The organism is Dyadobacter sp. HNCC25DJ186 (assembly GCF_056895235.1).
Genome location: NZ_JBXHAS010000001.1, coordinates 807,400 through 922,742, shown reverse-complemented (window position 1 = coordinate 922,742; position 115,343 = coordinate 807,400). Strand labels below are relative to the sequence as shown.

The following is a 115,343-nucleotide window of genomic DNA, read 5'->3' as shown; positions in this document are numbered from 1 at the left end:
TACCGTTTTTAGAAAATTACCGCATCATGTTTTTCCATGGCAAAAATTAGCACACAATCCCGCAAGGATCTATTCATACATATAGGCATTGTAGTATCACTCATACTGGTATTTTTTCTAGGCTTTTTCTTTATTTATTTACCATTCACGACAAATCACGGGGAAGCAATCACCGTTCCGGACCTGCGTAAAAAAAATCTGAGCGAAATTGAGGAATTTCTTGACAGTCGTGATCTTCGTTATGAGGTAGATTCCACTTATGTTGCCAACATTCCGCCTTTGACTGTTATTCAACAATATCCAAAACCAGGGGCAAAAGTTAAGGAAGGAAGAAAGATATATATTACGGTTGTGGCATTGACTGCTCCGCTAATTAAAATGCCAAAACTGACAGACATGACGCATAGAAGTGCGCAAATGCAGCTGAAAAGTTTAGGTCTTGAAGAAGGAACAATTTCTTATGTGCCGGATATGGCGCAAAATGCGGTTTTGAGACAAATGTATAAGGGAGTAGAAATTTTGCCAGGCCAGCCAATCGCTAAAGGTTCAAAAATTGATCTTGAATTGGGGGAAGGTTTAGGCTCTGCTCAGTTTGAACTGCCTTCCGTGATTGGAATGCCATTGGATGAGGCCAAAGTCCAGATCGTCGGCGCAGGATTGAAGGTTGGCCAGGTGATGGAAATAGCGGCGGAAGAAGGCCAGATTCCCGGCACGGTAGCAAAACAAAATCCTGAGGGAGGCGGCAAAGTTCGAATCGGCGATGTAATTGACCTCTGGGTAATCCCGGCAGGGGCGGAACCAAATGCCACAAATGGAGAAGACACACAACTATAGAACACGATTCGCAAAGACTTTTAAATTTTCTTTCATCACATTTTTGATGCTGACCTTGGTTCAGTACAACCATGTGCACGGCCAGTTGAAACTGGTTCCGATCGGAGCGAGTCCTCATGCAGAATCTGCATCGCAGAGATCAGGGAGGATGCAGGCTATCAATTTGCCCTTTTTTGACGATTTTTCAACAACTGCTTCCTCTCAGCCGGATCCTGCTTTCTGGATGCAAGGAAGCGGTGTTTATATAAACAACACGCTCGCGACAACACAGCCTTCCGTCAATATGGCGACTTTCGACGGACTGAACGCTGGCGGTGTTCCTTACAATTATACAAACCAACTTTCTCAGGGAAATACCGATACTTTAACTTCCGTCGCCATAAATCTGGCAGAACTGGCACCCGGCGATTCTGTCTATTTGAGTTTTTATTGGCTGGCGAAAGGTCTGGGAGAATTTCCTGACGAAAATGATACTTTGCGGCTGGAATTTTTAAACCAGAATAAACAGTGGATTTCTGTTTGGCAGCAAAATGGCATGGTTTATGATTCTTTATTCAAACAGGAATTTATAGCGGTCAATAACACAGCGTTTCTGCATGCAGATTTCCAGTTCCGTTTTCGGGCTTATGGGAGGCTTTCCGGTTTTTATGACACCTGGCATCTGGATTATTTGTATTTGAATAAAGGCAGGTCGATCAATGACCGGTTTATTAAAGATATCGCGGTTCGGAAACCGCTGACGCCTTTTTTGAAAAAATATACCTCAATGCCGTTGAAGCAGTATTGGGTAAATCCAAGGCTGGCAACGGCTGATTCTGTAGGGACTGATATTTTGAATCTCTTCAACAATTTTAATTTTACAACATATACTTTTACGGTGAGTGACGAACTTACGGGTAAGCAGTTACAGAATTATAATGGTTCAGCATCCACGTTTATAGGTGGAAGCCAGACGCAGATGAAGTCGATTCCGCTTAATCAAATTGCCCGGGATAACGCTGTGAAGGAATTAAAGCTGCGATATAAATTCAATCTTATAACCACAGACGATCAAAATCCAGCCATTCCTTCGGTGAACCTGCGAAGAAATGATACGATAAGTGCGCGTGCAGATTTAAGTGATTATTATGCTTATGATGATGGAAGTGCAGAATATGGCGTGCAGATTAATCAACGGCTTGCGCGTGCAGTTGTCAGATTTTCATTGTCACAACCGGATACTCTTGCCGGCGTGCGTATGTCTATTGTGCCATTTAATAAGGATATCTCGGGACAGTCATTTACACTGCAGGTATGGAGTAATAAAAACGGAAAGCCTGATCAGTTGATTGTACAAAAAGCTGTGGCGGCAAGTTATGGTGCTACCCGTGATCGGTTAATTCAATATGCATTTGACAGTCCGGTTGCGGTTGCCGATACATTTTATGTGGGATGGCTTCAGATTAATGAAGAACCTTTGAGTATAGGATTTGACCGCAATTCTTTATTAGGAACGAATGACGTGTTTTTTAATTTAGGTACTGAATGGGTAAAAGATACCGGTTTAAAGGGCAGTATCATGTTACGCCCGTATATGGGTGGGAGAGCTGTTGGGGTAGTAACCGGCTCAGAAGAATTTGAAAAAGACGCTTATTTTTTTCCAAATCCCAGTAAAGGTGTCTTGAATTGGAAAAACAAACAGATAAAGAAAATAGAGATTTTTTCAATTACCGGATCTTTGGTCAGGGTTTTAAATCCTGAAAGCGGAACCATGTCTGCGACGGTGAGTGATCTGTCAGATGGGATGTATTTATTAAAAGCATCCGATGGGAAACGATCTTTTGTGCAAAAAATGTTGATAGTAAAATAGATTTAAGAAATATCATAACGCAAAAAATATGGATATCACAGTAGAAGAATTAAAAGAACGTCTGGATAAAGGTGAAGAACTGAATTTTTACGACGTCCGTGAAGAACATGAATTTGAAGAAGATAATCTTGGTGCCATTCTGATTCCTTTGGCCGAATTGCCGGATCATGTTGCGGAACTTGAACCCTTGAAAGATTCAGAAATAATCATCCATTGCCGTTCAGGCGCCAGAAGTGGTAAGGCTGCAAAATTTCTGGAATCACAAGGTTTCACAAACGTTCGTAACGTCTTGGGTGGAATTCTTGCTTACAGAGAATTGGAAGAAGAGGCGTAATATCATCGAAATTAGGTAAAACCGGTTTAGTCTGATATTTCAAAAAAATCTAGATTAAACCGGTTTCTGTTTTCACAAAGTTTAACATCTCATCAAACTGGTGGGGTTGAAACCATTTGAAATCTCCCTGATGCCTGAACCAGGTCAATTGTCTTTTGGCATATCTTCTGGAATTTTGTTTTAACAGGCGAATCATTTCTTTTTCGTTATACTGGCCATCCAGGTAACCATATACTTCTTTATATCCGACCGTTTGCAAAGCCTGGCAATCCCGAAACTGTATTACACTTTTAGCTTCTTCAACCAAACCTTCTTTTAACATATTGTCCATTCTCAGATCTATCCTGTCATACAGTTCTTTTCGATCTCTATCGAGGGCAATCAGAATCTGTTTGAACGGGCGTTGCTGGATATTTTTTTGCTGATACTGAGATATGGGAACACCTGTCGTTTTAAATACTTCCAAGGCTCTGACCACGCGTTGCGGATTATGAATTTCTTTTGTTGCGGCAAAATCCGGATCGATTACGCTGATTTCTTCCTGTAAAACTTCCAGGCCTTCATTTATTAAACGAGCTGTCAAAGTCTCACGTAAACCTTCCAAAGGCGCAGGCAGGGCATCTAATCCTTCACAAACAGCTTTGATATATAAGCCTGAACCACCCGTCATGACTACACAATCGTGCTGAGTGAAAAGCTCATCCAGTTTATCAAGCGCGTCACGTTCGAAGTCACCGGCACTGTACGTTTCTGTGATGGAATGGGAATTGATAAAATGATGCGGTATCGCTGCTAACTCTGCCGCATTTGGCTTGGCGGTACCTATGGATAATTCTCGAAATATTTGTCTTGAATCAGCCGAAATAATTTCAGTGCGTAGTGCCCTGGCGAGCTTGATAGAAAGTTCGGTTTTCCCCACTGCCGTTGGTCCGGCAATGGTAATGAGGTATTTCGCCTGGCTGTTTGGCATTCTGGACTTTTTATGTGATTTTAGTAAACACAAAAATACACATCATGGAAATGAGCACACTACTTTTTTTTATTTTATCCGTTACACTGGGAGGAAGCCTCGGGGCAGGGGCCTATTATTTTTGGTCACGGAAATATTTGGCCAACGCTGAGCCGCAAAAAGAAGCGACGGTTTTGTTAGAGCGAATTGAGAAAGTCTTTAAGGTGGTGATGGCAGAAGGATACTTTACTGAAATTTATAATTATCAGCACGACAAAAATATCTGGAATTTAATAAAAGACAAGAAGAAAGCTTTGATCATTGCAAAAGCGAAAGTTCTGGTGGGATATGATTTTGGAAAGCTTCGCTACCATATTGAAGGAAGTGAAAAGAAAATGATCATTGATTTTTTTCCTGAGCCGGAAATCCTTTCGATGGATACGGATTACAAATTTTACGATATCGAGCAAGGATGGCTTAATAGATTTCAAAGTGATGATTATACTTCGATATTAAACGAAGCCAAACAAACCATGAACGAGAAGGCCCTGCAAAGTGATCTTCCCCGTATCGCAACAAACCAAGTTCAGCTGATGATGTTCCAGCTGGCTGCGACGATGAACTGGAAAATTGATATGCAGTTGCCAGAAGCCAATAAAGATCTTCTGGATGAATACACGGCCTACAAACCGGTTGATGCAGGTATCGATTCTTTAAACAAGAAATTGGAGGGCTAAGATTATTTATTAGGAGCAAAATATTACGCGACTAAAGTCATCACTTTTCTCTTTTCCAGCGTATACTTTAATAAATTCGATCGTATACTTATATTTTATTACTCATTCTTAAACTTAAACTTTTACTTTTATGTGCAAAAAATTATTATTGGTTGTATGTGTATGCTTTATGGCATTTTTGGCAGGTTGTAAAGGCGACGATGGAGCAGTTGGGCCGCAGGGAGAAAAGGGAGAAACAGGCGCGACTGGGCCGGCAGGACCTGCTGGTGAGGGTGGATCTGGTTCTGCGTTTATTTTGACAACTGGTGCAGTTTCAGGAACCGGAACTGAGGGAGACCTATCTTTCGTCCTTGCGGAAGACCTTTCCGCAGCTGACCAGGCGGCTTATGATAGTAGTCTTGTTGTCATGGTTTATGGTAAATCTTTGGGGGTCTGGTGGCCTTTACCTGGAATCGTGCAATTTACAGGTGATGCTGTGAGTAATTTTACCTTCGTCCATGGAGTTGACGAAGCTACTTTTTTCCTTCAAATATTAACAACGGGTTGGTCTGAGGATACAGATACAGCGCCTACGAGAAATTTCGATGATATCAGAATCGTTTTGGTTCCTGCTTCCAGTGGAGCAAGGCTTTCGGCTGATGTGAATTGGAAAAGTTACGAAGCGACAATTTCAGCCTTGGGATTAAAAGACAGTCTTGCGAAAAAAGCCATCCTGTATAAAAAGAAATAATTTATAAATTGTAATTATTACCTGAATCCCGATCTAAACAATCGGGATTTTTTATTTTCGAAGCGTCTGTTATGCCAATAAACTTCAGTCATTTTCAGACAGTGATTGTTTCGAAAGAGTTTAGGTGTGAATTGCTTGGATGCTTTAACGTCTTTCAATAAAAGTTGAAACTCATTAACAACAAAAACGGAGATACCAATCTGGCATCTCCGTTTTTGTTGTTAATGATTAGGAATTAATATTCCCAAAGTCCGTGTTCAAGTTCCATTAACTCCTGTTCGTAGTTAAGAGACTTGATAAGTGCCTCTTTATCTCCTTTGTAAATGTCTATAAATGACTTGTCAGCTGCGTTCGAGTATTTTGTGATACGTCCGTAAAACAGTCGCAAATCGAAAGCATCTGCAAGGTTTTTATTCTGAGCGGTATTCTTATTGTTATACCAGATATATTTTTTAGGATCACTTCTGAAAAGGCGTTCCACATCTTTATAACGGAATGAAGCAATTGGTAATTCAAGACCCGTTGCAGCATTTAAGTCTGAGGGAATCAACAGTGTGATTGCCTGGATATCCATGTACAAGCGAGAGCGTTTCTTATCAAAGGTCCAATCTTCCTTCACTTCCATCAAATTGATCTGATCAGGAAAAAATTCTTCTTCAATCGCCATCGTTGCTGCAATCTGGAAAGTATCAACTGGTGCTGCTGCAACAACTGGTGGTTCTTCTTTGATAGCCTTACCTTTTGTTCCTTTTTTCTTTGGTTTGGGTGCTCCCCAACCATCGTCTTCCACAGCGGCCTTTTTGGCAGGTGCTCCCCATCCATCATCAGCCGCAGCTGTTTTTTCAGTAGTTTTAGTATCTACCTTTGGCTTGTCATCCCATCCACCTGCATCTGTTGATGGTTTTCCAAAACCAGCTGCAAGCTCTTCTTCAGATAAACCAGCAGTTTGATTCGGAATTAGCAGTTTTTTATGGATCAGCTCACTGGATAACTTCGTAGTACAAGAGTCGTTAGTGTAAGCGTCGATAAGCCCCGCTTTCGCTGCTTCCAAAAGATATCTTGTGATCTCATTATTTTTTGAGAACATCGAAGAGTTTTGTTTTTCCTTAAGATCCACTCGTCTCCATAACGTTCTCTTCATCATTACATCACCATCACTGATTGGATGTGATGAAAACTGATTAGCGGTAGAGTCTTCCTTCTCCTGTGCAAATACCATGGAAGATCCCATCGTTAGGGATAATATTGTCCATGCAATTGTTTTTCCGTTCATTCTTCTCATTGCTTATATTTTTATCTTATCCAATCAGCAATTCATGTCATTAATTCAACGATACAGATCTGATTACCTGACCCATTTCAACTTCGCTGACATTCCCTTTGAAATTTTGACGTTCTACTCTTAAAACTTCAATCACATAACGATCACCAGGTTCTGCTTGTTGTGCCAGTGATGAAATTGAACCCCCACCGCCAAGGCTTATCGGATTTCCGATTCGTCTTGCGCCTCTGGCCAAAGAAACCTGGATCGAAGAGACACGGAAACGAGCGTCTTCAGGAGAGAAAGTTTTAAAACTTTCATCAGCAATTGCTACAACCTGGATGCTACGGGCGGCGCTTGCAGCTATTCCACGGCGTTCATCCAACGCAGCTCCATTAACACGAATTTCAAGCGTTGGTTTTGGCACAAGTCTTACACGAAATGGTTCGGTTCCCAGAACATTTCCCTGATTACTTACTGTCAGATTAAGTTGAGCTCTGTTTGGTACAATGGTGAATTTACCCTTTTGCCCGCTGTTAATAATTTCCCCACCATCAGTTGTGAAACTTGGGGCCCAAAGAGCACCTAATGCAGGACTTTGAATACTTAGCTTATTTGCACAACCTAAATACAACGGAGGTAAAGTTCCGGTTTCAATCTGATACGTAGGTTTAACTACGAAATATTCTTGTTTCAGGTTGACAGTAGTATCACGGCCTGATGGGGTAGGGAAGGAAATCGATCCCGACAATTCGCGGCGGGCAATTCCTTCTGCATTGTATCCACCGCCTTGTGCCGTGAATTCAATTTTACCAACACCATTTTCAACTTTTACACCTGCACCATTCAAACTCATACGAGGTGTGATACCACTGGCGGATGCAGCGATAAACATATCTCCTTTGAATTTAGTACCGGCAACAACTGTTTTTGCATCAGCACTGATCATGGCTAAAACCCTGTCGAATTTTATGTCAGCGGCTCCAACTTTGCTTGCCAGGTAACTTAAAACTTCACTTTCCATTCTGCGAATGTCTGTCTGTTTCTGACTAAGTACGGCCAAAGCAGCAGCAACCGGTGTTTGAGCAAAATTTAATTCTGCAAAATCTTTGTTCTTCTGATCAACACTTGTCTTCGTGATAGGATCATCCTTTCCATCCAAGGCAAGCGACTGGAATTTTGTTGGCGTCAACTGGCTCAATTGTCCGGTATAGCTGTCAAGACTTTGTTTCAGCTTGTAGGCTTTCCCGTTTTTTTGTCCACCGATCATTAACTCTGCAACCTTGCCTTCTTCCTGTGGATTTTTGATCCCGCCCTGCTCATTCAATCCACCACCAGCGCTGGTAATGATTTCCTGTTTAAGACTATTTATTTCATTAATAATATTAGCCGAATTCTTCCGTACTTCCTCAGCTTGTTTCATTACAGCCACGTCACCGCCGCGATTTCCTGCTTTTTCAACAGCTGCTTTAATTTTAAGTACGGTTTCCTGGTTTATCTTATTGGCTGCTCCGGAAGAAAGTTCCAAAGAATTGTTCAGTAGCATGAATTTTTCTATAATGGCTGAACTTACCTGCAACGCGAGCATTGCTGTAAGAACCAGATACATCATTCCAATCATCTTCTGACGGGGTGTTTCTTTTCCACCTGCCATATTGTTCAGTAATCAGTTATCAGTGATTAATTAGTTTAGATAACAAACAAGAAGTGCCTTTTAGGGTTTACAACTCAGTTTGCCTGGATGAATTTATGCGTTTCCGCGCATTGCAGTAAGCATGTTACCATAGATTCCGTTCAGCGACGAGATATTTGTAGTCAATTTTGACATCTCATTTTTAAACACTTGTGATTCTTTGGTAGCATCCGCCATATTTTCCATAGCAGCAGTAAGGTTGCCATAGAATGCATTCATCGCTTTTAGATGTTTTGTTGTGTCCTGAAGTTCAAGTTCATAAACAGCATTCAATGCACCCATATTTTTTGTGATCTGCTGAAACTGGTCGCGATATGCCTGCGCATCTTTCGTCGCATCAGCCATAGATGACATCGCCGTAATAGCAACACCGTAAGACTTGTTCATATCATTCATAGCAAGAGAAGCCGACTTAACGTTTTTAGCGTAATCATTGGTAGCTACGGTTGCGTCAGTCAAATCTGTAATCTTGCCAACAGTATCGGAAAGGTTTCTAAATCCTTTACCAAGACTGTCAAATACATCAGGAGAGATCTTCGCGTTATCAAGCATGTTATCCAATTTAGCAGTAATGCCACTTCCTGCTGCCGTAGTTCCGCGTGTAATTGCCGGACCATTGTAATCATCAGAAAGTTCAGGATATACACGTGTCCAATCAGGATCTGGATTAGTTGATTGCGTTAGTGTTTGTAGTGCGTATAATAAAAAGATACCAACTTCTGTTCCTAAACCCAGCGTAAGCATTTCACTACCTCCATCCCAATGTTGGATTTTAAATAAAGCTCCTAAAATAACAACTGCAGCACCCGCGCTGTATATTGTTGGTACTAGTTTATCCCATAAAAAACTAGATCCGTTACTCTTAGCCATACGAATTGAAATCGGTTATAGTGAATAGTGATTATTAAAAATTATTGTATTGTTAAAATGATGACGCAAAGAAAGCACAGCGTTAAAAAGCTGCAATTTCTTTGCGTAAAGATTTTCTAGCGACGTGCACGTCCACCTGCACGGCCGTTTACATTATCCATAACACAACGGAAGCCGATAAATGCTCTGCGTTCTGTCTCGTACTCAAATGTACGTGTACCTGTCTGAAGGAAGTATGCAACGTCTTTCCAAGATCCACCTTTTACAACCTTACGTGGCTCATCTGGATTGTCATATCTTGGGTTCATATCCCAAACAATGGCAGTTGCATTGTCAGTGAAAGCGTCAAGTGTCCATTCTGCTACGTTTCCAGCCATGTTATACAATCCAAAATCATTCGGGTTGTAAGCGTTTGCAGGACCCGTGTAAGGGTATCCATCAGCGTCGTAATTTCCACGCTGTGGTTTGAAGTTTGCCAGGAAGCAACCTTTGGTATTCATTGTATATGGATTACCCCATGGATATTTTGCTACGGCACGTCCTCCACGCGCTGCCCATTCCCATTCCGCTTCGCTCGGAAGACGGAAACCGGTAGAGTTAAACATTCCCTCTTTATTCTGGAAGTCGTGGTAAAGGTTTGTACGCCATTTAGCAAAGTATTGTGCGCCTAACCAACTCACACCCACAACAGGGTAAGTATCGAAGCCAGGGTGCTGATAGTAATATTCAACAAATGGGTCTCCGTTAGAATAAGCAAAATCTTTTTTCCAGGCAGTAGTGTCTGGATAGTATTTCGTCATGATTTCCTCTTCACCCAGAACAGATACGGAGTCAACAAGAAGCGCATTAACGAATTGCCGATATTCATTGTTCGTGATCTCAGTGTCGTCCATAAAGAAAGAACTGATGGTCACGCGTCTGTTCATATTGTTCATGGACGCAGCCATATCTTCATCCGCCTGCCCCATTGTAAACGAACCGGAAGGGATCATCACCATGCCGGCAGGTGTGGTTTGTTTAAAACCTTTACGCGCAGTAGCCGTAATTTCCCCGTTAGAAATCCCGACGTCTTCTTTTCCTCCCTTTCCAAATTTATTTTTGATAAACCCGCAACTTTGCATCAGCATAAGAGCAGCTATCAAAAGCAAACTTTTGACTCCATCCCGGTAGATCACTTTAACATTCATAGTGGTTTTGATATTTGAAAGAATAAATGTTAGCCTAAAAACGTCAATCGATTAATATATAGTATACTTAAAACAAAAACAAAAGTAACGGGCATTCCAAATGAATTCAGTTGAAGGCGTTTGCGCTTCCGGCAGATTTGAGATACATCATTCGTTTTATTCGACTTAACGTAAGAATGCTGGTTGTTGGTATAACACTCTAAAATTTTACAAATATAAATCAAAGTTTTGCAAACTGAACGACATGTATCTAACCGTATTTTTAAAAAATCGATAAATTAAAACACGATTTTGCTTTCAAATTGCAATGTTTTGCTTTTTGATTGGATATTATATTGATCACCTTTCCGGTATAAAATCCACGGGTTTAGTTAAAATCTGAAACGAGGAGTTCTGATAATGGTTTTCTTTCCAAATTGCGGAGAAGGAAGTGCGTAGGATAACATTACTTCAAAAGAAGATGGAGATTTAATTTTATTTCCGCCGATGACCATGTCATAGGCGCCCGATAACCGTAAAGATTGGTCAGCTAATAAATAAATACCGCCCATGACGATGAAGTAAGTATCCTGTTGCCTGTAAGTCGCACCAGCCCAATATCTTTTATTGAATGTTACGGTTGCTCCGCCTTCTACAGAAACGGTGGTGATATCAGATTTAACCAGAACGATTGGTTGGACGTCCAACAAGTATCCGACTTCTATATTTACGCCTGCGTTCAAGTAAACAGTTTTCGGTAAGGGATTTGTTGCATTTTCTGAGCCCAGCTGATATTTTGGCTCTAATAAATGGTTTAAAGAAGCACCGACATAAAAAGCGTCGCTGACATACCTTGCACCTACCGCGAAGTCAGGATTCATTTCAGAGACGGTACCAGTTTGTATTAAAGGATCATCCGGGTCGCGGGCTCTTAGTTTTCCATAATCAAGTGACTGGCGAAAAAGACCCGCACTCGCTCCGATATGCAGATTTCCTCCTGCAAGTGGAAAGTGATACGAAGCGGAAAGTTTGAAATCCTGATCATTTCTTGGACCACTTTTGTCGTTCAGCGCATAAAAACCTATACCGAAATTTTTAATCGGCATGCTGTAAGAAAACATTTGTGTTGAAAGAGCTCCGCCATCATCTTCGTTTGTGGCCTGATACCCCGCATACTGAGAACGGTGGGTAAGGCTAAACTTAGTAAGTCCGTCAGCACCAGCGGCGGCAGGATTTAAGTAAAGCTGATTTAAAGAAAATAAACTGAACTGGGCATCTTTTTGAGCAAATGCTTCAGGAGATATAAGTAATATTATACCTACTAAACAGCACCATTGTATGTTACGGTAGATAAACGTTAAGGTCATGCGTATAGATTTTATTTATAAGAACACTTGAGTACTTCAGAGGTTTATTTCAATAACGCATATTCACGAAAAAAATTGACATAATAATAAAAAAGGCCGGGAAATTTTCCCGGCCTTTTTTTGAAGTAAAATGTGTCAGATGTTATTCGCTTTACGAATGTATAATTCCAAAGCTCCGGTCATTGATGGAGCGTTAGGCAAAGGCGCCTGAATATCAAGAATTAAACCTGCGTCCTCAACAGCTTTCGCTGTGGTAGGGCCAAAAGCTGCAATACGGGTCACATTCTGTTTAAAATCCGGGAAGTTGTCCATTAAAGACTTGATTCCGGAAGGACTAAAAAATGCGATAATATCGTAATATACATCTTCCAGGTCGGAAAGATCTGAGGAAACGGTATGATACATAGTCGCCTCAGTGAATTGAAACTCTTCTATATCAGCGAATTCCGGAATTTCATTTTTACGTACATCAGAACATGGGTACAAGAATTTTTCTTTCTTGTGTTTACGGATAAGCTCGATAAGCTCGACCGCTGTTTTAGTACCTGCAAAAATCTTACGTTTTCTGATTACGATATACTTCTGCAGATAGTTCGCCGTCTGTTCTGATATACAGAAATATTTCATTGTGGCAGGAACCTCCAGGCGTCCCTCCGCACAGATTCGGAAGAAATGGTCAATCGCATTACGGCTAGTGAAAATCACTGCCGTGTGATCCAGGATGTTAATCTTTTGTTTTCGGAAATCCTTATAAGAGATTCCGTCAATCTGGATAAATGGCCGAAAATCCACTTTTATACCATACTTCTTAGCTATCTCAAAATAAGGTGAATTTTCGTCGGCCGGCCTTGATTGGCTTACCAGAATACTGGTAACCTTTTTGAGCCGATCCTGATCAAATTTGATGGTCTCACTCATGTATAATTCTCATTAGTTTAATTTCAAAATGATCCCTGAAACTTACATAGCGAACTTTATGCCGATAATCAACGGGATTATTTCGATGACGCAAAGGTACGAAAATAAATAGAGATTTATAAATGATGTTGGGGGCTTGATGACGATATATAGTGTAATGAATCGAATTCCATAAAAAATCAGGAAAGGTAACATGATATACGGACGGAGTGGAATGAGCCATCGTGCATTGTCAATGCTTAGCATAAAAACAAGAAGAAACAATGCGACATAAAAGTAGTAAGAAGATTGTATTATTTTTAGGAACAGCGTATCTACAAGTTTATCAAGATTGAGCATTTCACCTACCAAAACCATGAAAATAAACTTGCCGTAAGTCAATAAAAAAAAGATTAGGGAAAGCATTAAAAAATCTCCCAGATACTGAATTGTATTCGTTTCTTCTGATAAGATCGTCGAAACCGAGAAGAGATTTACTTTATTATGTGAAAAAAATATCAACAAAAAGCCCATCAGCATGGAAACGGTTATGACAAGAAATATAACATTGTTGCTGTATGGTTTATTTAATTTTGAGAGCTGCTCTCTGGGGTCGTTATTGAAAAATTCCAGTGGGTTGATAACCCTTGAAAAGGCCATAGGATTAAGATTGAAAACCCAAACATTCAGTACTAGAATGATCAGCATGGCCAGTATGGAAAAATTACCAAATGGGGAAAAATTAATTGGCTTTATGTTGATCAGCGTTGAAGCAGTTTTTCCAAGTGTATCAATATAATCCTGCTGTTTTTTGTTACATATTAATACGCTTTTATCATCGATACCCGCATTTCCGTAGATTGAGAGCAATAACTCCTCCTTTTTATAAATACGAAAAAGGCTGTCGATATTCAATTCAAGCCATTCGTCCCTTATCAGTTTTTTCTGCAGAGCGCCTTCCAGAAAAAGGTAACTTTCATTTTCTGCTTTTACGAGTAAAAAATACCTGCGATTTTTAAGCAGATCAACATACAAACTGACAGATCGTGTGCCTTCATTAATCCCTTTCGAAAAAGGGACATAGTTTTTATACTGGTTGCTATAAACAAGCCAGTCATTCTGATAATCGTAAACCGGAAAAAACTGCTCGGGTGGCAATGCCTTTTCCGCTGCCCGGGCAACCGTACCGGTGAAAAGGAACGCCGAAAGAACGACCAGAAAAAGCAGTGAAAAAATTGACTTCATTGCTACGAGAAAGGGCGGGGTTTCCCCAGCCCTTTCGTAAAATATTATATTGTGATATGCTTATTACTTTCTTCCTAATGCCATAAGCATAGTCTCACCGATCAATGCAGGAGATTCCGCAACAAATATTCCGGATTCTTCCATGATACGGATTTTTGCCTCAGCAGTATCGTCAGCTCCACCGATAATCGCACCAGCGTGCCCCATACGGCGTCCTTTTGGAGCTGTTTTACCAGCAATAAATCCTACAACAGGTTTAAGGTTACCACTTGCTTTGATATAATTTGCAGCATCAGCTTCCATGCTTCCGCCGATTTCACCAATCATAACAATTGCCTCTGTTTCAGGGTCATTCATAAGCAGTTCAACAGCCTCTTTGGTTGTAGTACCGATAATGGGGTCACCGCCAATTCCGATTGCAGTTGTTTGTCCCAGACCCGCACGTGTAAGCTGATCAACGGCTTCGTAAGTTAATGTTCCGGATTTGGAAACAATACCTACTGTTCCTTTTTTGAAGATAAAACCTGGCATGATACCCACTTTACATTCTTCGGCAGTAATAACACCCGGACAGTTTGGACCGATCAAACGAACATTCTTACCTTGAAGATATTGTTTCGCCTGCATCATATCCTTCGTAGGAATACCTTCAGTTATACAAACGATTACGCCAATACCTGCGTCAGCAGCTTCCATAATAGCATCAGCGGCAAAAGCCGGCGGTACGAAAATGATCGCTACGTCGGCACCTGTAGAACGCACAGACTGTTCCACAGTGTTGAACACAGGTCTGTCAAGGTGAAAAAGTCCTCCTTTGCCTGGCGTTACACCGCCAACTACATTAGTTCCGTACTCGATCATTTGCTGGGCATGAAAAGAACCCTCAGAACCCGTAAATCCCTGAACTATAATCTTAGAATTTTTATTAACTAAAACGCTCATGTTGGTAAATCAGTTTTTTTGGTAAAAGTAGCTCGAAAAGGACGAAGTAGCAAAATGAAACTATAATTTGTAAATTGCTTTATCGATAATATTTAAATTTGCCCATGAATATACTGACGAATTCCCATATCTTTTCCAATCTGGTTTTAAGTATAACATCTGCATTTGTCTTTTTGAAATATTTCAAGTCTCAGTCTCTAAACAGCCGGTTGTTATGGGGTATATTTTTATTCAGTATATCAATCAATGCCAGTATAGAATTACTTGTTTTTGCAGGCTTGAAAAAGCTTGAATTCCTACATTCTGTCACACAATCTGCGGAGATGACTTTGGGCGCAATTTGTCTTGTTGTCGCCTCATATAGTTTAATTATGCGTTATCCGATCAGTAATCTTGTATTAATTTATACAGTCTCAATCGGTGTTACGCTTTTTGTCAGCATCCTGTTCTATAAAGTTGAGTACGTCGCACTGATCATTCAGCCTTTTTGCATCATCATAACGCTGTGCACCTCATGTCTCGGACTGGCTTATCGCTATAAAAGTGCTTTGTGGGTTGTATTTGCCATGACACTGCTGGCTATTGCCGCGAAGTCACAAAACATTCCTCTCCCTATGCATCCGCTGGATTTAAACCACTATATAAACGTTTTAGCACTTGTGTGTGTAGGCAAAGCTGTCAGAGATCAGTACAAAATCCTTTTTTGATATTTAATATTCAAACAATTGTTAATGGATTGTTTTTTTATTGTTCCATATACTAACTTGCACCAGTTAATTTTAACAATAAAGTTTATCCATATCCTAATATGAAAATGATTAAGTCCAGCGTATTGTTTCTTGCCGCAGTTATGGCTTTTGGAGCAGTTTCTGTTAGCCCGTTACAGGCAAAGTCTCTAGGTACTTCAGAAGTTCGCGATGTAAAGCAGGCAAAAGCGATAGTGATCAAAGGTAGCGATGCAATGCAGTTTGATGTAAAGGAAATTAAAGTAAAAGCAGGACAAAAAGTGAAACTTACTTTAACGCACTCTGGTAAACTTGCCAAAGCTGCGATGGGTCATAACTTTGTTTTGCTGAAAACGGGTACTGATGTTGCTTCATTCGCTTCGAAAGCAGCTGCTGCAAGAGAAACTGAATATATCCCTAAATCGGAGGCAGCCAGCATCATCGCACATACAAAACTAGTGGGTGGCGGCGAAAGCGATACAATCGAGTTCACTGCTCCTAAAAAAGGAACATACACTTACATTTGTAGTTTCCCAGGTCACTATGCATTGATGAAAGGTACTTTCATTGTAGAATAGCCCTGACAATATTATAGAAAAAAAACGAGGTCCGGATTTTTCCGGACCTCGTTTTTTTATGTCTTGAGAGCCCTCGGCTAAATATCCGCCAATTGTTTTTCAATCAGATCAATTACCTCCGGACGGTCCCACTGTGATGCTCCGATTTCCTCTGTCAGGACTTTTCCGTTGTAGATAATGTACGTCCGCGGAATCGCGTTCCCGTCCAATGCAGGCGGGTATGCGCCTGCATACTGGTAAAATGGAAGTTGATATCCTTTGCGGGCAATAAACGGATTTACCGTTTCTGCGTCTTCATCTGAAACGATATAAAAGTCAATTTTTTCGTTATCCTTATATTGGTTATATAATTTCTGAATTCCTGGCATTTCCATGTTACACGGCCCGCACCAGGTCGCCCACACATTCAGAAAAACAAGCTTATTTTTGTTCATCGAAACCGGATTACCTTTAAGGTCAGTGAGTGTCGAAAGATATACCGAAGTGTTGTTTTCTTTATCTGCAACCGCATTTCCTGTCTCTGATGGCAACTCATCTTTCGGAGCGAAAAGGGCAAAATAAATGGCAATGAAAGCCAGTATTGATAATCCAAATACTAATAGTTTTTTTGGTGTACTGCCCATAGTGATGGTTGTAATGGTTTAAAATTGCGAGCGTTAGAAAGAATTCTATTTGTAAAAGTAAGAATATCATAACAGATACTAATTCTACATAATCAGGTCTAAAAAATACTGTGCCTATTTGTGATGTCCAATCGGAATTTGAATACTTTTATAAGATTATTGAACAACCAAAATCCTTCGTATTGAAAAACTATACATTCATGAAAATTAAACTTGTACCTGTTTTACTCTTAACTGCTGTTTTATTTTTACCAATTTTCAGTTTCGGACAACGCTCTGCCGCGGAGTATTTTGAAGAAGGAAATACGAAAGCCCGGGCCAGTGATTTCTCCGGTGCATTGCAGGCTTACAGCGTCGTTATATCCATTAATCCTGATCATGCGCCAAGTTTTTTTAACCGTGGTCTTGCCAAAGCAAATTTAAAAGATCATCGAGGTGCTATTCTGGACTATGACCACGCCATTGAAATTAATCCTAAGGAGGCACTTTATTATCAGAGTCGGGGCGTGAGCAAAAGTATGCAGGAGGATTATCGTGCTGCTATTCAGGATTACACGAGAGGAATAGAATTAAATCCTGATGATTCAAAATCTTACTATAACAGGGGTGTGGGTTATGCTAAACTGAATAATCACCGTAGCGCCATGGTTGATTTGGACAAAGCATTGACATTGGATCCGAGTGATGTGGCTGCCTATTACGCAAGAGGAAATTGTAAGCAATATTTGCACGAGTATGCGGGAAGTCTGGCAGATTTTTCAAAAGTTATTGAGATGAGCCCGAAACGCGCAGGAGCTTATGCGGGGAGAGGTTCTGCTAAAATCGAATTAAATGACTTCCAGGGAGCTGCCGCAGATTTAACCAGAGCGATAGAACTGAGCCCCAACGAAGGTAGTTATTATGATAAAAGGGGTTTTGCTAAAAATAAAATAGAGGATTATAAAGGCGCCATCTCTGATTATGATAAAACATTACAGTTAGAACCTGAAAATTTTGAAGCATATTATGGGCGTGGATTTTCCAAAAACAAACTGAATGATCAAAAAGGAGCGATTGTGGATTTGACGAAAGCAATTGAACTTAGAAATACGTATGTCGCCGATCCTAAAAAAATTCAGTATACAGGCCCGATCACAAAAACGATTTTAGACGAGTTAAGGAATCAGGTGAAGGAACATGTAAAAATCGATGTCCTGACGACTGAACGTTCTGAAGCTTATTTTGTTCGTGGTATCAGCAAATCAAAAAGCGGGGATAGCAGAGGAGCTTTGCTGGACATCGGCACAGCAATTGAATTAAATCCAACTTATGCAGATGCTTATTTTTCTCGCGCACTCATAAAATCTTCAATCGGTGACCAGATGGGCGCGGTGTTGGATTTCAGTAGTTCTATCAAGCTAAAAACCAATTTTCCCGAAGCATTTTATTTCCGAGGTATTATCAAACATAGTCTTGGAGAGGTAAATGAAGGTTGCCTGGATCTGAGTAAGTCGGGAGAGCTGGGATATATGCCGTCTTATAAGGTGATCAGCACTTACTGCAATTAATGAACAATTGTTAAGGGTTAATGATTAATTGTTAATGCTAATTTGTCAAGGGCTAATGACTATCGAGCCGATATCAGTGTTCTGCCAAGAACAATTGCCCCCATACAACTAACGCTCAATACTTAACAATTAATCATTAACCATCAACAATTAATATTACGCTTTTTTCATATTTTCGGCAACCTTATCCCAGTTCACGACATTCCAGAATGCTGCGATATAGTCCGGGCGTTTGTTTTGGTAGTGCAGGTAATAAGCATGTTCCCATACATCCAAACCTAAAATTGGTGTCCCTTTAACTTCGGCAATATCCATTAATGGATTATCCTGGTTTGGCGTAGAACTTATTTCCAGTTTTCCACCTTTTGCAGTTAACCATGCCCAACCTGAGCCGAAGCGTGTTGTTGCGGCTTTGCCAAATGCTTCTTTAAATTTATCAAAAGAACCGAACTGGGCATTAATTGCATCTGCTACGGCACCTTTGGGAGCTCCGCCTTTTCCGGCACCCATTACTTCCCAGAAAAAAGTATGGTTCCAATGGCCGCCTCCATTATTGCGGATTGCAGCTGGTGCTTTTCCAGCAACTTTAATAATATCTTCAAGGGGTTTTTTCTCGTATTCAGTGCCTTTAACAGCATCATTCAGGTTTTTCACGTAAGCGGCGTGGTGTTTGCCGTAGTGAATCTCCATGGTCATTTTATCAATACTTGGTTCCAGTGCACCGAAATCATAAGGCAGAGGAGCCTGTTTGAAAGGGGCAGTTTCAATTAATATTCCTGATGCAGTTTCTGCGAATGCATAATCAGCAATTGCACCAACGGCCAAAGTACTTCCGGCGAGGGTGCGCAAAAAATCTGTTCTATTCATAGTTGATATGATTTTTAAATAAACAATCAATCGTAAGCCACCCGGCTGACGATACTGCGTCCAAGTGTTATTTCATCAGCATATTCGAGATCACCGCCGATCGGTATTCCCCGTGCAATCGTACTCACCCGGACTTCACTGGGTTTGAGTTTTTTTTGTAAATAAAAAGCCGTTGTATCACCTTCCATCGTTGGGCTCAGCGCAAGAATTATTTCCTGAACCCGCTCATCCGCCGGCGCATTGTCAATCCTCCTGAGTAATGAATCAATATTAAGGTCTGACGGGCCAATTCCTTCAAGTGGAGAAATGATACCACCTAAAACGTGGTACAAACCTTTAAACTGGCTCGTAGCTTCAATAGCCAGGACGTCGCGTGTATCAACCACCACACAAATGATGGAGGAGTCGCGTTTTGGGTTTTTACAGATATTACAAAATGCCTCATCTGAAATGTTGTGGCATTTTTCACAATAACATGTCTGGGTACGCATTTTAAGCAAAGCCTCAGATAGTCCTCTGGTTTGTTGTTCATCCCGTTTCAGCAGATGTAATGCCAAACGTAACGCTGTCTTTTTACCAATCCCGGGAAGTCGGGAAATTTCACTGACTGCATCCTCAATAAGACGGGAGGGATAATTCATGTGTAGCAATAAAGTAAGTAACCGGCGGTTATGATTAATGAATTTCTGCTGAAATACCTCTCCTGCAAATTTCATTCCTCATACCAGTCAGTTCGTCAAATTCCCCTTCTTTAACGGAGCATTTACCTTTATAATGTATAATTAATGTGCATTGTTCCGCCTGCTCGCTCGAATGCTTGCAAACTTCTATCAATGTGTCTATAACCCAGTCAAATGTGTTAACTTCATCGTTATAAACAACCAGTTTCTTTATATCGGTTTCCACCGTTTTTTCCAGAATTTCCGTTTCTGTATCTATAAGCACTTGCATAACAACCAATTTTCTGTTTGTTTAGCAAATCTAATCAAAAGTGGAGATTATTCGAAGCCTTTTATTACCTCTTTTAATATTCAAGTATTCCTAAAACCCACTGGTGAATGAATCCGTATGTTTCTTTAATTATTCTTGTCGTCTACTTTGCAATGCTTATTACGGTGTCGGTCTACACCTCGCGCGGGGCAGATACCAATACTTTTTTTACAGCTAACCGTCAGTCTCCCTGGTACTTGGTTGCTTTTGGGATGATCGGTACATCTTTATCAGGCGTCACCTTTATTTCGGTACCCGGCGCGGTTGCTAATATACAGTTTTCGTATTTTCAAGTTGTTATCGGTTACATTTTGGGGTATGTTATAATTGGTACTGTCTTGATGCCACTTTATTATCGCCTAAATCTCATCTCCATTTATTCTTATCTTGAACAGCGTTTCGGATTTTGGTCTTATAAAACAGGTTCAGCATTTTTCCTCTTATCTCGTACCGTTGGATCTGCTGTCCGTTTATATGTGGCGGCTCAGGTTTTACAAATAGCACTGTTCAAGCCGCTCGGTGTTCCTTTCGAAGTCGCAGTGGCGATTACAATTCTATTGATCTGGATTTATACCTTCAAAGGAGGTGTAAAAACAATTATTGTAACCGACACACTACAAACCTTTTTCTTAATTACAGCGGTGATCCTTACGATAGTATTAGTATCTCAGGAACTTGATTTACACGGAATTTCTGATGTTTGGAATACCGTTCAGAGCAGCGGTTATTCAAAAGTTTTTTATTGGGATATCAATGACTCTAAAAATTTCTGGAAACAGTTTTTTGCCGGAGTTTTTATTGCCATCGTAATGACCGGAATGGATCAGGATCTGATGCAGAAGAATTTAACCTGTAAAAATATCGGCGAGGCGCAGAAAAATATGTTCTGGTTTACCGCAGTTTTGGTCGTCGTTAATTTCTTGTTTTTGTCGCTTGGTGCATTGCTTTACGTATATGCGTCTGCGAAAGGAATAGCGGTCACTGCAAGAACGGATGAATTTTATCCGATGCTTGCGCTGAATCATTTGGGTCTGGCTGTCGGGATCACATTTTTATTGGGTATAACCGCTGCAACCTATGCGAGTTCAGACTCAGCGCTTACGGCGTTAACAACCGCCTTTTGCATCGATTTCATGGAGATTGAAAAGAAGCCGGAAGCAAAAAGATCCAGTATCAAGTTTTGGGTACATATCGGATTTTCCGTGCTTTTCTATATTGTGATCCTGATCTTCAACCGAATGAACAATAAGGAGGTTATCACTGCGATATTTGATTTGGCAGGATATACCTATGGTCCATTACTTGGATTATTTACGTTCGGATTATTTTTGAAAAGACCGGTATTAGATCGTTGGGTTCCGATCGTTTGCGTCATTGCACCGATTCTTACCTATTATATCAATGACAATTCCGAGTTATGGTTTAACGGTTATAAATTCGGATTTGAGCGATTGATCATCAATGGCTTGATTACCTTCATAGGACTATGGCTTCTGACAGATTCTAAGTCCAAACGCCTTGCCTAAAAATGAAGCTGTATTTGCTCTGTATCAAATGAAGCAGAGCAAATACAGCTAAAAATATCTCGCCCTTAAAGCCGCGGGAGCCTTTAATTAGCCTGATGGAAAATAAATTACTGAATACAAGAGACATTTTTGCATATTTTCTGGTAGCCTCGACTGGTGCATTAATTCAGCTCATTATTGGCACACTTGCGCAAGATTGGTTCGCGATTTCCTATGTACAATCCCTTACGCTGGGCTATTTAGTAGCATCCGTTGCTGGTTTTTTCCTGACCAAAATTTTTGCATTTAATACTAAAAACAAATCCAAGAGCCATCGGGAAATGATAAAATTCTCTTTGGTTACTGTTCTTTCCTTCTGCATAACCGTCTATGGATCAGACGCGTTGTACCAATTGACACTGCATACTGTCGGGCAGTATAAGGTTAAAATACCATTTTCAATTAAGCTGGTAGATGTCAATAAGTTATTTAGTCAACTTGCGTGTATGGGGATTAGTTTTACGAGTAATTATATTCTGCACAAAAAATTTACTTTTAGTGATACTGGCTTTTATGACAGACTTAAAAGTCTGCTTAATAAATAACATCTTCTTTTTTTAGCAGATTGGTTGTCCGAATATTGAGCGCGGATGATCAATTATCTTGTCCCAGGATTCTTGACTAATCTTCTCTAAAAATCTACATTTCCTGAGTTAAAATAAGTACTTTTTATCTTGTTTTTATACTATAATAGATGTATCTTTCTTTCCGTAATCAGTGATTTGTTTTGGAAATTTTATAAAAAATCGAATGCCCAATGAAGCATATAAGAGAACCGTAGCGTAAAAATTAACAATCTAAATTTCAAGACTATGAAAGCAATATCATTAGTTCTAATTGGCAGCTTATTTTGTTTTTCCTGCTCGAAAGATCCCAAAGAAGACGAAGCTGCAAAAGATGCAAATTTCGAGAATGAAAAAAAAGCGATTAATGCAACCATTGAAAAAGAAACCCAGGCTTTTTTTGCAAGAGACTACGAAGCCTGGAAATCCAACTATGCCCAAACAGATTATGCATTTCAGGCATGGAGCAATGATGACGGAACTTTCGATTCCAATGTAGGTTGGGCCGATATCAACAAACAGATCGGCCGGTATATCACAGAAAATCCTGAACCGCTTTCAAGTCATCCCAAAGTGGAGAGGAAAAATATGATGTACAAGTTTTATGGCGACAATGTTGCTTATCTCACCTGGGACCAGTTCAACAGCGATAAACCCGAAAAAAACTTTCACCACAGCAAAGAGGTTAGACTCATGGAGAAGATTGACGGACAGTGGAAAATCGTCTGTGTATCCGCCTTTTGGGACTATAAAAACCTTATCCCCGCAAACAGATTACCGATGATTCAGAAAATTGCAAACGAAAGTCGTGGCAAGAACAAAATCTGATTATTCATTTCCAAATTCAAAATGTTCGTTATCGGAAAATTTTGTTCGGTTATGAACAGTTGTTTTCCGAAAAACAACAAACATCTTTCGGTTTTAAAGTTACATAAATAATTGATATTCAATTTTTTATGTTCATTTTATGCTGCTTTGTTGCGACAGAATTAAATTTGGCACAAGTATTTTTAGTATTTAATCAACCATACGATATGGAATGTTAAATCATTAAAAATAATTAGCCATGAAAATTACATCAATCTCAAAATTAGTTCTGTCTCTGACATTAGCTTTGTCAACTTTATCTTTCAGTTATGCAAAAGAAGAAGGTACAGAGAAAAAAGAAACCAAAGCTGTCGCTGCATTTGGAGCTTCACTTTACAGTGTTGCGAATACGAACAAGGTAAAACTTGCTATCGACAAAATTCCTGATGCAAACGTGAATATTGTGCTGCGTGATAATTACGGAAAAGTCGTTTACCACGAAGTACTTAAAAATAGTAGCGATAATCTGTACCGTCGGGTATTCGATCTGGCTGGAATGGAGGAGGGAACTTACTACTTTGTAATAATGGGGAAAAATACCAAGGTTACTAAAAAAATAGAGATAACATCCACCAGCGCAAAAATTGTTGTTTTATAAAAAACCATTCACCCTGAACAATAAAACGGCTCGGTCAAGATTTCTGACTGAGCCGTTTTGTTCGTATTGTCATTATCAAACCAATTCTTTTTCCGGATCCCAAAAAGTTTTTTCCCAGTTCTGGACTACGTCATTTTCAACAGCCACGCCTTCACTTTCCAATCTTTCCTGCATCGCTGTTGGCGTTTCAAAAAGATTTTTAGCACTCAATAATCCATTTCGGTTAACAACGCGGTGAGCAGGAACATTATCCTGAGTATGGCTGTTTCCCATGGCCCAACCAACCATTCTGGCTCCGCGTTTTGACCCCAGATATGCTGCAATAGCTCCGTAAGAAGTTACCCGTCCCGGCGGAATTAGTCTCACGACCTCATAGACATTATCAAAAAAGTCGTCTTTAGGATTGGGTTCCCGGACCTTTCCTGGCTTCTTTGCGCTCATCTATTTCCTGAGTTAACTCCTTATACCATTTTGGCCCGTAAGCACGGATCAAAGGCTCTTTAAGAAATTGATAAAGCGGCACACCTAACTGCTGGCCGAAACTGCAAGCCGGGCTGCAGATATCCCAGCGGTCGTAGTTCAGTGCGTGATATTGTTCATATTTTGTAACTCTTATTGGATAAAGATGGCAGGAAATCGGTTTTTTGTAATCGATTTTTCCATCATTGTATGCTTGCTCGATACCACATTTGAGAATTTTCCGCTCGTCGTAAATCGCATAAGCACACTCTCTTCCGTTAATCACCGGTGTTACATAATCTCCCTCAAAGTCTGTCGTGTAGGTACCTTCCTTCGCGATTACTTTTTTCCCTTCCTCGGTCAAATATGGTTCCACCTGGGAGTAGATGCGATCCAGGATTGCAAGTTCATCAGTATCTAACGGAGCGCCGGAGTCTCCTTCCACGCAGCATGCCCCCAAACATTTGTCAAGATTACAGACAAAAAGCTGGTCTTCGATGTCATCGCTGATGCATGTATTATCAATAAGTATCACAGTGAAATTTTGTTATTATGGTATTTTAAGCTTCTGTCCGACTTTAACAGTGTTGCCAGAAAGTTTGTTCAGTTTTTGTATTTCATCAACACTCACCTGATAGTTTTGTGAGATACGGAAAAGTGTTTCGCCGGCTGCAACGGTATGCGTTCTTGGTCCGGATGTGTTTGCAGATCTTTCAACTTCTGTTCCTGACTTCGGATTTGCAGCCACACCAGATGCTTTTTTAACGATCAGCTTTTGTCCAACACTCAGTTTTACGATATCGTCCAGGTTATTCAGCGCCAAGAGCTCTTTAACCGTCAGATTGTTCATTCTGGAAATACTGTAAAAAGTTTGTCCCTGCTCAACTGTGTGGAACACATTTGATTCTCTTGCCGAAGTAACCGAAGGCTTTTCCTTAACGGGGGGCAGTGGATTATCAAAGGCTACGGGCTGCGTATTAGCTGGTGTTCTTGAAGCATTTTCCGACGGAGTAGAGAACAAATCTGCATCAGCGGATCTTCTTGCTACAGGTTTCTGAGCTGGTTTCGTAGCCGGTCTTGCGGTTGGCTCTTTTGGTTCATCAGCTGGTTTAAAGGACCCGTCATTTCCATCCTGCGTAATAATGACGACGCGGTCATTGGTATTGGTTGAAGGTTTGGAGGCCACAACCGGAACGTCAACAGTTTTTGCAGGAGCACTTGTTGCCGGAGCAGCAGGGGTAACACCTGGCTGAAATGCCTGATTCTCCTTCGCTATACTACTCTCGTTTTTATCAACCAGCACAGGCGTATATTTTTTACGTCCAGCCGCGTTTGCAGGAATGTCATTCGTTGCAGATGGCTGGGCTTTTGCAGGAGCTGACGCGATGGCAGGCTCAGTTACTAGGTCTTCCGGTTTTGATTTAATAATTTCGACAGGCTGGTTTTTCGGACGTTTTTTGTTTAACCAAACCACCTGACCAGTTTGTATTGGAAACGTTTTGCTGATCGTCCGGTTGTATTTTAACAGATTTACTAAACGCAAGCCATACTGCTGGGAAATACTCTGCCACGAATCTCCGGTTTTGGCTGTGTGGAATGGCGTGGCGGCTTTTTTGTTTTTCTTTGCCAGATAGTAGATATTTCCTGGTATAACAGGCATGTCAGCAGTCAGATCATTAAATCTTCTGAATTTTGCCGTTCTGAGTTTTCCTGCACTTGCCAGCGACTTGTCGGTATCCCCGGCGCGCGCTTCGATACCCGGAAGGCCATTAATTTCAAAAAACGAATAACCACCTTTATCGTTGGACGGCGCTCCGGATTTTTTAAGACTAGGAAATCCGGTTGCATCTGAAGATGAACCTGTGGAAGCAAGCGTTGGAGTCGTTTGAGTCGTTTGCGTTTGCTCAGGCAATGATAATTTTGAGCGAACAAATGCCACCTGATTTGTTGCCACCGGAACTGTTAACAAATATTCTCTGTCCGTCGGGATTTTATTATCACTTACCCAGCGGTTATAACTTTTAAGATCACCTTCTGAAATTTCAAGATATTTTGCGATTTCGGCAAATGTTTTTCCTTTACCATATTCCGACTCGATAAGGACCATGTTATTAGCCGAACGGTATCTGTCCAAACCAGCTTCAAGTGCGATTTTATGAGCAAAGAAACGGAGCATATAACGGTCTGTTTTTCCTGTCAAAACGACCTCACGCGCATAGGCCCAGCTGGCAGGAACCAGTTTTTTAACACCACCAACGCCTTGATAATAAGAATATAAAGCTGAAACCCAGTTATTAAGTTGTTGGTTATTTTTTTTCAAATACCAGGCAGCTGCGTGTGTAGATGAACTGATATTCTTTCTTTCATCAATATCTTTATCAACTCTCAAATTTAATTCGATCGCCGTTTCCGGTTTGAATTGCCAGAAACCAACAGCATTTGAACTGGATACTACGTCAGGTTTGAAAGAACTTTCCTGTACAGCCAGATATTTAAAATCGATAGGAACTTCTTCATCCATCAATATATTTTCAACAATTGGGAAATATAAAATGGCCCGGTCGAGTTTCTCTTCCCAGAACTTTTTGTTTGACATCAGGCTTCTGATATCCTCTTCGATCAGGTTTTGGGCATTGCGGTCAAATTTTACAGTAATCCCACCAAAGAGTACGCTCGACGGAATTTCAGGAGTTTGCGCTTTTGCCAGATTTACCTGAACAAAAATCAAAAGTATAAGTGTGGTCAGTTTTAAATATGCGCTGGGAATTCTGTTCATAAATATTGAAAGCTTGGCTTGTTTGATGTTGTGAATTACAGTTTTTGAAGAATCATCAGTCCATCGCGGATTGGCAATAAAACATTAGATACACGGTTGTCTTCCTGCATCATTTTGTTGAAATCCATTAATGCCTGCGTATCCTTATCAATTTTTTTTAATTCTTTATCGAAGACCTTTCCGCTCCATAGGACGTTGTCCGCGAGAATAAAACCGCCAGGTCTTACTTTGTCAAGGCACAGGTTGAAGTATGAAATGTAGTTAATTTTATCCGCATCCATAAACACCAGATCAAAAGTATCGTTTAAAGTAGGGATGATTTCGACTGCATTTCCGATAATATAATCGATCTGATCAGCAAATTCAGACTTGTCGAAATAACGTCTGGTCAATGTTTCGAGCTCTTCGTTGATATCGATGGTAATAATTTTTCCATCTTTTTGTAAACCCTCACAAAGACAAAGTGCTGAATATCCGGTGTAAGTACCAATTTCTAAGATTTTTTCGGGGCGTATCATCCTGGAAATCATGGATAAAAAACGGCCTTGCAGATGCCCGGACAGCATACGTGGATTGAGTACGTTCGCGTGCGTCTCCCTGTTTAGAGATTTTAGCAATTCGTTTTCATTCTCAGTATGAGTTTCGGAATACGTTTCTATTTCCTCTGCCAGAAACTTCATTTGTTGAATGCGTTTTTTACTTTTATGAATTGTAAAAGCAGTTGGCCTTGAAGTTTTTACTCTTCAAACGACCAACTGCTTTTTACGCTGAAATTATAAGTGAGCAACCAAGCCCTGAAGATATTTTCCGTATCCGCTCTTAACCAATGGTTTAGCAATTTCCTTCAACTGCTCCACATTAATATAACCCATACGGTAAGCAATTTCTTCGATACATCCGATTTTTAAGCCCTGACGTTCTTCAATCACCTGGACAAACTGTCCGGCCTGCATTAACGATTCAAAAGTACCGGTATCCAGCCATGCAGTTCCACGGTTCAAAACACCCACTTTCAGTTTTCCTTTTTCAAGATAAACGCGGTTCACATCCGTAATTTCCAATTCTCCTCTTGGAGAAGGCGGAATACTTTTTGCGATTTTGACAACATCATTATCATAAAAATATAAGCCCGGAACGGCATAGTTTGACTTTGGTATTTCCGGTTTTTCTTCAATAGACAGCGCATTGAAGTCTTTATCAAATTCGACTACACCGTAACGCTCAGGGTCATGGACTTGGTATGCGAAAATCACACCTCCGTCAGGATCGTTGTTTGATTGAAGTAATTGCGAAAGACCTGATCCGTAGAAAATATTATCTCCAAGAATCAACGCTACCTTATCATTACCAATAAATTCTTCACCAATGATGAATGCCTGCGCAAGCCCGTCCGGACTTGGCTGAACTGCGTAACTGATTGTGCAGCCAAGGCGGGTACCGTCGCCCAGAAGTTTTTCAAAATGAGGCAGATCGTGTGGGGTTGAAATGATCAAAATTTCACGAATTCCTGCCAGCATTAATATAGACAAAGGGTAATAAATCATTGGCTTGTCATAAACAGGCATAAGCTGTTTACTAACGGCCAAGGTAAGCGGATGAAGTCTTGTGCCGGATCCGCCGGCTAAAATAATTCCTTTCATTTTTTAACTTTCAATGTTTGTATAGTTGATGCCTAGATGATTTGTTGGCCTTATCCGTTCAAAATAATCTAAACGATAAGACTAATAACTTCAAACTTACAAACTATCTTGTGGAGTACATGCCTTCGTAATATTTTTGATACTCGCCTGAGGTGACATTGTTTAGCCATTCCTGGTTATCCAGATACCATGTAACAGTTCTTTCCAAACCTTCTTCAAATTGAAGCGATGGTTTCCATCCCAATTCTTCCGAAAGCTTCGTTGCATCAATTGCATAACGCAGATCGTGGCCTGCGCGGTCTGTCACATAAGTGATCAATTTTTCAGTTTCACCTTCCGCGCGGTTCAGTTTTTTGTCCATAACCCGGCATAACAAAAGAACCAGATCCAGGTTTTTCCATTCGTTATGGCCGCCGATGTTATAAGTTTCGCCGTTTTTTCCGCTGTGGAAAATGGTATCTATAGCAATTGCATGATCTTCTACAAAAAGCCAGTCGCGCACATTTTCACCTTTTCCATAAACCGGAAGCGGTTTGCTTTGTAAAATATTATGGATCATCAACGGAATAAGTTTTTCCGGAAAATGATTGGGTCCGTAGTTATTCGAGCAGTTGGAGATTACAACGGGAAGATTGTAAGTATTGTGGTATGCTCTCACAAAATGATCCGAAGAGGCCTTCGAAGCAGAGTATGGAGAACGTGGATCATAACTTGTCGTTTCTGTAAAGAACGTCCCCGGATCATGCAATTCACCATACACTTCGTCAGTTGAAACATGATAAAATCTGTGATCTGAAAGATTTTCTTTCCAGGCTTTTTTTGCAGCGTTAAGCAAATTGACTGTTCCAACGACGTTGGTCATAACGAATGACATAGGATCAGAAATGGAACGATCTACATGACTTTCAGCAGCAAGATGAATAATGCCATGAAAATCATTTTCAGAAATTAGCTTGTCAATGAATTCAGCATCAACGATATCACCTTTTACAAATGTGTAATTCGGTGCGTTTTCGACGTCACGAAGATTTTCAAGGTTACCTGCATAAGTCAGAGCATCCAGATTATAAACATGATATTCAGGATGGTGAACTACGAATCTGCGAACTACGTGTGAACCAATAAAGCCAGCACCGCCAGTGATTAATATTTTTTTCATTTTTTTTGTGTAATTTTTAATTGCCAATTCCACGCGTCAAGAAGTGCATCTGCCATGGTTTTTTCTGCATTCCATTTCATAATGGAATTTACTTTGTCTGACTGCGCGTAAATTTTTTCTACATCACCTTCGCGGCGGGGACCGATTGAATAATTCAGTTTTTCGCCGGTCACTTTCTCGAAGGTATTGATGAGTTCCAGAACTGTATAACCTTGTCCTGTTCCTACGTTAAATACATCGTAATAATTTTTTTCCTTTTCCTCATCCAAAAGAAGAAGTGCCTTCACATGTGCCTTGGCAAGATCAACGACGTGAATAAAATCACGCACACAGGTACCGTCGGCGGTATCATAATCACTTCCAAAAACAGTTAGTGATTTACGCATTCCAGCCGCTGTTTGTGTGATGAAAGGGACAAGATTGCTCGGGACGCCATTTGGCAATTCACCGATTAGCGAGGTTTTATGTGCCCCGATTGGATTAAAATAACGTAGTGAAATGGCCTTGATTCCAGGTCCTGCATGAACATGGTCACGAATGATATCTTCTGCCATTGCTTTCGTATTTCCGTAGGGCGAGGTAGCGGGTTTGCGCGGCGTGCTTTCTGTAACAGGCAGCGCATCCGGTTGGCCATAAACTGTGCATGAAGAGGAAAATACAAATTTGTCAACATTATATTCTTTCATTACTTTTAGTAACACAAGCAGAGAAAGAATATTGTTTTCGTAGTAAGCAAGTGGTTTTTCTACGGATTCGCCGACTGCTTTATAGGCCGCAAAGTGAATGACTCCGTCAAATTTTTCCTTTTCAAAAACAGCTCTTACTTTTTCGATATCATTACAATCAATTTCGTAAAAGGGGAAATCTTTTCCCGTAATGCCTTTAATTCCGTTGAGTACTTCGCGATTTGAATTGTAGAGATTGTCAAGAATAACAGGTTCGAATCCTGCCTCGTGAAGTTCTACAACAGTGTGTGAACCTATAAAACCAGCGCCGCCGGTAACAAGAATTTTCATAGGAATGATCTTATAAAGAATAGGTGGTAAGTATGAAAATTGTATTTAAAAGATTCATTTGACACTCCTAAAACTATAATTCGAATAAATATTGACTAAAAAGAGCCTATTCAAAATACAATTTTTTTCCGGGCAAAAGTAGAAAATTTGACGTCCATAAAAAAAAAATGTTTTTATTTATCCGTTGGTTGTTAAAAGCAGATTCGACAGAAAATGAACAAGAGAGAAATAAAAGCGCTGATATCATTACTTGATGACGAGGATCATGAAGTAATTCAGCACGTTGAGGGGAAGATCTTATCATTAGGTGGAAACGTCATTCCGTTTTTAGAAACAGAATGGGAGGAAAGCTTTAATCCAATCCTGCAACGGAAGCTGGAAGAACTGATTCATGAGCTTCAATTGAGCATCATGAATGAAAGATTGCAAGCCTGGAAAAATGGCGGTGGTCTTGATTTACTGGAAGGGATGTGGATCTTGTCGACTTATCATTATCCCGAGCTGTCACTGCAAAACCTGAAAACCACGGTTGAGCAGCTTTATTATGATATTTGGATACAGTTTCAGGAGGAAATGAATCCGATTGATCAGATTAAGCGGATCAATAGTATTTTCTTTGGAACAATGAATTTTGCTGCAAACACGAAAAGTTTTCATTCGCCTTCCAATTCCATGATCAATGTTGTTTTGGAAAACCGCAGAGGTAATCCCATTACTTTGTGTGTGATTTATTTGTTGATCGCGAGAAAACTAGGGCTGCCGGTATACGGCGTAAATCTCCCGAATTTATTTGTATTGACTTATAAAGGTGAAAACACGCAGTTTTATATCAATGTGTTCAACCGTGGAATTATTTTTTCCAAAACCGATATTGATCACTATATCGCCCAGCTGAATATTAAGCCAAAAGATATTTTTTACCAGCCGTGTACCAACCTTGAAATCATTCAGCGTGTGCTTCGGAACCTGATTTTATCCTATGAAAAAACAGGAGAGCAGGAAAAAATCAAGGAAATAGAAGATATTTTGCGCTCGACGCTGGAAACATTTGAGGACGACAGTATTTAAATGGATACCGCAAGGCAGTAATCCTCAAACCAGCGGATATGAATAGGTGAATGTATTTTAAGACCGTCATCGTCATCCGTTAATTCACCTTGAATGAGTGTTTGAAAGTTATGGAACGGATTGATATAAATTGAGTTCTTAAAACTGATTTTCTTCTTTCCGTATAATTTGTAGATCGCTTCCTTCGCACACCAGTACATGCAAAGCGTGGAAAGTTCATTTTCCGCATGTTCAAATTCAGGCTCCGAAAGATATTTTGTTGAAGTTCTCTGAAGCTTCGGGTCAGCTTTTTCCATATCAATCCCAACCGGTGCCCATGGATTAAGGACGGCAGCCACATAATCAAAAGTATGGGTGATGGAAATGTGAGAAGCATTGTTGACTAAAAATGCTTTTCCGTGCTCGTCCTTATGTGTCCCTTCGTAATCAAATCCGAATTGCTCTACCAGGATTTTAATTAAAATACGGCTTGCCAGCCATTCACGTTTTTTTTGTGGATGGGAAATTGTTTCAAAATCATCCGAATTAAAAGCGGAACCCAAACTTTGATGTAGTTCTTCTTCGGTTTCTGTCAACTTCCAGAGTAGTAAGGTACTAGTCTCTTCAATCTTTTCGGAATGAACGAGGGGCATAATTATTCTGTTTAGATCGAGCGTTTAGCCGTTTGCATTTAGTTCGGCCCAATCGGTGTCTTATTAATAGGTCAGTTATTCGTAATCGTTTAATTTTACAAAAGACGACTTAATTTTTATATAAATTTACAAAGACAGTTTACTGTTTTTATTACTAACTGCTTTTAGCCGGCGGCTGCAAGTTATAAGAAATGATAATCAACAAAGTAGATACTTTTTCCGGGCACCGTGACAGTGTTTATACAATTATTTCGAACAATTCGTCCCACGGTTTTTATTCTGCCGGCGGTGATGGATTTGTGATCGATTGGGATTTAAAGAAACCGGACATGGGAAAACTGGTTGCGCGAGCGGGTGTTTCTGTGTATTCACTTTGTTTTGACAAGGTCAGCCAATTTCTTTGGATCGGCCAGAATTTTGAAGGAATCCAGATTCTCGATACCATCAATAACAAGATCGAATATACTTCAAAAGTAACCGCCTCGGCTATTTTTGACATAAAAATATGGGAAAACAAAGCGTTGCTGGCTTTGGGTGACGGCGTGATTGCAGTGGTGGACGTGCCAACGCTGGCCATACAAAAGCATATTAAAGTTTCAGACAAAAGCGTAAGGTCAATTTCTATTAATGAAAAAACAGGAGAGTTTGCTGTCGGCGACAGCGATTGTAATGTTAATATCTTCGATTTCGACGGATTCAAATTAAAAAAGACAATTTCTGCACACACTAATTCTGTTTTTTCCGTTCAATATTCACCGGATGGTAATTTTCTGTTCAGCACGGGCCGCGATGCCCATATCAAAATCTGGGACGTTTTTAACGGATATGAACCGGTGACGGACATTGCAGCGCATATGTATGCCGTCAATCATGTTACTTTCAGTCCGGATGGTAAGTTCTTCGCGACCTGTAGTATGGATAAATCAATCAAGTTATGGGATGCAGAAACTTTCAGGCTGAAAAAAATAATTGACCGGTCAAGATTAGCCGGCCATGCCACTTCGGTCAATAAATTGTTGTGGACGGATTACGAAAATCAGCTTGTTTCCTGCAGTGATGATCGAATGATTTCGGTCTGGGAAATCGCCATATAATATGGCTTAAAAGTGTAATTGTACCAAATACTTTGAAATGTACAGGATATGTCTTTATCTTAGACGACTGTTACGAATTATAATTTAACGCATATATCCATCATGAAAATTTCGGCAATAGACATACGTAAACATACGTTTGAAAAAATTTTCAGAGGCTACAACCCCGATGAGGTTGACGCATTTCTTAACTCATTGTCGCAGGAATGGGAGCGTTTTTCCAGTGAAAACAGCATGTTGAAAATGCAGTTGGAATATGCAGAAAAAGAACTTAGCAAGTTAAAAGATATAGAATCAACACTTTTTCGTACGCTGAAATCGGCCGAGGATGTGAGCCGGCAAATCGAAAAGGAAGCAATAGAATCTGCTGAAAAAAGGATTGAAGAATCCAAAATTCAGGCTAATAGTCTGGTTGAAGAAGCTGAAAACAGGACAAATCAGATCATCGAGGAAACAGAAAATCGCTTAAAGAAATTTAAGGAAGATTTTGCGCTGGAAATTAAAAACCAGGAACGTGATTTCCGTGCGATTGAAAATTTCAGGGACAATCTGGTTGTTCAGCTTGCCTCACTCGCCAACAATACAATCGAAACCGTTGAACGTTTTGAAAATAAATACGACAAGGAATCGGTGCTTAATAAAATGGACGAGATCAAACAGCATGTTGCTGAAATTGAGATTCCAAAGAAGGGAGTGCCTGTCCAGCCATTAGTAGTACCTGAATCCTTCGAAGATGAAGAACCTGTTGCGGAGGTTGAACAAACTCCGGAAGTTCCATTAGAAATCGTTTATGAAGAGGAACAGGTTGAAGAACCGGTGGCTGCGATCGAAGAAGTGGAAGTTATTGTTGCCCAGGAAACTGTTGAGCCCGAAGTGGTCGTTGAAGAAATAGTTGAAGAGAAGCCAGTTCCTGTCGTTCGTGAGAAAGATTTGAGCCCGGCTGGTAAGGCGCTGGAGATGGTTGAAGAAATGCGGAAATCCCGGGAATCTCAACCTGTCAGAGAGGCGGCAAATACATTTAGAGAAAAACCTCAGGAATCTTCTGCGCCAAAAAGCACAGGTGGATCATTTTTTGACCAAATATAATTTACATTGGGGACGATCTCATTAGAAGGCTTAGAGTTTTTTGCTTACCACGGCTATTATCCCGAAGAGCAGAGAATCGGAAATAAATATGCACTTGACATTACCATCAACACGAATTTTATCGAAGCCGCGGCTAAGGATAAGTTAAGCGCGACGGTAAATTATGAAACCTTATATCAGATTGCCGCCAAAGTAATGCAGGAACCTGCGAAATTGTTGGAGCATATCGGTTTTAAGGTTATCGCGAGTGTAAGAGAACATTATCCGGATGTTCAAATGGTCACAGTGAGAGTTTCAAAGTTCAATCCACCCATAGGAGGCGTTTGTACGCGGGCTACGATTACGATGGAAGGATAAGTTTTTAATGGTTAATTGTTAATGATTAAGGGTTGATGATGGAGTTTGATATTTTTTGAAATAAAATAACTTTTTGAGATTAATATAAAAGAGGTCAACACTGGGTTTAACCCGATGCTGACCTCTTTTGGTTTTAGTCTGTAATTTTCTTAGGCAGGATATTCGTGTGGAAGCGGGATGTTTATTCTCTCGTTCCATGGTAAGCCTTGAGTATTCAAATGTTCCATGAATGGATCAGGATTTAGTTCTTCGCAGTTCCAAACGCCTGGTTTCATCCACTCTTCATTAGTAAGCATCAACATTGCACCGATCATAGCAGGAACACCCGTTGTGTAACTTACTGCCTGTGCTTTCACTTCTTTGTAACAAGCAGCGTGGTCACAGTTATTCCAAACATAATAAGTAGTTTCTTCGCCGTCTTTTATTCCCTTGATCTGGCAACCGATTGATGTTTGTCCGGAATAATTTTCTCCTAATGAATCCGGCGCAGGAAGTACGGCTTTCAGGAATTCCAGCGGAACGATATCAATACCATTAAATTTGATTGGCTTGATGCTCGTCATACCTACATTTTCCAACACGTTTAAGTGGGTAATGTAAGCTTGTCCAAATGTCATCCAGAAGCGTGCACGTTTCAAAGTCGGGAAGTTTTTTACCAGAGATTCAAGCTCTTCGTGGTAAAGAACATAACTTTCTTTGGGTCCGATTCCCGGGTATTCAATCGGTTTATGAATAGACATCGCTTCGATTTCAACCCATTCGCCATTTTCCCAATAGCGGCCTGGCTGAGTGATTTCGCGAATGTTAATTTCAGGATTAAAATTAGTTGCAAAAGCCTTTCCGTGATCACCGGCATTACAGTCGATGATATCCAGATAATGCATTTCGTCAAAATAGTGTTTGTTGGCATAAGATGTGAAAACCTGCGTAACGCCCGGGTCAAAACCACATCCTAGTAATGCCATCAGACCAGCTTCCTTGAAACGCTGCTGATATGCCCATTGCCAGCTATATTCAAACTTGGCAACATCTTTTGGTTCGTAATTGGCAGTATCCAGGTAATGTACACCAGTTGCGAGGCAGGCTTCCATGATCGTAAGATCCTGATATGGCAAAGCAACATTGATCAACAATTTTGGCTGGAAGCGTTTGATAAGCATCACAGTTTCAGCAACGATATCAGCATCAACCTGAGCTGTCTCGATGTCAACTCCGTGCATTTCCTTGATTTCACCAGCAATCTTGTCGCACTTTGATTTTGTGCGGCTCGCTAGCATGATGCTCGTAAATACATGGCTGTTCAATGCACATTTATGCGCCACTACACTTCCGACGCCGCCGGCACCAATAATAAGAACTTTGGACATGTTTTGTTTTAATGATAATTGGGTGAATTTTTGAATGTGTAAATTATTGATCACTGAGACACTAAATGAATTTCAATGCCTGATTACAACTTTTTACAAATTTCGAGCAATGGAATTGGTCACTTTATGCAAATGCGTGCGTGCTCAGATCAATCGCCTTTTCAACCGCAAAGATAGGACGACCAAATGTTTTTTTGTTAATTCATCATTAAATTAACACCACTGCCATGGATATTTTACTTTTAATTGCCGGGATCGCCTGCCTGCTGACCGGATTAGCCGGAGCCGTGCTGCCGTTACCCGGGCCGCCATTAAGTTTTGCCGGACTAATTCTGTTGCATATCAGTAAATTCGCGGAATTCAGCAATACTGTGCTTTATACGCTTGGTTTTGTAACCATTGTCATTGCTGTTCTTGATTATTACATTCCGATATGGGGTACGAAGAAATTCGGTGGTACTAAATATGGAGGGATAGGCGCGACTGTTGGATTGGTAGTAGGATTTTTCTTTATCCCCGCAATTGGTATGTTCATCGGAACATTTCTTGGTGCCTTGATTGGAGAATTGATCGGTGGATCAAAATTGAACCCTGCGTTTAAATCAGCTATTGGTTCTTTTGTGGGTTTTTTGACCGGAATCGTTATCAAAGTAATTCTATGTTTGGTAATGATTGGTTATGCGGTCGTTGAACTCTGGAAGTTTATATAATATTCTGACAATCAATTAAATTGATAATATTGTTTTTCGAAGTCTAATAAAAAATCCTTGCAGCAAAGCCGCAAGGATTTCTTTTTAACCTAAACTAAATCGAACTTATTACATACCTGTAACGATGCTCTTCTAGTTTTCATTTGATTTTTTTTCGTCTTTTTTTACTTCTTCTTTCTTTTTCTCAACGATGTCACCGCTGGTTAGTGTTTTTGATACTACAATATATGGTCCGGAAATAATTTCCTCTCCTTCTTTTAATCCGGATAAAATCTCAATATTTTCAAAATCACTGATCCCTGTTTTTACCTCACGCATTTCTGCTTTCCCGTCCACGCGCACAAAAACGATTTCTTTGATAGCTTCTTCCTTCTGACCTTTTGGTTTTTCAGGTTCTGCATTTTCTTCAGAATTTTTGTCCTTATCGTCCGGATTCGTCTTATTGTTACGGGTCGTCACCGAAGCGATAGGAACAGAAATAACTTTATTCTTCCGTTCTGTAACAATTTCCACCGACGCAGTCATCCCCGGTTTAAAAGGATACGACTTTTTATTGCGGGTGGCCATAAGGTCGCTGAACGATTCGTTCAGAATTTTTACTTTTACTTCAAATTCTGTTACAGCGTCAGTAGAAGCGCTGCTGGCTGCACTGCTACTGGCAGTAGAAGAAGCAAGGCCTGCCGCAGTATTAGCAATTTCCTTTACAATTCCTTTAAACTTACGGCCTGAGGCGCTGTAAGCATCCACATCGATTTCTGCCGTATCGCCAAGCGTCACGCGCACAATATCATTTTCATTTACATTGACGCGGACTTCCATATTACTTAAATTGGCAATACGCATCATTTCAGTACCGGCCATTTGTGAAGTACCAACGACACGTTCTCCCACTTCAACATTCAACAAAGAAATAATCCCGCTTACCGGAGCAAAAATTGTTGTTTTCCGCAGGTTTTCCGCTGCGTCACGCATACTCGCCTCAGCGCTTTTAATGTTGTATAAAGCAGCAGACACATTCGCTTTTGCAGACTCTACGTCCTGTTTAGCTACATCGTAATTTGAAACAAATTGTTCAAAATCAGATGCAGAAATTACCTTGTCAGCATATAGCTTTTTATTACGGTCATAGACAAGTTTTGTTTGCACCAAACGTGCTTCCGCCTGTAAAACCAAAGCCTTTGTTTGTTCATGGCTTGCCTTGCTTGAATTGACAGCGGCTTGCGCCCTTGCCATCAAAGACTCATAATTATCCGGACGAATTTTAAGAAGCAACTGACCTTTTACAACTGAATCCCCTTCGGCAACATATAAATGCGTGATTTCCCCTGATACGTCCGGACTCAGTTTTACTTCAACTTCCGGCTGGACTTTCCCGGAAGCGCTGACACGTTCGATGATGTCATTCTTTTTAACCTTCGAAAATTCAACTTCCGTAGGTTTTGGCTGGCCGATCCATTTTAATTCCTTTGCCACGTACAACCCGGCAACGAGAAGGACGATAATGCCTCCCACTATCCACCATACTTTATTTGAAGATTTACGCGCCATAATTTATTGATTGGTTTACGGTAGTTTTATTTTTCAGGCTGAAGAAAAGAATATTATTTTAGAAATCTGACAATGGACGGTTCATGTAAAAATCCAGGATTTTTGTACGGAACACGTAGTCGTATTTTGTTTGAATAAGGTTTCCGTTTGCACGGTCAAGATTTGCTTTGGCGATATTATATTCTACGGAATTAATTGCACCAACATCAAAACGAACCTGCGCAACACGAAATGCTTCTGTCAAAGCCCTGACCTGATTTGCTGTTGCTGAATAACGTTTGGCAGCATTGGTCATATCAATATAAGACTGTTCAACATTTTTACGGATCGTAAGCTGAACCTGCTGAGCCTGATATTCGGTAGTGCGTTGCTGTAACTTGGCATTTGCAACGTTATATCTAACCTGAAAATTTGTGAAAATTGGAATTCGCAAACTCAGGTTTATAGAGGAGTTTCGGTTAAAGTTCAACTGGTCGAGATATCCGAAATGACGTAACGAACCACCAGGCGTTGTCACTGTCTGCACTATTGGCAATTGCTGGTCGTTTACGATGATATAATCCGTTGGAGAAGTTACGACCGTAGTCTGTCCCGGGCTTCCGTCAGAAACAAATCTTTCTTTTGGAGCGACACTAGAAAAAGCAGTATTGATGCCACCGTTCAATGACAAGGTAGGCATGGCGGCGCCTCTGATTATTTCTGTATTCCTTTTTGCTGCTTCGATCCTTAATTCGGCTGCCTTCATCTGTGGAAGATTTCCCAGCGCAGTTTCATAGATCTGTTGGATCGTTGCATCATAGGCAGTCAAACTTGGATCAGCGACCGGAATTTTTACCAGATTAATTTCTTCACTTCCCGGCATATTCATCAACTGTTTCAAATTAAGTTTTGCTGTTTCCAGATTGTTTTGAGCATTTACCAAAGTCAATTCGTCGTTGGCAAGTTGTGCTCTCAGGTCCAGCACATTGCTTTCCGCCAAAGTCCCGGCTTCCACAAGTTTGGTCGTACGATCAACCTGTAATACTGACGCATCCACCTGACGTTGTGCTACCATAATCAGTTCCTCATTGCTTATCACCTGCAGATAAGACAGCGCAACGTTCAGCATAATATCATTTCTCGCAGCATCCAGGTCTTTCTGACTTGCCTTAACGTTGACTTCATTTCTCTTAACCGTATTTTTTAACTGAAAACCGCTGAAAAGAATAACGCTGGAACCGAGCTGAAACTGGTTCTGGCTGATGTTCTGCTGCACAAACTGGTTCGTAAAAGGGTCAATGTTACGACCCGAATTAAAGCCTTGTGCGGCATTAAAACTTAAACTTGGCCAACGTTGCCAGCGCGACTGAGCATGAATGTTGTTATCGCGCTCCACCTGAAGTTCAGACTGTTTTACCTGCGGATTTGTTTCCAGGGCGATCTTGATGCATTCTTCAAGCGAATAGGTATTATCTGCTTTTGTCGGGACATTCGTTTGTCCGTAAGCCGATTGAAATACAACAAGTCCGCATAGCATCAGCGTGATAAGTGCAGATTTTCGTAACAATTTTATCATATGACCATACTGTGTTAGATATTCAATATTACATGATGCTACAAAAAACAACCATCCATTTAGTACGGACGGTTGCATAAGTAGGTAAATGGGTATTTAACAATAAATTGAATTAATGGAAAAACAGATAACCTAGCCAAATCCCGGCAAGAACTCCAATCAAATCCGCGATAAGGCCCACAACAATGGCGTAGCGGGAATTTTTAATTCCGACAGATCCGAAGTAGAGTGCGACTATGTATAAGGTTGTATCAGCAGATCCCTGGAAAATACAACCAAGCCGGCCAACGAATGAATCCGGGCCAAATTTTGTCATACCTTCGATCATCAATGCACGCGCTCCGCTGCCGCTTAACGGTTTCATTAATGCAACGGGCAAAGCGTCTGTAAAATCGCTGTTGACACCAGAACTTACGATGATATACCGAAGGCCGTCCAGTAAATAGTCCATCGCCCCGCAACTGCGAAATGCGCTGATGGCTACCAACATACCCACCAGATAAGGCATAATTTTAACGGATGTTTCAAACCCCATTTTTGCACCTTCAATAAACACATCAAAAACATTTACTTTCTTGTAAAGCGCGCCAAGCAGAAATGAGGTGATAATAAATAACAGAAGCGAGTTTCCAACAACAATGGAAATGGTTTCAATTTGTTCCTTCGGCAAACTGGTCAGATACCAAAGCAATAATCCCAGGACCGCCGTAACGCCGCCAAGTCCCAGAATGACTGTTTTATTGAACAGATTTATTTTTTGCCAGGCTGCCGTAATAATTAAGCTGATCACAGTAGTTACGTAGGTTCCTATGACGCAGGGTATAAAAACATCAGATGGATCAGCAGCCCCTAAAATTGCTCTCTGCGCGATAATGCTTAATGGGATAATTTGCAGCCCGGAAGTATGTAACACCAGAAACATGATCTGGGCGTTGGATGCAGTATCTTTGCTGGGGTTAAGTTCCTGCAAACTTTGCATGGCTTTCAAGCCAAATGGCGTTGCTGCATTATCAAGTCCCAGCATGTTGGCACCAAAGTTCATGATCATCTGTCCGTTGGCCGGGTGATTTTTAGGTACTTCGGGGAAAAGTTTGCTGAAAAATGGCCCGATAATTCTTGCCAGAATATTGATCGCGCCAGCTTTTTCTCCAACGTTCAGAATACCAAGGAAAAAAGTCATAACTCCTGCGAGTGGCAGCGCAATATCCATCACAGCTACTTTTGACGAATTCAGAATCCCTTCCACAACCAATTTTAACGTTTCGGTGTCGCCGAACAAGATAAATTTGAAAAGGGAAACGACAAAAGCAATGACAAAAAAGGCAATGAAAATGTAATTAAGGGCCATTGGATGAGGTAGAAATTTATCGAAAAGAGAAAAGGATCGCTGGTAAGGAATAATTGTAAGTTCGAAAATAAATTAAATTTTTGAGAAACCAGTAATTGGCGAACATTGCCGGATAGACTTCGATGAAATGCCATAGAAATCATTCAAATTTTGAAGATAACTTAATCTTAATCCCAGATTGGAATGATTTTTAAGTTTGAATTCCTATCTTCAAACTTCTCATACAAACTCCCATTGATTCGTTTCCTATGAAAAAGTATTATTACCTCCTGGCACTTGTATTATTATTTTCCTGCAACAAAAAAACGGAAAGTAACGGAAAGGGCGATTCGTCAATGACAATTTTGAACGACACAATCCCAATGAAGCGGGAGGTTGTCACTGAGGTTGCAGTGGCAAGTTATAGTGAAAAAGTGAAGGATAAAGATAATCTTAACGACTGGAAGTTTGCGGTGGATGTTTTCGAAACAGAGGATACTTTTAAATATCTTGTAAAAATAAAATACAAAGAACTCGAAGCGGAGGACAATCTGACACTTCCGAACTTTGGCATCCAGCCAACGGTGAAGCTGGAAAAAGGCGAGGAAGAACTTACCTGTGTCATCGGTTTTCTTGATAAGGAAGGCGCATTTAAAGAATTCAAAAGGGTAGAAATTGTTGGTGATCAGTTGAAAATCAGACAAACGAAGGGGTATGGGCGAAGTGTTGTGAAAGCGAAGTGATTAAAATCCAGCATGATCATTTAAAATATCTAACGTCACTTTGAATCAAAAATGTAGTGCAGATTTCGTGATCTGTTCGTGGCATAGCTCTGCAAAAAGCTAATGGGTGTGTTCGTAAAAGTCTTTATTTTTATTTATTTTAAAATATTTTAGAACTATTGATAGGGTATGGGCAAATAAAAAGACTCTATACATATAGAAATGCCAAAGAAGTTGTTTGTGGCGTCTTTCTCATCTGAAAGTTAGATTATGAAAGTGACTAAGGAGTTGGTAAAGCTATATTTTCAGGGGAAATGCTCCATTTCGGAGGAGGCCATGGTGGAAGTTTGGATGAGCGAAAACCTATATCACAGTGAATTAGCTGACCAATGGCTGATGGAGCTGGACGAAGAAAGTAAAGCATTACTGGTTGAACTGGCCATTTCAAAAAATGATGTATGGAACAATTTAGCGCAGGAAATAAATAACATTGAAGATGAAGCACCTTTGGGAATTGAAAACGGGGATAAAATTAAATCCATAAGTTTCAACTGGACCAGTTTGGCTGCCGTTCTGATTGGGATAACCATTGTTGCATTTTGCTTTATTCTTTATTCACAAAATAAGTCAGTAGAAATTGCTACGGAATTCGGGCAGATTCGACATATCATTTTGCCTGATAGCTCCAAGGTTGTATTAAATGGAAAAAGTAAAATAAAATATAACAGGTCCTGGGATGAAAATCCGCGTGAAATTTGGCTCGACGGAGAAGCATTTTTTAACGTCACACATCTAAAAAACAACGCCAGCTTTACAGTGTATTTGTCAGGTGGAAAAAAGATTGAAGTTTTAGGAACTGAATTTAACGTGATTAACCGCCAGAACCACGACTGTGTGGTGTTGAAGTCGGGGAGTATCAAGCTGAGTTTGCCTGATAAAAAGGGAGCAGAAAAAGAAATTTATCTGAAACCGGGAGAGTTAATAGAAACAGACAAAACTGTCGCTGAAAAAAGTGAAGTAAAAAAAGCCATGGTGAATCCGGAAACTTATTATTCCTGGACAAACGGAAAATGGACGCTCGACGGTACTTCGCTCGGAGAAATGCTTGTGCATGTTGAGGAGAATTATGGCTTGCACGTCGAGGTATCCAATATACAACTTTTGAAAAAACGGCTTTCAGGATCCATTCCGTTATCCGACAACAATCCGGCCCTTTTAATCGAAGATATAGCACATTTATTTGAGTTGAAGTTAGAAAAGAAAAACAACAAACTGGTCCTGGCAGAATAAGCCTGGTCCAACACACAAGAGGGGAAATCTTATCCTGAGCCGCAAACTGGAAAGATTTTAGACGAACCCCATTCTTACATAATTTTTACCGCTAGTTTAAAGAAATCTTATATGATTTCTGCCGCAAACCACATGGATTATCCGCAATAATCCGTGAGGAATCGTTCGTACGTGTATGCATTATCGTTAATCATTTTCACCCAGTTATTCCTTATGAAGATCACTTCTAAAATGCTGTGTTATCCGATTTTGGGGCTTATTTGTAGTCAGTCGCCGGTAGAGGCGACAATTATGGCTTCATTTCCCAAAACTACAAATGTTCTTCCTGATGCTAACCAGAGGCGGCCAAACCACGTTCTTCTCAGAGACTGTCTGAGAGATTTGGAAACAAAATTCAATGTGTCGATTGCATACCAGACCGAGCTTCTGGAAAACGTTGAGATTGATACGAAGGTGATTAATTCAATCGAAAAAGACGCTACGATTGAAAAGCGGCTTGACAGAATATTAAAAGATTTAAAGATAACTTACCAGAAATCCAGAGAAGGGTTTTATGTGTTATATAAAGAAGGAAATTCTTCGAATAAACAGGGGCGCAGCACCATCGACCCGTCGGCTTTGTTAAAAGCCGATGCGACGGAATCATATCAAAATAAAGCATTTGGCATATCAGGAAAGGTTGTTGACAAAGTCAACGGTGCCGCGATTCCGGGCGTTAACATTTTGCTAAAAGGCTCAAATATTGGAACAACCACAGATGTGGACGGAGTTTATAAACTGGATGTTCCGACAACAGATGGTATTCTGGTTTTCTCATACATCGGTTTTGTTACCCAGGAAGTCCCGATTGCCAATAAATCAGTTATTGATATTGTTCTAAATGAAAATGTACAGGCACTTTCCGAAGTTGTCGTCACGGCTTTGGGTTTTAAAGAGGCCGCAGATCGGCTGGGCTCAACGAGCAGCAAAGTAAGTGGAGACGCAATCACAAAATCCGGTGAAACGAGTTTGATCAATGGATTATCGGGAAAGGCAGCAGGCGTACAAATTTCCCGCGCTGCCGCTGATCCTGGTGCTGCATCCTTCATTCAGATCCGCGGACAAAATACGCTGACAGGAAATACGCAGCCACTGGTGGTTGTGGACGGTATTCCCATCAGCAGTACAACCGAAGGAGGAACTTCCGGCGGTGTAGTGCCGCAGTCGCGTTTAAATGATATTAACCCGAATGATATTGCTTCCATGCAGATTTTGAAAGGTGCTTCTGCGGCGGCATTGTGGGGTTCTCGGGCTGCAAATGGTGTAATTTTAATTACAACCAAAAGAGGAGCTGAAGGAAATAAAATGAACATTTCTTTTACTTCAACGTATTCAGCTGATCAGATTAATGGATATCACCCATTTCAAAATAAATTCGGACAGGGTTCTGCCGGAATTTATAACCCAAATGGAGCAAACGCATGGGGTGATAAAATCGAGGCAAGAGCAGGAGGCGCGGATGAAGTCAATACAGCAGGACAATATTTCGAGGCAGAAGACGGGACAAAATATTATCCGATCATTAAGAAAAACTCTAAAGAAACTTACAACCAATCCAACTATGACAAAGTTTTCCGAACCGGAAGTTACTATGACAATGCGCTAAGTTTAAGCGGCGGAGATCAAAAGACAACGTTCTTTTTCAGTATTGGTGATGTTCGCCAAAAAGGTGTGCAGCGCGGAAACAGTACCTATAACAGAACGACTTTACGTTTCAATGCGGAAAGAAAATTCAATGATATTGTTCGTCTGGCAGTCAGTGCGGCTTATACCAAAAGTTATTCAGACAGAATTCAACGGGGTAATAACCTTGCCGGTGCCATGGTTGGACTTGCCCGTAACCCGGCTGATTTTGATATTTCCGATTATAAAGGAAGTTACTATTCCAGCCCAACGGCCTCTCCGATCCTGGGCAGGCAACGCGGTTACAGAAGTTATCTGGGTGCGGTAATAAATCCTGCAAATAATAATGCACTTTGGTCACTATATGAGCAGCAAAATTCTACGGATGTAAACCGTTTTATGAACAGCGCAGAATTGGGAATAAAACCTGCAAAATGGCTGGATATCATTGCGAGGGCAGGACTTGATACTTACACGGATGCATTGATTAATTACTTTCCTGTCAATGACATAACCGGTGCCGGAACTGGTCAGTATCAGGAACAGACGACCCGCGAGGCGCAGGTGAACGGAGATTTACTGGCTCGTGCAACAAAGGATTTTGGTTCGAATTTCACGTCTACGTATGTTATTGGTTTTAACATCAATAACCGGAAATACAATAACATGGGTGTGACGATCAATAACTTCCTCGTTGCTGACGCACCTGCCAACTTTGCAAACGCTACTTCGCTGAACAGAACGCCTGTAAATTTGAAAACGGAAGTCAGGACGATTCGTACTTATGCAACGGCAAGTTTTGGAGCTTATGACGCACTGTTTTTGAATCTATCTGCGGCAGCGGAATCAGCGTCTTCTTTTGGAGCTTTGTCCGAAAAAACATTTTACTATCCTTCCGCGGACGTAGCTTGGTTGTTTACGCGACTGAAAGCTATTGAAGATAATCCTGTGCTTAATTTTGGTAAGCTGCGGGCTTCTTATGGGGTTGTGGGTGTTCAGCCGCTTCCATATCGTTCCAATACGACATTTTCTTCGACAGTTTACACAGCAAATCCATGGGGAGATAACCTGATCGGATCACAATTTGGAAATGGGGCTTATAGTCAGGGTGCTTCATTAGGAGACCAGTACCTGAAACCTGAGCGTAAAACGGAATATGAGATCGGTGCAGATCTTCGCTTTTTCAACAGCAGATTACGGACAGGGTTAACCTATTACAATAATAAAATCAAAGACGTTTTGGTACCGGTAACGCTGGCGCCAAGCACAGGTTTTGCAACAAAATATACCAACGCAGCTGAACTTCAAAACAAAGGTTTCGAAGCAGATCTTACGTATGACGTGATCAAAAAAGGAGATTTAACCTGGTCATTGCGTGGAAATTTCACACGAAATAGAAGCAAGGTGCTGGATTTGGCCGGAACACAATCGCTATATCTTGTCGGCGGAATTGAAAACTTCCTGGATGCCCGGGCAGTCGTTGGCCAGCCAACGGGTGTGTTCTGGAGTAGTAAATATGCTTTGAATGATGACGGTTCTAAAAAACTCGATGCGAACGGATTTCCAACGGCTGACCCTGTAACAGGCGTGGTTGGTGATCCTAATCCGGATTGGATCGGTGGTTTTGGAACGAGCCTTTCTTACAAGAAATTTTCATTGGACGTTCTGTTTGAAACTTCTCAGGGAGGTGATTATTTCAGCGGAACCAGGGGCGTTATGTACAATTTTGGTACGCACGGCGATACGGGAAATGAAGTTACCCTGACTCAGGATACTAAAAATTATGCAGGAAAAACGCTCGCAGCAGGAAGCACGGTGCGTGGTAATTTGCAGGATTTTGGTGCGGGTCCTGTGTTAATGGACGAAAGCTGGTACACGACTTTGGGAAGTGGATTTGGGTCTTTGAAAGAACAATTTGTAGAAGATGGCAGCTGGACGCGTCTTCGTCAGCTTTCGCTTTCCTACCGTCTGGATTCAGAAAAATTTAGAAAAGTTACAAAGCTTCAATCCATTGAATTTTCGGCGACAGGCCGTAATCTGATCTTATGGACGAAAGTGGTGGGTATAGATCCTGATACCAATTTGTCTGGAACACCGGCTGGCCGCAATATGGATTATTTCAATTCGCCCGGTACGAGATCATACATTTTCTCGCTGAAAGTTAATTACTGATCCTGACATTTTACTGATCCAAATCATTAAACAAAATATAAAATGAAAAGAGCTAAACTAATCAGGGCGGCAGGACTTTTCCTCATGGCCGGAATGCTTTCCTGCGAGTCGATGGTGGATAATCTGAACACGGATTTGAACAATCCAACAGATGCTTCCGCGAATCTAATACTTACAGGAGCTCAGCTGGGAAATATATCGGTTCAGGAAGGTCACCTGGCACGCGTCGCTGCCATGTGGTCGGGATATTTTACAGGAACGGACCGTCAGTATAAGGATATTTACAGCTACAACGTTACCGGCGCTTCGTTCAACGACGTTTGGAAATTTACTTATCAGGGTGTTGTGGAACAAACAAAATTGGTAATTGAAAAATCGGAAGCGACAAATAACCGTTTGGTACAGGGAATTGCGAAAGTGGTTCAGGCGAATGCCTTGGGAACAGCAGCGGCATGTTTTGGTGATATCCCGTTTTCAGAAGCATCGGATATCACAAATTTCCCAAACCCTTCTTTCGAACCTCAGATCCAGGTTTATGGAAAACTTCAGACGCTGCTTGATGAAGCGATTGCGGATCTGGAATCCGGTTTGGGAACTTCTCCCGGTGCAGCAGATATCCATTTTTCAGGCGATGCAACCAAATGGAAAGATGCGGCTTACACGTTGAAATCAAGGTTTTATTTAGAAACGAAGGAATATGCACTGGCTGCGACAGCTGCTGAAAAAGGTATATCCAGTGCTGCCAGATCACTTGTGATGACGCACGGAACAACTTTGAATGTCAATGAAAATTTGATGTATGCTTTCATCGCCCGTAGCCGTGTTGGTGACATTAACGCTTCACTTGCGTTGGCTCCGACTTTGTTAAATCCTGCGAGCGCGACTTACAAAGGGAATGCGAAAACAGATGAAACAGCTCGGTTTAATCATCACTTTATTACGGTAAGTACCACTGGCGTGGTGATTCCGGTTTCGCCCAATACAAACAGCTCGGCAACTTCCCGCGGGTTATTCGGGCAATCGGCTCCGTATCCTTTGGCAACGTATTCAGAAAATGTTTTGACATCGGCAGAAGCTTTGGCCCGCACGACAGGATTTGCAGCCGGTTTGGCGAAATTAAATATATTTCGTGCTTATCTGAACACCGGCGGTGACCTGGATGCTACTTATAAAACAGGGACTTTTAAATATAAATACGAACCCTATACAGCAGAAGATTTTGCTTCCGGAGGCATTTTAAACAAAACCGGACTGACAGCAGATCAGGCTTTGTTAAAAGAAATCTTAATGGAACGTTACATCACTTTCAACGGACAAATCATTGGTTTCAACGACTTGCGCCGCACAAGAAGCGAAACAGTTGGGGTGAAATTAACGCCAAGTGCTGGCGCGACATTGCCGGAAAGGATGATTTACAGCGAGGCAGAAGTGAATTCCAATACCAGCGCGCCGAATCCGGTTCCAGGTGTTTTTGTTAAAACAGCAGTTAATGCGAAATAGAATTTAGTAGCCTGTCCGTATGGGCAGGCTATATTTTTTTAACAGTTGAACAGCGCTTCTGATGAACAAATTCAATTCCTATTCCTTCAATGTACTCCATTCCTTTTCAAAAAAATATTTCAAAACCATACCGTTTATATTGTCTGTTTTACCACTGAATGCCGCATTGGCTAATTCGGGTAACATTGCTTCAAGATCAATTTTTAAAGTTGATTCGGTAAAAGTAAAATTAACGGAAGGTACAAACATTGCCCTGGCATTATCGCCCGATAAAAAGACGATCGTCATGGATTTGCAAGGGACAATTTACAGCGTTCCTTTCTCCGGCGGACAAGCCAAACCATTAACCGATCCGATGGGCGATTGCCGTCAGCCTGTATTTTCTCCCGATGGATCAAAAGTTGCCTTTCAGGCTTTCTGGGATGGCAACTTTCATATTTATACCGTGGGCCTGAATGGCGGCTCACCGGTTCAACTCACTTCCGGCGTTTTTGATGACCGCGAACCCTGTTATTCTCCTGACGGGAAGAAGATGGTATTTTCTTCTGACCGAAGCGGAAATTATGACGTCTGGGAACTTGAACTAGCATCGGGCGAATTTACGCAATTGACCAAAGATGCAGCCAATGATTTTTTTCCTTCTTACTCAGCTGACGGCTCTCAAATCGCCTATGTTTCAGAAAGGACTTCCGGCCCGGGAATCTATATCATGGATGCAAAGGGAAAAGAGAAATTATTTCTGACAAGTAAAGGCAAGCTTTCATCGCCCGTTTGGCATCCAAAAGAAGCAAAGATAGTTTTTAATAATTTCGATCAGGGAAAAAGTCTGCTGGATATGGCAAAAGTTGGCGGGGGCGACTGGGAAACACTATCGGAAAATACAGAAGACGTATTTCCTTTTAAAGTTGCCTGGGTTTCTGAAACTGAATATTTGTATACCTCCGACGGTCTGATTAAAAAAAGAAAGCTGGGTGATAAATCAGTTAGTACCATTCCATTCGAAGTGGAAATGACTTTGTCGCACAACAAATACAAACTGAAAGTGCATGATTTCAATTCTGTTGCTACCAATAAAGTAAAGGGGATTCGCGGTCCGGTGGTTTCTCCGGATGGAAACAGCATCGCTTTTACTGCTTTGGGTGATATGTGGCTTTTGAAAAAAGGTTCGGACAAGCCGGTGCAATTAACCAATGATTCTTTCATAGAAATTGATCCGACCTGGTCTGCTGACGGAAAGCGGCTTGCCTACGTTTGCGACAGAAAAGGTAATATGGATTTGTATGTAAGGGAGATGGCGACCAGAACTGAAAAGCTGGTTTTGAATGCAACAGATAATATTACATTTCCCGCGTTCTCTGCTGACGGATCAAAAATCGCTTACTATCAGAAAGATCCGGCTGCCTTTGGGCGATATTCCTTGAAAATGGTGGATCTTTCTTCCAACAAGGAAACCATTTTGTATGCGCCATTATTTGACGGATCGCAGCCAAGCTGGTCTGCGGATGGAAAGTTTGTCGTGATTTCAGCCTTGCAGCCGTTTTCTTCTCGTTACCGTGAAGGTGTCAGCAAATTTCTGGTGATATCAACGGTTGACAAAACTTTCAAATTCATTACGCCGATCAACGAAAAAACACTCTCCACGAGAGGAAAAAACGGACCATATTGGTCGCCGGACGGAACGAAATTTGCGTTTTCCATGGATGGTGTGTTGTGGACAGTGGCTGTGGATAAGGAAGGGAATCTGTTGAATGCGCCAAGAAGATTAACAAACGAACTGGCGGAAAACCCAAGCTGGACTGGCGATTCGAAAAGTATCGTCTATATGGCTACGGACGTTATCAAGAAAATCTCACTCTCCGATGGTTCCGTTACAACAATGCCAATTGATTTGACTTACAAAATCAAACAGCCGACAGGGCAGGTTGTTGTTCACGCAGGCAAGCTTTTCAACGGCCGTTCAAAAGAATATCTGACCAATGTTGATGTTATTATTGTTGGCAACAGAATCCAGAAAATTGAACCGCATAAAGCCGGAAGAGCAGGGAAACTGATCGACGCTTCTAAACAAACGGTTATCCCCGGACTTATAGAAATGCATACCCACCAGACTGCCGCCGCCGGTGAGCAACTAGGCAGATTGTGGTTGGGATATGGGATTACAACCATTCGTGAACCGGGCGGAGATCCGTATGACGTTATTGAACGAAAAGAATCCTGGGCAAGCGGTCGCAGAGCCGGTCCACGTAATTTTTACACGGGCGGGATTCTTGATGGAAGTCGGATTTATTATGGAATGAATGTTGGAAACGTAGCCGGTGCGCAGCTTGATCTTGAACTGGAAAAAGCAAAGAGGCTGGGGTATGATATGATGAAAACATACGTCCGTATGCCAGACGCCATGCAGCAACGCGTTACTATTTTTGCACACAATCTGGGTATACCGGTTTCGTCACATGAAATTTATCCTGCTATGAAATATGGTGTGGATGCGGTGGAGCACATGGGCGCAACGAGCCGCCGAGGATATTCTCCCAAATTATCTGCATTGAATAATTCTTATCAGGATGTTGTGGAATTGCTTGTAAAATCGGGCATGAACATCACTCCGACGGCGTCACTTCAGGGTGGACTTCCAATGCTGGTTCAAAAAGATCCGGATTTTTTTGACAACAAACAATTCAAGGCTTTTTACAGCGAAGATGCAATTGGCGAGTTAAAGAATATGACGTCGCTTCGGATCAAAAATAATCCTGCTTTCCTTTCTTCTTTTGGTAATATACAAAAAACCGTGAAGGCAATGATCGACCAGGGCGGCCATGTTACGCCGGGCACAGATTCACCGATTATTCAGCCCGGACTAAGTTACCATGCTGAATTACAATCCTGGGTGGATGGAGGGATTTCTCCTTTTGAAACATTACGTTCCGCTACTTTATTTTCTGCCGAGGCGCTTGGGGTAAGCAAAGATCTTGGTACGCTGGAAAACGGAAAACTTGCGGATCTCGTGATTATTGATGGTGATCCGTTAAAAAATATCAAAGATGTTTTGAATGTGAATACGGTGATTAGAAATGGCGAAATTTTTCCGATAGATGGGTTGCTGAAAAAGGCTAATTGACCGGAGTATTTCGGGGCGCTGCATCTTTGGCTTATTTCATGATTTCCGGGGTTTCTACAAATATTTCGGTGCTATGCACCTTGGTCTTGATAAAGGTGATTGTCAAAGGTGCATCGCACCGCAATATTTGTAGAAACTAACCAAGGAATATCAATCAAGATCAAAGGTGCATCGCACTGAAATATTTGTAAAAATTGACCAACAATATCAATCAAGATCAAAGGTGCATCGCACCCTAATATTTGTAGAAACTAACCAAGGAATATCAACCAAAATCAAAGGTGCAGCGCACCGCAATATTTGTAAAAATTAACCAAGGAATATCAATCAAGATCAAAGGTGCATCGCACCGCAATATTTGTAGAAACTAACCAAGGAATATCAACCAAAATCAAAGGTGCATCGCACCCTAATATTTGTAGAAATTAACCAAGGAATATCAACCAAGATCAAAGGTGCATCGCGCCGAAATATTTATAGAAATCAAGCAACAAATCATCAATCAAAATCAAAGGTGCGTCGCACTGTAATATTTGTAAAAATTAACCAAGGAATAATCAATCAAATTCAAAGGTGCATCGCACCCTAATATTTGTAGAAATTAACCAAGGAATATCAACCAAGATCAAAGGTGCATCGCACCGTAATATTTGTAGAAATTAAGCAACAAATCATCAATCAAAATCAAAGGTGCGTCGCACCGTAATATTTGTAGAATCAAAAACACAACCCTTGTTTAAATTTTAAATTATTTAAACATACACCAAAATAAAATAACAAATTAAAGTACGTCTAAAATGATTAGAGCAATCCGGTTACTTCGGTCTTTTTCGAGAAATATTCACATCAACCATGTTTTTGCATTAACTGCGCTATCCGGCGCATTTGTGTTTTCCGGCAATGATGCCCAGGCTGCGGCAGCGGATTCTACGAAAGTCACACTGACGGAAGGGACAAACATGGCCACAGATTTGTCACCTGACAAGAAATCAATTGCCGTTGATATTCAGGGGACGATATGGAGTATCCCCATTGCGGGTGGCGATGCTAAATCGTTGACCGATGGAATGGGCGATGATCGTCAGCCACGCTGGTCTCCCGACGGCAGCCGTATTGCTTTTCAATCTTTTCGTGACGGATATTATCATATCTGGGCGGTAAACAAAGATGGTTCAGGATTGACGCAGTTAACTTTTGGTGTTTTTGATGAACGTGAACCGGAATGGTCGCCGGATGGGAAATTTCTCATTTTTTCCTCAGATCGTGGAGGGAATTATGATATCTGGAATATGGAACTTGCAACAAGAAAATTCACGCAGCTGACTACTGATCCGGGAAATGATTATTGTCCTGCTTATGCAAGTGACGGCAGTAAAATTACCTTCGTTTCCGAACGCACATCTGGTCCGGGGATTTATATTTTGACGAACGATGGTTCTCAGAAATTAGTAGTTAAAAATACTGCGAAACTTTCTGCTCCCGCTTTCAATCCAGCCGGAACGCATATTTATTTCAATTCCTTCACCGGTGCATTCAGCGATTTGGAAGAAGTTGACATTGCCAGCGGAAATGCGAAAGCTTTAACACAACCCTCAGAAGACGTTTTTCCATTCCGTGCGAGCTGGATTTCTCCGCAGGAATATTTATACAGTGCCGACGGAAAAATTAAACGCGTTAAGTTGGGTGAAAAAACAGGCCAGAACATTGCGTTCAAAGCCGTTGTGACTGTGACTACGCCAGTATATACCCGCAAAACCTATGATTTTAATAGTGGGAAACCCAAAACGGTGAAGGGGATAAAAGGACTAAATGTTTCACCAGACGGAAAACGTTTTGTTTTTTCCGCGTTGGGCGATCTATGGATTTTGGAAAAAGGCGCAACGGTTCCAAAATCAATTACAAAAGACGCAAATCTGGATGCCGATCCGACCTGGTCACCAGATGGAAATACTATTGCATTCCTGACCGACCGCTCTGGCGCTATGAATCTCTGGGTGCATGATGTGAAAACCGGAAAACAATCAGAGCTGGTCAAGCTGGACTATGATATCAACTATCCGGCATGGTCTCCAGATGGTTCGAAAATTGCTTTTTACCAGGCAGATCCAAGAAATGTATGGGGACGAGGTACCCTTCAAACCGTTGAAGTGAAAACCGGAAAAGTGGAGAAAATTCATGAATCACTGTTTGTGCCAAGTCAGCCAAGCTGGTCTCCTGATGGCAAAACGATTGCTGTTTCAGGTTTAGAAGTTTATTCTACGCGCTATCGGGAAGGAATTAACAAAATCTTATTGATTTCCCTTGATAAAAAACCAGATCGTTTTGTGTCGCCAGTGGCCGAGCGCTCGCTGGGTATGCGTGCAAAAAATGGTCCGGCCTGGTCACCGGATGGAAAATCGATGGCTTATGTGCAGGATGGTTTGCTTTGGGTTATTGCGGTGGATCCTTCCGGAACAATCGTTGGCCCTCCTAGAGGATTAACGCATGAGTTGTCGGAGGTACCGAGTTGGACTGCAGATTCAAAAACGCTGGTTTATATGGCGACTGATACCATCAAGCAGATCAATGTTTCTGACGGAAAAATGGAGTCAATTCCGATGACTTTTAAATGGGATTACAAACAGCCAAAAGAAACGGTTGTGATCCATGCCGGAAAGGTTTTTGATGGCAGGAATAAAGAATATATCAAAAATGTAGACATCATTGTTGAAGGCAATCGCATCAAAGAAATTGTTCCGCATAAAGCGGGTCGACCGGGAAAACTGATTGATGCTTCTGACAAAACCATTATTCCTGGACTTTTCGAAATGCATACGCACCAACACGCCATGACCGGCGAAAAACTTGGCCGCTTATGGTTGTCTTTTGGAATTACCTCGCTGAGGGAAACTGGTGCAGATCCTTATGATGCTTTGGAAAGAAAAGAATCGTGGGACGCAGGCACGCTAACTGGTCCGCGCGAATTTTTCACCGGTGGATTAACAGACGGAAGCCGGATTTATTATGGTCTTGCGAATAGTATCCATTCAACGGCACAGCTTGATCTGGAACTTGAACGTGCGTCGCGTCTGGGTTATGACATGATCAAAACTTATGTCCGTATGCCTGATATTTTGCAGCAGCGTATTACCAATTATGCACATAAAATTGGAGTGCCGGTATCTTCCCACGAAATTTTTCCTGCGATGCGTTACGGTGTAGATGCGGTTGAACATATTGGTGGAACAAGCCGGCGCGGATACTCTCCGAAAATTTCCGCAATGAATTTTACCTATCAGGATGTTACCGAGCTTCTGGTAAAATCAAAAATGAATATCACACCAACGGCTTCCTTGCAGGGTGGTTTTTATGTGATGGCCGGAAAAGATCCTGGCTATTATGAAAACAAACAATTCAAGGTTTTTTATTCCGAGGAATTCAGAAAAGCTTTGAAAGACGGTGCTTCACAAATTGAGAAAATGTTTCCGGGTTATACTGCCAATTTTGGAACAATTCAAAAAACGGTAAAAAATCTAATTGCCAGCGGCGCACGGGTTACGGCTGGCACCGACAGCCCTTTCATTCCTTATGCGATGAGTTTGCATTCTGAGTTACAATGCTGGGTGGATGGCGGAATCACTCCGTTTGAAACCTTGCGTTCTGCGACTTTATGGTCGGCGGAAGCGGTTGGTGTGAGCAAGGATCTTGGGACACTTGAAAAAGGAAAACTTGCGGATCTGGTCATTGTCGAAGGTGATCCTTTGGTGAAAATTGAAGATGCCTGGAATGTAAAACATGTGATGAAAAACGGTATCCTTTTTTCAATAGATGAGCTTTTGAAAAAACCTTAATTACTTACTAACCCGACGCTCATGTTTTTAAAATTAAATAAAAAATCAAAAACGGTCGTAGCGATGCTCTTGGCACTCGCCGCAACGTCTTCTGCACCATTAAGTGCTCAGAAAATTTCAGCTGATAAAAGTGATGCGTTGATTGCGAAAGCGATGTATCCTGCTTTGGAGGAACTGAAAGATTATGTTGCGATTCCAAATGATGCGTTAATTGCAGAGGATATTGAAAAAAATCTGGTTTGGTCGGAAAAGGCTTTTGCCAAACGTGGTTTTAAAACGGCAATTCTGAAAACCGGTAAAATGCCATTGTTTTCCGCTGAAAAAACGTATCCAAAAAATACGAAGACCGTTTTATTTTATTTCCATCTCGACGGACAGGCGGTGAGGCCAAATGAATGGTTTCAGAAAGATCCGTATATGACGGTTTTAAAAGAAAAAGGTGCCGATGGAACTTTCAAAGAAATTGACTGGGAGTTATTAAAGACAGAAAAGATCAATGACGAATGGCGGATTTTCGCTCGTTCGACCTCGGATGACAAAGGGCCGATTATTATGCTTTTACAAGCGCTGGATATTCTTGCAGGTCAAAATCAGCAACCACCATTTAACGTAAAGGTGGTGCTGGACTGTGAAGAGGAAAAAGGTTCTCCGGGGTTGAAGGCCGCTCTTGCTCAGTATAAAAAGGAGTTGATGGCTGATTACCTGATCGTGATGGACGGGCCGATGCATTCTTCCAATATCCCGACCTTAACTTTTGGATGCCGCGGAGGAACTGGTTTTGGACTCACAACATACGGTGCTATAACGCAGCAGCATAGCGGACATTTCGGAAATTACTCCCCGGATCCGACTTTCAGTCTGGCCAAAATTATTTCTTCTATGAAAGATGACGATGGAAGAGTTTTGGTTGATGGATTCTATGATGGGATAAAATTCGATGCCGAAGCGGAGAAAATTATGGCCGCGGTTCCCGATAATATGAAGGAAATCAATGACCGCTTACAGATTGCTGAGGAGGAAAAAGTGGGTAAAAACTATCAGGAATCTATGCAGTATCCATCCTTAAATATCAGAGGTTTGAAGGCTGCGGTGGTTGGAAAAGGCGGAGGTTCAATCATTCCGGAAGAAGCGCTTGCAGAGTTTGGAATCCGCCTGGTGCCTGAAACTGACGGAATCAGAATGACCAATCTTGTTAAAGCACATATCGAAAAACAGGGTTACAAAGTTGTTGACCACGTGCCGACAAAACAGGAACGTATGGCAAATAAAAAACTGGTTTTTATGAGTGGCGGTGGAGCGGGCAGTCCGGCGTTTCGAACCGAAGTCAATTCGCCGATCGGTAACTGGCTGAGAAGGTCAGTAATTGAAAATTTTAAACAAGATCCGATCGTGATCAGAATTATGGGGGGCTCGGTTCCGGTTGTTCCGTTCATTCAAACACTTGGTGTTCCGGCGGTTATTGTGCCGATGGTCAATATGGATAACAATCAGCATAGTCCAAATGAGAATCTTCGGTTGGGTAATTTAAGAATGGGAATAAAGACATGTCTGTCTATTTTAACAACACCGATCTGATATGAGGTATTGGCTTGATTTCTCTGAACCATTTTTTTCTAGGCGGGAATTATTGATGTTTGGTTTTGACTCCGTTGGAGCCGCTGTTCATCGCCAGGAATTATGAGTTTTGGCATGTTAAAGCCTCCAGAGATTTATCAGGAAACTCCTTCGGATTTAAGATAAAACCGGAATCATTGCTTTCTATAAACAGGATGCCCCGCTGGGGTATTTCGGTGGTGAGATAGCGGTACCTGAGGAATTCGATATGGTATTAAATGTTGATGGTTACACGGCTCCTTCGGAGCCGCCTGTTTATAGCCAGGAATTGGAGATTTTTTATTTTTGGCTCGTTAGAGCCTCCTGAGATTTATCAGGAAACTCCTTCGGATTTAAGATAAAACCGGAATCATTGCTTTCTATAAACAGGATGCCCCGCTGGGGCATTTTGGTGAATGACTAGGGCATGAGATGTTGATAGGCATACCTCGCTGGGATATTTCCGATAAACGCGCTGTTTAAATATAAATGTTGCAAAATCCTAAACTACAATGAATAAAAAATTTAAACGGTTAATCATCTTTATTTCGCTGTTAACACTTTCCGAATCGAAGGCGATGACATCGGATTCCTTAAAGGTATTACTGACCGAAGGTACGAACATGGCCATTGCCCTTTCTCCGGATAAGAAAAACCTTGCCATGGACATCCAGGGAACGATCTGGCTGATGCCAGTTTCTGGTGGAAAAGCCAAAGCCTTAACCGATGCGTTAGGTGATTGCCGTCAGCCAACCTGGTCAGCAGATGGGAACCAGATCGCATTTCAATCCTACCGCGACGGGAATTTTCATATCTGGAAAGTAAATAAAGATGGCAGTGGATTGATGCAATTGACTTTTGGCGTTTACCATGATCGCGAGCCGCACTGGTCACCAAGTGGGAAAGAAATTGTCTTCTCTTCAGACCGAAGCGGGAATTATGATATCTGGAAAATCGAGCTCGAAAAAGGCAATCTGGTACAATTGACCAAGGATACTGGAAATGATTATTTCCCATCGTACTCGTCAGACGGATCAAAACTGGCTTATGTATCAGAAAGAAATACTGCCGCAGGACTTTACCTGCTTGAAGGTAGTAGCGAGCCTAAATTATTAGTACATAGCAAAGAGAAATTGTTTTCGCCTGTTTGGCATCCCAATGGTAAGCAGGTAATTTTTAATATGCTGTTGCCCGGTGCGAGCCAACTTGAAATTGTAAGTGTTGGTGGTGGCGATTGGCAAACGTTGTCTGCGAAATCAGAGGATGTTTTTCCTTTCAAAGTAAACTGGCTTTCAGAAAAGGATTATTTATATACTGCTGATGGACAGATTAGACACGGAATTTTGGGGCAAAAGAATACAACCAGTATTCCGTTTCAGGCTGAGGTAATTTTAGACCGAAAAATGTATGTTACAAAAGTCCGGGATTTTGATTCCAAAAAAGCACAGACCGTGCAAGGTATTCGCAGTCCTATCGTATCACCTGATGGGAGAAGCGTGATTTTCACGGCACTGGGTGATTTGTGGATATTGAAAAAAGGTACTGAAAAACCAGTTCAGGTAACTAACGATATTTTTATTGATGTTGACCCCGTTTGGTCGCCCGATGGTAAGAAAATTGCATACACATGCGACAAAAAGGGGAACATGGATCTTTATGTAAAAGATCTTTCAACCGGAAAAGATACCTGCCTGCTTGATGCTCCTGACAATTTGAAATTCCCATCCTGGTCGCCGGATGGATCTCAAATTGCTTTTTATCAGGCAGATCCGAAAGCTTACAGCCGGAACGTTCTCAATATTCTGGATTTAAAATCGGGTGGAATCACAACGGCTTATGGTTCTCTTTTTGAAGGTTCGCAGCCAAGCTGGACACCTGACGGAAAGTTTATTGTGATTTCATCGCTCGATTCTTATTCTACAAGATTCCGTGAAGGATTAAGTAAATTCCTGGTTATTCCGCTGGACAAATCGCCCGCAAAATTCATTTCTCCCGTTCCTGAACGTTCGTTGGCAACAAGAGGAAAAAATGGTCCGGTTGTCTCGCCGGATGGAAATATGATTGCCTATATTCTGGATAACACTTTATGGGTAGTTCCGGTCGATAAGGAGTGCAACATCATCGGGCCGCCTAAAAGATTAACGAATGAGCTGGCGGAGGATCCGAGCTGGACTGCCGATTCAAAAACAATTGTGTTTTTGGCAACCGATGTTTTAAAAGAGGTATCTGTGACCGATGGAAAAGTTGACCCAATAAAAATGACTTTTACATGGCAGATAAAACAACCGATCGGGCAACTGGTAATTCATGCCGGAAAACTTTTCAATGGCCGTTCAGAAAAATATCTGGAAAATGTGGATGTATGGATTGAAGGTAATCGTATCAAAAAGATAACACCGCATCGTGCTGGCACATACGGAAATATCAAAGTTATTGATGCTTCCAAACAAACAATTATCCCCGGACTTTTTGAAATGCATACCCACCAGAATGCCCAGCTTGGCGAAAAAGGCGGTCGATTATGGCTGGCGTATGGAATCACTTCAATTCGTGAGCCGGGAACCGATCCTTATGATGCTTTGGAAAGAAAAGAATCCTGGACTAGCGGAAAACGATTGGGGCCAAGAACTTTTTTTACAGGCGGACATATGGAAGGAAACCGGATTTATTATAACAGGAATACCAGCAACGTAGGAGGCGCACAATTGGATCTGGAATTGAACCGTGCTGTGAAATTGGGTTATGATATGATAAAAACATACGTGGGTCTTCCTGATAATTTGCAAAAACGCGTAACTGAATTTGCGCATACCAACGGGATTCCGGTATCGTCTCACGAAATTTATCCGGCTGTCGGATACGGGGTGGATGGCGTGGAACACATGGGTGCCACAAGCCGACGAGGTTATTCGCCAAAACTGACAGCGATGAATAATACTTACCAGGATGTTGTGCAGCTTATTGCCAAATCGGGGATGTACATTACACCAACCATTTCTCTGCACGGAGGATTTACATCGTTAGCCAAAAATGACCCGGAATTTTTTAATCACTGGCAGTTCAAAAGTTTTTATTCCGAAAAGTTGAAAACAGAACTTCTGGGATCGGTGGCAAGAATGAGCGAGTCGACCTATTCCAATGTTGAAAAAACGACGTTAAGTTTGATAAAGTCAGGTGCCCGCGTGACACCCGGAACTGATTCTCCCATCATTCCTTCCGGATTCAGTTATCATGCAGAATTGCAAAGCTGGGTGAAGGCTGGTATCACGCCGTTTGAAACGCTGCGAGCGGCAACTTTGTGGTGCGCTCATGAAATTGGCGTTGAAAAAGATCTGGGAACAATTGAACCAGGAAAACTGGCGGATATTGTTATTATTGATGGAGACCCATTAACGAATATCAAAGATATATTAAATGTCCGGGGTGTGATTAAAAATGGGGAGTATCTGAATGTAAATGACCTGAAAAGAGAGAATTAAGTAACTGTTCTCCGGGTATGATATATTAAAAAAACTAGATAAAAGTAATTTGAAAAGGAGAGGCACGAGGCGCTTCTCCTTTTTTGTTTTTGCTGAAATTGAAGAAATTTAATATTTTATATAATTGATAAAAATAAAATTAATTATTGTGTTATATGTAATTATCAATCTATTATATTTATATATATCGATTTTACAGAACAATATTTTGATAGTATTTTTATTTCAAGAATATAAAATATGAATAAACCAATTTTTTCAGATGAAGAGCTTTTGAAGCTTGTCGCTGAAGACAATACGGAAGCATTCAAAATATTGTTTGATCAATATTATAATACCCTGGTCCGCGTTTTAATGCGATTTTCTCAGGATCCTGAACAGGTAAAAGACTGGGTGCAGGAGATTTATGTGAAATTATGGGAGTGCAGGAAAAATCTGGACATTGATTCCATCGGAAATTTCAAAGCATATTTTATGGTAATTGCCAGAAATCATGCGATTAAACATCATACTAAAAAGAAAAAACTGGAACTGGTTTCTAATTATGAATTGACGGATTACGACGTTTCGGATAACAACCTTGTCGAAAATCTTGAACATGCAGAGCTGATGCATGCATATCAGAAAGCACTTTCCAAATTGCCACATCAGGCGACAGAAGCTTTTTTTCTGAATCGTGAAAAAGGCCTGACCTATACCAAAATCTCAGAAGAATTGGGAATATCTATCAAAACGGTAGAAGCACAGATTTCCAAGGTGATGTCTTTTCTGAGGCAAGAGCTTGTGGTTTATCTAAGATAACTTCCATAGAATCGGTTTTTGGGCCGACTTCATTTCACTGATCTTCTAAGTAACTTTTATTGTGAAATCACCAGCGATGTACTGATCTCGATGGGTATGCAAGAAATAAATCAATACGCAGATCAGTCGAAGAGCATCTACGCATTTCATGAGTTTAGATGATGTTCGTTTTTACCATTTGCACATTCGATTTAGTACTGCTGAGTAAAGCAATCCACAAGATTTCCCCAAATTAGATCTCTGCGCTAAAATCCGGATAATTGCAGGTCCCATTCGCTTTGATTTACTACACTTACTTCTGGCATAGTTGTTTATTGAAGAGCATATTGTTTCCCATACAAAAATGACTTCAAAAGAGCGGTCATTGCCCTGATTCTTAAATATTTTACTTAATAATTGTCATGATTTTGATCTGAATATAGAGGTATATCTAATGATCGAAAAAGTGGCAATTGACGTCGGCCGATCCGGAACTTTCCGGGTCAGGGTTATTCGTCACGTTCATTGAATAATTTTTTCTTTCATCAACAATTTAATGAGGTATCATCAACTGCTTGAATGAGTAACATTATGATTCAACTACCTAAAAACTTATTGTGCTTTTCGCATTTACGATGGGACTTCGTATATCAACGTCCGCAACATCTGATGACTCGTTTTTCTGAGTTTTCATCTGTATATTATCTCGAGGAACCCATCTATGGCGAAATCGAAAATGCTTTTCTTACATTCTCGCAGAGGCTGCCAAATCTTTGGGTTTGTGTACCGCATTTGCCACATGGAATGAGTAAAATGGAAATTAACAGACAATTAAAATCCCTGTTAAACATTTTTTTTGTAAATAAGGACACAAAGGATTTCGCGTTTTGGTATTACACGCCAATGGCCTTGGAATTCTCTTTTAAATTTGTACCGGGATTGACAGTATATGACTGTATGGACGAGCTGTCTGCGTTCAAATTTGCGCCGGATGAATTAAAGGATCTTGAAAAACGTCTTTTCAATAAAGCAGATGTGGTTTTTACAGGAGGACAATCGCTTTACGAAGCTAAAAAACATCAGCATTATAACATCCATCCCTTTCAAAGTAGTATTGATAAACAGCATTTTGCGAAAGCCAGATGTAAAAAGTCAGAACCAGCTGACCAGGCATCAATTGAAGGCGTTAAATTAGGATTTTACGGGGTAATTGATGAGCGGTTTGATATCGATCTGATACGGGGAATCGCGGATACTCATCCCGAATGGCAAATTATTTTGATAGGTCCGATCGTAAAAATTGATCCTGCTGCATTGCCGAAAAATAAAAATATACATTATCTCGGATCGAAAAAATACGAGGAACTGCCTCTGTATTTATCTGGATGGGATGTCGCGTTGGTTCCGTTTTTGTTGAATGAATCGACCAGATTTATCAGTCCGACAAAAACACCTGAATATCTTGCAGGCGGGAAACCGGTGGTTTCGTCTGCAATCAAAGATGTGATTAATCCTTACGCCAAAAATAAGCTTGTTTCCATAGGTGCAGACGCGGATGATTTTGTGATAGCCATTAAAGAGTTGTTAGAAAACCCGAATAATGAGATATGGCTAACGCAGGTTGATAAGTTTTTATCAGATTATTCATGGGATAACACTTTTCATTCAATGATGGAACTTATGGAAAATACGATGAAAAATAGAAATACCACGGTAGCTGTGGTAAGCGAATAATTGGAATAGGAAAATAAAACGAGTCAGATTTTGGAAATGAATAACCAGATTATCGAAAATCCCTTCCAGTCATTCTGGATGGCGGGATTCGAGTGTAGCGATCAATTGAATACCCATGGAGATCGGGTCGATTTTCTCCAAATTACATCTCATCTGACATTAATTCATGAAGATTACGAACGAATAAAAGAATTTAATTTTCATACAGTACGTGAAGGATTGCGGTGGAGCCAGGTGGAAACCAAGCCTTACACTTACGATTTTAGTATCCTGAGAGAAATGTTGCTGGCTGGACAAAAACACGGGATCCAGCAGATCTGGGATGTATGTCATTTCGGTTTTCCTGATGATCTTAGCCCGGTGCATCCTCATTTCACGAGACGATTTGCGGCGCTTTGTAAGGCATTTGCCACCTATTACAAAAGCTTTGACTTTGATCTTCCGCTGATCGTTACACCAATTAATGAAGTTAGTTTTATGTCCTGGCTCGGCGGAGACGTCGCCGGGACATCTCCTTATTGCCGGAATAATGGCTGGGAAGTGAAATATGCCTACATGCGAGCCTATATCGCCGGAGTGAAGGCCATGAAGGAGGTTGATCCGAGGGTCAGGATTTTAACGACGGAGCCCTTGGTAAGTTTGTCGCCAAAGCTCAATCCAACCTCCCGGGATATAGATAATGCCAGAAATATGCATGAGCTGCAATATCAGTCTGTCGACATGTTATGTGGCAGAATTTGTCCTGAATTAGGAGGTCGTCCTGAATATCTGGATATGCTGGGTTTCAATTATTACTATAACAATCAATGGATCGTTGAACCCCATCAAATGCTTGGATGGAATGATAATGTTCCGCATCAAAATTTACGGCCATTATCAAGTCTGCTAAAAGAAGCGTTTGAACGCTACAATCGTCCCATTGTACTTACCGAAACAAGTCACCCAAAAGAAGATCGGCCGCTTTGGATTAGATATGTGAGTACTGAAATTATGAAGGTGATCCAGGAAGATATCCCTTTTTGGGGCGTTTGTATTTATCCGGTTATTGACCGCCCGAACTGGGATAACCTGGATGATTGGCATAATTCAGGTGTGTGGGATATGGATCCTGCTCTTGGACTTGATAGCAGGGTTTTGCATCAACCTTCCGCAAAAGCGTTGTTGGAATGTCAGGAACTGGTTGAATCGACAATAAATGTTGCGGGAAATCAGAAATATTTTCTGCTGGAAGAGGCCGTATCTGAAATCCAGGATATTTGAACCGACGATGATAACTGAAATAACTCAATTACATAACGAGCTTGGAAAACTTGAAATGATCCAGGTGCAGGACTTGGGCGTAAGCATTGTTATGGCTCCGCATCCAGATGACGAAACATTAGGATGCGGCGGAACGGTAGCTTTACTGAGGAAACTTGACTTTCCTGTTCATTTTATTTTTGTGAGTGATGGTACAATGTCGCATCCAAACTCGAAAAAATTTCCTGGACCAAAACTGAGAAAATTACGTGAAAAGGAAGCTGAAAAAGCCGTTGTGACACTTGGCGGGAAGAAGGAATGTATTGAATTTTTAAGAATTAAGGATCGGAGCGTTCCTCATGCTGATGATGCTGGTTTTATGGAAATAGTAGAAAAGCTATCAAAAACCGTTAACGATACTAAGCCAGATACGATTTTTGTTCCGTGGCAAAATGATCCTCACCCTGATCATAAGGCAACCTGGGAAATTGTTTCAGAAGTTCGTAAACATTTGGAAATCAAACCCAGAATTCTGCAATATCCGATATGGCTGTGGGAGCTTGGAAATCCGGAAGATGTAACATTGATAGATCGGATGCGGAGGTTCGCCGTTAATATTGAGGAAACGCTACCAATAAAAAAACAGGCACTAAATGCCCACGTTTCTCAGGTGACACGGATGATCGATGATGATCCGGAGGGTTTTATGTTATCACCGGAAGTTATCGCCCACTTTGATATACCGACTGAAGTATTTTTTGAATCAAAATAAGCAACTATGAATAAGCAAGGGAAATCTCTTGATGCTGAGTTTTTTAATAAAATGTACGAACAAAATCAGGATCCCTGGGATTTTGAAAATAGTCCATATGAAAGGGAGAAATACCAGGCAACGCTGAATGCTATTCCGAAAGATAAATACAACAACGTTTTTGAAATTGGCTGTTCCAATGGCGTTCTGAGCGAGAAACTTGCCAGGTTTTGTCAAAATTTATTGGCTGTCGATGCGAGTTCTATCGCAGTCAAAAACGCGCAAGATCGTTTGGCGGATTATCAATTTGTGAGCGTTCAGGAAATGACAATTCCTGAAAATTTTCCACAAAAAAAGTTCGATTTAATACTCTTCTCCGAAGTTGGTTATTTTCTCGATATGGAGGATTTGATCGCGGCAAAAGATAAAATGATTGATGCACTTCTGCCAAACGGTCATTTACTCATTGTTCACTGGACGCCGTTTGTTGAAGAATTTCCACTTACCGGCGATGAAGTCCATGATCTGTTTATGGAATCTGTCGGATCCGGAACCGGTACTTTGAGACATCTTCATGGAAGAGTTGAAAGTCAATATCGTTTGGATTTATTTGAAAAGAATTGATTTTCAATTCTTTTCAAATTCCAGAATTCTTGCCTTTAATTGTGGGATCACTTTGACTACATCCATTTTCTGCCATCTTTCTGACCACATTCCATGGGTCAGCTCGTCTTCAAGGGTTTCCCAAAACATACCAAAATAATTCGTTTCCGCTACCAGATTCGACAACCAGTGCTGATCTATTTCCAGAATTTCCGCTGCTGCCAAAAGGAGAGGAGATGATTTTTTTTGCTCATCATTCTGTAACCAATACTGGCGTAAAAGTTTTCTTGCTTCAAGTTTTTTAAATAATGCTTCTGCCGGTTCGACTAAAACGGGGTCATGCGCTGCATTCATTTCGCCCCATTGCTTTAATTGAATCGAAAATCCAAAATCTACCCGTCCCTGAATGCGTGTTGATGTTATTACCTTGACCAGCGGACTTAAACGGATTTTTGCATCGATACATTTCAAAGCTTTATGAAATGCCATATCTTCCAGAAATGGAATCACGGGGAGCCTTCCTGAAAGATCGTAGATTGCGCAGGTAACGGCAAAACTGGCTCCAAAACATTGATAATGCCGTGGCCAGGGATCATTATCCTGAGGATCAAGAAGCGTTTCAATCCGCGAAACCAAATGTTTATAGGTCACGTCTCTCAGATAATAAACTCTGGCAACAGTATTTTCCGGGCGGGTAAGAATCCTGCCACCGACCACATCATTCCCTTTTTTTATTTCTTCAATCGTATTGAATACCCAGTTTTTATCGACTTCTGTATCACCATCGGTGCTGGCGATAATTCCGTTGAGCCTGCCCAGTAGTTCAAAACGATTATAAGCAGCATCCATTAAAAGTCGGCGTACAGTACCAATATGCGCGACATCACGGGCGAGCTTGATTTCTTCGATAAACAAATTGAAATTAGGATATCGTTTTTTATACCTGCGTGCATAATCAGCTGACGCATCAGAGCAATTATTGGCAAGCAGCAAAACTTCATATTGGTCATAAGGAATCTTCTTACCCATATTATCGTGTTGCTTGCGCAATGCATCCAATGTTTTTGGTAAGTTGTCCAGTTCGTTCCTCACAGGAAGAATAACTGACAATTTCAGATTGGGTGCAGGTGATATGGTATTGAATAAATCAGAAGCCGAAACTTGAACAACATCGGCGGTTTCTTCCAAAGAAGTTTGTACCATCTTTATATGAACAATTAAATGAAATGCAGCATTTTATTTACCACAGAGATTTCCATTCCATTTAAAAACTGTGCCAAATGGACATCATTCGGAGTTGTTGTCAAATTCATTTTAAGGATCATTAGTTTGATATTGTATGCAGATTGAAAGGGCATGCTTTTTGAGCACAAGTGTTCTGGTTTAAATATTTTTACAACATGATTGTTAATTACAAAGAGGACGGGTGGCAAATTATTTCTCAAAGAGCGCACGGGTTATTGGCCGGTGAGATTTGCTTTAACTGGAACAAAAAATCACGTTCAGAACGCTGGTTCGAAACGATTATCGCAGCAACGGAACATGACGATGTCTTTAACGAATTTGAAGATGGCGAATTGGTACTTAATGAAAATGGTGGCCCGGTCAATTTTAAAATGAGAGCGTTTGAAATGGACAAATGTGACCGTCTGATCCGTCAGGCACTATCGAAAAGCCGATTTGTTGCCTTACTCATTTCTCATCATATTCAATTTTTGCACGCGGATTCAGAGGATAAAGAAGCTGTAAAATATTGCAGGAATTTGAACAAGTCGAATAAGGTTTGGCGTAGTGAGATTGGCGTAACAGAAGAGGATATTCAAAAAGCATATGCCATCATTGAATGGTGCGATGCCTTTTCACTTTTGATCTGCCAGCAGTTAATTCAGCCAGAAAATCGCAAGATTGAAATCAGTAGAGGCCCTGACGACCTTTGTTATCAGCTTCATGCACCTCAGGAAAATGTGCTTTGCGTTGATCCCTGGCCGTTCGAGACGAGTCAGTTTGAAGTGCATTATGAGTCCCGGACGCTCAAACAATTGAAATTTGAAAGTGATCAAGAGTTTAGGGAGATTTTAATGAAAACACCTGTTGAAATACATACTTTTAAATTGATCAAATAAGAAAATCAGGTTATTTTTGGTTAAGTGCAGGAAGTTATTTTTTAGCAATATTTTTTGACTAAATTGTATTTTCAACTAAATCAAAGCTTGGTATGCCTCTCCCAGATATTTTCAGTAAAGCAGTCTCCCGTGAAGTGATTAACCGGATTGAGAAATTAGATAGTCATCAGCAACCGCTCTGGGGAAAGATGAATGTCGCTCAAATGCTCGCCCACTGCTGTGTTTCCTATGAATATGTTTATGAAGATAAACACAAACCACCCGGGCTTGTGATGAAACTTATTCTCAAAATGTTTGTGAAGAACCAGGTTGTAAACGAAAAACCTTATTCAAAAAACAGTAGAACCGCACCTGATTTTATCATTTCCGATGACCGGGATTTTCAAAAGGAAAAAGAAAGGCTGATCGGGTATATTTTGAAAACGCAGGAATTAGGGAAAATGCATTTTAAAGGAAAAGAATCCCATTCTTTTGGAAAGCTGAGCTGCACCGAATGGAATAACATGTTTTACAAACATCTTGATCACCATTTGACTCAGTTTGGGGTCTAGCTAGCAGATTTTCAAAATCGTTTATCTAAAAAAATACGAGCAGGTAAAAGATAAAAAACTCTTTTATTTTAAGTTTGAAATAACTAATTTTGTATCTAAATAAAATGCAAAATGGTTTTTTCGAAAACATGTGAGTATGCGATCAGGGCGGTGATCTACGTCGCACAGAAATCCGAGGATGGAACAAAGGTTGGTATCAAAGAGATTTCGGCTGGTATTGATTCGCCCGTACACTTTATTGCCAAAATTTTGCAGGATCTGAGCAAAAGGGAAATTGTGCAGTCTTCAAAGGGCCCGAATGGGGGATTTTATATTGACAGAGAATCGCGCAAAAAAACGCTCGCGGATGTTGTAACGGCCATTGATGGCGATAAGTTATTTACAGGATGCGGTCTTGGACTGAAAAATTGTTCAGAGACGAAACCTTGCCCACTTCACGCTGAATTCAAGAATATCCGCGAAAAAATCAGACTAACTTTACATTCTGCAACCATTGGAGATTTTAATGAAAGCCTCAACGCAGGTTTGAGTTTTATTAAAGAAAGGTAGCTGCACACCACCGCAACTTGGCATTTTGAACGCTTCTATCTTTTAATTTTACGATATTGTATTCTGGTGATTGAAAAAAAATTCTTCACAAAATCTATGTAGATTGGAAGAAAATTTTGGATATTTATGTCATCACGATTGTGTAATACACGATAATCATTCATAAAATTTCATTTAACACTTACCAGATAATAGTTTTAAAGTTATGGGAAAAGGCAAGGATTTATTCGGGAAATACAACGATTTAGGTAAAGAAAAAGGAGTTGGAAGTGAAGAATATAATTATTCCTGTGTTCTTTTTCAAGCACTTTTAATGCTGGGAGAAAGAAAAGTCTTCGAACTTTTGGAGGAGGCAGATGAAAGCGGCAAAAAGTTATCGCTTGAATATGAAGCCCAGACAAGCGACGGCGAAAAGATGCCGAGTGAGGTGATACTGGTTTAGGAATACAAGTTAAGATAGATCTGCGGATTAAACATAAATTTTAGCGTAAAACCCTTCATCAATTTCATGAAGGGTTTTTTAGTATTTGGCCGTTGCGAACCTATATCAATCGTGATGTTCGGTGTCAAAAAAAGTTTTAATAACTTCCCGGTAATTTTCTGAATATTGAAATTAATATCCACTCATCTGGTTCATGATTTTACGTCAGTTTATTTTTTGGATCACTTCAAAATCATAAAAAATCAGGACTTGATTTGTGCAGATTAAATTAAAGGAATTAATAAATCTGTTTTTTGAAAAAAAAATCAGATTTTCATGGGACTTTTTTTTCTCTGGCGGTCTTAATATTGAATTAACATTGATTAAAGTACCCAAATAGCGTTCGTGTAGTATAACCAGTACCGTCAGATATATATATCGCCCAAAATGATCAGTATGGAAGGTAGTCAAAAAGCTGAGGACCATCTCCTTCTTCAAAAGATGAAGAATGGGAGCAGCATTGCTTTTGACGCCATTTATGAAAAATATTGGGAGAAACTTTACAATGCGGCATACAAAAGACTTAATGATGAAGATTATGCAAAGGATATAATCCAGGACATATTTTTGCAGCTGTGGCAGCGTAGAGAAGAGCTGCAAATTGACCATCTTCAGACTTATCTATATACTTCGGTAAGAAATAACGTATTCAAATACCTTGAAAAAGAGCAAAGATATACACCGGTAACCACGCTGCTCGAACAACTTAGTGCAGCAAGTGACAAGACTGATGCATTTCTGCTCAGAAAAGAATTTATGGTCAGGTTTGAAGCCTTGATCAGGACACTTACGCCGTCTCAGCAGGAAATTTTCCGGATGAGGTATCACGAGGATCTTTGTACGCTTGAAATTGCAGAAAAACTGAATATAACCCGTAAAACTGTTCAAAATCAGCTCCATAGGAGTATTGCACAGCTGCGGCATTCGTTTGGGTTATTTATGTATCTCTTGTTAAGTAACTTTTAAAAGTTTTCGTGGGATTTTTTAGTCTTTACCGGTCTTATCATAAATAGGACAAAAAACGCCTTGTGCGATCACTGATGAATAAAGAAGATTTTTTGATTATTCTGGAAAAATATAACCAGGGAATAGCAACGAAAGAGGAGGAAAGTTTTCTTTTTGCGTACTACAGGCTTTTTGATCTGGAAGAAGATGTTCTGGACAGGCTTGATGCTGACGCGAAACAGAATTTAAAAAATAGTATTAAGGAAGAAATAGATAAACGGATACTGCAAACTGATGTTAACCAATCACTTGAAAAAGATGGGTACACGGTAAATTTTCATGTCAGATGGCTTGCTGCTGCGATGTTGATCGCCGTCAGTTCACTGGGGTATTTTTTTTACAACCGTTCCATCAATAAAAGCGTTGATCCTCAGGAATTTGTTCAAAAGAAGGAGCAGAAAATTGTTCCGGGTACTAATCAGGCATTACTCACCCTGGAAAATGGTGAAGTAATTGTGCTTAATAATCAGAAAGACGGTGTCGTGAGCCAGCAGTCGGGTGTATCAGTTCGTAAGTTGAAAGACGGGCAGCTGGTCTATGAAATGAAAGAAACTTTGACAGAAAATCCTGTTCTGAATAGGGTAAGTACGCCGAAAGGGGGGCAGTATCAGCTGATTCTTGCTGACGGATCTAAAGTTTGGCTCAATGCGGCCTCATCTATCAAATTTCCTTCCGCGTTCGGAAACACTGAACGGTTGGTCGAGATTACCGGGGAGGTTTACTTCGAAGTTGCTTCTGATCCTTTGAAACCATTTAAAGTGAAGTCTGAAAATCAGTTGATTGAGGTGCTCGGTACAAGGTTTAACGTTAACACTTACCGTGATGAATTGTCCTCGAAAACTACGTTGATCGAAGGAAAAGTAAGTATTTCAAAACTGACGAACGGGCAGGCTAACCTACGCGGAAGCCGGATTATGAAACCGGGGCAACAGGCAACCGTTGACAAAAATAGTCCGGATATTATTTTAGAGACGGTTGATACCGAGCAATCGGTGGCCTGGAAAAACGGCTATTTTAAATTTGACAAGGCTGATATCCAGACCGTCATGCGCCAGATATGCAGATGGTATGATGTCGAAGCTGAGTATAAGGGGAAATTAAGTACCGATTTATTTGCCGGCGAGATCAAGCGTGATGAAGATGTGAACAAAGTGCTCAGAATTCTTCAGTTGAGCAATATCGATGTCCGGATAAAAGGGCGGAAAATAATTATTTCTAATTAAAAAATTCATTTTGAATATCCTAAACCAACACAATCTAAAATATGTGGCTAAACATCTATCGACGCATTCGTAAATCCAAAAAGTCAGCACCTCCGGGACACTTATACGCAGTGAAACTGACATTTATTCTCTGTCTTGCCTGTTTCTTCAACCTGAGTGCAAAAGGATTTTCCCAAAGTATTACGCTTAAAGCCGAAAATATGCCTTTGGAGAAAGTGCTTATCTCGATCGGTAAACAAAGCGGGCATTTTTTCTTTTACAAATACAATGAAATTAAGGACGCGCGACCAGTTACCTTGAATCTGAAAAAAGTAAGTCTGGAAGATGCCTTGAAGGAGAGCTTTCGTGGTCAGCCGTTTGGATTTACAATTGATAATAAAACCATTATTGTTAACAAGAGTCAGCAGCTGCCTGCAGCAAAACCTGTCCGGAAGGAAACCACCGGAAGTGTTGTCGATCAGAATGGCAATCCGCTGCCCGGCGCTGCAATCCGGGTGAAAGGTTCTGATCAGGCAGTAATCTCAGATGGCTCTGGAATGTTTTCATTGACCGATTTAAATGATGGTGCCGTTTTGATGATCAGTTATACAGGATTTGCAACACAGGAAATTCTTGTTTCATCCGGCGCACCACTTCGTATCATAATGATGGAGGATAGTCAGAGTCTGAATGCGGTTGTGGTAATCGGTTATGGTACGCAGGAAAGAAAAGACGTTACCGGAGCTATCAGTTCCATGACTGCTGAAAAAATAAAGGATCAGGCGGTTTTTACGGTCGATAATGCCATGGCAGGTCAGATGGCGGGTGTCCAGGTAAGTCAGTCGACGGGCGCACCAGGGGGAGGTTCATCCGTTCGTATTCGTGGAGCGGGTTCGCTGAGTGCGGGCAATGATCCGTTATACGTGGTTGACGGGTTTCCGGTAACCAACGATTTTAATCAAACCAATAATCCGCTGAATACCATTAACCCGGCTGATATTGAAAATATACAGGTTTTGAAAGATGCTTCCGCAACGGCTATTTACGGTTCAAGAGGTTCTAACGGTGTTGTGATCATCACTACCAAATCCGGAAAAAGCGGAACGTCGAAAATTGATCTGACCGTCAACACGGGAATTCAGAAAGTAGAAAGATATCTGGATGTGCTGAATGCCTCTGAATATGCAAGTTATCTCAACGAATCCCGAAACAATGCCTGGGTTAACTCCGGGCCGGGCAGGAGCGCCTCGGATCCTAACTCGGCCAGGACAAATAATGTGATGTATCTGTTACCGGATATGACCAAAGATCCGGCGTCACTGGGTGAGGGTACCGACTGGCAAAAGGAAATTTACAGGTCGGCATCGATGCGGAACTATCAGCTCAATTTTTCGGGTGGTAACGACAAAACAAAATATTTCATTTCAGGCGGTTATTTGTCACAGGAAGGAGTAATCATCAATTCTGATCTGAAAAGATATTCATTCCGTATCAATGTAGAATCGGACGTACACAAAAGAGTGAAAGTGGGTGCAAACCTGACGCCTTCTTATACTTTTAATAATCTGGTCAATGCAGAAGGCAACTGGCAGGCAGGTGGTATTGTGCAATCCGCGCTGACCGCCGCTCCATTCCTGACTCCGTATGACAGCGAGGGAAATTATACCAAAATAACAGGATTGGGGATAGGTACCAGCGAAGTGGATAATCCTGTGAAACTGGCAAGAGAATCTTATTACAAACAGGGAACGCTGCGTTTACTGGGAACAGCCTTTGCTGAAATCAATATTCTGGACGGTCTGACTTTTAAAACCCTGGTTGGAACAGATTTCAGGAACTTCCGTGAAAATATATTCAGCCCCTCCATTGTTAACCCAAATAGTGTTAACGCGGTAAAGGTGCCGACGGCATCGGCAGTAACCTCCGAGACAAAAAACTGGCTGGCTGAGTATACGCTTAGTTATAACAAAAAATTCCTCAAACACGCTGTGAATGCTTTGGTAGGTTATACCGCGCAAAAGGAATATATCGATTACAGCAGTACTGCCGGGACAAATTTTGCCAACGATCAGATCAAAACGATGAATGCCGCCGGACTCATCACAAACGCCGTTACCACGCAAGAAGAATGGGCATTGATATCTTATCTGGCCAGACTGAATTATAGTTATGCAGACAAATATTTGTTCACTGCAACGTTCAGAAGAGACGGCTCGTCGCGTTTCGGGGCGGATAATAAATGGGGCTTTTTTCCTTCGGTTTCCCTGGGATGGAGAATTTCGGAAGAGAACTTTCTTAAAAATGCCGGTTGGCTGAGTGAGCTGCGGGTACGTACCAGTTATGGACTTACAGGGAATAATTTCATAAGCAACTACGGACATATCGGACTCACAGGTATTGAGAACTATATTTTTGGCGGCAGTGGCGGTTCGATCATCAACGGCACAAGGTTGACAAATATTCCCAACAGTATGCTCGGATGGGAGAAGAACAATCAGCTTGATGTCGGTCTGGAAATTGGTTTGCTTAAAAACCGTATTTCCATGTCTTTGGATTATTATATCAAAAATACCTCAGACCTGTTGCTAAACGTGCCGGTTCCCACTTTGACGGGATATGCGACAGCTCTTCAGAATATCGGTAAAATTCGTAACAAAGGATTGGAGTTTACGGCACTGAGCCGGAATCTGGTCAACAGGTTTAAATGGACCACCGACTTTAATATTTCAACCAACAAAGTACAGGTGCTGAGATTGGGACCGGACGGTTCGCCTATTATTTCCCGCCAGACCACTTCTGCCAATGCACCTACACACATCACCGAGGTAGGGGCAGAACCGGGAAGTTTTTATGGATATCAGGTTGTAGGTGTATATCAGAATGCTGATGAAGTTGCAACAACGCCAAGCATTGCCGGAGAATCAAAACCGGGTCATCTGAAATTTGCGGATGTCGACGGTGACGGGAAAATCACCAGTACAGACCGGACGAAGCTGGGCAGCCCTTTTCCTGATTTTACCTATGGAATGACGAATACGTTTTCATACAAAAGTCTGGATTTTTCATTCTCACTACAAGGTGTTCAGGGATTTGAAGTGTTAAACATGGCGAGAAGATACTACGGCAACTATGCAGGTTCGTATAATGTGTTGAAAAGTGCATCGCAGGGATGGCGTTCAGCGCAGGAACCTGGAAATGGAAAATCACCAATGGTTGATCGGAATTTCGGTGCATTGCCGGGCAGCAATCTGGTTAACAATGTAACGTCTGTATTCATTGAAGACGGATCATATCTGAGGGTTCGCAACATTACATTGGGATATAATATTCCGGTAGCGCGGATCACGAAGTCGAAAATAGCCAACGCGCGGATCAGTTTTAGCGTGCAGAATGCATTTACGTTTACAAAATACGAGGGCTATAATCCGGAAGTGAGCGTACAGGGTGGCAGCACGCTGGTGCCGGGTGTGGACGCGGGTGGTTATCCGCTTGCTCGCACATTTATGCTGGGATTAAACTTGGGCCTCTAATTAAATTAATCATGAATAGTTTTAAAAAAATATGGATTTCCGGAGCCGTACTTCTGGCTTCCCTCACAGGTTGCGATCAGAGCTTTCTGGAATTGGCACCTATTTCCCAATTGAACGGTAATAATTTTTACCAAACAGGGGAAGATATGAAAAATGCCCTCACTGCTACCTATGGTGCATTGCAATATGGAGGTCTATACTATTCTTCCATGCACATCATCGGTGACCTTCGCTCAGATGATACCTGGATACCCAACCCAAATGCCGGGGCAAACTTGCAGGAGGTAGACGAGTTTAAGAACAATGCGTTCAATACGATCAGCAGCACAACGTGGAGCGGGCATTACCAGGGCATCCAGTCGGCCAATATTGTCATCGAAAAGATCGGTGCAGTCAGTATGGATGAAACGCTGAAAGCGAGATATACCGGAGAAGCTAAATTTCTGAGGGCGTTGATGTATTTTAATCTGGTTCGGATATTCGGTGATGTTCCTTTGGTTTTACAGATAATCAATAATCCTTCCGAAGGTTACAGTTACAAGAGGGAGTCTTCTGAGCTGGTATACCAAAACATTATTCAGGATTTGAAAGATGCTGAACAATCTTTACCAAATAAATATACCGGAACGGACATCGGAAGAGCAACCAAAGGAGCTGCAATGGCTCTGCTGGGAAAAGTGTATCTGACACAAAAAGACTGGCAGTCCGCATCGGCAAAGTTAAAAGAACTGATTGATATGAATGAATATCAGTTGCTTCCTACCTATGCGGGCGTATTTGGTATTGCCAATGAAAATAACGCGGAGTCTATTTTTGAAGTACAGTTCAAAAAGGGTTCCACCGGTGAAGGTAGTCCATATACAAACCAGTTTGCGCCTATTGGATCGGGAACGGTGGTGTCAGGCATTGGCAATCCACTGGGACAAAATATCCCGACGGAGGATATCAGTAAGGCTTATGAGGCTGCGGACGTGCGTAAAAATGTTTCGATGCGTACGAGTTATGTACTCAGCGGGACCACGGTTTCTCACAATTATGTAGCCAAATACCTGGGTACACCCGCAGCCAACCTGGACAGCGATAACAACTGGATCGTTCTCAGATATGCCGATGTGCTTCTGATGTATGCCGAAGCACTAAACGAAATCGGATTTGTTGCAGAGGGGCCAGCGTTTTCTTATCTGAACAGGATAAGAAACAGAGCAGGCCTGGCCAATAAGACTAGTAATAATGCAAACCCATTGCTGGCAGTTCCAACGCAGGCTGCATTCAGGCTCGCCGTCGAACAGGAAAGACGGGTGGAACTGGCCTTTGAAGGGCATCGTTGGTTTGACCTGGTGCGGACCGGGAGAGCGGTTACTGTTTTGTCCTCGCTGGGTATCCAGGCGCATCATGTACTTTTTCCAATCCCCGAAAGCCAGATCGAAATCAATCCTTCGGTCATGACCCAGAACCCTGGTTATAATTAATTACAAATACGAGTTTGTTTATTTTTAACAAACATCGATTACAAAAAACCTACCGGATCGTTGGATAGCTAAGCGCTGACAACGATCCGGTATTTTACTGATTTATATGAAAAACATCCGTCTTTGCATTTTTGTAATATCGATTTTTACAGCAAGCGCAGTGCATGCCCAGCAACCTCTCACGCTGAACAAACCCGATAACGGCTACCGGGGAATCTGGTATAGCAACCAGCCTTCAAATGATGAATATGTTTACAAATACAGCGGAGGTTTAGGAACTTATCCAGCCAATCATTACCCGTTTTCTGTTTATGCAAAGGAGGTGAATAAAACCTTTTTTTGTTACGGCGGCACCGACGAGGGCGGGAAAACGCTGCTGCACATGGTTTCCTATTTTGATCACAAAACGGGAAAAGTCCCGAGACCGACCATCGTCCTGGATAAAAAAACGGATAACGCCCACGACAATCCGGTTATGAATATCGATAGTGCAGGTTATATCTGGATCTTTTCCACTGCGCACGGAACCAACACGCCCTCTTACATTCACAAAAGTCGGAAACCTTACGATATCAGCGCATTTGAACAGATCATGGCAACGCGTAGGACAGGAGATAAAACTGTACCGCTGGATAATTTCTCTTATTTTCAGAGCTGGTATCAGCCGGGAAAAGGTTTTTTGAATTTGTTTACGCATTATGACCGTAATGTGATCCCCGGTCAGCCTAAAAAGCCTCGAAGAACAATCAGTTTTTTTACGAGTCAAGATGGTGTTTCATATTCTGAGTGGCAGGATCTGGCGGTAATTGAAGAAGGCCACTATCAGACCAGCGGCAGTTATCAGGATAAAAAAATCGGTAGCGCATTTAATTTTCACCCAATTAAAGAGGGAGAAAACGGGCTGAACTACCGTACAAATCTGTATTATATTGAAACAACAGATTTCGGGAAAATCTGGCAGGCTGCGGGTGGTGATACAATTACATTACCATTGAATCAGATCACCAACAAAGCACTGGTTCGGGAGTACCATTCACAGGGTCTAAATGTTTATATCAATGACCTGGCCTATGACAATGCCGGTCGCCCGGTGATACTTTTTGTCACCAGTAAAGGATATCAGGCAGGGCCGGAGGAAGGGCCCCGGGAATGGCTTACGGCCAGATATGACGGAAACGCGTGGGTGATTAAGCCCGTTACTACCTCGGACAATAACTATGATATGGGTTCTCTTGATATTGATAAAAAAGGAGTCTGGCGGATCGTCGGCCCGACTGTGGACGGACCTCAGAAATATAACACTGGAGGTGAAATGGTTCTGTTGACAAGCAAAGACGAGGGGGAAACCTGGCAATCAAAACAACTGACTTTTAACAGTATTTACAATCATTCCTATGCCCGGAAACCGGTTCATGTTCACGATGATTTTTTTGCCTTCTGGGCAGACGGAGATGGCAGGAAAAAATCTGAATCAAGGCTTTATTTTTGTGATAAAAGGGGTAAAGTCTTCATGCTTCCGAAAGTGATGAAGGCGGATTTTGAGAAACCGGTCAGGGTAAGAAAAAATGGATAAAACGGAACACGTATGACCGGTTTTTGGTGGTGCCCTAGACTGTCTCCACTCCTTCACCCAGCACCGTTTAAATCCGTTTATACGGTGCTGTATCCGCTCAACAATTGCCGTCAATGAATACTTAATTTAAGATAATTCTGGCAGACTTGTTTTACGGCGTACTGAAACTGGGAACAAAAAAGTGGCATGTTAAAGGGGAAATAGTTTATCGTATTATTGCAATAAGAAAATAACTTTTTATCTTTGCAATATGGGAGTTACAAAAACACAGGTTTTCACGGATAAACAAAACCGCATCGCTGATTTAGCGAAGGCGCTGGCGCATCCGGCACGTATCGCGATCATTCAGCATCTGTTAAAGGAGAAGTCGTGCGTTTGCGGTGATCTGGTAGAAGTGCTGCCACTTGCCCAGGCCACGGTTTCACAACATTTGAAGGAACTCAAAAATATTGGTATCCTTCATGGTGAGATCAACCCTCCGCGGGTTTGTTATTGTATCAATGAAACGGTCTGGCAGGAAGCAAAGTCAATTTTTGGTGAAATTTTCGAATCTGAAGTCGCACCAAATTGCTGTAATTAAATAGATTTTTGAAAAATATTTTTGTTTCATATTTATCGTAACATAGCAATGAATAATTCAAATCCGGTAAACTGGCAGGCCTTTAAAAATATGCTTTTGGAAAACCCTCAGCACGTACTTCAATTCGAATATGCAGAGGGCAAATTTGTTGATGCCTCTTATCACATTACCGAAATCAAGCAGGCTCCGATTGTTTCGGTGGACTGTGGCGGTGTGATGAACAGCTGGACAGAAATCATTATACAGCTTTGGGAGCCATCGGTAACGGAAACAGACCGTGCGATGAAGGTAAGCAAAGCACTTTCCATTATAAATCTGGTTGAAAAATCGCTTCCACTCAATCCTCTGGGCATTGTTAAAATCGAATTTGGTAATTCAAAATTTGATACGCGCCAGATGTACCCGTCAGAATTTATTTCAGAAGGGGATTGCTTCACAGTGAAACTGGCAGCGGATTATACACAATGCAAAGCAATCACCAGAGGCGGAAGCTGTGGAACGACGCCATCGGGCGAAGAATGCTGCACGCCTGCTGCGAATACGGTCACATCAGCAAAACAAACCCTTGAATTAGAAACCATCGGTGCTGGAAGTCAAAGCTGTACACCTGGTGGCGGATGCTGCTAATAAGCGGATAGGCATTAGCTTTTGGCTATAAGCTTTTCGCTAATTCGTATAAATAGAAAATACAAAAACTTATTTTTTATGATATTAATTCGCACTCTTGAAGCATCTGACTGGCCGACCGTCCGTGAGATTTATGCTGAAGGTATCGCAACCGGACAGGCTACGCTGGAAACGAGCCCGCCGGAATGGGAGGTCTGGGATAGATCCCATACAACAGACCTACGGTTTGTCGCTGTGACTGATGGAGGTGAAATAGCTGGATGGACCGCCCTTACGCCTGTGTCCGGCAGATGCGTTTATGCGGGTGTAGCCGAAGTAAGCGTGTATGTAGGAAGCAGATTCCGAGGACAAAAGATTGGTGATTTGCTTTTGAAACACTTAATCAAACAAAGCGAAATGTTGGGTTACTGGACCTTACAGGCCGGAATATTCCAGGAAAACCTGGCGAGTATGAATCTTCATGCCGGTAATGGTTTCAGACTTATCGGATTTCGGGAAAATATTGGAAAAATGAACGGAGTCTGGCGAAGTGTTAATCTTCTGGAAAGAAGAAGTAAAGTAACAGGAATTGAATAGCTGTTAATCGGCTTTCCGAAAACTTTGCGCAGCTGCGGTTTTCTCCATTTTGTAATGTAAATCAATTTTAAAAATACAGCCGGCTGCTGATCGCTGACGGCCGAAAGCAATCCACATGAAACAAATATTAGTACTCTGTACGGGCAATAGCTGCCGCAGCCAGATCGCAGAAGGATATCTCAGAAAATTTTCCGGCGATAAAGCCGTCGTTTATAGTGCGGGTGTTGAAACGCATGGTGTCAATCCGAAAGCCATAAAGATTATGGCCGAAGATGGGATTGACATCTCGGACCATACTTCAAACAATATAGATGAATACACAAACATTGACTTCGATTTTGTGATCACGGTGTGCGACAATGCCAAAGAGCGTTGTCCGTATTTTCCGACAAATGCAAAGAAATTCCATCACAACTTTCCGGATCCGGCCAAAGCAATCGGTAGTGACGAAGAAGTGAAAGCGGAATTCCGGGCTGTCAGGGAAATGATCAAGGAATACTGTGAGGATTTTGTGAAGGCAAATCTTTAACAAATCAGTTTCAGGTCAGGTTGTTTATTCAAAACCGATTTAATGAAAAAATCCGGAGCGTGAGCAGCCATCGGGCTAATCGCTATTCGCTAAAAGCTAACACTTATGTCTGCATCACAATGCACCCCCGCGGCCAACAGAAAGAAACTCAGCTTTCTGGACCGCTATTTAACTTTATGGATTTTCATAGCCATGGCCATGGGTGTAGGCCTTGGCAATTTTGTGCCATCGATTCCAGCTTACATCAATACTTTTTCCAGCGGTACCACTAACATTCCACTTGCTATTGGACTGATCCTGATGATGTATCCACCACTTGCCAAAGTGAAATATAACAAAATGGGGGAGGTGTTCAGAAATACCAGAGTCATGACCGTTTCGCTTATCCTGAACTGGATCATCGGACCTGTGCTGATGTTTCTTCTGGCTATTATTTTTCTTCCAAACCATCCTGAATACATGATCGGCTTGATCCTGATCGGCCTCGCACGCTGTATTGCCATGGTGCTGGTTTGGAATGAGCTGGCGGAAGGAAGCCGTGAGTACGCAGCCGGACTGGTGGCGTTGAATAGTGTTTTTCAGGTTTTACTTTACAGTTTTTATGCCTATTTTTTCATAACCGTTCTGCCTCCGTTGGTTGGTTTGAAAGGATTGGCCGTGAATATAACCATCGCTGAAATTGCAGTGAGCGTCGGTATCTATCTGGGTATTCCATTTGCTGCCGGCGTGTTGAGTCGTGTTGGACTGACCGCATTAAAAGGCGAGCAGTGGTATGAACAGAAATTTATTCCGTTCATTTCTCCGATCACGTTGGTGGCATTGTTATCAACGATTATTTTAATGTTTTCCCTGAAGGGCGAGCTGATCGTGCAGCTGCCAGGAGATGTGCTACTGATTGCTATCCCACTTGTAATTTACTTTGTGATCATGTTTCTGGTCAGCTTTTTTGTGGCCAAAGCGCAGGGAGCTGATTATTCTCAAAACGCATCCATTGCCTTTACAGCTTCGGGTAACAATTTTGAGCTGGCGATCGCGGTTGCAATTGGTGTGTTTGGGATCAATTCCGGGCAGGCTTTTGTAGGCGTGATCGGGCCGCTGGTGGAGGTCCCTGCTTTGATTGCACTCGTTAACGTAGCTTTCTGGCTGCGAGATAAATACTATAAAACTGAAACGGTTTCTGCACAACATGGAAATGTATGATCTGATTGTGATTGGTGGTGGCCAGAGTGCTTTGGCCTGTGCATACTTCCTTCGCCGTACCGGTTTGAAATATATGATCCTTGACGACCAGCAAAAGGGCGGGGGAGCCTGGCAACATACCTGGGATTCGCTGACCTTGTTTTCTCCGGCTGAACACAGCTCGCTGCCTGGCTGGATGATGCCGAAATCTGCAAACCAATTCCCTTCAAAACAGGAAGTGCTTGATTATTTAAGTGCTTATCAGGAACGTTATCAGATCCGGATAGAACATGGTGTAAAAGTGACAGACGTTCAAAAAAACGGAACTGTTTTCACGGTGATTTCTGATCAGGGCGAATACCAGAGTCGGGCGGTGATTTCCGCAACCGGTACTTTTCAGAATCCATTTATACCTGAGGTGCCTGGCAAAGACCTTTTCAAAGGACAACAACTACACTCGGCACAGTATAAAAACGCGGAGCCTTTTAAAGAAAAAAATGTACTCATTGTGGGTGCAGGAAACTCCGGCGCGCAGATCCTGGCAGAGGTTTCCAAAGTTGCTAAAACAGTCTGGGCGGCACAAAATATACCGGAATATTTGCCTGACGATGTGGATGGCCGTGTGCTTTTTGATGTGGCATCCGCCAAATACCATGCGATGAAAGAAGGCAAGGAGTTTGTGCCTTCACAATACAATATCGGCAACGTGGTTATGGTGCCTACCGTGAAAGAGGCCCGCTCACGGGGTGTTCTCAAAACCCGGGAAACTTTTAAGGAGATTTATGAAAATGGTGTTGTTTGGCCGGACAATAGCCGGCAGCCTTTTGATGCGATCATCTGGTGTACCGGATTCGGGTTCGCGACCAATCATCTGAAAGGTCTGGGTATTTTACAGGACAAAGGAAAAGCAGAATGTGACGGAACTAAATCTGTACAGGTTGAGGGGCTTTGGCTGGTAGGATATGGAAGTTTTACAGGCTTTGCGTCAGCCACTTTAATCGGTGTCGGCCGTTCTGCGCGGCAGACGGTCAATGAAATAATAGAGTATTTAAAATCACAGAAACAATGAGAGTTGCTAAATGAGAATTGCTCTGCTATCAGATATCCACGCAAATCTTCCCGCTTTTGAAGCTGTACTCGAAGATTTGGAAAAACAAAAACCAGACGTTGTTTACTGCCTGGGTGATCTGGTCGGTTACAATGTCTGGCCAAACCAGGTGATCGGGCTGATCCGATGTCATGGCATTTCGACCATTGCCGGAAATCATGATCTGAAAGTGGCCAAAATACTTCCTTCACAAGATATATGCAGTACAGAAAAAAGTAGCGAATACGCTTACAAGCTTGTAGGCAAAAATGAGCGGGAATATCTTCTGACTTTGCCGAGACATCTGAAACTTGAATTTCAGTTAAATGAACATTCGCTGAATATGCTTTTGGTGCACGGCAGTCCGCGCAGTATCGATGAATATTTGCTGGAAGAGTTGCCGGAGGAGTATATGTCTGATATGCTTAGAGAATTTAAAGCCGATATTTTATGTTTTGGTCATTCGCATAAACCTTACCATCGCATCATCAATTCAGGAGAAAATGGCAGGGATCACTTTCACCATCTGATCAATACAGGCTCCGTGGGAAAACCCAAAGATGGTGACGTACGGGCATGTTATGTTTTACTAACCATCGATGCTTCGGCAAGTACGAAAACCAGGGACGGCATTCAGGCAGAGTTTATCCGGGTGAAATACGATGTGGAAAAGGCAGCGCAGGCGGTGGAACTGAGTTTATTACCTGATGCTTTTGCAGATAATTTAAGAGGAGCGTATTAATTGAATCAAATAATGTTCTCTTTTTTAAAAAAGCAGAATGTCGGGCTGGGAGATCGTGCAAACAAACAAGTTAGCCCATGCTGGAATTATGTCGGAAATTTGAAAGCAATGTTTCCAGGAAACGGAATTTAGCCGTATGGAGAGTTTCAATAATCTGCAGTGATCAACATTGGTTTTGGAAGACAAGCATAAATTATTTTTTGAAGAGTAACTGGCCTGTGTTTTATTTGTAGGATAAAATTTATTTAATACCCACTACAAAAACAGCCATTGAAAATGAAAAGTAAAACAGTTCTAATCCTGGTTATGTTAACCAGTTTGTTTTTTGCCTGCAATAAGTCTGGCAAAGCAGATACCCTTCATGAAGAGTCCGTTCTTAAAAACAATGCTACTTCGTCTGCTCCGGAATCGTTTAAACTTGTGCTTCCAGACTCCATTGATTTGAGTAAACTTCCTTTCAGTGAAAAGGAGTTGGCTGCCTTTCCTGTTTTTAATCCTCCGACAGATATAGTCCCTCTGAATAAGCCACTTATCCGCGATTTCGATCGGCTTTTTTTTCCTACAAAAGAAGGGATGATTCCTTTGGAAGGAAAGGTTTACAAAGCATTTTTAACAAGTGTCACGGGAAAAGAATGGTCTTTGCCTTTCTTTGAAAAAAGTTATAAAGATCTGATCACAGCTGCTGGAGGTGTGTTGCTATTTCAGGGAAAAGTACCGCAGATAGAACTGGACCGAATTAAAGACGAGGCTACCTATTTCGGCGAAGAGGGCTCCATTGATTACACCAACACTTTGGTGAAAGTTTACGCAATCCCTAGAAAAGAGGGAGATCATATCTTTATTCAGATCTCAGGATATAGTGCCGGTGGGTCGATCCAGATTCTTCAATTGCCTAAGGCTAATAAATGACGGAATAAGCAAGGCTGCTGCGCTCATGAATTTGCTTCCCCGGTGACAAAGCTTTCAACCAATGCCTAAGAAGTGGGAGGGGTCTAATTGTTATTACCGAAGTAATTCCGGTACAGCTCCTGATTTTGGATTGAAAGGTTAATTTCTTTAAAAACTTCCTTTTTTAATAATGAAAAAAGTTATATTTCTTCTCAGCTTGTTCTGTCTTAATTATTTTGCACAGGCTCAAAAAGTGTCAGAACCTTCATCAGAGACGCATCCTGAATGGACCAGGCCTTACCCTTCATTCCGGATTGCGGGTAACTTGTATTACGTTGGCACTTCCGACCTGGCATGTTATCTTATTGTAACCCCAAATGGAAATATTCTTATCAATACCGGCCTTGCATCTTCTGCGTCGGGCATTAAAACAAGTATTGAATCATTGGGTTTCAAACTTTCGGACACAAAAATACTTTTGAATACACAGGCGCACTATGACCACATGGGGGCGATGGCTGCTATAAAAAGAATGACCGGAGCTAAACTCATGATAAATGAAGGCGATGCCAAAGTAGTGGCCGACGGCGGACTTTCTGATTATACCTCAAAGGGAAAAGTACGCGAATTTGAGCCGGTAAAAGTCGACCGGGTTTTACATGATGGTGATACGATCAAGTTAGGCGGTATGCAGCTGGTCATGCTTCATCATCCTGGTCACACCAAAGGCTCGTGCAGTTACCTTTTTGATGTGAAAGATAAAAAACAAAAATACAAAGTACTGATTGCCAATATGCCAACGATCATTACAGAAAAAAAATTCTCTGACATACCCGCTTACCCCAATATTGCCAGGGATTATGCCTATACCCTCAATGCAATGAAGCATTTAAAATTTGATATCTGGCTTGCATCACACGCAAGCCAGTTCGGTCTGGCGGATAAACATAAGCCTAACAGTGGGTACAATCCGGCAGTTTTTTTCGATAAAAAGGGATATGACCAGGAAATCAGCGATTTGCAAAAGGATTTTGACAAAAAGATGAACGGTAAAAAGTAAGCCGTTTCCCATTCCTGGCCTTCTCAGTGTGAAAAATGGAAATCCCAACACTATTGAAACCAGTGAAATCTGGTCAAATAGCATGGACCGATATGCTCCGTTTATACCCATTAAATTTGTCCGGTAAATAAAAAAAGACACCTTTTTATTCACCAAATCGAAAGTGGCACTCTCCCTGTTTTAGATTTTCTAACAGGCGTAACAATCGTTCTGATTGAAGGTTGCTCAATTTGATTATCTAAATTTAATACTGGATATAATACCTTTAATCTGGAAGTTACTTATTATTGTCTCTAATAAATCTTGGAGTATATCTCAGGACATTTTTCATTCTTGTGATTTTCTGGTCGCAATGATTTCTCTCATATAGACTCAACCTTATTAACTTTCAATTGCCAGTTTATGAAATCATTCATCCTGTCAGCTATTCTTGTTTTTTTATCAACATTATCCTTTGGTCAGATTCTCGTCGGAGATGTGGATATCAACCTTGTAGATAGCATTAAGATTGTTGAAGTCTATGTAGATCGACGTGCATTTAAAAATATCGTACACGTATATGTGGATTATGGTCAAAAAGACAATTTGAATGCAATAAGTATTGGAAATCGAAGTAGCGACCTTCTGGTATTAGAACCTGTAACTAAACGAAAAAGAGTGTTTATATCTACCGGCGGGGTTCTGAATTTTTTTGAACGGAACGGTTGGGAATATATCAATGGTTTTGCTGAAAACGGACCTGATATAGGAGGTAATTATTACCATTTCAGAAAACGGGCAGTAGAATAATGATAGTTCATAAGGGTAAAAGTATTCTGGTATATCGAAATACCTGACTATACATAAATTTGAAACAAGTTATCTTTTAATAACACACACACGCAATGAAAATATTCTGGCTAGTCATAATGTTGATTTCGCCTGTTTTAGTTCAGGCACAACAACGCTCGTACGATATCGCTGTTAGTTATGGCGTTTACAACAGTCCTGATTTTAAAAATTCAAACCCGAAGAAATACTTTTCTGCTGATTTTGATTACCACCTTTCACGCCGGCTTACAATTTCTTCGGGCTTCAAGATAGGTCGGTTTGCTTATTATGATGATGTCCGTTCGAACGATCCTTTAAGTGTAATTACGATTGATAATACAAATGCTCTGGGAGAAGAATTACATGCGTATGCGCTGGTAAAATACAAGATCGTTGAGGTAAAAGGTTTTGCTTTACAAACGGGTGTGGGAGTTGGTTTGCTCAATCAGCAGCTAGATTATCCTTATTCCTATAATCCGGGTATCTCGAGTTCCACCCAGAGTGCCTCTTTCACAGATCTGGAATTTCCGGTCAGTCTGGAAGGTTATTATCTGTTTCGTAACAGGTTAGGTATTGGCTTTAAGGCCGGTGGATTTATCGAGCCGGATTTTCCGATCGTGGGTATCTATATCGGCCCCCAGATAAGAATCAGGCTATAACAAGTCCGCAAATCAATTTTCTATTTCTCCGACTATATGTTTACAAATAGGATGGACTATAAACAAAAAAACCTAAATGAGAAGAATTCTGATCAATCTGGTTTATCTGAGTATCTTTAGTATGTTGCTCATGTCTTGTTATGAGCGCCTTGGTGCGCAGTTTCCACCCTTGAATACCCGAAAACTGAAGAAGAAAGTCGCCCCGCCACCAGAATTTAATTCATCAGTCCTGGCATACAAAAGGAACTACGGTTACTGGCCAAAATCTGAGAGAGATCTTGTTTCATTTAATAGATCAGCGGTGGACAAATTGTATGATACCGGTTTCAATTCCTGGTCACTTGGTTGGTTTTCAACTGACACTTTATACATTCATTTTGTACATGATCCGGTTTTTGAAAATGCTCATTTTGGAGGAATACCCATTCCGGGCAAAGAAGTCCGGATCAAAACACGTTATGTCTCATCAAACGGAATTATAAAAACTGATTTTGATAAAAAAGCAGATAAATGAGACGGTTTTTGGTGGTTATCGTCCCAGATTATTGCTAAGACGATTATTGGGTGTCAGCACTTTTTAAAAAAAGAAAGTTGAGAATATTGTGCAACTCAGAAAGTTGATTTTTGGTTTAAGTCTGAACCGAAAACTGTTTTCAATCCGTCTTACTTTCGACTAACGCAGTACTACGTGTTGATAAATAAGTGTTAAATTTTTGTATATATCTAGTTGATTTTTAAGTCGGTAGCTAGTCACTGGTTGCTATTAATTACTTAGAACTGATAATTAAGAATAAGGTTGGCATGGATCATGTTGACCTTATTGAATACGTACCTGCCATTCTCATAAGTTTCCCCCATTTTATCTTTACGGACAATCAGTAATAAAACACTGAGCCCTTTCAGATATTGGTCAAATTGATAATTGATGCCCAAATTAACCTGCGAATAACGGGGCATTCCATATTTATTTAGCGCAGAATCCCTGATGTCGGGCAGATGAAAATACCCGCCGCTCAATTCCACAGCCACACGTTTTTCCGGCTTAAATCGGGTATTTACGGTAGCCGCTGTTAAGTCACCGAATCCGTCATTCCGCTCACGGGGCATAAAGGTGTAAAATGGCTCTTTTCCCCATTCACGGGGCATCAGATAACGGCCCCTGGCAGAAATGTGGGTTGCATTCAGATACCACTCAAACCGGGTAGATTGACGGCCAATTCGTCCGGAAATCGCCAGTGAACCACCGCCGGGTTGGGCATAAGCGATCAGCGCGTCCGTATTTCCTCCGTTTCCTATGGTGGTTTGTTTTAACAACTGCATTCCTGCCATCCAGTTTGGTCGGCTGTTAGCACCGGATTTCCATTCCACTTTAATAAAAGCCGTATTCAGGACATTGTCTGCATAGGTATCCCATATTTGAATATCCCACTGCTTTTTCTTGTAAATTGCTCCCAGCATTGCGATGTAACCGGATTCCGTCTGGCCTTTGTACCGGGAAGGTTTTCCGTCCGTACCAACCCCAACGGGATAGATACCCATACTCTCTCCGATTCCAAACCAGCGCATGGTTGAGCGCGGTGAGATCCCCCACAGGTACTCAGCATGAAGTTTCAAATATTTCCATTCGTTGAATTCTATCACAGCGCCTTCTGTCAATGTTGAGCGTAAACGTCCGTCCTGCGGATTTATAAATGGCGTTTGTGGGATCTGGCGTCCAACGGTCAATACTGTTTTTTTTCCTACATATGCTTTCACGAAAAAGGTTTCCAGGCGGTTGAGATCTCTCCGCTTATCTGGACTTTCAATGTCAAACAAGCCAACCTCATACCGGTTTGGAAGCCCCGTTGCGGGGTCTGGTTTGGAAAGGTCAGAAGAGGCAAGGTTGAATATAAAAGAACCGCTCGCACCCATTTGAAAATGCTTAAAAATCTTTGGAGTTTCGTAGCCTATACCAAATGCTGATCCCCAGGCATAATAATCGGTAAAGCCCTTTTCGTTTAAGGTTGCCGACCAGTAGGATCGGGCCTGTCCGTAAAATTTTCCCGTTTGGAGAAAATGACCAAGCGTGGTCGTGTCGGCCACGGCCTTCTGTTCGTTAACTATTTCCTGTGCGGGCAGGGCGTGACTTATCACCACAGACCATAGCAGGATTAAATTGAATATATTTTTCATGCATTTCAGGGTGTATCCGATTCAAAATGTGAGGGATATGGCACACTTATCATTTGGCGGTAGAGGCCGGTTTGGTAATTAAATCCCTGTGCTGGTCTTTCCAGTCCTTAATAGATTTAAAAGGGCCATATTTATGTTGTTCTTCGGTAAACGAATCAGCATATGGGCCAAAGGGATGGTCGAATGGTTTATCCGCTTTATTGGGCCAGTCTTTGCGCAGGTCTTTTTCGGGACGAGGCATAGAATTGATAAAAGCGGCCACATCCCATGCCTCTTCATCAGACAGTTGCGGAGTAGCATAGGTGACACCAAGCGGCATGTTTACTTTCACATAACCTGCCAGATTAGACAATCTGTAAAGCCCGGCTCCGGTATTGTAGCTATTTGTTCCCCAGAGAGGCGGGAACGAATAGTGCTTATTATTAACGGCCATTACACCTCCGCCATCTGGCTGATGGCAGCTCTGGCATTTTTGCTTATATACGGCTTTCCCCAGATCAGGGCTGGCGGCACGGTCAAGGTCATTCATTTTATAAATTCCTGCCCCCGCTGGTATTTTTTTAGCTGGTACTCCCGTTCCAATCCACTTGATATAAGCGAGGATGGCCTTCATTTCAGTACTGCCGGGATCAAGGCTTCTTCCGTTCAGGCTTCTTTCAAAACAATCGTTGATCCGTTTGACCTTCGTTTCAATCTGTCCGGACCGGGGCCTGAACCGGGGATATGTAGCTTCCACAGCAAAATAATTATTTCCCCATGGCCTGGTGCCCGCATCCAGATGACAGTTCTGACAGTTCATTCCATTGGTAAGATGTTGTACTTCGCCCTGAGGGCCCAGGTAATCGGCGGTGTGAACAATCAGGTTTTTTCCATAGCTGACCAGCTTCTGTTCTGCAAGGGGAAGTTGAATAATATCCTTTTCCGATGGGCCTGTCCAGAGAATCTCACGGCTCATGACTGTCGGTTTGATGCTATCGGTTTTTTCTCCGATCTGTCCGTTTAAATCACGTTCCGGCTTTTCAATCACAATACGGAATATTAAGATGAAGACCAGCCCGACAGCAACAGCCAAATGGCTGATCAGTAGCATCAGGGAACGGAGTAACTTAACGACCAAAACATTGGGGTCCATACAAAAGAATTTAACAATTGCTGATTCACGAAATCATTTTCTTACCACACTATTCTGAGAGAAAAATTACAGTTCGCCCAGTTAACTATTGTCTTTATACGTTAGCTGAAAGTAGCACTGTTAAGACCTTGTATGGTGTGCCATTTAGTTTACAAAGGTCGCAGTCACACAAAAGGAAGTGTGTGATATTTATTACATATAACATTTTTTTTCATTATTCTTTGAAATGGTATAGATATTCATGACAGGTAATATACCAGCGAGATAACTTTTTGAGCTTGATGTAAACAGGTGCGGGATTGCACGGTCAATCGCCTCCTTATTAAAAAAAGGATGCTTTGGCATCCCTTTTAGTGAAATATTAAAACACAAGAAATTGTTTTCGTTAGGGTATCAATACAGTCCTTTAATCATAAAGTATTTGCTGTCTTGCAAGACAACCTGATGCCAGAGCTTTTTATCTTTTCTAAGCATCAATACCAGTGTCCATAAGCGTATGATTAAAATGACAACTACAAGCAAGATCAGTATTGCCAGGGGTATGATGATATTGATTAAGAGTAACATAACAGTGATTATTTTTGGATGGATAAAATGTATTTGGCCAGTTCATCAAGATCCTGATCCGGTATTTGTGGAAAGCCGGGCATCTGCGGATAATCTGTCCGCTTTTTGCCTGGTGCTTTGATCCAGTTTTTCAGGCCGTTGGTATTACCGGTATAAATTGTAACCATTTCGGTCATGGGAGGGCCTACCAGTTTATCTTTTTCCTGATGGCAAGCGGCACAATTGGCTTTGAATAGGGCTGCTCCCTTAGCTACATCCCCCAATGCCGGATCAATTTCAAGTTCCGCTTTTTCCTCGACTGGGTTTTCTCTTGCCTCCCTCGATAGCTTTTCGAATTCCAATGTTTTTGCGGCCATCAGTCTGCGATGTGGATTGAGTGCGTTGGCCCTGTACACATGTCTGCCACTACCCATAAACACGACTACCAGACTCATGGCAATAACCACTTTGCCAAAATTGTCCCCGATTTTTTCCCTGGGGCCGCTGATTCCCTTCCACATCCACCACATCGCCGGAAGTGCGATACTGGCACCCGAAAGGATCATCAGGATCAGATTCCATCCCATTCCTTTTGAGGGAAGCGTGACCAGGACAAGCGGTCCGATTAAAAATTGCGTTACTGATGCCCCCAGCGTTAGTGAATAGCTCATTTTACGGATGTCGTACCGGGTGAGATTTTTGAACATTACTTCGACATCGTAATTTTTACGTCCCATATACCAGAACATAAAAAGCCCGGTTACAGCCATGGAGGCACAAAGAAAATGAAGGTAACGTGGAAACACGTTGGGAAGGGTGAGCGCACTGGCAAAACCTTTGATAGTAGTCCATTTTTCAGGGAACAGCATCAGGTTGACATTGACCAGGAAAATAAGCGGAATGAACAGGAACAAAGCAACTGCAAGAGCCATAATGCCAATGTGAAGCCACTTGACACTTTCCATGGCTTTCCAGGCATACTTATGCAGATAGGTAAGCAAAAATGCGATACTGACAAGTGGAATAATAAGAATCCACATGATGCCTGTAAGTGCGTTGGCAGAATAAAAGTATACGGTGTAGAGCGCATTGATACTCAAAAGAGGAGCCACGCCAAGAACCACCGCAATACTTTTATTGACCGTAATTGTTTTGGCAATTTCGTAGGCAAGCCTGTCGTAATCCTTATTTCTCAGACCTTTGATTTCCGCCCAGAGGGTCATCACAGAACCACCCACCATCAGATTCACAAAGAGTATATGGAGAAGAAATGAAACGATCAGCAAGGTAACCAGTAACCATTCGGGTAAAGGCAGGTCCAGAGGGATATCCCTTGGTACAGGGGTGTTTATTTGTAATAACATGGGATCAAAATTTACTATTTCACTTCTTTTTCTTCAATTGCTTCCTTTTGTTGCGCTTCCAATACTTTTTCGGCAGCCAGGATGTTATTGCCTGGATTCACGCTTATCCCCGAAGTTTGAACTCCTTCCAAAGCCTCACCGGTCTGTTGTATATGTTTGATATATTCGGCCAGTACTTTCAGCTCCTTCTTATTTCCCGGAAATGGTGGCATGTAGGGACGGCCTTTGTGCATGTTTGGAATATAGGCTTCCATGGAATTAACGTCAAGGGGCTTGCCCTTTCCATACATTTTTTCAAAAACTTCGGTGATCGAATTGATCCCGCTGGTGGTATGGCATCTGCTGCAGGAGAGCATGAATACGTTTCGACCGGCTTCGATATGATTGTCGTCTGTGATCACGGGTGTATTATTATAGGTCGCATATTTCAGAATCCCGTCACGTTTATACAATGGATAGTCTTCTTCACGAAGCAGGTTGGAATACATATAGTTGGCAATCACATAAGGTTTGCGGATAAATTCTCTGACTCTTTCAAAAATTCCGAGGAAGCCAAATACCATCAGACAAGGAACCAATACCATGGGCCAGGCCACTTTTCCGGGCTTGAATAATCCCCATAAAGCAATCAGCAAGACCGAGGAAGTTGCACCCAGGATAATGTATTTGAGCAGGTTGTAATATTGCTGAAATTCAATTGTACCAACTGCGGTGCTCAAATTGGCACGCATGGCCTCAGGCATAACCCGGTAGTAGTAGACAGCGGCGGCAATTGAGAAAGGAAGCCAAACCAATATCCAGACCGCACTTGACCGTACCGCTTTGCGACGTACTTCCGAATTCTTTTTGGTAAAAATAAAGACCAGAAGATAACCGAACATGCCTGCTACCACCATGGCTGTGGGGGTTCGGAACATAAGCTGTGGAAGATAAATGGGGTTCAAAAATCCGTTGATCAGGCTGTGATGCTGGTTCCAGTTGCCGGGATCCATCATAAAACCCAGAATTCCGACGATGATGGCCATCGTGAGCCAGGAAAAAAGAGACAGGTACCAGCCAAATCTGATATGCAGCAATTTTGATTTTAACGACTTATTGGCATTCTCCCAGGTCAGATAATAGATGATGATAAGAATTACTTCTGTCACAAAAACCGTCCATTCTGTAAACCATGCCCAGTAAAAGACTCTGATCAGACTTCCGATTGAGGGTGGACTGATGAGTGCTGCCGAGAACCATATACCCACTCCCGTCATCGCACCTACTGTTGTTGTTATGATAAAAGCAACTTTCATCATCTTATGCACCATATCGTCCCACGATTTATCCGTGATCTCGTCCGGGTTACTTCTAAGAACCCCTTTTTGCTCTAACCAGGTTACATACGGCACAAAACCTACTGCCAGACCGTGGTTGATCATTACATGTATTATGGCGATCATCGCGATTAAAAACCGATCGTTTAGCCAATCCAGATGAAACATTGGAAAATCCATACCTTTTTATATTTGATTAAAACACCATAAAATGACTGAGATGATGATCAGTATCATTTCCTGATGCCTTGCACAAAGGTATTTGCGCGTTAGGCCTTTCGCATTTCCCTGTTTACCGAATAAATGTCACTTTTTACTGATACCGGTCAATATTTGTACAAACATTTTGCTGCGAACACGATACTCATTTTTACCGTAAGCCACGTCGAAACTCCTCAGGTGTCTGGCCTGCATATTTTTTGAAAAAACGGGTAAAATAGGAATTGCTTTCAAAATGGAGCTGCCATCCGATTTCACTGATATTGTTAGCAGAGTTGATCAGAAGCCTTTTTGCTTCCAGCAATACCCGATTGCGTATAATCTCTCCGGCTGACTTGCCAACCGAATGCTTGCAGAGTGCATTGAGATGATTGGGGGTGATAAAGAGCATTTCTGCATATTCCTTCGGTAGTCTTTTGTCGATATAGTGCCGTTCAACCAGTTTTTCAAAATTGCGGAGCAAAAAGTAATTATGCCTGTGTGCCGGGTTAATGTGGTCTCCGGCAAGTTTTCGGTTAAGCACCAGAAACATCTGAAGGAGGCAAACCCTGATCAGGTCACTACTACACTCGCTGCCTAATTGATATTCCCCGACAATGCTGCCGATAATATTCTGGACAAATGCCTGTTCTTCCTGATCCAGTGCCATTACAGAATGGGTACCATTTCCGGTGAAAAACAGGAAGTCGTCAATATAGTGTCCGTTTGCGAGAAACGACCCGAAAAAACCATCGCTGAAATTTATAACCGTACCTTCCGTCGAATCATCAAAAATCCATTCATGCACCTGTCCCGGTCCAAGAAAATAGATGGATCCCTGCTTTGTATCATATTTTTCAAAATCAATGATGTGCAAGCCAGTTCCTGATGAAATATACAATACCTGATAAAAAGAATGCCGGTGGGGAAAAACCATCTTGTTGTGTATGCTCAGAAAATCCTGGAGGTCATAAACGGTGAGATCCTGCATCGTTTCAGCCTGGTTTATCAGGTTGCAAATGCTGTAGGTCGGGATATTCTTTGTTTTTCTGGTCATAGTCCGACAAATTTATCCATGTAATCTTTGCTGTTGTGTAACAAATGTCACTGAACGTTCAGGTAATTTTGTCGCAAATTAGTGGCTTGGAATATCGTAATTGGCTATCACCCAGATTTACCAAATATCAGCATGACCTAAGGATACGATCTGCACAATGGACCTGTTTTTACATTTCGGTTTTTTAAACAAATAACAACTCTAAAATGACAACATTAAGAACATTATCACTCGTTGTGCTGATGGCGATCTCACTTCCTGCGGTCGCTCAAAAAATCAGCTCATCCGTATTTAGCGGCGCGCAGGCGACAAAAAAAAGCTATAAGGCGATTTATCAGCTCAACACAGATGATGAGAAAAAAATAAAAGGAACGCTCAAAAACATCCAGAACGCGCTGGAAGATCCGCGTCTGAAAGGTAAAATTCAGATAGAGCTCGTCGTACACGGAGGTGGGGTAGCACTTTATATGAAAAACGGGCCTTACGAAGGCGAACTTAAAGCACTTCTAAACAATGGTGTGATCTTAGCTCAATGCGAAAATACCTTGCGGGAAAGGAATATTGAAAAAGACGCGCTGTGGCCATTTGTTTCATTTGTTCCCAGCGCAAACGGTGAACTGATCATTCGTCAGGCCGACGGCTGGGCTTATATACATCCATAAAGTAACTGTCCGCAAAATGTACAAGGCAATAATTCAGCTAACATCGGAAAATCAAAAAGTTCATCTTAGTACGATCCGGCAGGTCAATAACCTGCTGGATTATTTCAACGGTGAGGTAGAGGTCAGAATCATTTGTCATGGCGCATCTACACCATTTTGTCTTGCTGAGGATAACCCGTTCCAAGACGAAATCAATACCCTGATATTACGCCGGGTTAGTATTGCCGCATGTCAGCGTATGCTTGTTTCAAACGGCAAAACAGAGAGCGACGTAATTGCCGGCCTGGAAATAATCCCTTCCGGAATTGCCGAACTGGTTATAAAACAACAGGAAGGATGGAGCTATATTAAAGCAGGATTTTGAGCACCAGTCCTTCCCTCGGGTTTTTCTAAGGCTTTTTGTGAAATTAAGTTTACATTTTTCCTTTCATCATACGGTTCCAATATAAAAATGGCAGGCCGTACTTTTTAAGGAGCCACATACTCCATTGTTCTTTCGTGGTGTCCATGATTTTGCTCAGGAAGGGGTCACTGTCACGCTCATTGCCATATTTGAATTCGGCCAGCAGCATCTTGCCATATCCCGTCACCAGAGGACAGGATGAATAGCCATTGTAAAGTTTTTTCTCAGATTTTTCTCCAATCACGGACAAAATTTGTGACACTACTACCGGAGCCTGTTTTCTGATTGCGGCACCGGTTTTGGCGGTCGGTAAGGCCGTTACATCACCAAGGCCATATACATTTGGAAAACGATTATGCTGAAGAGAATAAATATTTACATCCAGCCAGCCTTTGTTCGGGCCATCAGCAACGGCCAGCAGTGATTCTTTGATGAAATCCGGGGCCGACTGTGGTGGTGCCAGGTGAAGCATGTCGTAAGGCATGGATACCAGGTTATCGGCTTCCAGTTGTTCGTTGATAGCAAGTATTCCCTTCCATTCCTCAGGACCGGAATATTTGAACCGGATCAGCTTTTTAGCAGGATCAATTTCAACAGGTGAATAGAGAAATCGGGTAAAAATATCTTTCCTTTTAATCACCTGGGTGAGTGTTTCAGCAAATTCCCTGGTGCCGAATATGACGGTTCCGGGGGTAGCAAAAATGATATTGCTCTTGCTCCTGACCTTTGTTTTACGGAAATACTGGTCGGCCAGGTACATGATCTTCTGAGGAGCCCCACCGCACTTTATTGGTGTGGAGGGTAATGTAAATACGGCATTGCCTCCTTTGAAATTTTGCAAAACATCCCAGGTTTTGTTCGGATCAATATAATTACTGCAAACGGAATCGGTAAGTAAGGCTTGCTGCAAGCCGGGAAGTTTATCGGGATCCATTTGAAGGCCGGGAGAAACGACGAGGTAATCGTAAGATATCTGACCTGAATGTTCGGTTTGTACCTTATTGTTGTTGGCCAGGATGTCGCTAACCCGATCCTGAATCCAATCGACTCCTTTCGGAATTAAAGTGGATTCATCTCTTCTGGTTTCCTGATAATCAAATGTTCCTGCGCCAACCAGCGTCCAGGCGGGTTGATACCAATGATCTTTTGAGGGTTCAATAACAGCAATTTCCAGGGATGGTTTGCTGTTTTTTAATTGTGCGGCAGTCATTATACCTCCCGTACCACCGCCGATGATTAGTATTTGATAATGGCTTTTCATTTTGATAGAGATTATGTATCCCTAAATCTAGCCATCGGCAACGGTGGAGTTCGTGATATTTATCACACAACGATGAATTTACAAGAAAAAAATTAGATTTTTCCCTCCTGTTTGCGCTGCAATGAATCACAACCCGGTTATCCCTGATGGTATCCTTAGGTGCTGTTCAACGGCCTCTTGCTTTTAAAAACCGAAACCAGACTTAGAACGAGATGCGTGAATACGTTTCATGGAGGAATTACTCAGGGTGTTATTTCTTGCCGAGCGAACTTAACAGCAATCCTCCCATTACCGCGCCGTACAGTGCAGAGCTTACAGGATTTGAAGTAATGGGGCAAGTGCCCGAGGAGCAGCCTATGAAATGGTAGTATAGATATCCTAACGCTGACCCGATGACGATGCCTGCAAAAGGATAAAGGATTGCTTTTTTCATTTTATTACGTTTTATGTTTAATAAATTACGGTTATAGAATGCCTCATTTATTGTAACAATGTTTTATTTAAGTTCAAAAAAATAAAGTTCTGAACCGTGTTAGAGGGGGTAATATGATCAACCGAAAACCCTTCGATCAGGCGGAAATCAGGGTTAAAAACTTCGGCAAGCGAGTTTTGATCATATTGCTTTACAGGTAGTCCACTGCATTTAGATGGCCCATCCCAGGAAAAGGTACCCAGAATGACGTCTCCCTGATTGATCGACTTTTTCACAATCTTAATATAGGTTTCTATATCTTCCTCAGTGGTCAAAAAATGAAAAGTGGCTCTGTCATGCCAGATATCGTAACGCTGGGTGGGACTAAAATCCAATACGTTGTTGACAATCCAATTTACCTGGTTTGATTGATCGCCCAACCGCGCTTTTGCCCGGCTGATTGCCCTTGACGATATGTCCAGAACAGTAATGTTTGAATATCCCTCTTTTAATAACCAATCAACCAGCAGGCTATCTCCACCGCCAACGTCAATGATGGCGACATCCTTCCTGCGTGTTATTTTGTGTATCATATTCAGGGACGTTTCTGGCTTATATTGCGTCCAGCTTACCTGATCGGGTTTTTTCGTTGTATATATATCCTCCCAATGTGCTTTTATTTGCTCTGTCATATAGATATAGTTTTATAAGTAAAAGCTAACAGGCTATGAATCCACCGATCTTTGCGACCACAGAAGGCCATTGCAAGGCAGAAAGTAAGCCCAAACAGTGGCCCGGCAAGATACCAGAGCCACTACTGTTTGATTACTACCACCATGCAAAACTTTGATCTTATATTTTCTGTTTGAGACTGTCCCAGGCACCGCCATTACGTGCATCGACACCTGCAGATTTAAGTATGCCCACGGCCATGCCACTTCTTGTGCCACTACGACAACAGGTGATCACCGGTTTTCCTTTTTTTAGAAGCATATCTGCTTTTGCTCCGATCTGATCCAGTGGGATATTGGTACTTCCAGGGATATGCCCGCTGGCAAACTCCTGTGGGGAGCGCACGTCAACTACGATAGCACCTTGCGCTATCAGTGTCTTGTAGTCTGTATCTTTTAATCCGAATAATGATGACAGGATTCCCATAAGTTATTTTTTTCTTTTTGTAGATATGCCCAGAATGGTGTAAAGCGGACAATAATTTATCAATGAAGTCAAAAGCAACACTGCCCCAACCGCAATCAGCGCGATTCCCATTATGCCGGATGTTACCCCGGTAAAATATAACACCGCAGCACCTACCGCGAATAACACCCGTACTATTTTATCCGTATTTCCTAAATTCGATTTCATACCAACTGTGTTTAGATGATTTCAATATCGATTTTTCACAACATGGTACTTGGACATACGTATTCGCTTACCTGCACAAGACCGGAATCTTTAATCGCGTTAAAACCGCCCTGGATATCAATCAGATTGTCGTATCCTCTGGATTTGAGAATGGAGTTGAAAATCATTGAGCGGTAGCCTCCTGCACAGTGGACGAGGTAGGTCTTATCTTTACTAATCTCAGCGAGGTGATCATTCAGGTAATCCAGTGGTATATTTTCCGAACCGACTACATGCTCAGAAAAATGCTCACTTGCCTTACGTACATCAAGCACAGTCAGGGAAGGGTTGTTTTTTATCCGCTCCACCATTTCATTCACAGTGATGGACTCGATTTGATCAATTTCTTTCCCTGTATTTTTCCAGGCTTGAAAACCACCTTTCAGATGCCCGATCGTGTAATCATACCCGACGCGAGCTAGCCTGGTTACCACCTCTTCCTCCCGGCCTTCGTCGGTAATTACCAGTATTTTCTGTTTGATATCAGGAATCATCGCACCAACCCATGGAGCGAAATTTCCGTCAATTCCGATATTGATCGAATTTGGGATAAAACCCTGTGCGAAAATCCGTGCTTCACGGGTATCAAGCATGACTGCATCAGTTTCGTTTGCCGCTGCTTCAAAGGCATCGGGATCAAGCGCATGGTTTCCGCGTTCGAGTACCGTGTCAATGCTGTCATATCCACGGATGTTCATCATTACGTTTTCCGGGAAATACGCAGGCGGTGGCATCAGCCCATCGGTTATTTCTTTTACAAACTCTTCCTCAGTCATATCGGGACGTAAAGCATAGTTAAACAACTTTTGGTTGCCCAGTGTATCGGTTGTCTCTTTGCTCATATTTTTACCACATGCACTGCCGGCGCCATGCGCAGGATATACAATGATATCATCTTGGAGAGGCATGATTTTAGTCCGCAGGGAAGTAAACAAATGCCGAGCTAATTTGTCCTGGGTTAGCTCTGCCACTACTTTTTGTGCCAGATCCGGGCGTCCTACATCTCCGATAAACAAAGTATCACCTGTGAAAATAGCTGTATCTTTTCCGTTTTCATCAGTCAGTAAAAAACAGGTGCTTTCCATCGTGTGACCGGGCGTATGCAGGACTTTTAAGGTAATAACACCAACTTTCAATATTTCGCCATCCTGAGCCACATGGGCTGCAAAGGCTGGTTTAGCAGTGGGTCCAAATACAATCTCTGCACCGGTTTTCTCCGCCAGATCAATGTGACCAGAAACAAAATCAGCATGGAAGTGCGTTTCGAGCACATACTTGATCCGGGCCCCATCTTTTTCGGCACGAATAATATAAGGTTCTACTTCGCGAAGCGGGTCAATCACGACTGCCTCTCCATTGCTTTCAATATAATATGCGCCTTGTGCCAGGCAGCCTGTATAAATTTGTTCGATTCGCATAGCCTTTTGATTTTGATTTTCTAAATGAACAATACAAATTTCGCAAGGAGTATGAACTCCGTCAGTGATATTTGTCACGTATGGAAAAAGTTTTCATTGCTGCAAATGAACCTGTGTCTACAAAGGGATACGTGGCTTTCAGATGACTTTAATTTAAAATTCCAAACGAATGGCAGCTCACGGGATTACAATGATCCGTATTTGATGGTTAGTGCCAGCTGACCCGCATGATATGCAGTGTGCGAAATAATTCTGCCGATGGCTTCTGCCTTGGTTTTTGTGCCAAACTCTTTTGTCGTAACAGATTCCTGCCAGTTTTCATCTGTCTGCTTCTCAACAATCGCTCTCAGTTGATGATAAGCTTCCTGCTGATAGTCCAGTAATTCTTGCAGGTTTGTCCATTCACCCGTATCATGTTGTGCAATAACAGTTTTTGCCTGCACCTTTATTTCCGTCGAGCCAAAAATGTTCCTGGCAAATAATAATTCTACATCGCCAATATGCCGGATTAAATGGCCTGCACTGTTTTTGGTATTAAGTAGTTTCTTTTTTAAGTCCTCCTCTTTGATTTCGATCAGAAGATTACTGAATCGGGTTCGCGCTTCGGTCCAGGTTTGAAGGTACGCTTGCGTAGTATTCATACAATTATAAAATAAGATTGAAAATATATCCTGAAATAATGATGCAGATCGTTACGACTGCAAAGAATATGACCAGCATTTTTGTCGACATGATTTTTTTTAACAATAAACCTTCTGGAATGGAAAGCCCGACGACTGCCATAGAAAATGCAATGACGGTACCCAGCGGAATTCCCTTTTCTACCAGGACCTGCATGATCGGAAGAATACCGGCCGTATTGCTGTACATGGGTATGGCGATTACGACGGCAAGCGGAACGGCCAGGGGGTTGTCTTTGCTGATATATGCTTCAAAGAACCCGGTGGGGATATAGCCATGCATTAATCCCCCGATGGCTACACCCAATAAGATATAGAGAGAAACGCCTTTCAAAATGCCTAAGGCTTCTTGCAAAATCCCAGGTATACGCTGGATAAAAGGCAATTGTTTCTCTTCCTGATATTCGTCTTCAACTGCTTTTTTTTTCAGTAACAATTGTACCCATTCGGTAAGCAAAGGTTCCAGTTTCAGTTTACCCAAAATGTATCCTGCTATCATTGATAAGATAATTCCACTGACCACATAAATGACAGTTGTTTTCAAGCCAAACATGCCAAAAAATAGGGCAACGGTAACCGCATCGACCAATGGTGAGGAAATCAGGAATGCAAATGTAATCCCCAGAGGAATCCCTCCTTTTACAAAACCGATGAACAATGGCACGGAGGAACATGAACAAAATGGCGTGACGGTACCGAAGAAGGATGCCATAAAATAATCCAGGCCATACCACTTCCGTTTTGTTAAATAGCTCCGGACTTTGTCAATTGGGAAATAGGAATTTATAGCGCCCATCAGTGAAGTAACCACCAGTAGCAGGATGAAAATCTTGATGGTGTCGTAGACAAAAAAGTTAAGTGCGTCTCCTGATTTGCTGTGTGTCGCGATTCCGAAAACGGAATAGATGAGCCAGTCGGCAAAGTGTTGTGCCCAGTCGAACATATAAGTTTATTTAGAGGCCTGAATTTCCCACACTTACATAAATAGGAGCCGTGGCGTGCCTAATGCCAGGGCTGAATTATTGTAAAAATGTTTTCACTTCTTCTGCCCCAGGCACCCAGCCTTTCACCATAATTTGGCCGTCGATGACGAGCGCGGGTGTAGTGAGTACATTGTATTCCATGATCTTTTCGATGTCTTCTACTTTTTCGATGGTAGCTTCAATACCCATTTGTGCTACGACCTGTTTTACAATGGCTTCGGTTTGCTTACATTTCGCACAGCCGGTACCGAGTATTTTTATTTGTTTCATCTGATACGATTAATATTTGTATCGCAATATTACGATTTAGGCGTCGCGTAGTATGTGATATTCGTCACAAATGCATACGACGCTGATCGTTGTCAGGTGTTCCGGAGCTTGTTCGTCGTCATACCAAGTCCCATCAATCTTTAAACTTCCCTGCGATTGGATTTTTTCGAACGGAAGTAAGTCAATCTGGATTCCGTCTGGCGGTATCAGTACAAAAGCATTTTCCCTGCCTCGTACGTAGTTTCTATTATATAGCAGATGTTGCCTAACAGTTTTATGTTTCGGATGACTGCCTAACAGGATGGTGTAATCCAGATCTCCGGTTGTTCAGAATTTTATATTAGCTCTTTCAATATAAGCCGGTGAAGGATATAAGAAAGAAAACGTTTTAAGTAGTTCCATGCTCCGTAATCCAGCTGTGGCAGATTTTGCCGCATCGATGGAAGCATTAAGGCGGCAACGGTTCTTTGAGAATGGTGGCAGCACAGCCATGAGTTCTTCCCCCCACAGGTTTCTTTTGATCCTCGGATGAATGACATGCTGAAATACTTGCAGATCATTTCCAGTAAACAGACCGGTTTGAATTATAATATGTTTGAACAGTATCGGATCTGGCTGATAATACCAGGGCATGGGCGAGTGCCTGATTACAAAAATTACAAAATTTTAGCGAGTTGACAGCGGAGCCTGCTTAAATAGCAGGCTCTTTTTTTGTGAAAATAATTATAGGGAAACATTTGTAATAAAGTAACGTATTCGTTACTTTTGTTTATAGATATTATTAACCAATCACTCTACATTATGAAGGCCAGTCAGCTGCTGAAACTTCTGAAAGATGATGGGTGGATAAATAAGAATCAGAAAGGCAGCCATAAACATATGGTCCATCCTACTAAAAAAGGGAAAGTTACGTTTCCGTATAAAGATAGTGATGATGTGCGTATCGGGACTTATAAAGCCATCCTCAAACAGGCGGGACTTAAACCATAAGTTCCGCCCTCTTTCGAGGGTTGCCTGAATAATGTAAAAAACTAGTTCTCCAACATATTCGTTAAAATCATGCAAAACCACGCAAAAAACAAAGGAAATCCCAAAGTATTTGAGATCAAAATGATCTTGGAAGGAGAGGATGGATCTTTAACAGGAAGAGTAGAATACGATGATAATTTAATCATTGAGATCGCCGAAACTGTTAAAAGTCTTGAAGAGAAGATGAAACAACTGCTTCTTGAATATCATAATCTAAAACCGGAGAGTTATGAATTTCAATTAGAATACGACTTAACTGCTTTTTTCAAGGAATTTAGTTTCCTTAATATCACAAAAGTGGCCGAGTATTCTGGATTAAATGGAAGTCTTGTAAGACAATATGCGTCAGGCAAGAAATTCCCATCCGCAAAGCAGGTTGAAAAAATCCAAAGCGCTGTGAAAGAATTAGCACAGAAAATTTTAAACGTTAATATTTATATAAGATCATAATCGAATAAGGTGACTATGTGAAAAATAGCCCTAGGTTCAAATATCAATCCTCTTTTGTCACGTAAATCATTGGCCTCTGAATTATTCAGAGGCTTTTTTTGTGTTTATTTACGCCAAATATCCCCGCGAAAGAGAAATCATATCTTCATCCGTATCTTCTTCCACAATATGGACATAGCGCATCGTGGTAGTAATATTGGTATGACCCATGATGTATTGCAAGTTTGTAACCTTCCCGCCAAATCGAATGTAATTGGTTGCAAACGTATGCCTGCCCATGTGGAAGCCTGCGATTTTGACACCTGTTTTATCCCCGATGGTTTTTAAAGTCTTGCGTCCGTATGCCTCCGAAATTTTAAGATTCTGCTGTTTTGCTTCCAATTGCAGGGCCACGCAGTCTTCCATATATTTCATCGCAAATTCATCAATATGGACATACACGGTTTTAAGTTTTTTGGTCGCTTCCTGTTTTTGTGGGTGGAAAATCAGTTTTTCTACTTGCTTGTAATATTCAAGTTTGGATTCATCAATACTTAATATATCAGATATCCGAAGCGAAAGGTGACAGGCAATAAGGAATCTGCATAAAGTAAGTTTTTCGCCAATTGGAATTTTCGTCTTATAATATTTAATCAGTTTTGCGACATCCCTGGGAGGAAGGTGCTCTATAATTTTTATGTCCTGGGTAGTTTTAACATCGGCTTTTTCAAAAGGGTTTTTGATTGGCACTTCATCCTTTTGGATTGCCAGATTGATATATGCTTTTACATATTTCAAAACGTTGGCGACTGTATTAGAATCCAGTTTCTTCTTTTCCGTAGATCGTTGGTTGGATTGTTTTTTCATCCAGACCTCAAAGTTCTCAATGAATTTGGCATTGAGATCATTAAAAAAGATCACCTTTTTGTAATTGGAAAGATAAGTCCATGCAGTCATTTGGGACTTCTTCGTATTAAAAGATATCTTCTGACGTTTGTAGCGTTCCTTTATTTTATCGCACATGTACACCACAAAATCTTTCATCCGAAGATAGTTGTAGTACATATCCATCAATTCAGCCATTGAAATTTCTTTGTCCCGTAACCGGGCCATTACGAAAATGTCATTGACCTTGGCCATTGCTTCACGAATGATCAGGTTATTGTCATCGCATTCCTTATCCTTTTTTAGTGTGCTTTTCAGCTGACCGTTTTCTGTGTCAACAAGCTCTGGATTCCAATCCAAATCAAGCGGAATCCTGTCAAATTCTTTTTCAATTCCTACCAAAAGGTACAACTGAGACTTGCCGGATTTCTTCGTGTAGTTCTTATTAAAGCGTAATCCAATGAATGTTTTCATGAAATCCTATTTTAAAGAGATTTGGAAGTAACCCGAAGAAATGGGTATTGATTTCCGGTTTTAAAGTGATTTTAAAGTAGAAAAACCCTTCATACGCGCAGTATGAAGGGTTTTTCAGAGTTTTGTGGGCCCACCTGGAATCGAACCAGGCACCTACTGATTATGAGTCCTCCCGTTGGATCATTTTTGATACATGTTTTTACGCGACTAAGTGCTGATTATAAGTCACTTATACTCTTTTAGTTCTTTAAGTCGATTAACTGTATTGGTGTTCTGATTTCACAGTTGTGTATCAAATTGTGTATCAAATTTTAGAGCCAAAATGGGAATTTCAAAACCAACATTTCAAGTAATTCTTGATGATCGTAGAGTAAGGTCAGATGGATCTTATCCACTTAAACTCCGGGTGACTTATGACCGGAAAAGGAAGTATTATAACACCGGGATTAATTTGACCGAAGACGAATTTTCAAAACTCAAGAATTCGAAGCTTGAACACCTCAAAGAGATTAAAGGTCAGATAAAGCTTTTAGAATCGAAAGCAGAAAAAATTTATCGTGAGATGGATGAATTCACCTTCGTATTGTTCGAGAAACTTTTGTTTCACAAAATAGAAGAGAAAAGACCCACAGATGTTTATTCAATCCTCAGTGATTACATCGCCAAACTTAGAAGAGAGGATAGGGTTTCTACCGCACAGTCCTATGAATGTGCTTTGAAATCTTTGAAGAAGTTTAAACCACGTCTCGTATTCGAAGATATTAACCCAGAGTTCCTAAATAAGTACGAGCGATATATGTTGGGTATTGGTAAGGCAAGTACAACTGTTGGGATTTATCTCAGATCTTTAAGAACAATATACAATCAAGGAATAGAACAGGGTTTAGTGAAAAAGGAGCTATATCCATTTAAGAAATCGAAGTTTCAGATACCCGCAGGTCAGAATATTAAGAAAGCACTTACAATTTCAGAAATTGAACAGATCTTTAACTATGTTACGGTATCGGGATCAAGTGAGGATAAAGCAAAGGACTTTTGGATCTTCTCGTACCTGTGTAATGGTCTCAATTTGAAAGATATTTGTAGACTACGGTATAAAGACCTGGATGGCGACAATCTTACAGTGATTCGCGCAAAAACTCAGTTGTCTACAAAGTCTCGACAGAAACCAATTCGGATCTACTTAACGGATCACGCAAAAACAATTATAAAAAAATGGGGTCAACCTGCATGTAGTCCTACAACGTATATTTTTCCTATTTTAGCTGAAAATATCAGTGCATTACGTGAAAGGGAACTTGTCCAGTATTTTAATACGCTGATAAATAAGTATATGAAAAGAATTGGTATAGGTCTGGGTTTTGCTAAACCCGTCACCACTTACACTGCGAGACATTCATTTTCAACTGTTCTAAAACGCAGCGGTGCTCCACTGGAATACATCTCTGAAAGTCTGGGACATAGTAGTTTCCAAACAACTGAGAATTATTTGGATAGTTTTGAAAATGAATCAAGGAAACAATATTCAAACCTTTTGACAAAATTTGCTAAGGATTAAATTATGACCGAGTATGAAAAATCCCCATCGAAAATTATTGATGAATTAAATTTAAAATGGCAAAAAATTATTGATGCTCTTAAACGAGTAGAATATTCTTTTAACATAAATAGTGTTGAAGAAGAAGATGACGATTTTAAATCACCGGATGGACAACCAATAAAGTATATTTCTCATAGTGCTTCTGTTGTTTTCAATGGTTTTACCCGTAGCGATTTATACAGGATTTTTTTGAAGAATCTGCTTGATTCATTCAAGGAGGATTTCTTGTTTTATGTTGATGACACTAATTTTTTGACAAGTGAACGTTTGGATTTCTTTTTGGCCAAAAAACGAGAAATTCAAGAAATAAGACGTGTCTATCCTAAAGATTCGAAGGATAGCATTTCATCTGGAAGGAGGGTTGAACCTATGGTTGATGATGATGATTGGGAGCAAAAACAGGATGAATATTTAAAATTTGTAGATATAATTGACAAAGCTTTGTTGCCCTTTCTTGAAGTTCAAAATAAGTTTTTAGAGATGATTGTAGAGATTTTGCAGGATACTGTCGCGTTTATTAATGGTAGACTTGAAAAGGAAGATCCTGACAAAGAAGCGCTCAAGCTTAATTTTAACTTGCAGAGATCTGAGCTGATTCTGCTTCTGGTTACAATGAGAGAAGCTGGAATTATTTGTGGTGCGATTGATGCTGATCTAGCTAGATTTGCTCAAAAATATCTATTATTCAAGTACAATAAAGTAAGCCGGGTTCAGAAAACAATAACTGAATTTAAAAAAGGTACAAATTCTCCTGAAACTAGCTTTAATACTTTGATGGATCAGCTAAAGGAACTAAAATTACCAGATTTTAAATAACTAATTGATTATCAATGGGAAGTATTTTTACTTCCCAAATTGTCATTTTTCTTCAATTTAGTTTTGCAGCTCATTAAAATTAAATGACACGTAAAATGACAATTGAATTTTTTATTGGTATTGAAAAAACCTTCATCGAGACTCACTCGAAGGACATCCAGAAGATAGTCCAAACTGCTGTTGATTTTGTTATTGCAAATCAACCATTAATGTATCCTCCCGAATATTATTATTCATCTCCTCCAAAACTCTTTACGGTAAGTGAGATTTGCGATGAACTATGGGTATCAAAAACTACGGTATACAAATTGATTCGAACAGGTGTCTTGACTGCAGAGATTCATGATCGGTTAATTAAGGTACACGACGATTCTTTACTGAAATGGTGTAGGGAAAATGAAAGAGGAATTATGAAGAATTCTACATTCTATCCTATGCAAACTACAAAATCTTTAAATTAAACTTATATATAGACATTATGACACCGTCATTTCCATTTTCAATCGAAGATGTTGCTAAAAACATCGGAATGCCGTTTATTGACACACGTCCAAAAATGTTTGCATTTTTGAGAAGTTACTCAATCATTCAGGATCACCTTCCTAAACCTGAATTGGTGAGCAAAGGTTTATTTACCGTTGAACATCGATTCCTTAAACAGGCAAATAAAACTGTTCCTGTTATTAGGGTATCTAAACAAGGGATGACATTTATTAAAGACCTTGCAAAACTAGTTTATAAATGATTTAGTATAACTCCACATTACGCGCAACTATCCTAATGGATATAGGGAATTCAATTCGTTATGAATGTCCTTTTAAAAAAAGTATTGTTGATTCAATACTGGAGCCCAAATTATTTTGCACACACGTATAAAATGGACTCAACTATAATTGAAGACATCTTTAACATTTTTGGAGTCAGTTTTAATTACTAGTATATCTTTTAATATTTCTGACTCCAAATCTTCCCATTTATAAATGAAACGAAATGAAAAAAACCAGTTAGATTCCACAGCTTCAATTCAGCACCTGCTGAAATTAAAGGAAGTTGAACAGCGGGTTTCAAAACTAGCAGCAAATGAAATAATTTTCTCTCCAGCTTTGATAACAAGAGAAGGTGTCCCAATTATAAGACGGGGTACAATCAATATGATACAGGGAAAAAGTGGCAGTTTTAAGTCGAGATTAGCAGAACTTATGTGTAGTTTGGCACTTTGTCCTGATGGTAAGACAATTGATTTTTCACTTGGATTTGAAAAGGTTGAGGGACAGCAGCTTTCTGTACTGTATCTGGATACCGAAAGGAACCAAACAGAGGAATTTCCGACCGCAATTAAGTCAATTGTCAATAAATTAGGGGTGTCTGATCCTGCACAAATTCCTAATTTTCATTTTACCTCGTTGAAAAATGTGAGTAGAGATATGCGACTACAAGCGCTAAAGATATTTATCGAAGATATTAGGAAAGAATCTACCGACCCTCTTTTTATACTGTTGGACGTGGTCACAGATTGTATAGCCAATTTCAATGACCCTGCTGAGAGTATGCAACTCTTTGACTACATAGGTAACATGTGCGAAGAATTAGATGCAACCTTTTTACTTATTATTCATGAAAATCCAGGGTCCGAAAAAAGCCGTGGACACACTGGTACTGAGTCACTTAATAAATCTTCAACAGCAATTCATATTGGCTACGAAAAAACTAGAAGTGGAGAAATTTCCGAATTGCTTCAAATGAAGTTCATAAAACAGCGACATGCAAAAAGACTTGATCCAATTCCCATAATTTTCTCCCAAGAATCTATGTCGCTACAATTAGCTGACCCTGGATTAGTGAAAAGCGTTGCTGACCAACGACGAAGTAAAGCGAGTTTAGAGGACATAGGTTCAACCTTAACAAAGTATTTACAGCCAGAATTGGGACAGAAAGATTTACTTACCGTTTTGTGTGCTGAATTTAACTGTTCAGCGAACACGTTGAAATCTCGGTTAGAGGAAATAGCGGAAAGCAATTTAATAATTGCAAATGATCAGGGAGTATCCTGTAATTTGGAAATCATCTCACAAAGTGGAAAACCTACTGTTTACAAATTGACAGAAATATTGGTAGCTGAGTTAATGGATTAAAAATGTCACCCAACCAGAACAATTGCATACAAACCTCTTTTGTTTTGGTTGGGTATTTCTTTTTAATAAAGTTGAGTTTGTGACTAAAGTGAGTACTTCTTGCCTAAAATTGTCCTAATATTTGGGGCGACCTCTCTTCCAAATCTTGATATAGAGAATCTGTGATCATTTTACTTCTGATTTCGGGAAATCAAATCCTTATGTAGACTTGTAAAGTTATGCTGAACTTCGTAATCTGATAAATAGGTAAGGTAATTTAACTCCAAATAATCTTTATTTTGCTCAGTCCATACCTTCAAAGATTTTTTAGATTGTTCTAAATAAAGTGCACTTGCTTCAAAATCACCCTCATCGAATAAAAGTCGACCCATCAAATATATAAGCTCGAATTCATCATGATAAAAATCGTCGTCGTCGTCTCTCAAATTAAGTGATTCTTGCCCTTCCATGGCACTGAGAATTCCCTTTGCTATTTGCTTTGTCCTGTACAAAAACTTTGTGAAACTTATTGTAGTTTTAGCGTATAGTCGAAAGTTCTCTACTGCTTTTGACGCAATCATTGAATCCAGAAAATCATTTTCAGCACTTTTATTTCTTTGTAAAGACAAATTACATTGAGCGCGCTGATAATATAGTCTCCCTTTATGCTCTATGTCATTTATCTGAATCCCTTTATCGATTTCTGTAAGAGCACTTTCGTAGTTTTGGTTGCTTATTAGAATGGATGCCTTAAATGCATAATGACCCGCAGAATGTTCAGCTGTTGGTATGACCTTGCGTTTTAGTCCAACCCCAAGTAGACTTTCTCCCATTGTTATTTGTCCAGACTGATATTGACTTTCATAAGTACTGTTTCCTGTCAATTCGTCCATAATTGCTAAAAAGAAAATTTCTATTTCTTTTACCATTTGTTCCTGAGTTTTTTGGATAGGAAATGACCACTTCCTTCTGTAAAACCCTTGAGGTCCATAATTAGCATAACCAGTTATCTCAAGGTTTTCAGAGCTCTCCAATACCTCAAACGTAATACAAGTTGTCGGCCCCCTACTTTCAATCTCAAAACCTTTCGAATTTCCATTCTTAATTACAGCATAGGGATGCATTGTTAAATATTGAACCAGGTGCGGATATTTTTTAGCAACTCTGCTGTCAGTAAAACCGACTAATCTTTTAAGAAAGTTAAACATTGAATTCAATTTAGGAGGTATCGAAAATTACTGAAGCTAAAATCAAGTTTGATTTACACAAAAAGTTAGCAATATACAATTTAGTATATTTATACCCAATATAATGGGTGGTAAATTGTCTGTAATCGGTTCAGCTTTGAGCCGTGACTAAAATCCGAAATCACAACTACCTAAAAGCGTTTGGATCAAACGTGCGAAGACTCCGAGAAGAGAAAAATCTGAGTCAGGAGGAGCTATATGACCTCGCAGGACTGTCGAAAAATCAAATTGGTAATATCGAACGTGGTGAGGTAAATACAACCATAAGCACCGCATATGCAATTTCAAAAGCGTTAAACATTTCTGTTGCAAACCTATTTGAATTCGACTTTACCCACTCAGACTAGGTACTTTCAATTTTCACCCCCCCTTTTTGTTGTCGTTGCGAATACCCCCCCACCGATTAGGAACTGACCCTCTTTATATATCCAGGGGTGAAGACCTTGTCTGGTTCCTTAGCCCTGCTTAGTTTGGTGTCTACCGATCCCCCCATGAACTTCTTTATATAATATTACATAACATGAGGGATGGACGGGGAACAATACATAATCCATAACTATAAAAGCTATCATCATGCTCACAATCACATCTTATTCAGCGCGTACATCATCTCAGGATGGAAGTCAGTATTTTTCTTTGGAGCTTACAAGCGACGACCCGGAGATTGTTTTGTCTCAAACCGGACGCTATTACGTCACTACCAAAAAATGTTCAATGAGCTCAACATTTCCAGAATCAGTATGTAAAGCAATGGTTGGTAAACAAATTCCCGGATCAATTGGGAAAGTGGAATGTGAACCCTATGAATTCACAATTCCGGAATCGGGAGAGATTATTACACGTCAACACAGATATGAATACATGCCAGTAGAAGCAAGTACACCTGAGCAAGCAGTATTTGCTTAGAATTTTAGTAACAAAAGATTTTTGAAGCAGGGTCACTTAGACTCTGCTTTTTTTATTTACCTTAAAACCAGACTTATGCAACTGTATAAAGCACATCGCAAAAATGTCAAAGTCAAAATTGGAATACAGGGTCCAAGTGGTAGTGGAAAAACAAAGTCAGCTCTTTTAGTCGCTTTTGGTATTACAAATGACTGGTCTAAAATAGCCGTCATAGATACGGAGAACAAAAGCTCCGAGTTGTATTCCGACCTGGGATCTTTTAGTATTCTTTCCCTGTCTCCTCCATGTACACCTGAACGGTTTCAAGAAGCAATCCAGACCTGTATAAACGCGGGGATGGATGTAGTGATAATTGATTCAATCTCTTCAGAGTGGCAAAACATTCTCCAGGAACATTCCAAGTTGACTGGTAATAGTTACACCAACTGGTCAAAATTTACACCGCGACATCAAACTTTCGTAGAAAGCATAATCTATTCTGATGTACATATAATATGTACGCTAAGATCAAAACAAGCATATGTTCTGACAGAAAGAAACGGAAAGCATATTCCGGAAAAAGTTGGTATGAAACCCGTTCAGCGAGATGACATGGATTACGAGTTGACATTGGTATTTCAGCTTTCTATGAAACATTGTGCCACTGCAATCAAAGACCGTACTGAAATGTTTGCAGACAAACCTGAGTTTGTGATTACTTCTCAGACCGGGGAACTGATAAGAGAATGGTGTGAAAAAGATCTTGCTGTTGAAAGTCAGTTACTTTCTGATATCCAGGAATGTGAGGATATCCCATCATTGAAAACAATTTTCGAGAAGCATCCGCTATATCAAAAATCCCTTTTAAATCATTTTAACGTTCGAAAACAACAACTTTTATCTCACAATGGACACATTAACAATTGACAATCCGGTTTTCCAACTTTCCGCAGTAAGCTCATTTATCGAGGCAAATACAATTCCGCTGTTTTTACCGGAAATGGAAAAGAACCATTTAATACCTGTTTTTACGAAAGATAACGAACCCTTGATATCACATGCAGACTTTATTCACGTTGCGGAAGAAGTTGTTTCAGACTTCTATAAAAACGAAGTTATAACCCCGGCAAATATTCGGGTTTCACATCCAATAAAAGGTAGAATTCCAAACGCGAAAGATAAACCGGCAAACCAACTCGAAGAGTGGGAAAAGACGATCTATTATGAACGAATGATGTTTTTGATAGAAATCCCATCGATTCGCGAGACTGTTGACGGAAACGTTTTGAATCTTACCGTTGGTGGTGTCAAAAGTTACGCCCAGGACAATCTATCCAATCGGAAGGGGTCTGACGAGCATTTCAAACTCTTTATTGGTTTCAAAAACCAAGTTTGCACAAATTTATGTGTATGGACTGATGGACTAAAAGCTGACGTTCGGGTGAAAAATAGTGAACAGCTCTCCAGAGAACTTCAAAAATTACTGGTTAATTTTATGTTCGACAGACAACTTGAACTTCTTAGTAAATTTCCCAACTACTCCCTTTCCGAACATCAATTCGCCACGCTGGTTGGTAAATGTAAACTATATCAGTATTTACGAACAGCTGCTCGGAAAGAAATTACTCCGTTATCCTTCGGGGATTCCCAAATCAGCACCATTGCCAGAGATTATTACATGGATCATTCCTTTTGTAAAAGCGACGACGGGTCAATAAACCTCTGGAAAGTGTACAATCTTTTTACGGGTGCGAACAAATCAAGCTACATTGATGGATTTCTACAACGTTCTGCAAATGCCTCAGGTTTCGTCTACAATCTGGTTGATGAATTTGATAATGGCAGTCAGAGCTGGTTTTTGAACTGATGGAAATTGTATTACCAGGGTTCATAACCAGATTCAGTTATCACATTTTTTCCTACTTAATAACTAATCATTTTAAGTTATGAAAGAGGTCGATCTCCATTACATTGATCCGTTTTCCTTGCTTATTGTTGATGAGTCAGGCGTTCTCAAAAGACTGTTCTGTCCTTTCGTGGTAGATTCAATCTTTCAAAGCGAAGTAGTTCCAAGCAAGCTTTTAATGGTTGAAATGGTACGTAAAACCCCGGAAAACGAAATATTTTTTGTGGTTGAGGGAACAGCACTCCCACACTACTTATTTACTATTGACAGCTCCTGAAACTCCGGATCATAAAGACTAAAAGAACTACCTTTTTTCAATGCAATCTTTTTTTACGCGGTTGGACTTTTGCTATTTAAAGACCTTTACTGGTTGAATGCTATGAGGAAAAGTCCATGATACGCGGAAAACGGTGAATTTTTAATTTTCTGATCACCCGACCAAAACAATTCTCATATATGGCAATTTGTCTTGGTTGGGTGATAATTCGACCTTCAAGTAAAAATTAATACATATTGCTACTCTTTATCGATTATGAACTCTTCACGCTTCTTACTAGCTTCTTCATAAGTTGCAAATACAAAGCACTCTCTCGACTTTACTTTTCCATGTTTTAGCTGAACTACTGGAGAGGAAAGGTATCTTGACTGAATTTCATCCATAAGCCGGTATTTTAAATCGCTATCAACGTTCGCATATTCTTTTATCATTGAACAGTAATTTCGCTCAACAGGTACTTTCGTGTAAGCATCCGGTGTTGCATACTCTTCCTGCTCTACAATAAGTCGGGTGAAAACATAATTGCTTGAAGAAGACTCGAACTTCTTAACATCCTCAGAACTTGAAGGTTGTGTAGTACGGGTCAATGTCTCTTTTGGTGTTTTATTCTCTTGTTCCAATTTGTCAATTCGGTTCTAACTCGTAATTTTTTTGTTGGTTATTACAACCAAACATCATTAGTAAACCAGATATAAGTAGACTTTTTTTGCATAAACGTGGAAGGATTCGCAATCATTCTGCAAATTATAAAATTCCGTTTCACTAACCCATTATATTGGGTTTGGTTTTGTTCAGTTCTTTTGTAAAAATTAGCATAGGTGTCAAATAAGTAACCCTTTAAATCAATTATGAAAATTCGATTCAAATCCACAGTTGTTTCATACTATGAGAATAACAAATTAGGAATAACGCAAGAGCAACACATTCCATCATACTCAAAAACTAAAATGAAAAGGTATCTAGTCATACTTCTTTCATTTATGTCATTCACAGCAGTATTGGGACAACAAAAAACATTAGGAAAATTTGTAATTACGGATGCAAAGATTAACAACGTCGATGTAACTGAAACATATCTTGAAAATGACGGGTATATTGCTTTTTACACTTCTGTTGATGGAA

Annotated in this window: 111 protein-coding genes (1 of these 111 running past the window's edge); 66 read left to right on the top strand and 45 right to left on the bottom strand. The window is 41.0% G+C overall.

Translation table 11 applies throughout. The features are described from left to right. The first annotated feature begins 36 nt into the window (after nucleotides 1-36). From AC1XUO_RS03925 to AC1XUO_RS03915, 3 genes are read left to right on the top strand one after another with little or no spacing between them, the layout of a single operon-like run. A complete protein-coding gene (locus tag AC1XUO_RS03925) occupies nucleotides 37-834 on the top strand; it encodes a PASTA domain-containing protein (RefSeq protein WP_235148464.1) in 798 nt (265 codons plus the stop codon). Then, nucleotides 812-2,683, top strand: coding sequence for a T9SS type A sorting domain-containing protein (locus AC1XUO_RS03920; RefSeq protein ID WP_483328447.1), 1,872 nt, complete (start codon nucleotides 812-814; stop codon nucleotides 2,681-2,683). The genes AC1XUO_RS03925 and AC1XUO_RS03920 overlap by 23 nt, the downstream gene beginning before the upstream one ends. A gap of 28 nt (nucleotides 2,684-2,711) precedes the next feature. Beyond that, a complete protein-coding gene (locus AC1XUO_RS03915) occupies nucleotides 2,712-3,017 on the top strand; it encodes a rhodanese-like domain-containing protein (protein ID WP_235148466.1) in 306 nt (101 codons plus the stop codon). A gap of 49 nt (nucleotides 3,018-3,066) precedes the next feature. On the opposite strand, the gene miaA is transcribed toward AC1XUO_RS03915, so the two are convergent. Then, nucleotides 3,067-3,987, bottom strand: coding sequence for a tRNA (adenosine(37)-N6)-dimethylallyltransferase MiaA (gene miaA / locus AC1XUO_RS03910; RefSeq protein WP_483328446.1), 921 nt, complete (start codon nucleotides 3,985-3,987; stop codon nucleotides 3,067-3,069). Nucleotides 3,988-4,037: 50 nt separating this feature from the next. On the opposite strand from miaA, the gene AC1XUO_RS03905 reads away from it, so the two are divergent. Both AC1XUO_RS03905 and AC1XUO_RS03900 read left to right on the top strand, forming a co-directional pair. Further along, complete coding sequence (locus AC1XUO_RS03905; protein WP_483328445.1) at nucleotides 4,038-4,703, top strand: DUF4230 domain-containing protein; 666 nt, start codon at nucleotides 4,038-4,040, stop codon at nucleotides 4,701-4,703. Between the two features lie 130 nt (nucleotides 4,704-4,833). Next, complete coding sequence (locus AC1XUO_RS03900; protein WP_483328444.1) at nucleotides 4,834-5,433, top strand: hypothetical protein; 600 nt, start codon at nucleotides 4,834-4,836, stop codon at nucleotides 5,431-5,433. A 235-nt stretch (nucleotides 5,434-5,668) separates the two neighbouring features. Here the strand turns inward: AC1XUO_RS03900 and porN are convergent, their stop codons facing one another. The 8 genes from porN to sucD all read right to left on the bottom strand — a co-directional run bounded on the left by porN (nucleotide 5,669) and on the right by sucD (nucleotide 14,874). Then, entirely contained in the window at nucleotides 5,669-6,706 is a 1,038-nt protein-coding gene (gene porN, locus AC1XUO_RS03895) for a type IX secretion system ring subunit PorN/GldN (RefSeq protein ID WP_483328660.1), read from the bottom strand. Between the two features lie 49 nt (nucleotides 6,707-6,755). Next, a complete protein-coding gene (gene porM / locus AC1XUO_RS03890; RefSeq protein ID WP_483328443.1) occupies nucleotides 6,756-8,348 on the bottom strand; it encodes a type IX secretion system motor protein PorM/GldM in 1,593 nt (530 codons plus the stop codon). A gap of 93 nt (nucleotides 8,349-8,441) precedes the next feature. Beyond that, nucleotides 8,442-9,257 carry a type IX secretion system motor protein PorL/GldL gene (gene porL / locus AC1XUO_RS03885; protein WP_483328442.1) on the bottom strand — a complete coding sequence of 272 codons (816 nt, stop codon included), beginning with the start codon at nucleotides 9,255-9,257 and terminating at the stop codon, nucleotides 8,442-8,444. A gap of 116 nt (nucleotides 9,258-9,373) precedes the next feature. Further along, complete coding sequence (gene porK / locus AC1XUO_RS03880) at nucleotides 9,374-10,444, bottom strand: T9SS ring complex lipoprotein PorK/GldK (protein ID WP_235148473.1); 1,071 nt, start codon at nucleotides 10,442-10,444, stop codon at nucleotides 9,374-9,376. 371 nt (nucleotides 10,445-10,815) lie between these two features. Next, nucleotides 10,816-11,790, bottom strand: a complete 975-nt coding sequence (locus AC1XUO_RS03875) for a PorP/SprF family type IX secretion system membrane protein (protein WP_483328441.1) — start codon at nucleotides 11,788-11,790, stop codon at nucleotides 10,816-10,818. Between the two features lie 135 nt (nucleotides 11,791-11,925). Then, the gene (locus AC1XUO_RS03870; protein ID WP_483328440.1) at nucleotides 11,926-12,708 is read right to left on the bottom strand and encodes a uroporphyrinogen-III synthase; all 783 of its coding nucleotides are present in this window, start codon (nucleotides 12,706-12,708) and stop codon (nucleotides 11,926-11,928) included. Between the two features lie 42 nt (nucleotides 12,709-12,750). After that, nucleotides 12,751-13,932 (bottom strand): DUF4271 domain-containing protein, encoded by a 1,182-nt coding sequence (locus AC1XUO_RS03865; RefSeq protein WP_483328439.1) that lies wholly within the window; start codon nucleotides 13,930-13,932, stop codon nucleotides 12,751-12,753. A gap of 63 nt (nucleotides 13,933-13,995) precedes the next feature. After that, on the bottom strand, nucleotides 13,996-14,874 hold the full coding sequence (gene sucD / locus AC1XUO_RS03860; RefSeq protein ID WP_235148477.1) for a succinate--CoA ligase subunit alpha: 879 nt from the start codon (nucleotides 14,872-14,874) through the stop codon (nucleotides 13,996-13,998). A gap of 104 nt (nucleotides 14,875-14,978) precedes the next feature. Between sucD and AC1XUO_RS03855 the strand changes: the two genes are divergently transcribed. Both AC1XUO_RS03855 and azu read left to right on the top strand, forming a co-directional pair. Continuing rightward, nucleotides 14,979-15,581: a hypothetical protein gene (locus tag AC1XUO_RS03855; RefSeq protein WP_483328438.1), complete on the top strand. Its 603-nt coding sequence runs from the start codon at nucleotides 14,979-14,981 to the stop codon at nucleotides 15,579-15,581. Between the two features lie 107 nt (nucleotides 15,582-15,688). Next, nucleotides 15,689-16,177: an azurin gene (azu, locus tag AC1XUO_RS03850; protein WP_483328437.1), complete on the top strand. Its 489-nt coding sequence runs from the start codon at nucleotides 15,689-15,691 to the stop codon at nucleotides 16,175-16,177. A 77-nt stretch (nucleotides 16,178-16,254) separates the two neighbouring features. Here the strand turns inward: azu and AC1XUO_RS03845 are convergent, their stop codons facing one another. Continuing rightward, nucleotides 16,255-16,800 carry a TlpA family protein disulfide reductase gene (locus AC1XUO_RS03845; RefSeq protein WP_483328436.1) on the bottom strand — a complete coding sequence of 182 codons (546 nt, stop codon included), beginning with the start codon at nucleotides 16,798-16,800 and terminating at the stop codon, nucleotides 16,255-16,257. Nucleotides 16,801-17,000: 200 nt separating this feature from the next. Here AC1XUO_RS03845 and AC1XUO_RS03840 point away from each other — a divergent pair, with 200 nt between their 5' ends. Then, the gene (locus tag AC1XUO_RS03840) at nucleotides 17,001-18,347 is read left to right on the top strand and encodes a tetratricopeptide repeat protein (protein ID WP_483328435.1); all 1,347 of its coding nucleotides are present in this window, start codon (nucleotides 17,001-17,003) and stop codon (nucleotides 18,345-18,347) included. 156 nt (nucleotides 18,348-18,503) lie between these two features. Here AC1XUO_RS03840 and AC1XUO_RS03835 read toward each other — a convergent pair whose 3' ends face one another. Genes AC1XUO_RS03835 through AC1XUO_RS03825 form a run of 3 tightly spaced genes read right to left on the bottom strand, consistent with a single transcriptional unit; the run spans nucleotide 18,504 to nucleotide 20,165 of the window. Further along, a complete protein-coding gene (locus AC1XUO_RS03835; RefSeq protein ID WP_483328434.1) occupies nucleotides 18,504-19,214 on the bottom strand; it encodes a superoxide dismutase in 711 nt (236 codons plus the stop codon). 26 nt (nucleotides 19,215-19,240) lie between these two features. Further along, nucleotides 19,241-19,855: a recombination mediator RecR gene (gene recR / locus AC1XUO_RS03830; RefSeq protein ID WP_483328433.1), complete on the bottom strand. Its 615-nt coding sequence runs from the start codon at nucleotides 19,853-19,855 to the stop codon at nucleotides 19,241-19,243. Between the two features lie 34 nt (nucleotides 19,856-19,889). Next, nucleotides 19,890-20,165, bottom strand: a complete 276-nt coding sequence (locus AC1XUO_RS03825) for an ATP-dependent Clp protease adaptor ClpS (RefSeq protein WP_483328432.1) — start codon at nucleotides 20,163-20,165, stop codon at nucleotides 19,890-19,892. A gap of 107 nt (nucleotides 20,166-20,272) precedes the next feature. On the opposite strand from AC1XUO_RS03825, the gene AC1XUO_RS03820 reads away from it, so the two are divergent. The 4 genes from AC1XUO_RS03820 to AC1XUO_RS03805 all read left to right on the top strand — a co-directional run bounded on the left by AC1XUO_RS03820 (nucleotide 20,273) and on the right by AC1XUO_RS03805 (nucleotide 23,797). Further along, nucleotides 20,273-21,730, top strand: a complete 1,458-nt coding sequence (locus AC1XUO_RS03820; protein WP_483328431.1) for a sodium:solute symporter — start codon at nucleotides 20,273-20,275, stop codon at nucleotides 21,728-21,730. Between the two features lie 95 nt (nucleotides 21,731-21,825). Beyond that, on the top strand, nucleotides 21,826-22,314 hold the full coding sequence (locus AC1XUO_RS03815) for a GtrA family protein (protein WP_483328430.1): 489 nt from the start codon (nucleotides 21,826-21,828) through the stop codon (nucleotides 22,312-22,314). Nucleotides 22,315-22,581: 267 nt separating this feature from the next. Further along, nucleotides 22,582-23,160: a hypothetical protein gene (locus AC1XUO_RS03810; protein ID WP_483328429.1), complete on the top strand. Its 579-nt coding sequence runs from the start codon at nucleotides 22,582-22,584 to the stop codon at nucleotides 23,158-23,160. Nucleotides 23,161-23,398: 238 nt separating this feature from the next. Further along, a complete protein-coding gene (locus AC1XUO_RS03805; protein WP_483328428.1) occupies nucleotides 23,399-23,797 on the top strand; it encodes a hypothetical protein in 399 nt (132 codons plus the stop codon). 75 nt (nucleotides 23,798-23,872) lie between these two features. Here AC1XUO_RS03805 and AC1XUO_RS03800 read toward each other — a convergent pair whose 3' ends face one another. From AC1XUO_RS03800 to galE, 7 genes are all read right to left on the bottom strand, one after another. Then, nucleotides 23,873-24,238 (bottom strand): MGMT family protein, encoded by a 366-nt coding sequence (locus AC1XUO_RS03800; protein WP_483328427.1) that lies wholly within the window; start codon nucleotides 24,236-24,238, stop codon nucleotides 23,873-23,875. Next, nucleotides 24,195-24,791 (bottom strand): DUF3109 family protein, encoded by a 597-nt coding sequence (locus AC1XUO_RS03795; RefSeq protein ID WP_483328426.1) that lies wholly within the window; start codon nucleotides 24,789-24,791, stop codon nucleotides 24,195-24,197. The genes AC1XUO_RS03800 and AC1XUO_RS03795 overlap by 44 nt, the downstream gene beginning before the upstream one ends. A 15-nt stretch (nucleotides 24,792-24,806) precedes the next feature. After that, entirely contained in the window at nucleotides 24,807-27,032 is a 2,226-nt protein-coding gene (locus AC1XUO_RS03790; protein WP_483328425.1) for a LysM peptidoglycan-binding domain-containing protein, read from the bottom strand. Between the two features lie 35 nt (nucleotides 27,033-27,067). After that, on the bottom strand, nucleotides 27,068-27,712 hold the full coding sequence (locus AC1XUO_RS03785; protein WP_483328424.1) for an O-methyltransferase: 645 nt from the start codon (nucleotides 27,710-27,712) through the stop codon (nucleotides 27,068-27,070). 93 nt (nucleotides 27,713-27,805) lie between these two features. Further along, nucleotides 27,806-28,672, bottom strand: coding sequence for a glucose-1-phosphate thymidylyltransferase RfbA (gene rfbA, locus AC1XUO_RS03780; protein ID WP_483328423.1), 867 nt, complete (start codon nucleotides 28,670-28,672; stop codon nucleotides 27,806-27,808). Nucleotides 28,673-28,775: 103 nt separating this feature from the next. Beyond that, the gene (gene rfbB, locus AC1XUO_RS03775; RefSeq protein WP_483328422.1) at nucleotides 28,776-29,831 is read right to left on the bottom strand and encodes a dTDP-glucose 4,6-dehydratase; all 1,056 of its coding nucleotides are present in this window, start codon (nucleotides 29,829-29,831) and stop codon (nucleotides 28,776-28,778) included. Beyond that, nucleotides 29,828-30,847, bottom strand: coding sequence for a UDP-glucose 4-epimerase GalE (gene galE / locus AC1XUO_RS03770; RefSeq protein ID WP_483328421.1), 1,020 nt, complete (start codon nucleotides 30,845-30,847; stop codon nucleotides 29,828-29,830). Before galE ends, rfbB begins: the two co-directional genes overlap by 4 nt. 213 nt (nucleotides 30,848-31,060) lie before the next feature. Between galE and AC1XUO_RS03765 the strand changes: the two genes are divergently transcribed. After that, a complete protein-coding gene (locus tag AC1XUO_RS03765; RefSeq protein ID WP_483328420.1) occupies nucleotides 31,061-31,915 on the top strand; it encodes a transglutaminase-like domain-containing protein in 855 nt (284 codons plus the stop codon). Here AC1XUO_RS03765 and AC1XUO_RS03760 read toward each other — a convergent pair. Then, nucleotides 31,912-32,547 carry a 4'-phosphopantetheinyl transferase family protein gene (locus AC1XUO_RS03760; RefSeq protein WP_483328419.1) on the bottom strand — a complete coding sequence of 212 codons (636 nt, stop codon included), beginning with the start codon at nucleotides 32,545-32,547 and terminating at the stop codon, nucleotides 31,912-31,914. The genes AC1XUO_RS03765 and AC1XUO_RS03760 overlap by 4 nt on opposite strands. A 191-nt stretch (nucleotides 32,548-32,738) precedes the next feature. On the opposite strand from AC1XUO_RS03760, the gene AC1XUO_RS03755 reads away from it, so the two are divergent. The 3 genes from AC1XUO_RS03755 to folB all read left to right on the top strand — a co-directional run bounded on the left by AC1XUO_RS03755 (nucleotide 32,739) and on the right by folB (nucleotide 35,084). Then, nucleotides 32,739-33,641, top strand: a complete 903-nt coding sequence (locus tag AC1XUO_RS03755) for a WD40 repeat domain-containing protein (protein ID WP_483328418.1) — start codon at nucleotides 32,739-32,741, stop codon at nucleotides 33,639-33,641. Between the two features lie 102 nt (nucleotides 33,642-33,743). Beyond that, on the top strand, nucleotides 33,744-34,727 hold the full coding sequence (locus AC1XUO_RS03750) for a DivIVA domain-containing protein (protein WP_483328417.1): 984 nt from the start codon (nucleotides 33,744-33,746) through the stop codon (nucleotides 34,725-34,727). 6 nt (nucleotides 34,728-34,733) lie between these two features. After that, nucleotides 34,734-35,084: a dihydroneopterin aldolase gene (gene folB / locus AC1XUO_RS03745; protein WP_483328416.1), complete on the top strand. Its 351-nt coding sequence runs from the start codon at nucleotides 34,734-34,736 to the stop codon at nucleotides 35,082-35,084. A gap of 149 nt (nucleotides 35,085-35,233) precedes the next feature. Here the strand turns inward: folB and AC1XUO_RS03740 are convergent, their stop codons facing one another. Next, nucleotides 35,234-36,451 carry a saccharopine dehydrogenase family protein gene (locus AC1XUO_RS03740; RefSeq protein ID WP_483328415.1) on the bottom strand — a complete coding sequence of 406 codons (1,218 nt, stop codon included), beginning with the start codon at nucleotides 36,449-36,451 and terminating at the stop codon, nucleotides 35,234-35,236. A gap of 227 nt (nucleotides 36,452-36,678) precedes the next feature. Between AC1XUO_RS03740 and AC1XUO_RS03735 the strand changes: the two genes are divergently transcribed. After that, nucleotides 36,679-37,161: a DUF456 domain-containing protein gene (locus tag AC1XUO_RS03735; RefSeq protein ID WP_483328414.1), complete on the top strand. Its 483-nt coding sequence runs from the start codon at nucleotides 36,679-36,681 to the stop codon at nucleotides 37,159-37,161. A gap of 132 nt (nucleotides 37,162-37,293) precedes the next feature. On the opposite strand, the gene AC1XUO_RS03730 is transcribed toward AC1XUO_RS03735, so the two are convergent. The 3 genes from AC1XUO_RS03730 to AC1XUO_RS03720 form a co-directional block, all read right to left on the bottom strand. Beyond that, on the bottom strand, nucleotides 37,294-38,709 hold the full coding sequence (locus AC1XUO_RS03730) for an efflux RND transporter periplasmic adaptor subunit (RefSeq protein WP_483328413.1): 1,416 nt from the start codon (nucleotides 38,707-38,709) through the stop codon (nucleotides 37,294-37,296). A 58-nt stretch (nucleotides 38,710-38,767) separates the two neighbouring features. Next, nucleotides 38,768-40,264: a TolC family protein gene (locus tag AC1XUO_RS03725; protein WP_483328412.1), complete on the bottom strand. Its 1,497-nt coding sequence runs from the start codon at nucleotides 40,262-40,264 to the stop codon at nucleotides 38,768-38,770. 112 nt (nucleotides 40,265-40,376) lie between these two features. Continuing rightward, entirely contained in the window at nucleotides 40,377-41,612 is a 1,236-nt protein-coding gene (locus tag AC1XUO_RS03720; protein ID WP_483328411.1) for a nucleoside recognition domain-containing protein, read from the bottom strand. A 248-nt stretch (nucleotides 41,613-41,860) separates the two neighbouring features. Here AC1XUO_RS03720 and AC1XUO_RS03715 point away from each other — a divergent pair, with 248 nt between their 5' ends. From AC1XUO_RS03715 to AC1XUO_RS03655, 13 genes are all read left to right on the top strand, one after another. Continuing rightward, nucleotides 41,861-42,334, top strand: coding sequence for a hypothetical protein (locus AC1XUO_RS03715; protein WP_483328410.1), 474 nt, complete (start codon nucleotides 41,861-41,863; stop codon nucleotides 42,332-42,334). Nucleotides 42,335-42,583: 249 nt separating this feature from the next. After that, nucleotides 42,584-43,603 carry a FecR family protein gene (locus tag AC1XUO_RS03710; RefSeq protein WP_483328409.1) on the top strand — a complete coding sequence of 340 codons (1,020 nt, stop codon included), beginning with the start codon at nucleotides 42,584-42,586 and terminating at the stop codon, nucleotides 43,601-43,603. A gap of 213 nt (nucleotides 43,604-43,816) precedes the next feature. Next, the gene (locus AC1XUO_RS03705; RefSeq protein WP_483328408.1) at nucleotides 43,817-47,437 is read left to right on the top strand and encodes a SusC/RagA family TonB-linked outer membrane protein; all 3,621 of its coding nucleotides are present in this window, start codon (nucleotides 43,817-43,819) and stop codon (nucleotides 47,435-47,437) included. A 42-nt stretch (nucleotides 47,438-47,479) separates the two neighbouring features. Next, nucleotides 47,480-48,937: a SusD/RagB family nutrient-binding outer membrane lipoprotein gene (locus AC1XUO_RS03700; protein WP_483328407.1), complete on the top strand. Its 1,458-nt coding sequence runs from the start codon at nucleotides 47,480-47,482 to the stop codon at nucleotides 48,935-48,937. Between the two features lie 61 nt (nucleotides 48,938-48,998). Beyond that, entirely contained in the window at nucleotides 48,999-52,055 is a 3,057-nt protein-coding gene (locus AC1XUO_RS03695) for an amidohydrolase family protein (RefSeq protein ID WP_483328406.1), read from the top strand. 797 nt (nucleotides 52,056-52,852) lie between these two features. Further along, a complete protein-coding gene (locus AC1XUO_RS03690) occupies nucleotides 52,853-55,885 on the top strand; it encodes an amidohydrolase family protein (RefSeq protein WP_483328405.1) in 3,033 nt (1,010 codons plus the stop codon). Nucleotides 55,886-55,906: 21 nt separating this feature from the next. Continuing rightward, entirely contained in the window at nucleotides 55,907-57,460 is a 1,554-nt protein-coding gene (locus tag AC1XUO_RS03685; protein ID WP_483328404.1) for a M20/M25/M40 family metallo-hydrolase, read from the top strand. A gap of 530 nt (nucleotides 57,461-57,990) precedes the next feature. Continuing rightward, nucleotides 57,991-60,957: an amidohydrolase family protein gene (locus tag AC1XUO_RS03680; protein ID WP_483328403.1), complete on the top strand. Its 2,967-nt coding sequence runs from the start codon at nucleotides 57,991-57,993 to the stop codon at nucleotides 60,955-60,957. Nucleotides 60,958-61,197: 240 nt separating this feature from the next. Next, entirely contained in the window at nucleotides 61,198-61,758 is a 561-nt protein-coding gene (locus AC1XUO_RS03675; protein ID WP_483328402.1) for an RNA polymerase sigma factor, read from the top strand. A 648-nt stretch (nucleotides 61,759-62,406) separates the two neighbouring features. Next, on the top strand, nucleotides 62,407-63,471 hold the full coding sequence (locus AC1XUO_RS03670; RefSeq protein WP_483328401.1) for a glycosyltransferase: 1,065 nt from the start codon (nucleotides 62,407-62,409) through the stop codon (nucleotides 63,469-63,471). A gap of 36 nt (nucleotides 63,472-63,507) precedes the next feature. Then, the gene (locus AC1XUO_RS03665) at nucleotides 63,508-64,731 is read left to right on the top strand and encodes an amine oxidase (RefSeq protein WP_483328400.1); all 1,224 of its coding nucleotides are present in this window, start codon (nucleotides 63,508-63,510) and stop codon (nucleotides 64,729-64,731) included. Between the two features lie 7 nt (nucleotides 64,732-64,738). Continuing rightward, complete coding sequence (locus tag AC1XUO_RS03660) at nucleotides 64,739-65,482, top strand: PIG-L deacetylase family protein (RefSeq protein ID WP_483328399.1); 744 nt, start codon at nucleotides 64,739-64,741, stop codon at nucleotides 65,480-65,482. A gap of 6 nt (nucleotides 65,483-65,488) precedes the next feature. Further along, entirely contained in the window at nucleotides 65,489-66,085 is a 597-nt protein-coding gene (locus AC1XUO_RS03655; protein ID WP_483328398.1) for a class I SAM-dependent DNA methyltransferase, read from the top strand. A gap of 3 nt (nucleotides 66,086-66,088) precedes the next feature. Here the strand turns inward: AC1XUO_RS03655 and AC1XUO_RS03650 are convergent, their stop codons facing one another. Beyond that, on the bottom strand, nucleotides 66,089-67,267 hold the full coding sequence (locus AC1XUO_RS03650) for a glycosyltransferase family 2 protein (protein WP_483328397.1): 1,179 nt from the start codon (nucleotides 67,265-67,267) through the stop codon (nucleotides 66,089-66,091). Between the two features lie 197 nt (nucleotides 67,268-67,464). Between AC1XUO_RS03650 and AC1XUO_RS03645 the strand changes: the two genes are divergently transcribed. The 21 genes from AC1XUO_RS03645 (at nucleotide 67,465) to AC1XUO_RS03545 (ending at nucleotide 87,798) form a co-directional block, all read left to right on the top strand. Continuing rightward, nucleotides 67,465-68,187 (top strand): DUF3891 family protein, encoded by a 723-nt coding sequence (locus AC1XUO_RS03645; protein WP_483328396.1) that lies wholly within the window; start codon nucleotides 67,465-67,467, stop codon nucleotides 68,185-68,187. Between the two features lie 92 nt (nucleotides 68,188-68,279). Next, nucleotides 68,280-68,738, top strand: a complete 459-nt coding sequence (locus tag AC1XUO_RS03640; RefSeq protein WP_483328395.1) for a DUF1569 domain-containing protein — start codon at nucleotides 68,280-68,282, stop codon at nucleotides 68,736-68,738. A 111-nt stretch (nucleotides 68,739-68,849) separates the two neighbouring features. Next, the gene (locus AC1XUO_RS03635) at nucleotides 68,850-69,287 is read left to right on the top strand and encodes an RrF2 family transcriptional regulator (protein WP_483328394.1); all 438 of its coding nucleotides are present in this window, start codon (nucleotides 68,850-68,852) and stop codon (nucleotides 69,285-69,287) included. Nucleotides 69,288-69,492: 205 nt separating this feature from the next. Beyond that, nucleotides 69,493-69,729, top strand: coding sequence for a hypothetical protein (locus tag AC1XUO_RS03630; protein WP_483328393.1), 237 nt, complete (start codon nucleotides 69,493-69,495; stop codon nucleotides 69,727-69,729). 435 nt (nucleotides 69,730-70,164) lie between these two features. After that, nucleotides 70,165-70,734 (top strand): RNA polymerase sigma factor, encoded by a 570-nt coding sequence (locus AC1XUO_RS03625; protein WP_483328392.1) that lies wholly within the window; start codon nucleotides 70,165-70,167, stop codon nucleotides 70,732-70,734. A 74-nt stretch (nucleotides 70,735-70,808) separates the two neighbouring features. Continuing rightward, entirely contained in the window at nucleotides 70,809-71,996 is a 1,188-nt protein-coding gene (locus tag AC1XUO_RS03620) for a FecR family protein (protein ID WP_483328391.1), read from the top strand. 41 nt (nucleotides 71,997-72,037) lie between these two features. Further along, on the top strand, nucleotides 72,038-75,505 hold the full coding sequence (locus tag AC1XUO_RS03615; RefSeq protein WP_483328390.1) for a TonB-dependent receptor: 3,468 nt from the start codon (nucleotides 72,038-72,040) through the stop codon (nucleotides 75,503-75,505). Nucleotides 75,506-75,516: 11 nt separating this feature from the next. Beyond that, a complete protein-coding gene (locus AC1XUO_RS03610) occupies nucleotides 75,517-76,974 on the top strand; it encodes a RagB/SusD family nutrient uptake outer membrane protein (protein WP_483328389.1) in 1,458 nt (485 codons plus the stop codon). Between the two features lie 106 nt (nucleotides 76,975-77,080). Further along, nucleotides 77,081-78,547, top strand: a complete 1,467-nt coding sequence (locus AC1XUO_RS03605; RefSeq protein ID WP_483328388.1) for a BNR-4 repeat-containing protein — start codon at nucleotides 77,081-77,083, stop codon at nucleotides 78,545-78,547. A 250-nt stretch (nucleotides 78,548-78,797) separates the two neighbouring features. After that, entirely contained in the window at nucleotides 78,798-79,127 is a 330-nt protein-coding gene (locus AC1XUO_RS03600) for an ArsR/SmtB family transcription factor (RefSeq protein WP_483328387.1), read from the top strand. A gap of 48 nt (nucleotides 79,128-79,175) precedes the next feature. Continuing rightward, nucleotides 79,176-79,754 carry a DUF6428 family protein gene (locus AC1XUO_RS03595; RefSeq protein WP_483328386.1) on the top strand — a complete coding sequence of 193 codons (579 nt, stop codon included), beginning with the start codon at nucleotides 79,176-79,178 and terminating at the stop codon, nucleotides 79,752-79,754. 78 nt (nucleotides 79,755-79,832) lie between these two features. Continuing rightward, a complete protein-coding gene (locus tag AC1XUO_RS03590; RefSeq protein ID WP_483328385.1) occupies nucleotides 79,833-80,330 on the top strand; it encodes a GNAT family N-acetyltransferase in 498 nt (165 codons plus the stop codon). Between the two features lie 115 nt (nucleotides 80,331-80,445). Beyond that, nucleotides 80,446-80,859 carry an arsenate reductase ArsC gene (locus tag AC1XUO_RS03585; protein WP_483328384.1) on the top strand — a complete coding sequence of 138 codons (414 nt, stop codon included), beginning with the start codon at nucleotides 80,446-80,448 and terminating at the stop codon, nucleotides 80,857-80,859. 105 nt (nucleotides 80,860-80,964) lie between these two features. After that, nucleotides 80,965-82,059, top strand: a complete 1,095-nt coding sequence (arsB, locus tag AC1XUO_RS03580) for an ACR3 family arsenite efflux transporter (protein ID WP_483328383.1) — start codon at nucleotides 80,965-80,967, stop codon at nucleotides 82,057-82,059. Further along, nucleotides 82,052-83,107 (top strand): ArsO family NAD(P)H-dependent flavin-containing monooxygenase, encoded by a 1,056-nt coding sequence (locus AC1XUO_RS03575; RefSeq protein ID WP_483328382.1) that lies wholly within the window; start codon nucleotides 82,052-82,054, stop codon nucleotides 83,105-83,107. Before arsB ends, AC1XUO_RS03575 begins: the two co-directional genes overlap by 8 nt. 10 nt (nucleotides 83,108-83,117) lie before the next feature. Beyond that, nucleotides 83,118-83,867, top strand: coding sequence for a metallophosphoesterase family protein (locus tag AC1XUO_RS03570; protein ID WP_483328381.1), 750 nt, complete (start codon nucleotides 83,118-83,120; stop codon nucleotides 83,865-83,867). Between the two features lie 276 nt (nucleotides 83,868-84,143). Continuing rightward, nucleotides 84,144-84,776, top strand: a complete 633-nt coding sequence (locus AC1XUO_RS03565; RefSeq protein WP_483328380.1) for a hypothetical protein — start codon at nucleotides 84,144-84,146, stop codon at nucleotides 84,774-84,776. A gap of 169 nt (nucleotides 84,777-84,945) precedes the next feature. Further along, nucleotides 84,946-85,815, top strand: coding sequence for a subclass B3 metallo-beta-lactamase (bla, locus tag AC1XUO_RS03560; RefSeq protein WP_483328379.1), 870 nt, complete (start codon nucleotides 84,946-84,948; stop codon nucleotides 85,813-85,815). A 402-nt stretch (nucleotides 85,816-86,217) separates the two neighbouring features. Further along, nucleotides 86,218-86,604 (top strand): hypothetical protein, encoded by a 387-nt coding sequence (locus AC1XUO_RS03555; protein ID WP_483328378.1) that lies wholly within the window; start codon nucleotides 86,218-86,220, stop codon nucleotides 86,602-86,604. 95 nt (nucleotides 86,605-86,699) lie between these two features. Further along, nucleotides 86,700-87,284 carry a hypothetical protein gene (locus AC1XUO_RS03550; protein ID WP_483328377.1) on the top strand — a complete coding sequence of 195 codons (585 nt, stop codon included), beginning with the start codon at nucleotides 86,700-86,702 and terminating at the stop codon, nucleotides 87,282-87,284. 76 nt (nucleotides 87,285-87,360) lie between these two features. Further along, nucleotides 87,361-87,798, top strand: a complete 438-nt coding sequence (locus tag AC1XUO_RS03545) for a hypothetical protein (RefSeq protein WP_483328376.1) — start codon at nucleotides 87,361-87,363, stop codon at nucleotides 87,796-87,798. A 257-nt stretch (nucleotides 87,799-88,055) separates the two neighbouring features. Here AC1XUO_RS03545 and AC1XUO_RS03540 read toward each other — a convergent pair whose 3' ends face one another. The 6 genes from AC1XUO_RS03540 to AC1XUO_RS03515 all read right to left on the bottom strand — a co-directional run bounded on the left by AC1XUO_RS03540 (nucleotide 88,056) and on the right by AC1XUO_RS03515 (nucleotide 95,069). Next, nucleotides 88,056-89,456 carry an OprD family outer membrane porin gene (locus AC1XUO_RS03540; protein WP_483328375.1) on the bottom strand — a complete coding sequence of 467 codons (1,401 nt, stop codon included), beginning with the start codon at nucleotides 89,454-89,456 and terminating at the stop codon, nucleotides 88,056-88,058. A gap of 49 nt (nucleotides 89,457-89,505) precedes the next feature. Then, a complete protein-coding gene (locus AC1XUO_RS03535; RefSeq protein WP_483328374.1) occupies nucleotides 89,506-90,588 on the bottom strand; it encodes a c-type cytochrome in 1,083 nt (360 codons plus the stop codon). Nucleotides 90,589-90,981: 393 nt separating this feature from the next. Continuing rightward, nucleotides 90,982-91,155 carry a hypothetical protein gene (locus AC1XUO_RS03530; RefSeq protein WP_483328373.1) on the bottom strand — a complete coding sequence of 58 codons (174 nt, stop codon included), beginning with the start codon at nucleotides 91,153-91,155 and terminating at the stop codon, nucleotides 90,982-90,984. Nucleotides 91,156-91,163: 8 nt separating this feature from the next. Next, nucleotides 91,164-92,498, bottom strand: coding sequence for a c-type cytochrome (locus AC1XUO_RS03525; protein WP_483328372.1), 1,335 nt, complete (start codon nucleotides 92,496-92,498; stop codon nucleotides 91,164-91,166). A 14-nt stretch (nucleotides 92,499-92,512) separates the two neighbouring features. Continuing rightward, the gene (locus AC1XUO_RS03520) at nucleotides 92,513-93,994 is read right to left on the bottom strand and encodes a c-type cytochrome (RefSeq protein WP_483328371.1); all 1,482 of its coding nucleotides are present in this window, start codon (nucleotides 93,992-93,994) and stop codon (nucleotides 92,513-92,515) included. Nucleotides 93,995-94,184: 190 nt separating this feature from the next. Then, complete coding sequence (locus AC1XUO_RS03515) at nucleotides 94,185-95,069, bottom strand: helix-turn-helix domain-containing protein (protein WP_483328370.1); 885 nt, start codon at nucleotides 95,067-95,069, stop codon at nucleotides 94,185-94,187. 206 nt (nucleotides 95,070-95,275) lie between these two features. Here AC1XUO_RS03515 and AC1XUO_RS03510 point away from each other — a divergent pair, with 206 nt between their 5' ends. Continuing rightward, on the top strand, nucleotides 95,276-95,731 hold the full coding sequence (locus tag AC1XUO_RS03510) for a DsrE family protein (protein ID WP_483328369.1): 456 nt from the start codon (nucleotides 95,276-95,278) through the stop codon (nucleotides 95,729-95,731). A 16-nt stretch (nucleotides 95,732-95,747) separates the two neighbouring features. Then, a complete protein-coding gene (locus AC1XUO_RS03505; protein ID WP_483328368.1) occupies nucleotides 95,748-96,095 on the top strand; it encodes a DsrE family protein in 348 nt (115 codons plus the stop codon). Nucleotides 96,096-96,144: 49 nt separating this feature from the next. Here the strand turns inward: AC1XUO_RS03505 and AC1XUO_RS03500 are convergent, their stop codons facing one another. The 10 genes from AC1XUO_RS03500 to AC1XUO_RS03455 form a co-directional block, all read right to left on the bottom strand. Further along, complete coding sequence (locus tag AC1XUO_RS03500; protein ID WP_483328367.1) at nucleotides 96,145-97,395, bottom strand: NAD(P)/FAD-dependent oxidoreductase; 1,251 nt, start codon at nucleotides 97,393-97,395, stop codon at nucleotides 96,145-96,147. A 250-nt stretch (nucleotides 97,396-97,645) separates the two neighbouring features. Then, a complete protein-coding gene (locus AC1XUO_RS03495) occupies nucleotides 97,646-97,828 on the bottom strand; it encodes a DUF6132 family protein (protein ID WP_483328366.1) in 183 nt (60 codons plus the stop codon). A 47-nt stretch (nucleotides 97,829-97,875) separates the two neighbouring features. Continuing rightward, nucleotides 97,876-98,499 (bottom strand): class I SAM-dependent methyltransferase, encoded by a 624-nt coding sequence (locus AC1XUO_RS03490; protein WP_483328365.1) that lies wholly within the window; start codon nucleotides 98,497-98,499, stop codon nucleotides 97,876-97,878. Between the two features lie 160 nt (nucleotides 98,500-98,659). Next, nucleotides 98,660-98,965, bottom strand: coding sequence for a rhodanese-like domain-containing protein (locus AC1XUO_RS03485; protein WP_483328364.1), 306 nt, complete (start codon nucleotides 98,963-98,965; stop codon nucleotides 98,660-98,662). A 3-nt stretch (nucleotides 98,966-98,968) separates the two neighbouring features. Then, nucleotides 98,969-99,172 carry a YgaP family membrane protein gene (locus AC1XUO_RS03480; RefSeq protein ID WP_483328363.1) on the bottom strand — a complete coding sequence of 68 codons (204 nt, stop codon included), beginning with the start codon at nucleotides 99,170-99,172 and terminating at the stop codon, nucleotides 98,969-98,971. Nucleotides 99,173-99,207: 35 nt separating this feature from the next. Continuing rightward, on the bottom strand, nucleotides 99,208-100,629 hold the full coding sequence (locus AC1XUO_RS03475; RefSeq protein WP_483328362.1) for an MBL fold metallo-hydrolase: 1,422 nt from the start codon (nucleotides 100,627-100,629) through the stop codon (nucleotides 99,208-99,210). Between the two features lie 185 nt (nucleotides 100,630-100,814). Then, nucleotides 100,815-101,270 (bottom strand): DinB family protein, encoded by a 456-nt coding sequence (locus AC1XUO_RS03470; protein ID WP_483328361.1) that lies wholly within the window; start codon nucleotides 101,268-101,270, stop codon nucleotides 100,815-100,817. A gap of 4 nt (nucleotides 101,271-101,274) precedes the next feature. Then, the gene (locus AC1XUO_RS03465; RefSeq protein WP_483328360.1) at nucleotides 101,275-102,252 is read right to left on the bottom strand and encodes a permease; all 978 of its coding nucleotides are present in this window, start codon (nucleotides 102,250-102,252) and stop codon (nucleotides 101,275-101,277) included. 76 nt (nucleotides 102,253-102,328) lie between these two features. Next, entirely contained in the window at nucleotides 102,329-102,562 is a 234-nt protein-coding gene (locus tag AC1XUO_RS03460) for a thioredoxin family protein (protein ID WP_483328359.1), read from the bottom strand. Between the two features lie 327 nt (nucleotides 102,563-102,889). Next, nucleotides 102,890-103,195: a hypothetical protein gene (locus tag AC1XUO_RS03455; RefSeq protein WP_483328358.1), complete on the bottom strand. Its 306-nt coding sequence runs from the start codon at nucleotides 103,193-103,195 to the stop codon at nucleotides 102,890-102,892. Nucleotides 103,196-103,363: 168 nt separating this feature from the next. Here AC1XUO_RS03455 and AC1XUO_RS03450 point away from each other — a divergent pair, with 168 nt between their 5' ends. Both AC1XUO_RS03450 and AC1XUO_RS03445 read left to right on the top strand, forming a co-directional pair. Beyond that, nucleotides 103,364-103,552 carry a type II toxin-antitoxin system HicA family toxin gene (locus AC1XUO_RS03450; RefSeq protein ID WP_483328357.1) on the top strand — a complete coding sequence of 63 codons (189 nt, stop codon included), beginning with the start codon at nucleotides 103,364-103,366 and terminating at the stop codon, nucleotides 103,550-103,552. A 69-nt stretch (nucleotides 103,553-103,621) separates the two neighbouring features. Then, nucleotides 103,622-104,041, top strand: coding sequence for a hypothetical protein (locus AC1XUO_RS03445; protein WP_483328356.1), 420 nt, complete (start codon nucleotides 103,622-103,624; stop codon nucleotides 104,039-104,041). A 108-nt stretch (nucleotides 104,042-104,149) separates the two neighbouring features. Here AC1XUO_RS03445 and AC1XUO_RS03440 read toward each other — a convergent pair whose 3' ends face one another. Next, a complete protein-coding gene (locus AC1XUO_RS03440) occupies nucleotides 104,150-105,379 on the bottom strand; it encodes a tyrosine-type recombinase/integrase (RefSeq protein ID WP_483328355.1) in 1,230 nt (409 codons plus the stop codon). A gap of 322 nt (nucleotides 105,380-105,701) precedes the next feature. On the opposite strand from AC1XUO_RS03440, the gene AC1XUO_RS03435 reads away from it, so the two are divergent. The 5 genes from AC1XUO_RS03435 to AC1XUO_RS03415 all read left to right on the top strand — a co-directional run bounded on the left by AC1XUO_RS03435 (nucleotide 105,702) and on the right by AC1XUO_RS03415 (nucleotide 109,927). After that, nucleotides 105,702-106,937 carry a phage integrase SAM-like domain-containing protein gene (locus tag AC1XUO_RS03435; protein WP_483328354.1) on the top strand — a complete coding sequence of 412 codons (1,236 nt, stop codon included), beginning with the start codon at nucleotides 105,702-105,704 and terminating at the stop codon, nucleotides 106,935-106,937. A 3-nt stretch (nucleotides 106,938-106,940) separates the two neighbouring features. Continuing rightward, entirely contained in the window at nucleotides 106,941-107,795 is an 855-nt protein-coding gene (locus tag AC1XUO_RS03430; RefSeq protein ID WP_483328353.1) for a hypothetical protein, read from the top strand. Between the two features lie 95 nt (nucleotides 107,796-107,890). Continuing rightward, a complete protein-coding gene (locus AC1XUO_RS03425; RefSeq protein WP_483328352.1) occupies nucleotides 107,891-108,256 on the top strand; it encodes a helix-turn-helix domain-containing protein in 366 nt (121 codons plus the stop codon). Between the two features lie 17 nt (nucleotides 108,257-108,273). After that, entirely contained in the window at nucleotides 108,274-108,540 is a 267-nt protein-coding gene (locus tag AC1XUO_RS03420; RefSeq protein ID WP_483328351.1) for a hypothetical protein, read from the top strand. A gap of 235 nt (nucleotides 108,541-108,775) precedes the next feature. Beyond that, a complete protein-coding gene (locus AC1XUO_RS03415) occupies nucleotides 108,776-109,927 on the top strand; it encodes an AAA family ATPase (RefSeq protein ID WP_483328350.1) in 1,152 nt (383 codons plus the stop codon). 170 nt (nucleotides 109,928-110,097) lie between these two features. Here the strand turns inward: AC1XUO_RS03415 and AC1XUO_RS03410 are convergent, their stop codons facing one another. After that, complete coding sequence (locus tag AC1XUO_RS03410) at nucleotides 110,098-111,114, bottom strand: hypothetical protein (protein ID WP_483328349.1); 1,017 nt, start codon at nucleotides 111,112-111,114, stop codon at nucleotides 110,098-110,100. Between the two features lie 191 nt (nucleotides 111,115-111,305). Between AC1XUO_RS03410 and AC1XUO_RS03405 the strand changes: the two genes are divergently transcribed. The 5 genes from AC1XUO_RS03405 to AC1XUO_RS03385 all read left to right on the top strand — a co-directional run bounded on the left by AC1XUO_RS03405 (nucleotide 111,306) and on the right by AC1XUO_RS03385 (nucleotide 114,221). Then, nucleotides 111,306-111,500: a helix-turn-helix transcriptional regulator gene (locus tag AC1XUO_RS03405; protein WP_483328348.1), complete on the top strand. Its 195-nt coding sequence runs from the start codon at nucleotides 111,306-111,308 to the stop codon at nucleotides 111,498-111,500. Nucleotides 111,501-111,726: 226 nt separating this feature from the next. After that, nucleotides 111,727-112,059, top strand: a complete 333-nt coding sequence (locus AC1XUO_RS03400) for a hypothetical protein (RefSeq protein ID WP_483328347.1) — start codon at nucleotides 111,727-111,729, stop codon at nucleotides 112,057-112,059. Nucleotides 112,060-112,134: 75 nt separating this feature from the next. Beyond that, nucleotides 112,135-112,965 (top strand): AAA family ATPase, encoded by an 831-nt coding sequence (locus AC1XUO_RS03395; RefSeq protein WP_483328346.1) that lies wholly within the window; start codon nucleotides 112,135-112,137, stop codon nucleotides 112,963-112,965. Beyond that, nucleotides 112,946-113,905, top strand: a complete 960-nt coding sequence (locus AC1XUO_RS03390; RefSeq protein ID WP_483328345.1) for a DUF3871 family protein — start codon at nucleotides 112,946-112,948, stop codon at nucleotides 113,903-113,905. The genes AC1XUO_RS03395 and AC1XUO_RS03390 overlap by 20 nt, the downstream gene beginning before the upstream one ends. Nucleotides 113,906-113,984: 79 nt before the next feature. Further along, entirely contained in the window at nucleotides 113,985-114,221 is a 237-nt protein-coding gene (locus tag AC1XUO_RS03385) for a hypothetical protein (protein WP_483328344.1), read from the top strand. Between the two features lie 239 nt (nucleotides 114,222-114,460). On the opposite strand, the gene AC1XUO_RS03380 is transcribed toward AC1XUO_RS03385, so the two are convergent. Then, nucleotides 114,461-114,841 (bottom strand): hypothetical protein, encoded by a 381-nt coding sequence (locus AC1XUO_RS03380; protein WP_483328343.1) that lies wholly within the window; start codon nucleotides 114,839-114,841, stop codon nucleotides 114,461-114,463. A 327-nt stretch (nucleotides 114,842-115,168) separates the two neighbouring features. Here AC1XUO_RS03380 and AC1XUO_RS03375 point away from each other — a divergent pair, with 327 nt between their 5' ends. Then, nucleotides 115,169-115,343, top strand: partial view of a hypothetical protein gene (locus tag AC1XUO_RS03375; RefSeq protein ID WP_483328342.1) — the 5' portion only. The gene runs 305 nt beyond the window's last position; 175 of the gene's 480 nt are visible here — the first part of the coding sequence; it begins with the start codon at nucleotides 115,169-115,171; its stop codon lies off the right edge, out of view.

Bases quoted from the DNA above. Each gene is read 5' to 3' on its own strand.
- AC1XUO_RS03925 (WP_235148464.1), top strand. From the start codon at position 37: ATGGCAAAAATTAGCACACAATCCCGCAAGGATCTATTCATACATATA.
- AC1XUO_RS03920 (WP_483328447.1), top strand. From the start codon at position 812: ATGGAGAAGACACACAACTATAGAACACGATTCGCAAAGACTTTTAAA.
- AC1XUO_RS03915 (WP_235148466.1), top strand. From the start codon at position 2,712: ATGGATATCACAGTAGAAGAATTAAAAGAACGTCTGGATAAAGGTGAA.
- miaA (WP_483328446.1), bottom strand. From the start codon at position 3,987: ATGCCAAACAGCCAGGCGAAATACCTCATTACCATTGCCGGACCAACG.
- AC1XUO_RS03905 (WP_483328445.1), top strand. From the start codon at position 4,038: ATGAGCACACTACTTTTTTTTATTTTATCCGTTACACTGGGAGGAAGC.
- AC1XUO_RS03900 (WP_483328444.1), top strand. From the start codon at position 4,834: ATGTGCAAAAAATTATTATTGGTTGTATGTGTATGCTTTATGGCATTT.
- porN (WP_483328660.1), bottom strand. From the start codon at position 6,706: ATGAACGGAAAAACAATTGCATGGACAATATTATCCCTAACGATGGGA.
- porM (WP_483328443.1), bottom strand. From the start codon at position 8,348: ATGGCAGGTGGAAAAGAAACACCCCGTCAGAAGATGATTGGAATGATG.
- porL (WP_483328442.1), bottom strand. From the start codon at position 9,257: ATGGCTAAGAGTAACGGATCTAGTTTTTTATGGGATAAACTAGTACCA.
- porK (WP_235148473.1), bottom strand. From the start codon at position 10,444: ATGAATGTTAAAGTGATCTACCGGGATGGAGTCAAAAGTTTGCTTTTG.
- AC1XUO_RS03875 (WP_483328441.1), bottom strand. From the start codon at position 11,790: ATGACCTTAACGTTTATCTACCGTAACATACAATGGTGCTGTTTAGTA.
- AC1XUO_RS03870 (WP_483328440.1), bottom strand. From the start codon at position 12,708: ATGAGTGAGACCATCAAATTTGATCAGGATCGGCTCAAAAAGGTTACC.
- AC1XUO_RS03865 (WP_483328439.1), bottom strand. From the start codon at position 13,932: ATGAAGTCAATTTTTTCACTGCTTTTTCTGGTCGTTCTTTCGGCGTTC.
- sucD (WP_235148477.1), bottom strand. From the start codon at position 14,874: ATGAGCGTTTTAGTTAATAAAAATTCTAAGATTATAGTTCAGGGATTT.
- AC1XUO_RS03855 (WP_483328438.1), top strand. From the start codon at position 14,979: ATGAATATACTGACGAATTCCCATATCTTTTCCAATCTGGTTTTAAGT.
- azu (WP_483328437.1), top strand. From the start codon at position 15,689: ATGATTAAGTCCAGCGTATTGTTTCTTGCCGCAGTTATGGCTTTTGGA.
- AC1XUO_RS03845 (WP_483328436.1), bottom strand. From the start codon at position 16,800: ATGGGCAGTACACCAAAAAAACTATTAGTATTTGGATTATCAATACTG.
- AC1XUO_RS03840 (WP_483328435.1), top strand. From the start codon at position 17,001: ATGAAAATTAAACTTGTACCTGTTTTACTCTTAACTGCTGTTTTATTT.
- AC1XUO_RS03835 (WP_483328434.1), bottom strand. From the start codon at position 19,214: ATGAATAGAACAGATTTTTTGCGCACCCTCGCCGGAAGTACTTTGGCC.
- recR (WP_483328433.1), bottom strand. From the start codon at position 19,855: ATGAATTATCCCTCCCGTCTTATTGAGGATGCAGTCAGTGAAATTTCC.
- AC1XUO_RS03825 (WP_483328432.1), bottom strand. From the start codon at position 20,165: ATGCAAGTGCTTATAGATACAGAAACGGAAATTCTGGAAAAAACGGTG.
- AC1XUO_RS03820 (WP_483328431.1), top strand. From the start codon at position 20,273: ATGAATCCGTATGTTTCTTTAATTATTCTTGTCGTCTACTTTGCAATG.
- AC1XUO_RS03815 (WP_483328430.1), top strand. From the start codon at position 21,826: ATGGAAAATAAATTACTGAATACAAGAGACATTTTTGCATATTTTCTG.
- AC1XUO_RS03810 (WP_483328429.1), top strand. From the start codon at position 22,582: ATGAAAGCAATATCATTAGTTCTAATTGGCAGCTTATTTTGTTTTTCC.
- AC1XUO_RS03805 (WP_483328428.1), top strand. From the start codon at position 23,399: ATGAAAATTACATCAATCTCAAAATTAGTTCTGTCTCTGACATTAGCT.
- AC1XUO_RS03800 (WP_483328427.1), bottom strand. From the start codon at position 24,238: ATGAGCGCAAAGAAGCCAGGAAAGGTCCGGGAACCCAATCCTAAAGAC.
- AC1XUO_RS03790 (WP_483328425.1), bottom strand. From the start codon at position 27,032: ATGAACAGAATTCCCAGCGCATATTTAAAACTGACCACACTTATACTT.
- AC1XUO_RS03785 (WP_483328424.1), bottom strand. From the start codon at position 27,712: ATGAAGTTTCTGGCAGAGGAAATAGAAACGTATTCCGAAACTCATACT.
- rfbA (WP_483328423.1), bottom strand. From the start codon at position 28,672: ATGAAAGGAATTATTTTAGCCGGCGGATCCGGCACAAGACTTCATCCG.
- rfbB (WP_483328422.1), bottom strand. From the start codon at position 29,831: ATGAAAAAAATATTAATCACTGGCGGTGCTGGCTTTATTGGTTCACAC.
- galE (WP_483328421.1), bottom strand. From the start codon at position 30,847: ATGAAAATTCTTGTTACCGGCGGCGCTGGTTTTATAGGTTCACACACT.
- AC1XUO_RS03765 (WP_483328420.1), top strand. From the start codon at position 31,061: ATGAACAAGAGAGAAATAAAAGCGCTGATATCATTACTTGATGACGAG.
- AC1XUO_RS03760 (WP_483328419.1), bottom strand. From the start codon at position 32,547: ATGCCCCTCGTTCATTCCGAAAAGATTGAAGAGACTAGTACCTTACTA.
- AC1XUO_RS03755 (WP_483328418.1), top strand. From the start codon at position 32,739: ATGATAATCAACAAAGTAGATACTTTTTCCGGGCACCGTGACAGTGTT.
- AC1XUO_RS03750 (WP_483328417.1), top strand. From the start codon at position 33,744: ATGAAAATTTCGGCAATAGACATACGTAAACATACGTTTGAAAAAATT.
- AC1XUO_RS03740 (WP_483328415.1), bottom strand. From the start codon at position 36,451: ATGTCCAAAGTTCTTATTATTGGTGCCGGCGGCGTCGGAAGTGTAGTG.
- AC1XUO_RS03735 (WP_483328414.1), top strand. From the start codon at position 36,679: ATGGATATTTTACTTTTAATTGCCGGGATCGCCTGCCTGCTGACCGGA.
- AC1XUO_RS03730 (WP_483328413.1), bottom strand. From the start codon at position 38,709: ATGGCGCGTAAATCTTCAAATAAAGTATGGTGGATAGTGGGAGGCATT.
- AC1XUO_RS03725 (WP_483328412.1), bottom strand. From the start codon at position 40,264: ATGATAAAATTGTTACGAAAATCTGCACTTATCACGCTGATGCTATGC.
- AC1XUO_RS03720 (WP_483328411.1), bottom strand. From the start codon at position 41,612: ATGGCCCTTAATTACATTTTCATTGCCTTTTTTGTCATTGCTTTTGTC.
- AC1XUO_RS03715 (WP_483328410.1), top strand. From the start codon at position 41,861: ATGAAAAAGTATTATTACCTCCTGGCACTTGTATTATTATTTTCCTGC.
- AC1XUO_RS03710 (WP_483328409.1), top strand. From the start codon at position 42,584: ATGAAAGTGACTAAGGAGTTGGTAAAGCTATATTTTCAGGGGAAATGC.
- AC1XUO_RS03705 (WP_483328408.1), top strand. From the start codon at position 43,817: ATGAAGATCACTTCTAAAATGCTGTGTTATCCGATTTTGGGGCTTATT.
- AC1XUO_RS03700 (WP_483328407.1), top strand. From the start codon at position 47,480: ATGAAAAGAGCTAAACTAATCAGGGCGGCAGGACTTTTCCTCATGGCC.
- AC1XUO_RS03695 (WP_483328406.1), top strand. From the start codon at position 48,999: ATGAACAAATTCAATTCCTATTCCTTCAATGTACTCCATTCCTTTTCA.
- AC1XUO_RS03690 (WP_483328405.1), top strand. From the start codon at position 52,853: ATGATTAGAGCAATCCGGTTACTTCGGTCTTTTTCGAGAAATATTCAC.
- AC1XUO_RS03685 (WP_483328404.1), top strand. From the start codon at position 55,907: ATGTTTTTAAAATTAAATAAAAAATCAAAAACGGTCGTAGCGATGCTC.
- AC1XUO_RS03680 (WP_483328403.1), top strand. From the start codon at position 57,991: ATGAATAAAAAATTTAAACGGTTAATCATCTTTATTTCGCTGTTAACA.
- AC1XUO_RS03675 (WP_483328402.1), top strand. From the start codon at position 61,198: ATGAATAAACCAATTTTTTCAGATGAAGAGCTTTTGAAGCTTGTCGCT.
- AC1XUO_RS03670 (WP_483328401.1), top strand. From the start codon at position 62,407: ATGACTCGTTTTTCTGAGTTTTCATCTGTATATTATCTCGAGGAACCC.
- AC1XUO_RS03665 (WP_483328400.1), top strand. From the start codon at position 63,508: ATGAATAACCAGATTATCGAAAATCCCTTCCAGTCATTCTGGATGGCG.
- AC1XUO_RS03660 (WP_483328399.1), top strand. From the start codon at position 64,739: ATGATAACTGAAATAACTCAATTACATAACGAGCTTGGAAAACTTGAA.
- AC1XUO_RS03655 (WP_483328398.1), top strand. From the start codon at position 65,489: ATGAATAAGCAAGGGAAATCTCTTGATGCTGAGTTTTTTAATAAAATG.
- AC1XUO_RS03650 (WP_483328397.1), bottom strand. From the start codon at position 67,267: ATGGTACAAACTTCTTTGGAAGAAACCGCCGATGTTGTTCAAGTTTCG.
- AC1XUO_RS03645 (WP_483328396.1), top strand. From the start codon at position 67,465: ATGATTGTTAATTACAAAGAGGACGGGTGGCAAATTATTTCTCAAAGA.
- AC1XUO_RS03640 (WP_483328395.1), top strand. From the start codon at position 68,280: ATGCCTCTCCCAGATATTTTCAGTAAAGCAGTCTCCCGTGAAGTGATT.
- AC1XUO_RS03635 (WP_483328394.1), top strand. From the start codon at position 68,850: ATGGTTTTTTCGAAAACATGTGAGTATGCGATCAGGGCGGTGATCTAC.
- AC1XUO_RS03630 (WP_483328393.1), top strand. From the start codon at position 69,493: ATGGGAAAAGGCAAGGATTTATTCGGGAAATACAACGATTTAGGTAAA.
- AC1XUO_RS03625 (WP_483328392.1), top strand. From the start codon at position 70,165: ATGGAAGGTAGTCAAAAAGCTGAGGACCATCTCCTTCTTCAAAAGATG.
- AC1XUO_RS03620 (WP_483328391.1), top strand. From the start codon at position 70,809: ATGAATAAAGAAGATTTTTTGATTATTCTGGAAAAATATAACCAGGGA.
- AC1XUO_RS03615 (WP_483328390.1), top strand. From the start codon at position 72,038: ATGTGGCTAAACATCTATCGACGCATTCGTAAATCCAAAAAGTCAGCA.
- AC1XUO_RS03610 (WP_483328389.1), top strand. From the start codon at position 75,517: ATGAATAGTTTTAAAAAAATATGGATTTCCGGAGCCGTACTTCTGGCT.
- AC1XUO_RS03605 (WP_483328388.1), top strand. From the start codon at position 77,081: ATGAAAAACATCCGTCTTTGCATTTTTGTAATATCGATTTTTACAGCA.
- AC1XUO_RS03600 (WP_483328387.1), top strand. From the start codon at position 78,798: ATGGGAGTTACAAAAACACAGGTTTTCACGGATAAACAAAACCGCATC.
- AC1XUO_RS03595 (WP_483328386.1), top strand. From the start codon at position 79,176: ATGAATAATTCAAATCCGGTAAACTGGCAGGCCTTTAAAAATATGCTT.
- AC1XUO_RS03590 (WP_483328385.1), top strand. From the start codon at position 79,833: ATGATATTAATTCGCACTCTTGAAGCATCTGACTGGCCGACCGTCCGT.
- AC1XUO_RS03585 (WP_483328384.1), top strand. From the start codon at position 80,446: ATGAAACAAATATTAGTACTCTGTACGGGCAATAGCTGCCGCAGCCAG.
- arsB (WP_483328383.1), top strand. From the start codon at position 80,965: ATGTCTGCATCACAATGCACCCCCGCGGCCAACAGAAAGAAACTCAGC.
- AC1XUO_RS03575 (WP_483328382.1), top strand. From the start codon at position 82,052: ATGTATGATCTGATTGTGATTGGTGGTGGCCAGAGTGCTTTGGCCTGT.
- AC1XUO_RS03570 (WP_483328381.1), top strand. From the start codon at position 83,118: ATGAGAATTGCTCTGCTATCAGATATCCACGCAAATCTTCCCGCTTTT.
- AC1XUO_RS03565 (WP_483328380.1), top strand. From the start codon at position 84,144: ATGAAAAGTAAAACAGTTCTAATCCTGGTTATGTTAACCAGTTTGTTT.
- bla (WP_483328379.1), top strand. From the start codon at position 84,946: ATGAAAAAAGTTATATTTCTTCTCAGCTTGTTCTGTCTTAATTATTTT.
- AC1XUO_RS03555 (WP_483328378.1), top strand. From the start codon at position 86,218: ATGAAATCATTCATCCTGTCAGCTATTCTTGTTTTTTTATCAACATTA.
- AC1XUO_RS03550 (WP_483328377.1), top strand. From the start codon at position 86,700: ATGAAAATATTCTGGCTAGTCATAATGTTGATTTCGCCTGTTTTAGTT.
- AC1XUO_RS03545 (WP_483328376.1), top strand. From the start codon at position 87,361: ATGAGAAGAATTCTGATCAATCTGGTTTATCTGAGTATCTTTAGTATG.
- AC1XUO_RS03540 (WP_483328375.1), bottom strand. From the start codon at position 89,456: ATGAAAAATATATTCAATTTAATCCTGCTATGGTCTGTGGTGATAAGT.
- AC1XUO_RS03535 (WP_483328374.1), bottom strand. From the start codon at position 90,588: ATGGACCCCAATGTTTTGGTCGTTAAGTTACTCCGTTCCCTGATGCTA.
- AC1XUO_RS03530 (WP_483328373.1), bottom strand. From the start codon at position 91,155: ATGTTACTCTTAATCAATATCATCATACCCCTGGCAATACTGATCTTG.
- AC1XUO_RS03525 (WP_483328372.1), bottom strand. From the start codon at position 92,498: ATGTTATTACAAATAAACACCCCTGTACCAAGGGATATCCCTCTGGAC.
- AC1XUO_RS03520 (WP_483328371.1), bottom strand. From the start codon at position 93,994: ATGGATTTTCCAATGTTTCATCTGGATTGGCTAAACGATCGGTTTTTA.
- AC1XUO_RS03515 (WP_483328370.1), bottom strand. From the start codon at position 95,069: ATGACCAGAAAAACAAAGAATATCCCGACCTACAGCATTTGCAACCTG.
- AC1XUO_RS03510 (WP_483328369.1), top strand. From the start codon at position 95,276: ATGACAACATTAAGAACATTATCACTCGTTGTGCTGATGGCGATCTCA.
- AC1XUO_RS03505 (WP_483328368.1), top strand. From the start codon at position 95,748: ATGTACAAGGCAATAATTCAGCTAACATCGGAAAATCAAAAAGTTCAT.
- AC1XUO_RS03500 (WP_483328367.1), bottom strand. From the start codon at position 97,395: ATGAAAAGCCATTATCAAATACTAATCATCGGCGGTGGTACGGGAGGT.
- AC1XUO_RS03495 (WP_483328366.1), bottom strand. From the start codon at position 97,828: ATGAAAAAAGCAATCCTTTATCCTTTTGCAGGCATCGTCATCGGGTCA.
- AC1XUO_RS03490 (WP_483328365.1), bottom strand. From the start codon at position 98,499: ATGACAGAGCAAATAAAAGCACATTGGGAGGATATATATACAACGAAA.
- AC1XUO_RS03485 (WP_483328364.1), bottom strand. From the start codon at position 98,965: ATGGGAATCCTGTCATCATTATTCGGATTAAAAGATACAGACTACAAG.
- AC1XUO_RS03480 (WP_483328363.1), bottom strand. From the start codon at position 99,172: ATGAAATCGAATTTAGGAAATACGGATAAAATAGTACGGGTGTTATTC.
- AC1XUO_RS03475 (WP_483328362.1), bottom strand. From the start codon at position 100,629: ATGCGAATCGAACAAATTTATACAGGCTGCCTGGCACAAGGCGCATAT.
- AC1XUO_RS03470 (WP_483328361.1), bottom strand. From the start codon at position 101,270: ATGAATACTACGCAAGCGTACCTTCAAACCTGGACCGAAGCGCGAACC.
- AC1XUO_RS03465 (WP_483328360.1), bottom strand. From the start codon at position 102,252: ATGTTCGACTGGGCACAACACTTTGCCGACTGGCTCATCTATTCCGTT.
- AC1XUO_RS03460 (WP_483328359.1), bottom strand. From the start codon at position 102,562: ATGAAACAAATAAAAATACTCGGTACCGGCTGTGCGAAATGTAAGCAA.
- AC1XUO_RS03455 (WP_483328358.1), bottom strand. From the start codon at position 103,195: ATGCCCTGGTATTATCAGCCAGATCCGATACTGTTCAAACATATTATA.
- AC1XUO_RS03450 (WP_483328357.1), top strand. From the start codon at position 103,364: ATGAAGGCCAGTCAGCTGCTGAAACTTCTGAAAGATGATGGGTGGATA.
- AC1XUO_RS03445 (WP_483328356.1), top strand. From the start codon at position 103,622: ATGCAAAACCACGCAAAAAACAAAGGAAATCCCAAAGTATTTGAGATC.
- AC1XUO_RS03440 (WP_483328355.1), bottom strand. From the start codon at position 105,379: ATGAAAACATTCATTGGATTACGCTTTAATAAGAACTACACGAAGAAA.
- AC1XUO_RS03435 (WP_483328354.1), top strand. From the start codon at position 105,702: ATGGGAATTTCAAAACCAACATTTCAAGTAATTCTTGATGATCGTAGA.
- AC1XUO_RS03430 (WP_483328353.1), top strand. From the start codon at position 106,941: ATGACCGAGTATGAAAAATCCCCATCGAAAATTATTGATGAATTAAAT.
- AC1XUO_RS03425 (WP_483328352.1), top strand. From the start codon at position 107,891: ATGACAATTGAATTTTTTATTGGTATTGAAAAAACCTTCATCGAGACT.
- AC1XUO_RS03420 (WP_483328351.1), top strand. From the start codon at position 108,274: ATGACACCGTCATTTCCATTTTCAATCGAAGATGTTGCTAAAAACATC.
- AC1XUO_RS03415 (WP_483328350.1), top strand. From the start codon at position 108,776: ATGAAACGAAATGAAAAAAACCAGTTAGATTCCACAGCTTCAATTCAG.
- AC1XUO_RS03410 (WP_483328349.1), bottom strand. From the start codon at position 111,114: ATGTTTAACTTTCTTAAAAGATTAGTCGGTTTTACTGACAGCAGAGTT.
- AC1XUO_RS03400 (WP_483328347.1), top strand. From the start codon at position 111,727: ATGCTCACAATCACATCTTATTCAGCGCGTACATCATCTCAGGATGGA.
- AC1XUO_RS03395 (WP_483328346.1), top strand. From the start codon at position 112,135: ATGCAACTGTATAAAGCACATCGCAAAAATGTCAAAGTCAAAATTGGA.
- AC1XUO_RS03390 (WP_483328345.1), top strand. From the start codon at position 112,946: ATGGACACATTAACAATTGACAATCCGGTTTTCCAACTTTCCGCAGTA.
- AC1XUO_RS03385 (WP_483328344.1), top strand. From the start codon at position 113,985: ATGAAAGAGGTCGATCTCCATTACATTGATCCGTTTTCCTTGCTTATT.